This is a genomic window from Stenotrophomonas sp. TWI587 (genome assembly GCF_039674145.1).
Lineage (GTDB): Bacteria > Pseudomonadota > Gammaproteobacteria > Xanthomonadales > Xanthomonadaceae > Stenotrophomonas > Stenotrophomonas maltophilia_AY.
In genome coordinates this window covers 56,478-170,367 of sequence record NZ_JBDJMW010000007.1, presented here as the reverse complement: position 1 = coordinate 170,367, position 113,890 = coordinate 56,478, and the positions used below count along the sequence as shown (strand labels likewise).

Sequence of the window (113,890 nt, the reverse complement as noted above, 5' to 3'; positions counted from 1 at the left end):
CGCTTGCCGACACGCAAGCCAAGCCAGTGCGGCACGCCAGGCAACTGCCCGGATGCGATCGCACCTTGTTATCCCTGATAAAAAAAGCCCTGGCACCAGAGCGGGCCGCCCGGTCCTTCCCCCGCCTACATCGCCAGCGCAACCCTCGCCTGCCGGCGTGCCCGAAAAGGCACCCCGACTACAGGTAATAGCGGCTGGACGCGGCGGTTGCTTTAGCAACCGCTATGTTGCCGCAGTCCCACCTGCCGCTTTCCCGCGTCATTCCGTGAACACCAGCACGGAAATTTATTCACCAATATGAATCAGATGATGTCGAATCGTGATCCTGATGGATAGTCAGGATTTTCCGGACACGCCACTCCGGTGGAGCCGACCGTTGGTCGGCTGCTGCTGATCTACGGCGCACTATCGGCAGGGACACCGAAGGCCCCCCACTCCGACGCAAGCCGACCAGCGATCGGCTTCAACGGGATGCGACGCGTCACGTCGTCTGGCACGCAGCTGGCAGTAACGCAAAAAAAAGCCGCGGAATCCGCGGCTTTTTCGATCACGACGCCTTGGGTGGCGCCCATTGCTTCATGAAGGCGAAGAAGCGGCCACGGTCGTAGCCCTTCTTCTGCCCCTTGTCCGCCTCCAGCTCCCCGGTGAACTGCGAATGCAGCAGCGTGCCGTCGGCATCGAGCACGAACAGGTGCGGATAGCCCTTCACTGCCGGGAACTGCGACAGGAACGCCGCGTTCTCGTTGTCTTCGCTGTAGTTGACCTTCATCCAGACATAGTTCGCATCGCGGAAGCTGCGGATCTGCGCATCGCCCTCGATGAAACCGTCCATCAGATGGCACCACGGGCACCACTCGCCGCCCACGTCGAGGATGATCCGCTTGCCGCCGCGCTGGGCCTCGACCTTGGCCGTGGCCAGATCGGCGACCGGATCGCGGGCGGGATCGAACTGGGCGTTGAGCGCCGCGATCGCGGCGATGTCCGCCGCGGCCGGGGTGTTGACCGAGGCCACCGGTTCGCCGGGATCGGCGACCGGGGGCTTCTGCTCGGAGGTATCCAGCGGCTGCGCAGGCGCAGCGGTGGGCGCCGACGACGGCGAACAGGCGGCCAGCAGGCCGGTCACGATCATCGACATAACCGCTGCTTTCATGCGCATCGCAGACCTCACTTGACGCCGTGCATCAGCTTGTTGATCAGCGGCGCGACCAGGAACAGCAGCACGCCGGAGCCAACCAGGGCGATGAAGCCGAAGGTGTAACCGGACTGTGCCGACTGCACGGTCATGCCGCCTTCGCCACTGACCCGACCGGCAAAGATGCCCGCCAGGTTGTTGCCGATGGCGATCGACAGGAACCAGCAGCCCATCGCCATGCCGCCCAGGCGGGCCGGGGCCAGCTTGGTGGTCATCGACAGACCGATCGGCGACAGGCACAGCTCACCGACGGACTGGATCACGTACACCATGAACAAGGTCCAGAACGGAATCTTGCCGGCGCCATCGACCATGCTCGACAGGGCCACCATCAGCAGCAGGAAGGCCAGGCCGTTGAACACCAGGCCCAGGCCGAACTTGCGCGGAATCGACGGATTGGCCTTGCCCATCTTGACCCACAGCCAGGCCAGGATCGGGGCCAGGGTGATGATCGCGATCGAGTTCACCGACTGGAACCATTCCAGCGGGAAGGTCCAGTCACCGAACTCGCGGTTGACGATGCGGTCGGCCAGGAAGGTGAAGGAGCTGCCGGCCTGCTCGAAGAACATCCAGAACAGCACGTTGAACACGAAGATCACCAGCATCGCGATGACCTTGTCGCGGCTCACGCTGCCGCCACGGACACCTTCGATCAGCAGCATCACCGCCGGCACCACGAACAGCGCCATCAGCAGGGCCTGCAGGGCCTGTGCGTCGATGGTGAGCAGGAAGTAGAACAGCGGGATGCCGATGATGGCGCCCAGCACGGCCACCATGCCCACGCGGCCGACACTCTCCTGGCCCGGGGCCGGTTCGCCAATGCCCTTGAGCTGGCGACGGCCCAACCAGAACCAGACCAGGCTGACCAGCATGCCCACGCCGGCGGAGATGAACACCACCTGGTAATGCGGCATCGCATCGGTACCGAAGATCTCACGGGCAAGCCAGCCGGTGATCACCGGGGCGATCATCGCACCGAGGTTGATGCCCATGTAGAAGATCGTGAAGCCCGAATCGCGGCGCACGTCGCCCTGCAGGTACAGCTTGCCGACCAGGGTCGAAATGATCGGCTTGAACAGACCGTTGCCGACGATGATGGTCGCCAGGCCGAGCTTGAACAGCAGCTCGGTCGGCGAGGCCAGCATGAACAGGCCGACCGCCATGAACAGCGCGCCCAGCAGGATCGACCGCTGGAAGCCGATCAGTTTGTCAGCGACATAGCCGCCGAAGATGGCACCGGCATACACCAGCGCCAGGTAGGCGCCATACAACTCGCTTGCCGGCTTCTCACCGGAGGCCTCGCCGCCATGGAACTGGGCCACGATGTACAACACCATCGCCCACCGGATGCCGTAGAACGCAAAGCGTTCCCAGAATTCGGCCATGAACAGCATCCACAAGGGACGCGGATGGCCCAAGAGGGTCTTGAACTCCGGCAACGCCGGTTCGGGAACGGATTTCGCGGCGGCGTCTACGCTCATGCGGGATTCCTGGGTTCGGTGGAAGACATGCACGTCCGATGTGCGAAACAACTCGGGAGAATCCCAGAACAAACGCGTTCACGTCAAATACACGCCGATGCCCGCAGCTGGCGGCACGGTCGCTGAACTTGCATCTGAAACTGCCGGGGTGAAACCGCCAGCGCAGCAATGGCGGGGCTTGCCGCGCGATACGGGTAATGGAGGCGCCAAATATGAATAGGCTTATTGGCGCCCGTGATCGGTTACGCGTCCGGCGGCATCGGGTCGTCGTTGCGGATCGTGGTGCGCACCTGGAACAGTTCCGGGAAGAAGGTCAGCTCCAGCGCCTGGCGCAGGAACCCGACCCCGCTGGAGCCGCCGGTGCCGCGCTTGAACCCGATCACCCGCATCACGGTGCGCATGTGGCGGAAGCGCCACAGCTGGAAGGCGGTCTCCAGATCGACCAGGTCTTCGCACAGCGAATACTCGCGCCAGAAGCGGTCGGTGTTCTGGTAGATCCGCTCGAACACCGGGTGCAGCGCATCGTCGGCCACGTGCGGCTGCTGCCAGTCGCGGCCCTGATAGCCGGCCGGGACCGGATGGCCGAAGCGGGCCAGATAGCGCAGGAACTCCTCGTACAGGCTGGGGGCATCAAGCACCTCCTGCAGTTGGGCCTGGCCGGCCGGATCGTGCGAGAACACCTGCAGCATCTGCGCGTTCTTGTTGCCCAGCAGGAACTCGATGTAGCGGTACTGCAGCGATTGGAAGCCCGAGGACGGACCCAGCACATCGCGGAAGCCCATGTACTCCGAGGGGGTCAGCGTCTCCAGCACCGACCACTGCTCGGTCAGCTGGCGCAGCACCTGCTTGCTGCGCGCCAGTACCTTGCGGCACTGCCAGACCTCATCGCGCTGCAGAAAGCCGATCGCCGCGCGCAGCTCGTGCGCCAACAGCTTGAGCCACAGCTCCGAGGTCTGGTGCTGGATGATGAACAGCATTTCGTCATGGTGCGGCGGGTTGGACAGCGGCTGCTGGGCCGACAGCAGCTGATCCAGGCGCAGGTAACCGCCGTAGGTCAGCCGCCCCTCCAGATCGGTGTGGATACCAGCTTCGAGATCGCGTTGGTTCTTGTCGACGGACATGGCAGGGACCGCTTGAGGGGCAGAAAGGGTAGCGCAGTGGCCGGGGAGCCGCGCATCCGGCCGTCAGCGGCTCACCGTTCCACCAGCTCGACCGAACCGACGATGGTCACGCCCGGCGTCGGCGCCAGAGCTGCTTCGACCAGCGCGGCCGCGATGATCCCGGCCGGGTTGATCCGCCAGGCACGCGGCAGGACCGGGCCCAGTACGCCCAGCACCAGGCTGGCCAGATGCTCGCCGGTACGTCGCTCGGCACGCTCGCCCCCGATCAGCCCCGGGCGGACCAGGGTCAGCGAGGGGTAGCCCAGTGCCCGCAGGTCCTGCTCCAGCCGGCCTTTGACCTGGTTGTAGAAAATCCGCGAGCCCGCATCGGCGCCCATCGCAGAGTTCAACGCGAAGGCATGCGCGCCTTGCGCCCGCGCCAGCCGCGCTACCGCCAGCGGCGCGTCATGGTCGACCCGTGCGAAGGCCGCCTGGCTGCCGGCCTGCTTGATCGTGGTGCCCAGCGCGCAGATCACGGCATCCACGGCCCACCACTCGGCCTCGGCCGGCAGCTGCGCGAAGTCCACGACTGGATTGACCAGCGCGGGATCGGTGATGCCCACCGGGCGTCGGGTCGGCGCAACCACCGCATCGCAGCGCGGGTCCTCCAGCAACTGCCGCAACACGTGGCTGCCGACCAATCCGGTCGCGCCCACCAGCATCACCTTCATCGCACTCTCCTGCCTGGCTCGTGCTTACCATCCTGCCATGCAGGATCGGTTCAAGCGTGACCGGACTGCGCCGATACTGTTCCAACCTCTCCACCGCTCCGGCCCCCGGCCGTGCCCTGCAAGGACCTGCCGCATGACGGACCCGCACGACCCTCCCCCCGGCCCCGGCACTGCTGTCGGGCGGCTGCTGTCGCGGCGGCAGAGCGTGGGGACCGCGGTGGAGACGCGCAGTGAACCGGCCCCGGTCCTGAAGGGCGGCAGCAGCGCGATGCTGCAGCGCCTGTTTGCCGGGATCGACAGCCCCGAGCCCCTGCTGGCCGCGTTTGCCAATGGCATGTCCACCCTGCCCGGCGAGCTGGGCGACATGGGCCTGCGCCTGCAATCGGCGCAACGCAGCGGCGACTGGGTCAGCTACGGCCGCGCGATGCGCCAGCTGATCGACAAGTACATCCGCACCATCGAACAGGAAACGCCGGACGGCCAGCCCGACAGCCTGCGCCTGCGCGAGCTGCTGCGGCACACCCTCGGGGTGACCGTGGCCAGCCTGCTGCAGAACATGCCCGAGCTGCGCGAGGAGCCTGGGCAGCTTGCCGGCGAGGTGCATCGCTGGCATCCCGGCCAACCGCTGCAGCCGATCGAAGTGCGGCTGCGCGAGCTCTCCCATCAGATCGGCGTGCGCAGCGATGGCTGGCAGGAGCAGCAGGAGCTGCTGCTGAGCCTGTTCGATCTGCTGCTGGACAACATCGGCGAGCTGCTCGATGACAGCAGCTGGCTGCACGGCCAGGTGCACGCGGTGCGCTCGCTGATCGGCGGCCCGCTCGATCGCGACTCGGTGGAACAGGCGCGCGCCAACCTGCGCGAGGTGATCTACAAGCAGGGCCTGCTCAAGCAGGGGATCGTGGAATCCAAAGCGGCGATGAAGAACGTCATGGGCGGCTTCATCGAGCGCCTGGATGGCATGGCGGTCAGCACCGGCGAATACCACGATCGCATCAGCAGCTATGCGCTGGCCCTGAAGGAAGCCCGCAGCATCGCCGATCTCAATCAGCTGCTGCAGGACGTGCTGGTGGATACCGGCCGGGTGCAGGAACAGGCGTTGCAGGCACGCGACCACCTGGGCAATGCACGCCGCGAGGTGGAGCAGGCCGAGCAGCGCATCGCCGAGCTGGAGCAGGAGTTGCGTGATGTTTCCGGGTTGGTCCGCACCGATCCGTTGACCGGTGCGCTCAACCGGCGCGGGCTGGATGAACTGCTTGAGCGTGAGATGGCACGCGCGGCGCGCCACGGTCATCCGCTGGCACTGGCGCTGCTCGACCTGGACAATTTCCACCAGACCAACACCCAGTACGGCCACGCCGGCGGCGATGCGGTGCTGCGCCATCTGGTCGAGGTCTGCCAGCTGCACCTGCGCAGCAGCGATGCGATCGCACGGCTGGGCGGTGACGAGTTCATCCTGCTGCTGCCGGAAACGCCGGCGGCGGACAGCATGTCCACGCTGCTGCGGCTGCAGCGCTCGCTGGCACAGCGGCCGTTGCCGCTGGACGAACAACGCGTGCCGGTGCATTTCAGTGCCGGTCTGGCGCAATGGCTGCCCGGCGAAGCGGCGGACGCGCTGTTGCGCCGTGCCGATACCGCGCTGTATGCGGCCAAGCGCGTCGGCAAGAACCGCGTGCAGGCTGCCGAGCCGGCGCGCTGATCCGGTGGCTGTGATATCCGGCGCCCTGGCGCGAATCACCCGGGTATGGACATGACCCTGCCCCGCGCCGCCCACGATCCACGCGCGCGCTTCGCCGCGCTGCTGGAGCAGCACCGCGGCATTGTGTTGAAGGTGGCGCGTGGCTACTGCCACCACCCGGAGGATCGACTGGATCTGGTCCAGGAGATCAGCGTGCAGGCGTGGGCCGCGTTCGAGGCGTTCGATCCGTCGCGGGCACGCTTCTCGACCTGGCTGTACCGGGTGGCGCTCAATGTGGCGATCTCGCAATGGCGTCGCCAGCAGCACCGGCAGGGCCACCACGCACCATTGGACGACGATCTGCCCGCGGTGGACGACGCCGCCCCGCCCGAACAGCGCCACGCGCTGCGCCAGCTGGAGTTCGCCATCCACGCGCTGCCACCGCTGGACCGCGCCCTGATGCTGCTGCACCTGGACGACCACGACCATCGGCAGATGGCCGAGGTGCTGGGCATCAGCATCGCCAATGTTTCCACCCGCCTGCACCGGGTGCGCCAGCAGCTGCGTACCCGCTTGAACCCCACCGACTGAGGGAACCGCCATGCAACCGGATGAACTCAAGCAGCTGTGGAACCGCAGCAACGACGCCACCGATGCGCAGGAAGCGTTTGCGCTGGATGCATGGCGCAGCCATCGGCAGCGCGCCGTGCAGCATCAGTTGGGTGTCTTCAGCCTGTGGCAGTGGCTGCAGCTGGCGATGTGGCTGGCCGTGGCGGTGTACTGCGGCAGCCAGTGGTGGCAGCAACCGCCGCTGGCGGTGATGCTCAGTGCGCTGTCGCTGCACGCGTACTGCATCGCGGCCATCATCGTCAGCATCACCCGCCTGCAGCGCCGACGACAGCTGCACCCCACCCATACGGTGCTGGAGCAGTCGCATCACCTGGCCACGCTGCGCTGGCACACCGCGCTGACCGAGCTGCTGCTCGGCCTGCCGTGGTGCTGGCTGTGGCTGTCGGTACCGGTGCTGGTGGCCTGGCAGGCTTGGCGCGTGGATCTGGGCGCCGTCGCCGCGCCGTGGCTGCTGGTATCGCTGGGTGCGGGAACCTTGGCCATGATCGCCGCGATGGTGGCTGCACGGCGCTGGGTGCGGCGCGCGCCGAGCTCACCGCGGCTGCAGCGCGCGATCGATGTGCTCTCCGGGCACCGGCTGGCGCGTGCCCGCGCCGAACTGGAGGCCCTGCGCGGGTGGGAATCGGCCTGAGCTGGCCGAGCCTCAGTGCGCGGGCTTGGCTCCGCGCAGCTTCTGGAATGCGGTGACCACGCCCAGCACCACCGCGCCGATCACCACGCCGACGATCACGTTGCCCAGCGCGTTGATCAACCAGCCCCAGCTGCCATCGCCCCCCATCTCCAGAATGGCGTGATGCAGCGGCGCGATGCTGTGCACCAGGATGCCGCCGCCGACCAGGAACATGGCCGCGGTGCCAGCCACCGAGAGGAACTTCATCAACCACGGTGCGGCCACCAGCAGGCCCCGGCCGATCGCGGCCAGCGCAGCCCCCTTGTTGGACAGGTACAGACCCAGATCGTCGAGTTTGACGATGCCGGCGACCAGGCCGTAGACGAACACCGTCATCGCCAGCGCGATCACCACCAGGGCGGTGACCTGGTTGAGGAAGGGAGCGCTGGACACTACGCCCAGCGACAACACGATGATCTCGGCCGAGAGGATGAAGTCGGTGCGGATCGCGCCCTTCACCTTGTCCTTCTCCCACGCGACCATGTCCACCTTCTCGTCGGCCAGGGCCTTGACCCGTTCGGCCTTGCGCTGTTCATCCTCATCGCGCGAGTGCAGGAAGCGGTGCGCCAGCTTCTCCACACCCTCGTAGCAGAGGAACGCACCGCCGATCATCATCAGCGGGGTGATCGCCCAGGGCAGCCAGGCGCTGATCGCCAGCGCGGCCGGTACCAGGATCGCCTTGTTCACCAGCGAGCCCTTGGCGACCGCCCAGACCACCGGCAGCTCCCGGTTGGCGCTCACGCCGGTCACCTGTTGGGCGTTCAGCGCCAGGTCGTCGCCGAGTACGCCGGCGGTTTTCTTGGCCGCGACCTTGGTCAGCACCGCCACGTCATCCAGCAGGGACGCAATATCATCGAGCAACGCGAACAGACTGGCACCGGCCATGGTGGATCCAAAGGAGGAAGCGGGAGCGCCGATTCTGACCGATCCGCGCCCTTGCGCGGTAGCGGGTGCGGATTCACCATCCCACCACCGCCGCCCGGCCACACTGCCGGTGATCGTCGCCCCGGAGTCCTGCTTGAACACCACGCCCGTCGTCCCCGGTTCGCCGTCGCTGGTCAAGGGCATGAACCGCCGCAGCCAGATCCTGCGCCTGCTGTTGCGCTACCGTAATTCCGGCGTGTTTTCCGGCATGAACCTGGACGCGCGCGCGGTCCACGATGTGCCGCCGGACGGCAATCCGGAGCAGTTCGTCACGGATCTTGAGTCACTGGGGCCGACCTTCGTCAAACTGGGCCAGATGCTTTCCACCCGCCCGGACATGGTGCCGGTGGAGTTCGCCACGGCGCTGGAGCGCATGCAGGAGAAGGTCGCGCCGATCCCGGTCGAGCGCATCTCGGCCATCATCGAACAGGAGCTCGGTGCCTCGGTCTCCAAGCTGTTCGCCAGCTTCGACCCGGTTCCACTGGGCTGCGCCTCGATCGCCCAGGTGCACCGCGCGGAGCTGCACGATGGCCGCCAGGTGGCGGTCAAAGTACAGAAGCCTGAGGTCGCCGCACAGCTGCGCTCGGACCTGGAGGTGCTGCGCAGCTTCGCGCTGGCCGCTGACCACCTCACCCAGGTGGGCCGTCGCGTGCGCCTGCGCGACTGGCTCAACGAGTTTGCCAAAACGCTGATGCAGGAGCTGGACTACCAGGCCGAAGCGGAGAACCTGCAGCGCTTCGGGCAGCACCTCAAGCCGTTCAAGCCGCTGTGGGTGCCACAGCCGGTCTGGGACTACTGCAGCCACCGCGTGCTGACCATGGAGCTGGCCCAGGGCGTGCGCGTGGACATGATTCCCGACGTACGCCGCACCGAGCAGCCGATGGCCCCGCTCGCCGCTGCATTGATCCGCGGGTATGTCGACCAGATCTTCGTGCATGGTGAAATCCATGCCGATCCGCACCCGGGCAATCTGCGTGTGACACCGGCGGGTCGCCTGGCGATCTTCGACCTGGGCATGGTCGCGCACATGCCCCCGCGGCTGCGCGAGCGGCTGCTCAAACTGCTGTTCGCGGCAGTGGATGGTCGCGGCGAGGAAGTCGCCGATGAGATCATCGGCATCAGTACGCGGCTGGAGTTCTTCGATGAAGAGCGCTATCTGCGTGAGACCGGGCAGATCATCGCGCGCTATGCCGCCAACAGCAGCTTCTCCGAGGGCCGCGTGGTGCTGGATCTGGTGCGCATCGCCACCGCCAGCGGCCTGCGTACCCCGCCGGAGTTGAGCCTGCTCGGCAAGGCACTGCTGAATCTGGAAACCGTGTGCCGGCTGCTGTCGCCGGACCTGGACACCCGCCGCATCGTGGAGAAACAGCTGCAGCACGTGATGCGTGCACGCCTGAAGAAATCGCTGTCTGCGGCCAATCTCGCCAGCGAGGCCATGGAGATGCAGCAGCTGCTGCGCGATGGGCCGCGCAAGATGACCGACATCCTCGCGCTGCTCGCCGAAAATCGCCTGCAGATGAAGGTCACCGGGCTGGAAGAATCACGCCTGATGGAGAACCTGCAGAAAATCGCCAACCGCGTCTCTGCCGGCATCGTCACCGCCGCACTGATACTCGCTGCGGCGATGATGATGAAGGTCGATACCGGCTGGCATCTGTTCGGCTATCCGGCGATCGCATTCACCTTGATGTTGATCGGCGTGGTCCTCGGATTGGGCATCATCCTCAGTGCGCTGATCTTTGATCGTCGCGCACGCTCCAAGGAAGAACGCGGGCACCGGTAACACGTTCGCACGCACGTCACGCCTTCAGCCGACCCTGAGCACGCGCGATGCAGTGCAGCATCGCGCGCGCTTCTTCACGCGCGTTTTACGTCGCATATCGCAGTGCGAAGCGGGATGTTCGTTGTCGTTTTCAACAAACATTTCAGTCAGGTTCGTGCAGGCATGATCGAGTCATCGGCTTGTCATGCATGTGTGGTTGGGACAGCCGGTCGGATGGGACATACGTCGTCATGGCGTCCATCACCACCTGTCTCCACTGCCAAAAGTGCTTATGCTCTGGATCCTGCTGCTGTCACTGTTGCTGCTCGCCTGGCTGTTCCTCGCATCTGACAAGTGGGTGTGGTGGAAGGCAAGCCTCATGTCATTGCTGCTGCTGACCCTCAGTGCGTGGTGGTTGATCAACAAGTTGTCCGGTGACGGTCTCAATGCCGCCACGCTGTACCACCTCGGCGCGGACATGGAAGGCGCCGGTGTCGCCGACTTCAAGCACTACATCGCCGGCTTCATCGCGCTGGCCCTGGTCTCGCTCACCCCCTTGCTGCTGGCGCGCCTGCGTCCTCGGCGCCGCCCCGCGCATGGCAAGGCGGTGTTTGCCGGCTTCATGGCCATGTGGTTCGTCGCCATCGTGGTGAGCCCGCTGTACAGCGATGCCCAGCGTCTGTACCAGCAGATGCGCCCGGTGGACTACAGCATGGTCAAGGCCGAATACCGCGTGCCGACGCAGCCGCTGACCAAGCCGCGCAACATCGTGTGGATCTACGGCGAAAGCCTGGAGCGCACCTATCTCAATGAAGAAACCTTCCCGGACCTGATGCCCAACATCAACCGGCTGGCCGCGCAGTCGCTGGACGTGCGCGGGCTGGTGTCGGCCGAAGGCGGTGGCTGGACCATCGCCGGCCTGGTCTCCTCGATGTGCGGTGTGCCGCTGACGACCGCCAAGGAAGACGAAAACAGCATGGGCCGGATGGGCAGCTTCCTGCCCGAAGCGGTCTGCCTGGGCGACTACCTCAAGCAGCAGGGCTACACCAATCACTACCTGGGCGGGGCCAACGGCCAGTTCGCCGGCAAGGGCCAGTTCCTGGCCACGCATGGCTTCGATACCGTTGACGACCTGGCCTGGTTCAAGCAGCAGAAGATCACCCGCGCGCATTTCTCGCCGTGGGGCTTGCATGACGATGTGCTGCTGGACAAAGCCTACGACCGTTTCGTGCAGCTCTCGCGCAAGGGCGAGCCGTTCATGCTCACCACGCTGACCATGGACACCCATCATCCTGCGGGTCACCTGCCGGTAGCCTGCAAGGGCACCCGCTACAAGAGCGAGCATGGCAACATCGGCATGCTCAATGCGCTCAAGTGCACCGACGGGCTGATCGCCAAGCTGGTCGACCGCATCCAGGCCAGCCCGTATGGCGAAGACACCTTGATCGTGATCGCCTCCGATCACCTGGCCATGCCGAACGATCTCAGCCACATCCTGGCCAAGCAGGACCGCGAGAACCTGCTGCTGTTCCTGGGCAAGGACATCGCCCCGCGCCAGCTGACCGCGCCGGCCGGTTCGACGCTGGATTCGGGTGCCACCCTGTTGAGCCTGATCGATCCGGCCATCGATTCGATCGGCTTCGGCCGCTCGCTGCTGCATCCGGAGCGCTCGGACAGTGCCAGTGCCGCCGTGTTCCGTGACAACGGCAAGGACTATCCGCGGTACCTGGCGTTCTCGCGCTCGCTGTGGCTGGGCGACAAGACCCGACAGCTGCGCATCGATGACGACAACCAGGTGGTGATCGGCCTGCAGCATGTGCAGCCGCCGGTGCTGCTGGAGTACGACAAGCACTGGGACCTGAAATCGGTCTACCTGGAGAACACCTCCAAGCAGTTCGATCTGGCAGACCCGTCCAATACGCTGGCCTACGTGGATCGCTGCACCGCATTCGAAGACGGCTCGGCCGATGGCGACTGGTGCGCGATGCTGGTCAACCAGGACAAGGGCATCAAGCTGTTCCGCGATGACCAGCTGCGCGGTGGCGTGGCGGTGGACGGCCCGCTGGATCCGTTCAACGGCCCGCGCCCGAGCATCCGCCAGGCGCACATGATCACCCACAAAGGCCGCCGCACCCGCGCCGGTCAGTACATGGTGCAATTGGTGACCAAGCAGTCACCGGACCGCGGTTTCTGGATCGAAGCGGTGTCCTCGCAACGCAAGGTGGTGGTCGCCCAGCAGTGGGTACAGCCCGATGCCGACGGCCGCGTCAACCTGAGCTTTGGTCTGGACCACGAGGTCGATGATCTGGAAGTGCGCGCCTGGTTGAACCACGCCGAGAAGCTCGCCGTGGATACCTTCGCGCTGGTGCCGTCGCGCCGCGGCAACCGCGGCTGATCCGGCACCCCCGGCCGACATCGGGGGCTGTCGACGGTCGGTATCCGTCCATCGTCGGTTGCGCTTACGCGTGCGGGTCAGGCGCCGCCGGATCACGCACGAGATGGATATCGGTTGGCGAGGACAACGCGATCCCGGCCGCCGCAAACTTCTGCAGCACCGTGAAGTACAGCTCGCTGCGGGCGCCGTACACCGCCCGCGGGCCGGACACATAGGCGAAACTGTTGATCGCGATCTGCCCATTGGCGATCGAGTCGATGAACACCGACGGTGCCGGGTCGCTCAGCACGCCCGGGTGATCGGTGTAGGCATCCAGCAGGATCTGCCGCAATGCGGCCACGTCCGTGTTCAACGGCACCGAGAACTGGATCTGGATCCGGCCCTGCGCGTTGCCCATCGTCATGTTGCGGATGGTCTTGGTGATCAGCTCGGAATTGGGCACGATCAAGGTGGACTTGTCGCCGACCTGGATCTCGGTCGAGCGCACGCTGATCCGCTTGATGTCGCCTTCCTGGTCGCCCAGCTTGACCCAGTCGCCGATCTTCACCGGCCGCTCGGCCAGCAGGATCAGGCCCGAGACGAAATTCTGGGTGATCGCCTGCAGACCGAAACCGATACCCACCGACAGCGCGCTGACCACCAGTGCCAGCTTCTCCAGCCCAATCCCCAGCGCGGTGACGCCCCACAGCACCGCGGCGATGATGCCGAGATAGCGGGTGACGGTGCTGATCGAGTTGCGCGCACCGGCATCGAGCTCGGTCTTGGGCAGGTAGGTGTCGCTCAGCCAGCGCTGGAAGGTCTGCATCACCGCCCACACCACCAGGAACACCAGCACCGCATACAGCACGCCCCCCGGCCTGAGCGTGGTCTCACCGATCTTCAGGCCGCCGGACAACGAATCCAGCCCACCCAGGAAGGCGTTGAGGTTGCCGAATGGCGCGGCCAGCATCAGCACGCCCAGCAGGATCACCGCGACCCGCAGCACCGCCGAGAGCAGCACACCGGCCTGCTCCACCCGCGACTCACTGAGCCCGGTGGTCAACACGATGGTCTGCCCGGCACGGCTGCTGGGCGCGAGCGCCCAGGTGGCCAGGTCATCGGCAAACTTGAGCAGCAACGAGACGGCCATGAACACGACCGCGACCCAGACCAGCTGCTGGGCCACGAACAGCGCGAAGTTGAGGTACCCCAACAGGGTGGCGATCACCGCCGCGGCCACGGCGATGTGGCCGACCAGACGCGCCAGCACGATCCAGCCACTGCGGCGTGGCGCCCCCCGCACCTTGCCATCGCCACCGGCGCGGGGGTCGGCCCGTGCTTCGGCTTCGGCGGCTTCGGCCGCCTGGCGGTTATGCATGCGCGCCAGCGAGGTCAGGATCGCGATGATCAGCCCCAGGTAGGTCAGGGCCATCAACCCATCGGCGGCCACCGTGGTCACCTCGCTGGTGCGGGCGGCGCGGTCGAGGGCGACCAGCATGATGCTCAGCCAGGTCAGGCCGGCCGCGCCCCAGGCGTACTTGCGCAGCCGCAACGCCGCGCTGTCATCCAGCGGCAGCAGCCGCCACGATGGCCGCTTGGGGACCAGCAGGCAGGCACTGAGCGCGGCGATGAAGGCCGCCACGAAGGTGGCCACCTCGAAGGTCTCGGCGACCTGCTGCAGGCGCGGGGGGATCGCGCCGATCGCATCCAGCGATTCCACCAGGGCCACTGCCGCCAGCCCCGGCAACAACGTGCCGACCAGCAGCAGCCACACCGCCAGGCCAGAGCGGCGCAGGCGTCCATCGGGTGCGCGCTCGGAGGCGGCAAAGCGGCGTCCCAGCACGCGCAGCCACAGCCGCAACGGGAAGAACATCACCAGTGCGACCGCCAGCCCGATCAAGGGCGCGTTCCAGCCATGCTTGGCAATGGCGTTGCGGGCCGCGTCTTCGCCAAGACGGTAGAGGATGACCAGGCGATGCACATCGTCCGGCACGTCCTTGGCGAAGCTGCGCCACAGCGACGGTGACAGCGGTGAGGCAACCTTGCGGCTCAGCTGTTCGCTGAACTGGGTGACCCGCATCTTCTCGATGCGTTCGCCCAGTTGCCTGGCATCCACGGAAAGGAGCTTGGCGCGGGCGATCTGCGCGGTGATGTCGGCCTTCTGCTGGTTCAGCGCCTTGCGCTGCCGACTCACTTCCGGCGGCTCGACGGTGCCTTCGGCAACCTGGCCAAGCTGCTCAAGCCGCGCATCCACCTGCTGAAGCTGCGGGTCGAGGGCGCTCTGCAGGCCGTCGGCATCACGCTGGACGGCCAAGGCGCGGTCGGACAGCGCTTTCAGGGTTTCCGTGGTGCCCGCATCTTCCAGCGCGTCGCTGGTGGCGCGGAGCGCTTTTTCGGCCTGGACCAGCTGCTTGGCGGGATCCGGGGCCGGATCCGTGGCCTGCCCGAGGGCGAGCGGCGCGGCACCCAGCCAGGCGAACAACAGCAGCCACGACAAGGACCGCACCACAAACGAAGAATGACGAAGCGACACGCCAGCACCAACGGTTCGCGCGGACCACCGCGCCTGCCCGCGACTATAAACCGGCCCCTGTTCAGAACAGGTATGTTGGCGCTCAGTACTTCAGGCGGAGCTCTTCGACCTGCGGCTGCAGGCGGGCATACCAGTCCTGGAATTCTTCTTCGGTGATCTCTTCGGGCGCATACACCGCGATTTCGTCCCAGGCGTGATCGGTCGGCAGTGGCTGCCGCGGACCGGCGCGCAGGGTGTAGGTCACGCCCTCATGGTCGACCACATCGTCGGCCGTCTCGCGCTGCTGGCGGGCAACGCCGGTTTCGCTCTTGAGCAGAATCACCTGGTACATCCGCATCTCCATCGCTGTTGAAAGAAGCGCCAATGGCGCTGCGGCCCAGCATAGCGCTGTGACCGGAAGCGGGACATGACGCGACCACAACGGACTGTCTCGACGCCGCACTCGCCCCGGCTTCACCCGGCCGTGGCAGCAGCCCCGGCATCGTGGGATCGCACTCCCACCAACCGTTGCCCATGACCCCACATCCCGACCTGAAAACCGTTCCCGACCTCAAGCTGCCGCGTTACCTGGGCACCTGGTACGAGATCGCCCGTCTGCCGATGAAGCACGAGCCGGAAGGCTGCACGGATGTGTCCGCGCACTACAGCCTCAAGGACAACGGCCACGTCGCCGTGGTCAACCGCTGCCGCATGGGCGATGAGATCGAGGAAGCCGAAGGCGAAGCCTGCCCCGTGGACAACGACACCGCTCGGCTGGAGGTCAGCTTCCTGCCCAAGGGCCTGCGCTGGCTGCCTTTCACCAAGGGCGACTACTGGGTGATCCAGATCGCACCGGATTACAGCGTCTCGCTGGTCGGCAGCCCGGACCGCAAGTTCCTCTGGCTGCTTTCGCGTACGCCCACGCTGGACCGCACCACCCAGGAGCACTACCTGGCGCAGGCGCGGCTGCAGGGCTTTGACCTGACCGAACTGATCCAGACCCCGCACACCGGTCTTCCCACCGCCTGAGGCTTCCATGGATCTGAAGAGCGGGTACCCGTTCTGGGCCGTGCGCAACGGCCTGATGCATGCGTTTCCGCCGCTGGAGAAGGATCTCAACTGCGAGGTGCTGGTGGTTGGCGGCGGCATCAGTGGCGCGCTGATCGCGGACGAACTCTGCGCGCACGGCCATGACGTGGCGCTGATCGAACAGCGCGACATCGGCTGGGGCAGCACCGCGGCCAGTACTGCGCTGCTGCAATATGAGATCGACACCCATCTGATCGACCTGACCCAACGCTATGGCGAGGACGCGGCCGTGCAGGCTTACCAGGCCTGTGCCGAGGCGATCCCGGCCATCTGCGAGGTGGCCGCGCCGTTCCGCGATGTGGACTGCCACCGCATGGCCAGCCTGTACTACGCGAGCAAGCGCGGGCACCAGGCGGTACTGGCCGAAGAATGCGCGCTGCGTGCCAGGCACGGCTTCGATGTGCGCTGGCTGGAGAGCGAGGCGGTCGAGGACGGGTACGGCATCCGCGCTCCGGGCGCCATCCTCAGCGCGCTGGCGGCACGCATCGATCCGTACCGGCTCACCTATCGCCTGCTGATGCGGCTGCACAAACGCGGCTGCGGGGTCTACGACCGTACCGTGCTCGATACACTCACCCCGACCCCGCGCGGCGTGACCGCCACCACCCTGGGCGGCGCCCGCATCCGTGCCCGCCATGTGGTGCTGGCCACCGGCTACGCCGGGCAGCGCTGGTTGAAGCCCTCGGTGGCCCGCAACCGCAGCAGCTACGCCTTCATCACCGATCCGATTCATCCGGACCTGCTCGGGCCGCTGCGCGAGACCATGGCGTGGGAATCGGCGCGTCCGTATCTCTATCTCCGAAGCACCGGCGACAATCGGCTGTTGATCGGCGGCGAGGACGATGCCATCGATCTCCCGGCCCGGCGCGACCGGCGGGTGGAGAGCAAGACCGCCACGCTGCTCAAGAAGACCGCCAAACTGTTCCCGCACCTGCCGCTGCAACCGGCCTTCTCATGGGGCGGCACCTTCGCCGAGACCCACGATGGCCTGCCGTTCTTCGGCCCGCATCCACAGTGGGGACCACGGGTGCTGTTCGCGATGGCCTACGGCGGCAACGGGATCACCTACTCCATGATCGGGGCCGGGCTGCTGCGCGCGGGCATCGAGCGGCGCCGGCATCCGCTGGCGGAGCTGTTCGGATTCGGCCGGTTGCGCTGAGTTCCCCTTGCAACGCGCGCCATGACAGGCATCATTCAAACTACGGCTGCTAGCGTCAGCGCTGTCGGCCGTCCTGCCTGTCTGCTCCGGAGCCTCTCATGATCCGCCTGCTTCCCCTGCTGCTGTGCCTGTCCCTGCCCGGTGTGGCGCTGGCCCAGTCGGCCGCAGGCGCGACTGGCCCGCAGTCCTCGACCGGGCTGGATCTGAGCATTCCCGATGCGCCCATGCAGTACCTGAGCGATCAGTCACTGCGCGGCGACCCGCCGGGCACGTTCTACGGTGACCGTACCGGCCGGCGATCCACTGATCGGGCCGCCAACGGCATCGCCCACGTGACCGACGACAAGCTGCGGGTGAACGGCAGCCTGACCACCGGCATCGGCTACTCAGAGAATTTCGGCAACACCCACTACAACGCCGCCGAGCTCAACCTGAGCAAGAACTACACCAGTGACGAGGGCAACACCCGCAACGTCAACATCAACATCCGGGTGAGCGAAGGCAAGGGCCCTGGCTTCTTCGGCCCTTATGGTGGCTACGGTTATGACGGCTTCGATGGTTACCGTGGCTACGGCCGCGGCCCGGGCTATTGGGATTACCCCTCGCGCTGGTAAGCGCGGCACCCTTCAAGCGGACATGCGGACGGCCGGGGAAACCCGGCCGTTCGTGCACCCAGCGCGCGCTGGCGAGTGGGATCAATCCCACCAGCCGTCGCGCTTGCTGGCCAGCACACGGCCATCGTGACCGCTCATGCGCACTTCCACGCGCTGGTTGCGGGCGTTGCGCGCATCCAGGGTCCACGTCGCGCCATCGCGCTCAAGGGAGTCGATCTGCTTCAGACCGGCCTTGCCCGCCAGCGCCAGGATCTGACCGGCGTCCAGCACGGCGCGGCCATCGCGCGGATCGAAGATCTCGCCCTTGGTGTCATCGATGATCACTTCATCGACAGTGCCGTCCTTGCGGGTCACGTCCGCCTCCCACACACCATCGTCGTGCTCCAGCTCATGCACTTGGGTGTAGCCGGCGGCGCTCAGCTTGGCCTGCACCTGTGCAGCGGACAGGTTGGCGGCAAAGGCCGGAGTAGCGAACAGGGCGGCGGCCAGGGCGGTAGCGGCAATCATCGTCTTCATGGGAATCCTTGAGGGGGCACCGGTCCATTCCGGCACCGCCAGTCTGGCCACCGCGCCTAACCGGACCATGAGGGCGACTGTTAGATACTGTTTAGACAGCCCCGGTATACCGGTGCCCTGCCCTTCCCCCTGCGTGCCCGCATGTCTGCCCTTTCCCTGATGCTGCCCCTGCTGTTGACCCTTGCCCCGCAGGACCCGATGCGGGTCCTCGACGGTGGCAGCCGCCAGCAGGACAGCGTGCGCCAGGCGGTGCGGCAGGGACGCTTCGTACCGCTGGAACAGGTGGTTGCCGATGCATTGCGGCGTTATCCGGGCAAGCTGATCGAGGTGGAACTGGATGACGGAAAATACGAGGTCGAGATCCTTGGCCCGGACGGGGTGGTGATGGAGCTGGATTACGATGCCGCCACCGGCCGCCTGCTGAAAATGGAAAAAGACTGATGCGCGTGCTGCTCGCCGAAGATGACGCCCTGCTCGCCAGCCGGTTGCAGACGCTGCTGGAAGAGGCCGGCTATGTGGTCATCCACAGTGCGGAGGGGCGGGATGCCGAGTACCAGGGCCAGATCGAGGACATCGCCGCCGCCGTGGTCGATCTGGGCCTGCCGGGCGTGGACGGGCTGAGCGTGATCGAACGCTGGCGTCAGGCCGGGCGCGACTTCCCGGTGCTGGTGCTGACCGCCCGCGCTCGCTGGCACGACAAACTGGCCGGCTTCGATGCCGGCGCCGATGATTATCTGACCAAGCCGTTCCAGCCCGAAGAGCTGCTGTTGCGCCTGCGCGCGCTGATCCGCCGCAGCGCCGGCCACGCGCATCCGCGCCTGCAGTGCGGCCCACTGGTGCTGGACGTCAACGCCGGCCGCTTCGAGCTGGACGGCGCGCCGCTGGCGCTCAGCGCGCAGGAGCACCGCATCCTCAGCTACTTCATGCATCACCCCGATACCGTGTTGAGCCGCTCGCGGCTGGGCGAGAACGTCTACGAAGACGGCTTCGATCCAGACTCCAACACGCTCGATGTACTGATCGGCCGCATCCGCCGAAAGCTCGGCAGCGAGCTGATCCACACCCACCGCGGCCAGGGCTTCCGCCTGTCGGCGACGCCATGACCACCGGTTCGCTGCGCACCCGCCTGCTGGTCGCCGGTGGCCTGGGTCTGGTGCTGGTCTCGGCACTGGCGACCTGGTGGCTGGGCGCGATGTTCGAGCGCTCGGCGCGGACGGCGATGGATGAGCGCCTGGGCAACGATCTGATCGCGGTGCTGGCACTGGCCGAGAGCGATGCCACCGGCCGACTGCAGTGGCGCGACACGCTGGCCGATGAGCGCTACCGGCGGGTGTTCTCCGGCGACTACTGGCAGGTGCTGGATCTGCAAGGGCGCCCGCTTGGGCAGTCGCGCTCGCTGTGGGATGACGCGCTGGCCGCACCGACCTCGCTGTCGGCTGGGCCGGCACAGGCCTTCGATGCGCCCGGCCCGCTGCAGCAATCGCTGCGTGTGCTGGCCCAGCAGGTCAGCCTGCCCCGCGCCGCCGCGCCGGTGATCGTGATGGTCGCCACCGATCGCAGCCCGCTGGATGCCCAGGTCGCCAGTTTCCGGCAGCGCACCGCGCTCGCCCTGGCCGTGCTGATTGCGTTGTGGTTCGGCGTACTGGTGACCCAGGTGCATTACGGCCTGCGTCCCCTGGCCGAACTGGGGCGCATCGCCGGGCAGGTGCGCAACGGCGAGCACGTGCGCTTCCCGCAGCAGGGTCTGGTCAAGGAAGTCGCGCCTCTGGCCGGCCAGCTCAATGCGCTGCTCGATCATCACCAACGCATGGTGGTGCGCGCACGCCGCAGCGCCGAAGACCTCGCGCACGCGCTGAAGACACCGCTCACCGTGCTCACCACCGAAGCCGAGGGCGATGGCAGCGACTGGCGCCAGACCCTGCGCAGCGAGACCGCGCGCATGCAGGCCAGCATCGATCGTTACCTCGCTGCAGGCCTGGGGGCCGACAGCCAGCAGCGCACGCCGGTGGCACCGGTGGTGAGCGCACTGTGCGGGCTGATGCAGCGCGTGCATGCCGCGCGCGGGCTGCGTTTTGCGTGCGACAGCAACACGGCGGGTGTGTTCGCCGGCGCGCGCGAGGATCTGGAAGAGATGCTGGGCAACCTGCTCGACAACGCGGGCAAGTGGGCCGCTCACGCGGTGCGCGTGGAGGTCGCCGCGCTCGATGGCCAGCTGCGGATCACCGTGGCCGATGACGGCCCCGGGCTGCCCGCCGAACAGCTGCAGCGCGTGCTGGAACGCGGTGTGCGGCTGGATGAGCGCGCTTCAGGGAGTGGGTTGGGCTTGTCGATCGTGGCGGACATTGCCGAGAGTTACGGCGGCACGCTGGTGCTGGCCACTGGCGCACCAGGGTTGCAGGCGACGTTGACGTTGCCGGCAGGGTGAGCACGTCATCCACGCATGGCGTGGACCTACCGGCCAGCGTGCATCCACCAGCAGTCAATGGCATCCAGCACGATGTGGATCATCAGGCCGATCCCGAACAGGCGCGTTTTCTTAGGCACACACAAGCCTGCGTACACCGCGATCGCCGGTGCGGTGTGCAGCGGATGGAAACCGATGCTGCAGCGGTTCGGGGCGTAGATCGGGTCAGCCAGCAGGTGGTCCAGATCGATGATCCAGCCCAGCAGCATCAGTACCCAGGCGGACATGAACCGCTTGCGCCAGAACATCCACGCCAGCAACGCCGGCACGGCCGCATGCAGGAACAGATGAAAGATCGCGCGCGCGCTCATAAGGGGGGCGGGTGCCTTGGAGGGACCGCCGGGCAGTGCCCGGCGTTACAGGCGGCCGGGTGCGGCCCGAAGGCCGTCACCCGTCGTCACGTGGCTTACGCCAGCGGTTCGTCGGACAGGTAGGTGTAACCGGTCAGACCGGCTTCCAGTGCCTCGGACAGTTCCTGCGCGCGCTCGGGCGAAAGCTTCGCCGCCGCCACGCGCTCGGCGTAGCTGGCGCGCAGATCGGCCAGGCTGTAACCCACGTAGTCCAGCATCACATCGGTGGTATCACCGCGGCGTTGCTGTGTGATCGCGTAGCCATCGGCGTCGGCCAGCACTTCCACCGCGTCGGTATCGCCGAACAGGTTGTGGATGTCGCCCAGGATTTCCTGGTACGCACCGACCATGAAGAACGCGATGCGGTAGCTCTCACCGGACTTCAGCGCATGCAGTGGCAGCGACGTGTCCAGGCTCTCGTTCTCGACATAGGTCTTGACCATGCCGTCCGAATCGCAGGTCATGTCCGCGATGATGCCGCGGCGCTCGGGCTGCTCGTTCAGGCGCTCGATCGGCACGATCGGGAACACCTGGTCGATCGCCCAGGCATCCGGGATCGATTCGAACACGCTGAAGTTGACGAAGTACTTGTCGACCAGGCGCTCGTTCAACTCGTCCAGCGCCGGGCGATGGCTCTTCTCGTCGTAGCTCAGGCGCGCGCGCACGGCATGGGCGATGGCGTAGAACAGGTCGTCGATGCGGGCGCGCTGCGGCAGATCGATCTGGCCCAGCGCATAGCTGGACAGGCCTTCGGCATGGAAGTGCTGCGCTTCCTGGAACAGTTCCACCGCCGGGCGCTCGTCGAGCTCGGCGTGGATCTCGCGCAGGTGGCGGATCGCCGCCGGCTCGTCGTCGTGCTGGTCCGGCACGCGCCCTTCCTGCGCCTCTTCCACTTCCGAGACGTTGGCGATCAGCACCGCGTGGTGCGCGGTCATCGCACGGCCGCACTCGGTGACGATCCGCGGCGGGGTCAGGCCGTGTTCTTCGCAGGCATTGGCCAGCGGCTGCACGATGTTGCTGGCGTAGGAGTTCAGGCCGTAATTGATCGAGCAGAAGCTGCGCGAGCGGGTGCCTTCGTAATCCACGCCCAGGCCACCGCCGACGTCCACGTGGGTGATCTTCGCGCCCAGGCGCGAGAGCTCCACGAAGTAGCGGGTGGCTTCGCGCATGCCATTGGCGATGTCGCGCACGTTGGAGATCTGCGAGCCCATGTGGAAATGCAGCAGGCTCAGGCAGTCGGCGTATTCGGTATCGCGCAGCGACTTCCACAGGTCCAGCAGCTGGCGCGGCGAGAGACCGAACTTGGCCTTGTCGCCACCACTGTTCTGCCACTTGCCCGCGCCCAGCGAGGCCAGGCGCATGCGCACGCCCAGGCCCGGCTTCACGTCCAGCGCCTTGGATTCCTCCAGCACCAGCTTCAGCTCGGAGGGCTTCTCGATCACGATGAAGGTCTGCAGACCCAGCTTGCGGCCGATCAGGGCCAGGCGGATGTATTCGCGGTCCTTGTAGCCGTTGCAGACGATCAGGCCACCCGGGCGCGACAGCGCCAGCACAGCCATCAGCTCGGGCTTGCTGCCCGCTTCCAGGCCGAAGCCCTCGCCGTGGTGACTGGCGAGCGTGCCGGCCACGCCACGGTGCTGGTTGACCTTGATCGGGTACACGGCGGTGTAGCCGCCCGGGTAGTCCCAGTCGGCCTGCGCCTGCGCGAACGCGGCCTGCAGCTTGCCCAGGCGCTGGCCCAGGATGTCCGGGAAGCGCACCAGCAGCGGCAGCTTGGCGCCGGCCTCGCGGGCAGCGTCCACGATCTTGGGCAAGGACACCACCGGGCCGTCCTGGCCAGTCGGTCTCACCACCATGTGTCCTGCCTGATCCACGTCGAAGTAACCATCCGCCCAATGCGGAATCGAGTAGGTCTTGCGGGCTTGGTCGAGGGACCAATCGGTCATTTCAGTGGGCCTGGTTGGTAAAAAAGGGGGTGCATGATAACGCCTATGTGGCGACAGCTCCGTTATCATGCGCGCCCGCGCCCGTGCTCAGGCTTGAAACCTGAACGGGCCAACCCGTCCGGACGTGGCTTGCGCCACGCGGCACCGCCGCCAGCCCGGCTCCAACACCCTTCCGAACAGGACTGCTCCTCCATGACTGACAACAACAACTGGTACATCGAACACTTCGAGCGCACCGGCTCGGCCATCGGCTACCGCCTGACCGGCAAGCTGGATGAAGTGCAGTCGCCGTTCCAGAAGATCGAGATCTTCGCGACCACCGATTGGGGCAACCTGATGACCATCGATGGCGCCATCATGTTGACCAGCAAGGACAACTTCTTCTATCACGAGATGATCAGCCACCCGGTGCTGTTCACCCATGCCGCGCCCAAGCGCGTGGTGATCATCGGCGGCGGCGACTGCGGCACCCTGCGCGAAGTGCTCAAGCACGCCGGCGTGGAGAGCGTGACCCAGTGCGACATCGACGAGCAGGTCACCGTGATGGCCCGCAAGCACTTCCCGGAACTGTGCGATTCCAACGATGACCCGCGCGCCGAGCTGATGTTCGACGACGGCGTGGCCTACATGGCCAACTGCCCGGCCGGCAGCGTGGACGTGGTGATCGTGGATTCCACCGATCCGGTCGGCCCGGGCGAAGGCCTGTTCAACAAGGCGTTCTACGAGAGCTGCTTCAAGGCCCTGAAGGATGACGGCATCCTGGTGCAGCAGTCCGAATCGCCGCTGATGCAGCTGGACCTGATCAACGAAATGCGCGCCGAGATGGGCAAGGCCGGCTTCGGTTCGTTCAAGACCCTGCCGTTCCCGCAGCCGTGCTACCCGACCGGCTGGTGGAGCGTGACCCTGGCCCGCAAGGGCGAGAGCAGCTTCGATTTCCGCCAGGCCGATTCGGCTGGCAAGTCGTTCGATACGCTGTACTACACCGCCGCCCTGCACACCGGCGTGCTGGTGACCCCGCCGTTCGTGGCTTCAGCCCTGAAGGGCTGATCGAAGGCGTGCCGACCAACGGTCGGCACCTACCGGTTCGCCAACAAAAAACCCGCGCTGGCAGCAGCGCGGGTTTTTTGTTGCTCAGATCGCCCAGATCCCGGTGATCACCGCCACCACCAGGCCCCACTTGATCACCTGGTAGGCCACCACGCTGCGCTCGCGCAGCGCCTTGGCCTTCAGGCGCACCTTGTAGACGCTGCCGAAGGCCTTGTTGACGCCACCGGTGGGGTCACCCGGCAGGTTCGGCGAGGCGCCACCGGCCAGCAGCGTGGAGGCCACCGCGCGGTTGAACAGGCCCGGCAGGCCGAAGCGCAGCGGGCGGGCGATGTCGCAGAACAGGATCACGCGGTCGTCCGGCGTCTCGTTGTGCGCGTGGTGGATGTAGGTCTCATCGAACATCATCCACTCGCCATCACGCCAGCTCTTCTTGATGCCATCCACCACGATGTAGCAGCCATCGTCGTTGGGCGTGGTCAGGCCCAGGTGCAGGCGCAGCGAGCCGGCGAACGGGTCGCGGTGCGGGCGCAGCTCGCTGCCCGAGGGCAGCTGGGCGAACATCGCCGCACGCACGTCCGGCAGTGATTCCAGCAGCGCGGTGGTCTTCGGGCACAGCGCCTTGGCCGAGGGGTGCGACGGGCCGTACCACTTCAGGTAGAAGCGCTTCCAGCCGCGGCGGAAGAACGAGTTGAAGCCGGCATCGTTGAAGGTGCTGGAGGCGGCGATCTTGTCGGCGTCGCGCAGGGCCAGTGCCTCGTCGCGGATCATCTGCCAGTTCTGGCGCAGCGGCTCAAGCTGCGGGAAGTCCTTGCCCGGGTCCAGGAACGGCGTGGTCGGTACCTTCGAGAACGCATACATGATCACGTTGATCGGGGCCATGAAGCTGGAGTGGTCCAGCAGCTGGCGCGACCAGCGCGCGCGCACCTTGCCGCGGTAATGGATGTACAGCACGCAGGCGATGAACAGCCCTGCCAGCACGATCTTGATCATCAGTCTTCCTCCGGCAGGGCCGGACCCGAAATGGTGGGGGCGATGCACGGCAGCGACCGGCATCGAAAGGGCGGCAGAGGGCGGGGACGTGCCGGGGAGGGGCGGCCGCCGATGTCGCGAACAACAGCATATGGTCGGCAGCGCCCGGGTTGCGGTCAAGCACGAGGTGAGCGGCGTTCAGCGCAGCGTGGCGGACCGGGCCACCCCAGCAGAAGCCTGCGGCGCTCGCCTGTACTTGGAACAGACGAGCGCGCGGAGCCCCTGAGGGTTCACCGAATGGCCCCCTGCACGGGGCGCACGGCAGTCATGCCTGCCCTGCACTCTCCAGACGTGGCCACCAACCCGCTGATTAAAAACGAAATTGTTCCGAACGATACAAAATTGTCCGCTTCAGCGTGACGAACTGTTCCACGCCGGGCTACGACATTTCTCCGACATCATCTGGATTCGTGTACTGGCGAGTACTAAAATTAACGAAATCTTTAGTTCCCCACCGTAAGCAGCACCGGTACGCCTGACGCATTGCGCCGACCGCCGGGTCGCACAGACCCCTATGAACACAATTGTTGCCCCGTGTGTCGATGACACCGCCCCCGCCGAGCTGCTCAAGCGCGGCGAACGCCTCCTGGAACCCGACGTCTACCGCACCTGCCTCAATGGCCAGCCCGCGGTGGTGAAGGATTACACCCGGTATCGCGGCACCCCGCTGTCGCCGATTGCCCGCCTGCTGGTCCGCCGCGAAGCGCGCATCCTGCAGCGCCTGAGCGGCTGGAAGCATGCCCCGGCCCTGCTCGGCACCATCGGCGGCCTCGCGCTGGGCATGGAATTCATTCCCGGCCAGACCCTGAGCGCGGCCCAGTCGGTCGGCGTGGAGGTCTTCGAGCAGCTGCAGTACGCGCTCACCCGCCTGCATGCCGCCGGCATCACCCACAACGATCTGCATGGCACCAACGTAATGGTCAGCGGTGGCGTGCCGGTGCTGGTGGATTTCACCTCGGCCTGGCGCAGCCCGCGCTGGCTGCCGGTGCACCCGGTCTCGCGCCAGCTGCGCCGCAGCGACATGAAGAACCTGCTGAAGATGCGCCAGCGCCTGACCGGCGAGCGCCCCAGCGCCTCCGAGGCGGCCCAGGTGGCCGACCCCCGCTGGGTAGCCGGCGTGCGCGTGGCCTGGAAGCGCTTCTACCGCTGGTTCAAGGGCCACGCCTGAGGGCGGGCACCCTTGGAAGGCCGGCGCGGGTTACAGCGCGTCGGCATCCAGTTCACCGGTGCGGATGCGTACCACGCTGCCCAGGTCGTACACGAAGACCTTGCCGTCGCCGATCTTGCCGGTGCCGGCGGCTTTGACGATGGCTTCCACCACCTCCTCGACCTGATTGTCGACGACGGCCACTTCGATCTTCACCTTGGGCAGGAAATCGACCACGTACTCCGCCCCGCGGTAGAGCTCGGTGTGGCCTTTCTGCCGCCCGAAGCCCTTGACCTCGGTGACCGTGATCCCGGTGACGCCGCGCTCGGCCAGCGCTTCGCGCACGTCGTCGAGCTTGAACGGCTTGACCACCGCCATGACCATCTTCATCCGTCTGCACTCCTGTGTTCCAGGCTGCGAGGATAACGCCTGTCCCCCGGTGAACGCGATGCGCGCGGTCAGTGTCGCCGGCAGCGTGGCGGCTTATCCTTGGCACATACCCCGCGGAGCCGCAGCATGATCGACCTCAACCACCTCGATGACCTCGCCCGACGCCTGAGCGACATGGTCCCACCGGGCCTGCGCCAGTCGCGCGAAGAACTGCAGGCCACCTTCAAGACCGCGCTGCAGGCTGGGCTGGGCAAGCTGGACCTGGTGACCCGCGAGGAATTCGACGTGCAGCGTGCCGTGCTGCTGCGCACGCGCGAGAAGCTGGAGGCGCTGGAGAAGGTGGTGGCCGAGCTGGAAGCGCGTGGGCCGGCTGCACCCCGCGAGTAAACCGGTCGGGCTGACCGTCGCTTAGACGTCCTGCAGCACAAACCGCTCGATCGCCAACGCCACGCCATCTTCGGCGTTGGTCGTGGTCACGAAGCGCGCCGTCTGCTTGACCGCCGGAATCGCGTTGCCCATGGCGACGCTGGTGCCGGCGAACTGCAGCATGGTCAGGTCGTTCTCCTGATCGCCCACCGCCATCACGTTGGCGCGGTCCACGCCGAGGTGCGCGGCGAGCTTCTCCAGGCTCGGTCCCTTCCCGGCACGGTGGTCGAACACCTCCAGGAAGAACGGCGCACTCTTGAGCACCGCGAAGCGATCGGTCAGTTCCGACGGCAGGCGCTGGATGGCCGCATCCAGGACTTCCGGCTCATCGATCATCATAAGTTTGATGAACTGCATCGCCGGGTCCATGTCCGCCACCCGACGATACGACAGTGGCACATTCGACAGGTGCGAATCGGCCACGGTGTAGTGGCTGATGTCCTGGTTGGGCGTGTACATGCGTCGGCCATCGAGCGCCTGGAAGTGGATGCCCAGTTCCCGCGAGATCCGCTCGCAGAAAACGAAATCGTCGAAGCTCAGCGGAAACTCGATGACGCGCTGGCCGCTGCCGATGTTCTGCACCACCGCGCCGTTGCAGGCGATGCAGTAGTCCTGCTCGCTCTGGATACCCAGCTGTTGCAGGAACGGCGCCATCCCCGACACCGGACGGCCACTGGCCAGCACCACCTGGACGCCCTGCGCGCGGGCGCGGGCGATGGCCTGCGTCACCCGGGGCGTGAGCGTGTGGGACGGATCCAGCAGGGTCCCGTCCATATCGATGGCGACCAGTTCGATGGGGCCGGAGCGGTGGTGCATATCCATGGTGTTCGACGGCGTGGTGCGTGGGGGCATCCAGTCTAGCGGGAGTGCCGTATACGAGGAGGTGCTTGCCTACCCGATGGCGCGGCAAGTGCTGATGGGTTGGGTTCTTCGTGTCCTGCCATTGTGGTCGGCATGCCGCAGACCCCGGAAACAACCGCATGAGCCTCGCGCTGGTGCACAGCCGTGCCCGCGCCGGCGTCAAAGCGCCGGCCGTGCGGATCGAGGTATTCCTGTCCGGCGGGTTGCCGCATACCCAGATCGTCGGTCTGCCGGCCGCGGCCGTGCGGGAATCACGCGACCGCGTGCGCGCCGCGCTGATCTGCGCTCGCTTCGAGTTTCCGCAGCGGCGGATCACCATCAACCTGGCCCCTGCCGATCTGCCCAAGGAGGGCGGGCGATTCGATCTGGCCATCGCACTTGGCATCCTCGCCGCCAGCGGCCAGATCGATGCGCAGTCCCTGGACAAGTACGAGTTTCTCGGCGAACTGGCCCTGACCGGCGAGCTGCGCGGTGTCGACGGCGTCCTGCCTGCGGCGATCGCTGCCGCCCGGGATGGTCGCAGCCTCATCGTGGCCGCCGCCAACAGCGAAGAGGCCGCCCTGGCCCAGCACGCGGACGTGCGCGTTGCCCGCACCCTGCTGGAGGTCTGCAGCGCCCTTGAAAGCGGCAGGCTGCCTCCGGCCGTGGCGGCTGACCCACTGCCGGTGAGCATTCCCGACCTGCGCGACGTGCGCGGCCAACTGCAGGCGCGGCGGGCGCTGGAGGTAGCGGCGGCCGGCGGGCATCACCTGTTGTTGCTTGGCACCCCCGGCTGCGGCAAGACCCTGCTGGCCTCTCGACTGCCCGGCATCCTGCCTGCGGCCAGCGAGCTTGAGGCACTGGAGGCGGCCACTATTGCGTCGTGTAGTGGCCAGGGAATTGATGCGGGGCGCTGGCGGCACCGGCCGTACAGGGCGCCGCACCATACGGCCAGCGCGGTGGCGCTGATCGGGGGCGGTTCGCATCCACGCCCAGGCGAAATCTCCCTGGCGCATAACGGCGTCTTGTTTCTGGATGAACTGCCCGAATGGAGTCGGCACGCGCTGGAGGTCATGCGCGAGCCGATTGAATCCGGTGTTGCGGTCGTCAGCCGTGCTGCGCGGACCGAGCGCTTTCCTGCGCGGTTCCAGCTCGTCGCGGCGATGAACCCCTGCCCCTGTGGCTGGGCCGGGGATCGCAGTGGGCGCTGCCTCTGCACCGAGGAGGTCATCCGTCGTTACCGCGGGCGGGTCTCCGGACCGTTGATGGACCGCATCGACCTGCATGTGGAAGTGCCGCGGCTGGACCCGCGCGAGCTGCGTGATGATGCGCCGCTCGGCGAGGACAGCGCGAGTGTTCGCGCCCGTGTGGTGGCAGCACGGGAAGTGCAGCTGTTACGCAGTGGGAAGGCGAATGCACAGCTGTTGCCGTTCGAGTTGAGCGAGCATTGCCGGTTGTCGCCGGAGGATCAGCAACTACTGGAGGATGCGGTGGAGCGGTTGCAGCTGTCGGCGCGCTCGATGCATCGCATCCTGCGGGTGGCGCGGACATTGGCGGATCTGGGGCATGCGGAGGAGATCAAGACCGCGCATGTGGCGGAGGCGATCGGGTATCGGCAGTTGGATCGGGGTGGTGGCGTGTAATGCAAATGCCTCCGTGACCGCAGAATCTCCAGCCAACCAGCAGAACCGTCGTCAGTGCCGAGTATCGCCTCAACGGCTGGCACGGTTGGAAAGTGTTATCGCCTGACTTACTATCCGCGCTCGCGCCTCCCCGCTGACGCATTCAACACCAGCCGACAGGCGACTCGGCGTCACACCGTGGGCGATGCGCACAGCGAGAGGCGCGCCGGGTCAGATGTTTCATAGGCATGACGACCCGGCCCGGTCACCCGGTTTATCAATCATGGACAGTTGGAGTTTCAAGGACGTATATGGGGCGATCACGAGCAATTGATGACCTGCGTGGCTGGATAACGCATGCCGAGCAGGAACTCAACCGCCAGGCCACGTGGCTGAGCGACATGGGCCATGGCAGTGCGCTCCGTCATTGGCACGCGGTACTGTCGAGCTCCAAAGCGGTCGATCTTCTTTCAAGCGCCGGCTTTCTTGCAGAGGCCGTGCTGGCAGCTCGACTTGCAGGTGAGCATCTGTTCGCCATGGCCGCCACGCTCAAGGATCGAACAGCATGCGCGAAGATGGCGGGCAGCTCATTGAAGGACGTCGACAGGGCGATCCGGATGGCGCGCGACGATCGCCACCCGATCAACCCGCACAGCGTTGCGCTGGCGGGAGAAATCGACGCCGCACCGCGCTTGGACACCGATCCTGAGCATGTCTTCAACGGCCAGCGTGAGATCGCAGAGAGAGCCGGCCTTCTGGCGATCTACGGTACCCGATACAGCGTGATAGCGGCCATGGCCGACAACGCCAGCTTCATCGCCGTAAACCTCCAGGACATGATGCAGGACGTACTGGATGTGACAATCGATGCCGTCACCGAGTTTCTTCAGCAGAGCTGTGCCGAGGCTTCGGCAGTTATTGCCAAAGGTATCGTAAGCGAGACCTGCCGCTGACCCACCGTTGAGATGATTTCCACGCACATGCAAGGAGCATGTATGCAGCACGCTGGCTCACGCATCGATATCGACGTGTCGTACCAACTCTCGGAGTACCGGCAGTTGCTGCATGACGTCATCGCGATGGACATGGCGACCGGTAACGCGCAGACCAATCCTGCCAGCCCCTGGAACTGGCCGATCGTGCAGAAGGTCGTCCTGGCCATTGTGGTCCCGCCGATCTTTGCCTGGAAGATGCTCCGCGTCGGTCGCTGTGCGTTCGTCTTCAGTGCGGCTGGCCTCTCGCGCACGAGCAAAGGCAGGACTGCCTTTCGAACGTGGGACCAGGTAAAGCATGTGCAGCGGTTGCAGGCGGCCTATCTCATCGAACTGGTCGAGGGCGGCGCGATGCCCATTCCCTTCCGGGAAATGGACACGGAGAAACGCCAGCAGTTTGAGCGTCTGCTGGCATCTGTGCCGGTGGTGATCCTCGAACCAGCTCACTGACGGATTGGCAGCTACGTCAGTAAGCCCGCTGCGGCCCCACCGGCACGATCCCCGACGGATTGAGATGCCGATGACTCCCGTAATAGTGGTGCTTGATGTGCTCAAAGTTCACCGTATCCGCCACCTCCGGAATCGCCATCATCCGCGCCACGAACGCATGCAGGCCAGCGAAGTCCGCAATACGCCGCACGTTGCACTTGAAGTGCACGTAGTAGACCGAATCGAAGCGGATCAAGGTGGTGAACAGACGGATATCGGCTTCGGTCATGGCATCGCCCACCAGCCACTCGCGTTGCTGAAGGCGTGCGTCCAACCAGCTGAGTGAGTCGAACAACGGACCAACAGCCTCTTCATAGGCCTTCTGCGTTGAGGCAAAGCCTGCCTGGTACACACCGTTGTTGACGGTGGCATAGACGCGTTCGTTGATCGCGTCGATCTCAGCACGCAGCGCTGCCGGATAGAAATCACCGGCTTTCGCACCCAACCCGTCATAGGCAGTGTTGAACATCCGGATGATGTCCGCCGATTCATTGCTGACGATCCTCCCGCGCTCGCGATCCCAGAGCACCGGAACGGTCACCTTGCCAGTCATTCCCGGCTTGGCGGCGGCATACAGTTCATGCAGATAGCGTGCACCGCGTTCGGGCTCCGGCGTCACCTGCGGGCCGGGCTCAAAGTTCCAACCCTGCTCGCCCATGTGCCAGTTGACCACCGACACCGGCACCAGATCCTCCAAGCCCTTCAGCCCGCGCACGATCAACGTGCGGTGTGCCCACGGGCAGGCGAGACTTACATACAGGCGGAACCGCCCAGGCGCCGCGTTGACACCAGGCTCGCCATTTGGGCCAGCACTGCCGTCGGCGCTTAACCAATCCCGGAAGATGGATTCCTCGCGCTTGAAATGACCGTCCTTGTCAGCGGCACCCGCGGTGCCTTCCTGCCATGTTCCCTCGACCAGCATGCCCATCGCGGGAGGACTCCTCTGATAGTGGTGTGTGGTGCGCCGGTGGTGCGTCCCGGCATCGATACATCGTTGTAGCAAATGCGGCTGCAATGCCCGGTGATGGGTGGCCGCGATCGGCTTGTGGTGCATCGGGTTCATTACTGAGACACACGCATCTGCGGCAGAATGTCGACGTATCCATGTGGAGACTTACACCACCATGCGCATCCACCAGATCGACCTTCCCGTGTCCGATGTCGCCGCCACTGTGGCCTACTTCCGCGATGAGCTTCAGCTGCCGGTAGACGACGCCGCCGTGCGCATCGGCTGGAGCACCCTGCAGCTGCAACCCGCAGGATCGAACCCGGTCGGCGGTGTGCACCTGGCGTTCAACGTACCGGCCAATCGATTCGAGGCGGCTACAGAATGGCTCAAAGCGCGCGCCACCCTGCAGCGCGATCTGAAGGGCCATGACCACTTTACGTTCGATGGTCGCTGGGATTCGGAGTCGATCTATTTCACCGGCCCGGACGGTCTGATCCTGGAGTTGATCGCGCGGCGGCGCCTGCCTGCCGGCGAGCGTCAGGGCGAGTTCCATGGCAGCGAGATGACCTGCATCAGCGAAATAGGCCTGCCCGCGGAACACGTCGGCGAGGTGCAGGCCAAAGCGCAGGCGGCCTTCGGGCTAGAGCCGCTGTCACAGCCCACGCCGCACTTCGCACCGCTCGGCGATGACGAAGGCCTGCTGATCGTGGTCGATGCGACGCGCCGCTGGTTCCCGGAGCAGAAAGTGCTGCCGAATGCGCGCGGCCTCCGCGTCGTGTTGCATGACGTCATGCCTGGCGCGGTGGTCGCAGACGACGCACTGGGCTGGCACCTGCGCTCTGCCTGAGTAGGCCCGAACGAACGAAGCCCCGCCGGAGCGGGGCTTCAGTTCACACAACAGCCGGCTGGGCTCACTCTTCCTCGTCCTGCTGGCCGCCCTGCTGCTGGTTCTGGTTGCGCTGCTGCTGTTCCTGCTGCTGTTGCTGCTGCTGGTCGCGACCGCGTTCCTGCTGTTCACCGCGCTGATTCGGGTTCTGCTGGTTCTGCTGAGCCATCTCGATTCTCCGGTTGCCGCAAACGGAATGTCGCGGTCGGGGCCATCCTCTGCAGCGGCAGGTTAACGACGTGTGCGGGTTTGCATACGAACACGTCAACGCATCCGCGCCGGCGTCTTCCGCACTGTCAGGGCCCATGCAGCAGTAAGGGTTTCCCTGCATATGAACGGTTCGAATTCCCTTATTCCACTGCCTTGCAAACCCCTCGACGCGCCACTGAACAGGGCATGGTTGAGCCTGAGAGAGCAGATGACGCGCAGATGACGATCACGGCATCACCGGCGGCACGTAGGTCAGCGTCATGCCGAGCAGCCACAGCAGGCCAAGCACCAGCGGGATGTGCACCAGCAGCTGGATGAAGGTGAAGCCGACGATGTCACGCGCCTTCAACCCAAGCACACCCAGCAGCGGCAGCATCCAGAACGGGTTGATCAGGTTCGGCAGCGCCTCGGCGGCGTTGTAGACCTGCACCGCCCAGCCCAGGTGGGCCTTGAGTTCGTTGGCCGCCTGCATCACGTACGGCGCCTCAATGATCCACTTGCCGCCGCCGGAGGGCACGAAGAAGCCGAGGACGGCCGAGTACACGCCCATCACCAGCGCGAAGGTGTCGGTGGTAGCGATGTGCACGAACAGCGTGGACAGGCGATGGGCGAGGGTCTCATCGCCACTGCCGGTGGCGTGGGTGAGGATCATCGCGATGCCGCCGTACAGCGGGAACTGGATCAGCACGCCGGTGGTGCTGGGGACGGCCTTGGCCACCGCGTTGAGGAAGCTGCGCGGGCGCCAGTGCAGCAGCAGGCCGAGCGAGATGAACAGGAAGTTGTAGGTGTTGAGGTTGGCGATGGCGGTGACCACCGGCTTGCTGGCGAACTCGCCGAATAACCAGCCGAACGCCAGCAGCGAGAGCAACACCGTCAGCAGCGGGCTGTACTCCAGCCACTCGCCGGGGCGGGTGCGCGGCTGCAGCGGCTCGGCCTCGGCGCGGGCAGCGCCTTCGAAGTCCTTGGCGGTGCGCGCAGTGGCGGCGCCGGGCGCGGTCAGCCAGGCAATCAGCAGCGACACCAGGATCAGTGCGGATGTCAGCGCGATCGACTGCCACAGGAAGATGGTTTCGGTGAAGGGCAGCACGCCGGTGATTTCCACCAGGCCGGGCGGCATGCTCGCCGGGTTGGCCTGCAGCTGGGCGGCCGAGGAGCTCAGGCCCATCGCCCAGACCGCGCCGAGGCCAAGGTAGGCCGAGGCACCGGCGGCGCGGTAGTCCATGTTGAGTGCTTCGCGACGCGCCAGTGCGCGCACCAGCAGGCCGCCGAACACCAGCGAGAAGCCCCAGCTCAGCAGCGAGGCGAGCATGCTGATCAGGCCGACATAGACCACCGCGCCACGGCCGGTCTTGGGCACACGGGCCAACAGCTCGATGAAGCGCGCGACGATCGGCGCGGTAGCGACTGCATAGCCACCGATGACCACGAAGGCCATCTGCATGGTGAAGGGGATCAGGCTCCAGAAGCCCTCGCCGAAGGCGGTGGCGGTGGCCTGCGGGGTCGCGCCGAAGCCCATCGCGGCGGCGGCGACGATGACCACGCCGAGCACCGCGAACACGTAGGCGTCGGGGAACCATTTTTCCGCCCAGGCCGCCGAGCGCAGTGCCGCGCGCGCCATCCAGCCGTCCTGTACCACCGTCGACGTGTTCATCGTCCCGCCCTCCCCGATCATTCAATGGGAGGGATTCTGGGCGTTGGGCGCGGCGCTGTCAGTCGCCTAATGGTCGTAGTGCCGGGCGCTGCCCGGCTCTGCGAGGGGGTCGGGCGCCGGCCAGCGGCCGGCACTACCCATGTGCGCGTTACCGGACATCACCGTGCGCTCGACGGTAGCACCCGACCGTTGGTCGGGTGGCCCCCTCAGCGCAGCGCCAGCGACACCGCGATGCCGGCGAACAGCGCGGCGCCGACCCAGTTGTTGTGCAGGAAGGCCTTGAAGCACGGATCGCGCTCGCGCTTGCGGGCGATCCAGAACTCGTAGGCGATCAGGCCGGCGGCCACGCCGACGCCGAGGCCGTAATAGACGCCCAGCCCGGCGCGCAGGCCGACCAGCGCCATCGTGCCCAGGAACAGCGCGTAGAGAATCCCCTGGATCACCAGGTCCAGATCCCCGAACAGGATCGCGGTGGAGTGCGAGCCCATCTTCAGGTCGTCATCGCGGTCAACCATGGCGTACCAGGTGTCATACGCGGTCGACCACAGGATGTTGGCGCCGTAGAGCAGCCAGCCGATCACCGGCACCTCGCCCTGCACTGCGGCGAAGGCCATCGGGATGCCCCAGCCGAAGGCCATGCCGAGGTAGACCTGCGGCAGGTGGGTGTAGCGCTTGAGGTAGGGGTAGCTGGCGGCCAGGAACACGCCGATGAAGCTCATGCCGATGGTGAGCCAGTTCAGGGTCAGCACCAGGGCGAAGGCGACGATCATCAGCCCGGCGAACAGGGCCAGCGCCTCGCGGCCGGAGACAGCGCCGCTGGCCAGTGGGCGGTCCTTGGTGCGCTTGACGTGCGGGTCCAGCCAGCGGTCGGCGTAATCGTTGATCACGCAGCCGGCCGAGCGGGTCAGCCAGACGCCGGCGGTGAACACGAACAGCGTCCACAGCGGCGGCAGCCCGCCCGAGGCCAGCCACAGCGCCCACCAGGTGGGCCAGAGCAGCAGCAGGGTGCCGATCGGACGGTCGGCGCGCATCAACTTCCAGTAGTGCCGCCAGCGCGACGGGGGCGCCGCCTCGGGCGCCTCAAAACGTTCGTAAGCCATCGGTAAAGGATACCGCCTGGGCTGGCCGGGCGCGCCGTCGCCCGGCGCATCGGTGCGGGGGGCAGACCTGCGCGGCGTTTACGGATAGAATGCTCCTCCCGCGCCGCTTTGGCGGTCCGTGGCCCCATCAGGCGGCCCGGCGGGACGCAGGACACAACGCGCTCGTAGCTCAGCCGGATAGAGTAGTGGCTTCCGAAGCCATTGGTCGGGGGTTCGAATCCCTCCGGGCGCACCATCCAAATCGATGAATTCAGTCGCAGCGTTTGTTCAAGTCTGATCTTAGGATCGACTTGTGCGGCGACGCCTTGGTTCCTGTAGAGACGTCGCGACTTAGCACCGGGGTTCTGGCAGGTTGCGATGGCGCTCAAGCCTAAACTGGTACCGGTTCAACAGGAACTTCCCAGCGATGGCAATATACGCGGGCGCTGATGCCCAGATGCCTATACGACACGGCAGGTCCAATCGGACCAGCATAATCGATTGCCTATCAACGCGTTGAATGGGCTGTCGCTGAACAACCATGCAGTTGAACAAAGCTTGCCTTGCCGCCAACGCCTAAGCGCAAGTCGCGCTCATACGGTCCAGAAGACTAGACAGCTTCGACAAGTTCCGCAACCAAGTAGTCCAAGATAAAAGGCAGGAAAGTTTGACAGCTTGGAACTGGCAACGTTAGCTTAAGTGAATACTACGTTATGGGTAATTCAATGGCCCTGAAGACGGCTAGGCAGCTTCTGCTAGAACAGATCGCGAGCGAAGGCTACAACGTCGGCTACAGCGCGAGCCTGCACTTTGCAACCTTCGATATCGCATCTAAAGTTCCCACACTTGTGACCGTTACGTCCTTTGCCGTCGGCATTTTGGGGTTGGTTTATCCGGATTTTTCCGAAAAACTTCCGTCTGCGATTCTCCTGATAATCGGCATTTGCATGCTTTATGCGCGGGACTACGAGTCACGCCTCGGTGAATATGAGGCGGCTGGCGTAAAGCTCAACAATCTGTACAAGCGCCTGCATGATCTTATCATTGATGCGCAAAGCTCAACGGACGAAGATCAATTAGGTCTGGAGGAAGTACGCTTGCGCCTAATCCAAATTCGATTAGAGGCATCCGGCGTGAATGTCTCTCCACAAATCTTTGGAGCAAGCTGGAAGGCTCATCATCGATTCTTCTGGGTGATTGACTCTTCGTGGGTCCGAGACCATCGAAACCCCAGTTTCACGTGGCGTGACATGGTTCCGCTTTCTGCATTTGCTGTCATGGGCGTAATTGCCTCGGCACTGGTAGTAGGCACCATCCACTTTGCCTTCAATAATCTCTGTCGATAGCGGTGCACATCCATGAGTGCAGCAGCGTTCAATAAGTACCTCTCAAATCTTACAGTCGCCAATCTACAGAGCATTCTGAACAGCTATGAGGGTATAACTGCCCGCCTCAATCTTGATTTCTGGACCCAAAACTCGAACACGGAGCACAACCTGCAAATTGGCTCATTCGGTCGTCAAACCGCCATCCAAGGAATTAGCGATCTCGACATGATTTTTGAACTGCCGCCAGATGATCTCGCTAGATATCAGGCCCGCTCAGGAAATGGCGCCTCTCAGATGCTCGCAGACGTTAGAGCATCTCTGCAGAAAAGATATACGAGAACAAAAATTCGTGGGGATGGGCCTGTCGTCGTCGTTGAATTTGAGAGATATGTCGTAGAGGTTCTTCCTGCGTTTCTCCAAGCTGATGGATCATATATATATGGCTCAACTAGAAATGGCGGTTCTTGGGAAAGAACTAATCCGCGCACCGAAATAGAGGCGTTCGATGCCTATGATTCGGCTTGGAATGGGAACGCCCGCATATTGGCGAAGATGTTGCGCGCCTGGAAGAACAACATGGGGGCACCGATGGGCGGCTACCTCATAGACACCCTAGTGGTTCAGTTCTTTCTGGCACACCCATCTCACCAGAACGCTGCTACAGCTGACTATCAAGAGCTGTTGGTCACGCTCTTCGCGTGGCTTAGCGGACTCGACAATGGCGGAGATTGGCCAGCCCCCGGAAGTGGCGATCTCGTAAAGGCAAAGGGCAAGTTCACGGGCAGAGCTCGGAAGGCGCTACGCAGGTGCCAAGAGGCGAATGATTCTGTAGATCTTGTGGAGAAGACTAAGAAGTGGCGATCTGTCTTTGGTCGGTCCTTCCCTGTCATGACCAAGATGATTCTCCAAGAAACCGTACTCGCCGATTTTACGGCGCCTGGTGAAGAATTCATCGAGGACAGATACCCAATAGATGTTCGCTATAGGGTGAGACTCGACTACGAAGTGATGAAGGACAAAGCTGTGCAATGGGACTTCATGCAAGTTGCACGCCGCAATAGACGGCTATCCTCCGGACATCGACTGCGATTTTTCTTGCGCGAATGCAACGTACCAGAGCCATACATAGTTCACTGGAAGGTGAAGAATCGAGGCGATGCAGCACGCGGCAGAGAAAGAGGAAGTATAGAGGTGGACGGCGGCAATCGACAAAAACACGAAAGTGCAAGTTTCGAAGGCGGCCACTATGTTGAGGTCTACGTAATCAAGAACAGTGTCTGTGTAGCTAGAGATCGAGCGGATGTGCCAATTATTTGCTAATTAGCAATCAGCCTTCTTGACAGTCTAGGCTTTGCGTCTGATGTTCTGCTCGAGCTGCTAAGTTCTCTATCGGCGAACCGAGCCACGGAGCCAAACTCGCTCAGCCCAGCTTTCCCGGGACATGGGTGTGGGGCCGGACCGCCCGTCACAGGACTGTTTCGGACTCGATTTGCTTTCGTAGTTGGCTGCGAGCCTCTTGTTGTCAATACGCCAGTTCCGCTAGAAATCGACAGACGCCGCGCGGCACATCTACGGACTTCTGCCATTACGAAAAGATGGAATTTTAAAACATGGAGGCCCATCTCGATGACGAAGCGATTTCGGCCGCGGCGACAGCGACGGCACACGCCACCACAATCGCACAATATAAAAATTCATACGCTTCGCTATCACTAGCCATCTTTCTTGTATAGCGCCCGCACCTACTGCATTTTTAACTTATGGCCAATGACACTCCTTTTTCATCCACCTAAGGAAATACTGAATGCTAGTCAGGAAAATTTCACTGGAGAATGTTAGGAGCTTCCTTGATCGTCAGGAGATGACCTTTGACGGGCCCATCTCGATAATTGTGGGACCTAATGGCGGGGGGAAGACGAATCTGCTCGATACCCTGGTCACAATGCTCAGGCGTCATCTATTTGCCTCACCGTATGTCCAAGAGGTCAACTACGGGGACGGTCAGATCTACCTGCAAGCCACGCATAACGATCTACTGAATAGCTTGGCATTCGATAAGCACTCATCAGCACTAAACTCCTCACAATCTGTTGAAATTACAGTAGAAGTTTCACTGACAGATGTTACGAGCATGGCGAAGATCAAGGAAGACGCCGAGGAAGTTGAGACGGCACAGAGATGGAAGTTTCATTCCAGTCCTTGGAGTGTCACCGAGACTTGGGAGGTCGGAGAAATACGTCCCGGTGATCGCTTTACTTACACATGGCAGGACGGATCTCTGACCCAGCCTGCGACAAAGCCTGCCCTGAATTTCCTTCAGTACTTACAAATATTTGAGCTAGATAACTCCATGCGCAGCGAAGCGAAGATGGAGAGGCTCCAACTACCGATGATCTACCTCCCCGTTAGTAGGACGAGTTCAGCATTCCAGTCAAGCGTTGCTCTATCAGGATTCAATGACCGCGACCAGAAGAGACAGTTCGATTCCACAACATCGCGATCAGGTGGCTCAAACATCGTTCAACTTGCAATTGGACGGCTAGGCCGGCGCTACCGGAGGCTCGAGCTTGACGACAACACGTCTGTAAAGATCGCTTTCTATGAAGATTCTCAGCTGGCATTTCTCACGAAGTCCCTCTCTGATCTTGGCTATACGTGGTCGTTAGAGACTGTGAATGCCGATACAAACGAATACGATGTAATTCTTACAAAGCAAGGAACAAGATTCGCTTCCAGCGCAGCATCCTCAGGTGAGAGAGAGCTACTCACTTATCTATTCGCGATATTCGCTCTTAATGTAAGGGATGCTGTGATCTTGGTAGACGAACCAGAGCTTCACCTTCACCCGCGGTGGCAAAAGACACTGCTCGGACTTTTCGAGAAAATTTCTCAAGAGACAGGCAACCAGTTCGTTCTCGCGACCCATTCACCGACATTCATCTCGCCAACCTCAATTCAGTATGTATCCAGAGTTCACACTGAAGAGCAGAAGAGCAAAATATCTCGACTAGATTCGTCCAGCCTTCCAAACTCCAAGCACCTCTTCAACATTGTGAATAGTCAGAACAATGAGCGACTTTTCTTCTGTGATCACGTGGTGCTGGTCGAGGGTATCTCTGACCGAATGTTCTTTGAGAAAATTCTAGAGCGGTTCAAAACTGCTCCACACGGTGATGTTATTGAGATCATCAGCGTAGGCGGAAAAGGCTTGTTCGACAGCTACTCAAAGTTGCTAACTGCATGCCGCGTGCCGCATACAATCATTGCTGACCTTGACTACGTTGATCAGGTGGGATCGCCAGAGGTAAAACGGCTTTTCCGTCGTAACGACTCTAAGATCAAGACAGACGTGATTGATAACATCGGTAGCCTAGACGGGAAATCACTAGTTGAACGAATTGAGGAGGCGATGGCGTCCAAAGATTGGTCGGACGCTAGTGCACTCTGGGAATACATCAAGTCAAAGCGCGTCGCACTGAAGACAAGCCTAACGAAAGATGAACAGGATGAATTAAAATCATGCCTTGATTTGCTTCGGTCTCAAGGAATATACATTCTTTCAAAGGGAGCGCTTGAGAGCTACCTTCCACCCGGCTATAGAGGCAAAGATGTGGAGAAGCTCATTACGTTCCTTCAAGGGGATGACTTTTGGAGCAGGCTTCCTACTCCAGAGAGAGATGAAATTGAGGAAATTGCAAGGCAAGTATTCTCCAGCAGGTTGTTGGAATTGCAAGGTTCGAATCACGTTGAGATCGATGGGTCAACAAATGACTAGGTGCAGGAGTTGATCGACGCTGGACCTACAGTTGCGTCTGAGCGTTCTTTGACCACTCCAGCTATAACCGACTGATCGTTAACCGTGCTGCATGCACGACCGATGGCTTTGGGTGGGGCCACCCTTGGTGGCTCCCTATGTACGAATCACGGTTGCACTCGCCATCGCATGTGGGCTCTAGAGCTCCTCGCCGCATTGCTGAGAGGTATCGGATGGCGTAGCACTGAGCGGTGTTGGAGAGCGGCGCACCCGTCACCTCCTCCTCAGTACGTCCCATCAAACGCAAAGATCGGCTTGCGCTGCTTCCACAGCCCGGCGGTGAAATCCGGGAACTCCAGCGTCTGGAAGCTGTTGGCGATGGACTGCTCGGACAACGGCGTAATCGCGCTCCAGGTGATCGCGTCGTAGATGTCGATCGGCATCGGCGCCTTGGCCTTGAGCGCCTCCACGAAGGCATGGATGACGAACCAGTCCATGCCGCCGTGGCCAGCGCTGGCGGCGGTCGCGGCGTGCTGCTTCCACAGCGGATGCTCGTACTGGTCCTGGTAGGCCTGGAACGGTTCCCACTTGTGCGGCGGACTGCGGCCTTCGATATGGATGGACTGGTTCACATCCATCCACAGGCCCTTGGTGCCCTGCACGCGGAAGCCCATCGAGTACGGGCGCGGCAGCGAGGTGTCGTGCTGCAGCAGGATGGTCTCGCCGTTCTCGCAGGCCAAGGTGGTGGTGACGATGTCGCCGAGCTTGAAGTTGACCTTGGTGCTCGGGTGCGTCGTGCCACCGCTCTTGGCCACGGTGTACTCGTGCAGACCGCGCGCCTTGCTGGCGAATGCGTTGATGTGGGTGAAGCGGTTGCCGCGATTGATGCCGGTGTACATCGCGCACGGGCCGATGCCGTGGCTGGGGTACAGCTCACCGTTGCGCTGGACAGAGTGCTCGGTGCGCCAGCGTGCTTCGGACCAGCCCTTGGCGCCGAACTCCACGCCACTGTCGTAGGGCTGGCTGGGGTCGCCGGAGTTGAACTTCACCCCGCGCAGGTCGTGCTGGTAGCCGCCCTGCAGGTGCACCAGTTCGCCGAACAGGCCCTGGCGCACCATCTGCAGCGCCGCCATCACGTCGCGGCGATAGCAGACGTTCTCCAGCAGCATGTACGGCGTGCCGGTGGCGAGCTGGGTCTTGAGCACGTCCCAGTGGTCCTGCAGGGTGATGCCGGCGACCACTTCGCAGCCCACCGCGACCTTGGCCTGCATGGCCGCAATCGCCATCGGTGCGTGGTATTCCCAGGGCGTGGCGATGATCACGCCGTCCAGGCCGCGCTGCTCGATCAGCCGCTTCCAGGCGTTGACGTCGCCGTCCTGGCCATACGCCTTGGGCGCCGGCTTGCCGGCCTTGGCCACCATGTCCATGCCGCGCTTGAGCATGATCGGCTCGATGTCGCACAGCGCGACCACCTCCACGTCATCGCGGCGGACCAGCTCTTTCAGCAATACCTGGCCGCGCATGCCGGTGCCGATCAGGCCCAGCCGTACCTTGCGTCCACGTGCCCAGGCAGGCGTGTTGGGCAGCAGGCTGGTGGCGGCGACGGCCGCACTGGCGACGATGAATTCTCTGCGTTTCATGGACAGTACCTCGTGTGAAGATCGCGCCGGCCGGGGCCGGCGCGAGGGATGCATCAGAACTTGTAGCCGACGGTCAGACTGTAGCCGCGACCGAAGATGGTGGCGTAATCGCTGGAATCGCCGAGGAAGCTGTTCGGGTCATAGAACGGCAGGCGGTCGAACAGGTTCTTGATGGTGAAGCCGACGTTCCAATGATCGTCCGGACGCCAGGCCACGCTCAGGTTGGCGGTCCACCACGACGGGGCGCCATCGCACTTGCTCTGCTCCACCGGCAGGTAGCCGGCGGTGCAGGTCTGCGGGTTGTTGTCTTCCTCGTCGATCCGCTGCAGCGCCCACTTGGTGCCGCCCACGTAATTGACGAAGACGCTGGTGGTGACCTGTTTGTAGCTCCAGTCCGCGTTCAACGTCGCGCGCAGACGCGGGTTGTTGTAATAGCCGACCAGGTCGCCGTAGTACCAGCCACTTTCGTCGTCCAGGTAGGAGCGGTTGCGGTTGGCGATGGTGGCGGCCACCCCGATGTTCAGGTTGCCCCACTCGCCCAGCGAGAAGCGGCTGCGCGCGTCGATGTCGAAGCCGTCGATCAGGGTCTTGCCGCGGTTCTTGTACTGACCCACCACGCTGGCCACGTTGCCCACGCTGTAGCCGGGCAGCGTACCGGGACAGGCGACGCCGCTGGCCGGGTCGGCGCACATCGCCGCCAGGGCGGCCAGGTTGGCGCGGTCGCTTTCGGTGATCGGCGAACGAGTGGAGGCGATGATGTCTTCGTCACGGGTGAAATCCGGGGCGACGATTTCATTGCTGCGGTAGATGAACCAGTAATCGGCCGACACCGACAGCCACTGGGTCGGCTCGTAGACGAAGCCCAGCGTGGTGATCTTCGCCTTCTCCGGCTTCAGGTCCGGGTTGGGCTGGGTCATGCGCGCCACGGTGCGGCTGCAGTCGGTGTTGAGCAGGGACTTGCCCAGGTCCACGTCACCGCCACGCTGCGATCGCAACAGCAGGTTGGCGATGGCGTTGGTCTCGTTGCAGCGCACCTCGTCGCGGTAGCCGCCCAGCTGGGCGAACACGCCACCATTGCCCGACTCGGCCAAGCTGGGTGCACGGAAGCCTGTGGAATAGGTGCCGCGCAGCATCAGCTGATCGAACATCTGGTACTTCAGGCCGATCTTCGGGGCCAGGTTGGCGCTGAAGTCCGGGTATTTGTCCACGCGCAGTGCGGCGTCCAGTTCCAGCTTCTCGGTCAGTGGCGCCACCGTCTCGGCGAACAGCGCATAGGTGTTGCGCTTGCCATCGAACCACGAGCCGCCCTGCTGGGTGATCAGGCCGTTGGCCGCGTCCGGGTTGCCCGGGGTGTAGAAGGTCTCGCGGCTGGCGTTGAAGCCGAAGGCTGCACGCACTTCACCGGCCGGCATCTGGAACAGCGGACCTTCGATCTTGCCGTCCAGGGTATGCAGGCGCGTCCAGGACTGGATATCGAAGGTCGGGAACGCTTCGCGGATCAGCGCGGCGTTGGCCTCGCTGATCTCACCGAATTTGTACGCCGGGTGATCGGAAATGATGACGCGGCCGGTGCCCGGATCGACGGCGTACGGGCCGAAGGCCTTCTCGAAACCGGCCAGGTTCACGTTGGTGGTCTGGTAGGTGACCGAGTGGCTGCCGGCGGTGGCGAAGGCGGTTTCCCAGTTCCAGTCGCCGACATCACCGCGCATTCCGGCCACCACCCGATAGCTCTGATCGGTGTTGCGCTGGCCGAAGTGGTTGGCGCCGACGTCCTGCAGCAGGTACTGCAGGCCGACCACGCCGCCCATCAGTGCCTTCAGTTCGGGCGAGGCATTGTTGTATTCGTTGTTCGGGCCCAGGTACGGATACAGGAACTGGTTGACCGTGGTGCCGGTATTGCGCGAGAACCAGCTGGTCGGGTTGCCGGTGGTGGTGCCGTAGGCACGCGGCGTACCGCCGTTGGCGGTCAGGTCGATGTCGGTGTACGTGGCTTCGGCGAAGGCTTCGGTGCTGTCGCCGATCAGGAAGTGGGCGTTGACGTAGGCGGTGTTGCGCTCGGACTTGGCGCCGGCGTCGATCTCGTTGTTCATCCACGTCTCCCAGATACAGCGCGGGCCGGCCGCTTCGCTGGTGAGTACGTTGTTGCAGCCCGGGGCGGCTTCCTGCACGCGGCGGCCGGTGACCGGATCGAAGGCGAAGTAGCTGCCCGGGTTGAACTCGCCCGGCTTGCTGCCGGTCCCCAGGCGCAGGTTGGGCAGGTAGTTCGGGTTGTTGACGTAGTACTGGTCGGGCCGCTTGTCGTAGAAGTCGCTCAGCGGAATCGCATCGCGCCGGTACAGGTTCACCGAGGCGTAGACGTTGTAGCGGTCTTCATCCAGGTCGCCGAAGCCGGCGGTGATGCTGCCCTGGTGTTCGCCGTAGGAGCTGATCCGCGAGGATTTGTCGGTGGTGAGATTGATCTCCGCGCCCTGGTAGGAGCGCTTGGTGATCACGTTGATCACACCGGCCACCGCATCGGTGCCGTACACGGCCGAGGCCCCGTCGGTCAGCACTTCCATGCGTTCAATCGCTGCAGCGGGGATCGCATCGATGTTGACGAACTGGGTCTGGAAGCCGGCCGGCGCGCCGTAGTAGGACAGGCGGCGGCCATTGAGCAGCACCAGCGTACCCTGTGCGCCGAGGCCGCGCAGGTTGGCCTGCGAGGCGCCATCCGAACCGGTGAACAGCGAGCGCGCATCCTGCTGACCCGGACGTGCGGCCGGTAGATTGTCGAGCACCTGCAGCAGGGTGCGCGCACCCATGTTCTCGATGTCCTGCTTGCTGATCACCTGCACCGGCGAGGCGGTTTCCACATCACTGCGGCGGATGTTGGAGCCGGTCACCTCGATGCGCGACAGCTCGGTGGCCTTGGTATCGGGCGTTGCGTCCTGGGCGCTGGCACTGCCGACCACCGCGACGGCCAGGCCGAGTGCGATGGACAAGGGGGTGGCGGTGATGCGGCGATGGCGATGGCGTTCGGTCAACATCTTTGGCTCCTTGTTCGATCCGCAGCGTGGGGCTGGCGGTGGATGGGTGTTTTCGGGCAAACGTCCCCCGTGCCGCGGCCAGACGGCCGCAGACGGGAAACGGGAGAGAGCTGTTTTTCTGAAAGCGTGTTTCTTCGGTTACGGCGACACGATGCTGGCGGTATCGCCCTCCTGTCCGATCAGGGCGGCATTGGCCCAGTTGCCACAGACCTGCGCGGGTCGATCGCCCTGCGCCCCGAGCGTGCGCAGGCTCAGCCGCTGCAGGCCGCGTACGTCCAGCTCCGGTTTGACCACGCCGGGTGCGTTGACCAGGCCGCTGTCGTACAGCAGCCGACCGTCACCCCACACCTGGAACTGCATGCCGCCCGCGGTGCGGCACTGATCATCGATGCCCAGGTCGGCGCGCAGCAGGCGCCAGCTGCCCGTGAGTTCCAGATCGATCCGGCTGCTGGCATTGACGCCCAGGCCGCGGCGGAAATGCAGACCGTTCATGCGCATCTCGGCCTGCCCACCCAACGCGTGGTCGGCAGCGACGCTGGCCTTCAACGGGGTCGGCATGGGCAGCGCGGAGAGATACAGCTGCTGCACCGGGCCTTCCGGCTGCGGATGCTCCAGCACGTGGAACGTGGACAGCACGATCGGGCCGACATCGCGCGGCTGCAGCGCATCCACCGCACGCGCCACGCTGCCCTGCGCCGCGGTCACCATCGGGTCGGCAGCGCTGGCACCGTCGCCTTCCGGGTTCTGCGTGCTCAGCACGCGGAAGCGCAGCAGGCGGCCGGCATGGGCGGGGAAGTCGATCTGCTGCATGCCCTGCTGCAGGGTCAGGTGACCGCGCTTGATCGGTTCGCCCCACTCGCCGTTGCTGTCGGCCATGTAGATCTCGTAATCGCGGATCTGGCCGTTCTTCCAGTGCGGCTCGTTGCGCGGCGCCAGTTCGATGCCGTCGATCAGCTTGCGTTCGCCGAAGCCGAGCACCCACTCATGCGCACCGGTCTTGACCGCCTGGTTGCGCACGGTGCGGAACCACGTGGCCGGATCATCGTCGAAGGCTTTCTCCATCTCATAGCCCTGCTCCTCGGCCGGCCGGTTGACCACCAGCAGGCTGTCGGAGGGCAGCGCGCGGCCCAGTTCCGGTGCGGCCGGGAAGGCATCGTCGGCCGGTGCGGCGGCGATCGGCAGATCCAGCTGCAGCGTGAGTGCCTGGCGGATGTCGGTCGGCGCGGTGCGCACGTGCAGGGTGCCGCGGCGCTCTGCCGCATCGAAGTACCAGCCCTCGCCCGCACCTTGCCACGCTGCCTGGTCGGCCAGCATCGGCAGCGCGCGTCCGCCCAGCGTCACCGTGGCCGGGCGCTGGCGGCTGAGCACGCGCAGCGCATAGCGGCGCTGCGGCAGCTGGCCGGCATACCGGCCCTGCACCGGATCGATGCGCACCTGCACCGGGCCAGTGCCCTGCGCCGGGGCCTGCACCGTGATCGCCTGCGTGCTCGATTCGCCTTTCTCATAGCGGCGGGTGGCGCCATCATCTTCGTACAGCGTGTACTGCGAGGTGCCTTGCGGGTACAGATCGAAGGTCACTTCATCCAGCGGCTTCTCACCGTCGTAGAGCATCGCCGGGTACATCGGGATGATGGCGCCGGCGCGCACGAACACCGGGATCGTGGCCAGATCGACCGGACGATCCAGCGAGCGCCCCTCGGCGCCGGCCTGCAGCTGGCGGCCATCCCAGTAGTCGATCCAGCGGCCCTGCGGCAGGTGGATGTCGCGGCGCCAGCCACGGCTCGCGGCCTGGCTGCGGTACACCGGTGCGATCAACAGCTCGCGGCCGAGCAGGAACTGGTACTTGTGCGCTTCGGTGTAGGCCTGCGGGTCCTGGGGGTAGTCCCACATCAGCGCGCGCAGCAGCGGTGCACCGCTGGTCGCTGCATCGTGTGCCAGCCCGTACATGTACGGGGTCATGCGCATCTTCAGCTTGAGGTAGTCGCGGTTGACGCTGCGGTAGGGCTCATCGAACCACCACGGGTGCTTGCGCGCATTGCCCGACCAGCCGGACATGCCCATCAGCACAGGGGTGAAGCTCTTCCACTGCAGGTCGCGGGTGAAGGTCTCGGCGCTGCCGCCAAAGATCGCGTCCACGTCGCCACTGGCGTAGGCCATGCCGGACAGGCCCGAGCCGATCAGGGTCGGAATGTGCCAGCGGATGTAATCCCAGCTGCTGCTCTGGTCGCCGGTCCAGGCCACCGCATAGCGCTGGATGCCGCCCCAGCCCATCACCGTCCACAGGAACGGGCGCGAATCTGAGTTGTCCATGATGCCGTTGAACGCGGACTGGTTGGCATCCATCGCGAACTGGTAGCCCTTGCCGGTCCAGGCCACGTCCAGCTTCTGCACGCGGCTGCCGGCGGTGCCCACTTCCCAGGCGATCTTGTCGACGCCGTTCTCGGTCCACAGGCCGGTCTTGAAGCCGTACTTCGCCAGCCCCTGCACGGTCTCGGGCAGCTTTTTGTAGCCGCAGCCGTAACCATCGTTGGGAAGGATCCAGCCCCCCGGCATGTCGTGCTCGCGGTACTGCCTGGCCACGCTGTCGACCACGTCGGGCGTGGTGCCGGTCGGGCCGTCGCTCCAGCCGTCGGGCACGCTGCCCGGCTTCTTGATGTTGTTGCCATCGTTGTAGCAGTCGGCGTCGCCATAGGAGAACGCCCAGCGCGGCAGCAGGCCGGCGCGGCCGGTCAGCGTGGTGTAACGGTCCAGCAGCGTATGCAGGCTCGGCCCGACGAAGTAGTACGCATCGAAGCGGTCCTCGCGGTGCAGCAGCGTGGCCTGGTCGGCCTGGCGCAGATCGTAGGTGCCGTCGCTCCACGTGTTGCGCAGCATGCCCCAGCCCCGCGAGCTCAGCAGCATCGGCGCCGGGTTGGGACGATCGCCTTCTTCCCAGCCACCGGAGTACGAGACCTCCAGTTCGCGGCCCTTGAACTCGAAGCGCCCGTTCTGCTGGCCACCACCGTAGAAGTGCTCATCGCTTTCGCTGGAGAGCACCTGCACGCTCTGGTCCTTGTCCAGGTCCAGCGGCTGCAGTTCGCGCCACAGCGCGACGTCGCGGTCGCCCTCGCGGCGGACCAGCGACAGGCGCAATGGTTGGCGCTGGATGTGCAGGACCAGCGCATCGGTGCGGATGCGCACCTCGTTGGCATCCTCTTCCAGTTGGACGGCGACCTTCGCGGGCGGCTGCGGCAGCACGATCGGGGCGGCCTTGTCGCCGGCACCGGTCAGCGTGCCGTTGCGGCCGGCGCGCACGCGCAGGACGTCATCGCGCAGCAGGTCCACGCGCAGCGTGGCGCCGGTATCCGTGCTGAGTGTCCAGCCGGCGGTGCCGTCTTTGGCGGGGGCGGCGGTGATCGCACGGAGGTTGCCCACCGGCTCAGCGTGGGCGGTGGCAGCCAGAGCCACTGCGGTGAGCAGTGTGATCGTCAGACCAGTGCGTCGAAACCGGAAGTCCACCTTGCCCCCAAGCCCGCGGTCAGCGGGAAACTGAAACCAGTGCGGCCGACTCTAGGGCACGGTCTCGAAAGATGTCAACAAATTGCAAAGAAAAAGAAAGGATATTTTGGTATAAACGAAAGATTCGGCAACGCCGCGCTTTCCAAACCCCACCTGAATACGCATTTTTGGAGTGCTGAAACTGTGGTGCAACGCGGCATTCGCGCGCATCTCCCGCCGGTCAACCCCGAATGAAAGACGAAAACTGTGACACACAGACCTTTTCTTTATCTTTCGATATTTGACATTTCGAAAGAAAACGCAGAAGGTGCGGTCGCCCAACAGGAATTGCGAATGGACGCTTCTCTGCTCCCTGATTTGCCCACGTGGCAGCGCCTCGGTGGCGCCTATACCGCCGAAGAAATCGCCCAGCAGCCCCGCTTGTGGGCCGCGCTGGCGAGCCTGCTGGACGCTGCGCAGGTACGCATCAATGGCTTCCTCGGGGAGGCCCTGCGCGATCCCGACCAGTTGGTGATCTTCACCGGCGCCGGCAGCTCGGGCTTCATTGCCGAGATGGTGGCCGACCAGATCAATGCGCAGTGGCCGGCGGAGGTGCGCGCTGTGCATACCACCAGCCTGCTGACCCATCCGGCGCTGTACCTGCGCCGCGAGCGCCCGACCCTGCTGGTGTCGTTCGGGCGCAGCGGCTCCAGCCCGGAGAGCGTGGCCGCGGTGGATCTGGTCCGCGACCAGGTCGAGCACGCGCGCTTCGTCGATATCACCTGCAATGCCGAAGGCGAACTCGCCACACGTGGCCAGGGCCGCAGCGATACGTTGTCGCTGCTGATGCCGCCGGCCAGCTGCGACCGCGCCTTCGCCATGACCAGCAGCCTGAGCTGCATGCTGCTGGCCGCATTGAGCGCGTTCGACAGCGCACCGTGGGCGCAGCGCCTGGAGCATCTGCGCACCCTCGCCACCCACGGCGAACGTGCGCTGGATGCCTGGGATGCGGCGGTGGCCGCCCTCGCGCAGGCGCCGTATTCGCGCGTGATCTATCTCGGCAGCGGTCCACTGGAAGCCGTCGCCCGCGAAGCCGCGCTGAAGGTGCTCGAACTCACCGCCGGCCGCGTGCTGGCGCTGGCCAATACTCCGCTCGGGTTCCGTCATGGGCCCAAGTCCACCCTCAACGGTGAAACGCTGGTGGTGATGCTGCGCAGCGCACAGCCGCTGGCCCGCCGCTATGAGCAGGACCTGTTGAACGAACTGCGCCGCGACGGCATCGCCGGGCGGGTGCTGTCGATCGGGCCGGACGACGCGGACCGCGCCGACGGCGACTTCGTCCTCGCCGCCCCCGCACTGCCCGATCCGTGGCTGGCCCCGCTGTGGCTGCTGGTACCGCAGTGCTATGCGCTGCAGCGTTCGGCCGCGCTCGGCATGACGCCCGACAATCCCTTCCCCGACGGCACAGTCAACCGTGTGGTGCAGGGCGTGACCATCCACCCCCACGGCTGAGCACGCATGCAGACCTGGTACGGCATCGACATCGGCGGCACCAAGATCGAGCTGGTCGCGTGCGACGCCACGCTGGGGGTGCATCACCGCCAGCGCGTGGCGACGCCGACCCGGGATTACGCCGCGTTCCTGCAGGCGATCGTCGATCTGATCGACGCCGCGGATGCCGCCCTCGGCCAGCGCGGCGTGGCAGTCGGCATCGGCCTGCCCGGTGTGCGTGATCGCGTCAGCGGCCGCCAGCTCAGCGCCAACGTGCCCAGCCTTACCGGCCAGACGGTCGGTGCGGACCTGCAGGCACGCCTGCAGCGCCCACTGGAACTGGGCAACGATCTGCAGTGCTTCGCCTTGTCCGAAGCGCATGACGGCGCCGCCGCCGGGTATCCCAGCATGTTCGGGGCGATCCTCGGCACCGGTGCGGGTGGTGGCTTCTGCGTCGGCGGCCGGCTGATCGCCGGGCACAACGGCATCGCCGGCGAGTGGGGCCACTGGAGCCTGCCCGCCACGCTGCAGCAGCGCCATGATCTGCCGGTGCTGGCGTGCGGCTGCGGCCTGCAGGGTTGCCTGGAGCGCTACGTCTCCGGCAGCGGCCTGGCAATGATCCATGAACGCCGCGGTGGCGACGCGCTGGATGCCGCCGAGGTGGTCGCCCGCGCGAACGCCGGCGATGCGATCGCACAGCAGGCCCTGGCGATCCACCGCGATCTGCTCGGCTACAGCTTCGCCAGCCTGATCCTCGCCATCGATCCGCACGTGATCGTGCTCGGCGGCGGCCTGTCCAAGCTGGAACAGCTCTACCGCGACCTCCCCGATGCGATCGCGCCCTACCTGTTCGCCGGTGTGCGGGTCCCCCCGATCCTGCCGCCCACCTTCGGCGATGCCGGCGGTGCGCGCGGCGCGGCACTGCTCGCGCGCCAGCACCATCTATCCCCCTGAACACCGTTGTCATTGGAGTTGCCATGTCCGCCGTCCAATCGTTGATCGCCGCCCACCGCCAGGGCCACCCCGTTGGGCTGTACAGCGTCTGCTGCAGCAACGCGCAGGTGCTGCTGGCGGCGATGCAGGTCGCGCAGCGCTACGACACCCTGCTGCTGATCGAGGCGACCTCCAACCAGGTCGATCAGTTCGGCGGCTACACCGGCATGACCCCGCCGCAGTACCGCGACTACGTGCTGCAGCTGGCACGCGATACCGGATTCCCGGCCGAGCGGCTGGTGCTCGGTGGCGATCACCTCGGTCCGAACGCCTGGCAGAAAGGCCCCGCAGCGGCGGCAATGGCCAACGCACGCGAGCTGATCGCCGCCTATGTCGCCGCCGGTTTCCACAAGATCCATCTGGACTGCAGCATGTCCTGCGCCGATGACCCGACCCCGTTGCCGGACGCCATCGTCGCGGCGCGCTCGGCCGAACTGGCGCGGATTGCCGAGCGCACCGCCGCCGAGCACGGGCTGCCGCCGCCGGTCTATGTGATCGGGACGGAAGTACCGATTCCCGGCGGGGAGGCCTCGCTGGCCGGCGGCCTGCAGGTGACTACCCCGGCCGCGGCAGCCACCACGCTCGCGATCCACCGCGAGGCGTTCTCCGCGCCGGACCTGTTGCCGGCGTGGGCGCGCGTGATTGCGATGGTGGTGCAGCCCGGCGTGGATTTCGACCACAGCAGCGTGCACTACTACAATCCGGCCGCCGCCGCGGAGCTTTCGGCCTTCGTCGAGCAACAGCCGCGCATTGTGTTTGAAGCACACTCCACCGATTACCAGACCGAAGCCGGCCTGCACGCGCTGGTCCGCGATCACTTCGCGATCCTGAAAGTCGGCCCGGCGGCGACCTACGCCTTCCGCGAGGCGGTGTTCGCGCTGGCGATGATCGAATCCGAACTGCTGCCTGCCACGCAGCGCTCGAACCTGATCGAGGTGCTGGACCGCTGCATGGTCGACAAACCGGGCAGCTGGCGCAGCTACTACCAGGGCGACGAGCACGAACTGCGGCTGTTGCGCGCGTATTCGCTCAGCGATCGCAGCCGCTATTACTGGGGCGAGCCGGCGGTGCAGGCAGCGCTGGACACGCTGGTCGCCAATCTCACCGCGCACGCGCCGCCGCAGATGCTGCTCAGCCAGTTCATGCCCGAGCAGCTCAAGGCCATCGAGGCCGGTGAGCTGCAGCCGGCGCCGCTGGCGTTGATCCAGCACAAGGTGGCGCTGCGTCTGGCCGAGTACGCCCGGGCCTGCAATCGCAACCTCTCAGGCACACATAACGAAACCCGGCAGACCAAGGAGCTTTCGGAACGGTAAGCTTCGGCTTTCCCTTTCGAACGGAATCGCCCCCATGCGCAACACCCGACAGCGCCGCCAACAGATCCTGCAGACCCTGGTCGAGCACGGCAACGTGCAGGTCAGCGAGCTGGTGCAGCGCTTTGCGGTGTCGGCGGTGACCATCCGCGCCGACCTGACCCACATCGAATCGCAGGGATTGGCCACGCGCACCCACGGGGGCGCGACACTGGTGCGCACGCCGCCGCAGGAACAGGACATCCATGAAAAGGATGCGCTGAACCTGCCCATGAAGGACCGCATCGGTATCGAGGCGGCCAAGCTGGTCAAAGCCGGCGACAACATCATCATCGACTCCGGCTCGACCACGATGACCCTGGCGCGCCACCTGCGCGGGCATCGCGATGTCACGGTGATGACCAACGGGCTCAACATCGCCTGGGAGCTGGCCAATGCGCCCGGCGTGGAGCTGCTGCTCACCGGCGGGTTGCTGCGCAAGCAATCGCTCTCACTGCATGGCAGCCAGGCCGAGGCCAGCCTCAACACCTACAGCTTCGACACGTTGTTCCTCGGCGTGGATGGCCTGGACCTGCAGTTCGGCCTGACCACCCACCACGAGGCCGAAGCCAGCCTCAACCACCGCATGGTCGAGCGCGCGCGCCGCATCGTGGTGCTGACCGACGCCTCCAAGTTCGGCCGGGTCAGCCTGCATCGCATCGCGAGGCTGGATCAGGTCCATACCATCATCACCGACGCCAGCATCGAGCCCGAGCACCTGGAAGGGCTGCAGCGGCTGGGGATCGAAGTGATCATCGCCGAGTCCCCACCTTGACCGAGTCCCGCTCCCTGCACGGCCGCCTGCTCACCGACACCGGGTGGGTCCGCGGCGATATCCATTTCGATCAGCGCATCACCGCCATCGACACCGCGCACACTGATCCGCGCGGCGACGATGAGGTCCCGTTGATCCTGCCCGGCTTCATCGACCTGCATGTGCATGGCGGTGCCGGCGTGGACATCATGCAGGGCGGGACAACCGCGCAGACGGTGGCACGCGCGCATGCCCGGCACGGCACCACCGCGCTCCTGGGCACCACCATGACAGCGGAGGAAGACGACATCACGCGCGCGCTCCAGGGCCTGTCCACTGCGATCGCCACGCGCGAACCCGGCATGGCCCGCGTGCTGGGCGTGCACCTGGAAGGCCCCTTCATCAGTGCGCAGCGTCTGGGCGCGCAGCCACCGCTGGTGCTCGAGGCCACGCTGGCCGACGTGCAGCGCCTGCAGGCGATCGCACCGATCAAGGTGCTTACCCTTGCGCCGGAGATCGGCCAGCACCTGGCGCTGATTCCCGCGCTGAGCGCGCTCGGCATCCGCGTACAGCTCGGCCACAGTGCCGGCAGCTACGAAGACGGCGTGGCCGCATTGAACGCCGGTGCGGCCGGCTTCACCCATCTGTTCAACGGCATGACCGGCGTGGATCACTATCACCCGGGCATCGCCACCGTTGCGCTGGCGCATGCGCAGTACGCCGAACTCATTCCCGACCTGCAGCACGTGCATCCCGGCGCGATCCGCACCGCGCTGCGCGCGATTCCGCGCCTGTACTGCGTCACTGATGCGACCGCCGCTACCGGCATGCCCGATGGCGAGTACGCGCTCGGCGTACAGCGCGTGCACAAGTGCCTGGGCTGCGTGCGCTTGTCCAGCGGCTCGCTGGCCGGCAGTGCGCTGACCATGGATCAGGCGCTGCGCAATCTGGTCTCGCTGGGCCTGGACATCGCCGACGCGTCCAACCGCCTGTCGCGCTACCCGGCCGACTACCTGGGCATCAAGGACCGCGGCCGTCTCGCGACCGGCGCCTGGGCAGACCTGGTGGTGCTCGACCATGACCTGCGCGTGCGCGGCGTGGTGGTGGAAGGCGATGACATCGCGCTCGACTGAGCGTTGACTCCCGCGCCGCCATGGCGCACACAGTTGCAGACAGGACCGGCACGATGAACGACGTTTCCGCAGCCCTTCCCGTGCACGCCGGCGCCTCCGCGCCGCGCTGGCCGGTGCGCTATCTGTTGTTCATCGGCGGCATGGGGGGCCTGCTCTACGGCATCGACATCGGCATCATCGCCGGCGCCCTGCCCTATCTGGAGGCCACCGCCACCGCGAGCTGGCACCTGACCAGCCAGCAACTGGGCTTCGTGGTCGCCGCGGTACTGCTTGGCAGCGTGTTGTCCTCGCTGTTCGCCGGGATGGTCGCCGACCTGATCGGGCGCCGCGGCGCGATGCTGCTGGCCGGCGTGCTGTTCACCGCCAGCATCCCGGTGATGGCCTTGTCCGATGGCTATGGCGCGCTGTTGATGGGCCGCCTGCTGCAGGGCATCAGTGGCGGATTGATCGGGGTGGTGGTGCCGCTCTATCTGGCCGAAGTGCTCAGCCCGGAACGACGCGGGCGCGGCGCGGCGATGTTCCAGCTGTTGCTGACCATCGGCCTGGTGCTGGCCGCGGTGATCGGGCTGTACCACGCGCATGCGGTGGATGCCGCGACCGCCGCGGTGCGCCACCTGCCCGGCGCGGAGCAGCAGCGGCTGCTGTTCGACGTCAAGGACCATGCCTGGCGCACCATCTTCTGGAGCTGCCTGCTGCCCGGCCTGGTGTTCACCGGGGGCGTGCTGCTGATCAGTGAATCGCCGCGCTGGCTGGTGCGCCGTGGCCGCATCGACGCGGCCCGCCGTGCCCTGCAGCGTACCGTCGCCGCGGACGAGGTCGAGCCGACGCTGCAGCGCATGCAGGTTCCCGAGCAGATCCAGGTCGGCCGCAACGGCAAGCGCGACCCGCTGCTCAGCCGCCGCTATGTGTGGCCCTTCGTGCTGGCCTGCCTGGTGCTGGCCTTCACCCAGGCCACCGGCATCAACTCGGTGCTGGCCTACGCGGTCAACATCCTCAACCAGGCCGGCCTGCCCGGCTCGGTGGCCAATGGCGCCGACGTGGCGATCAAGCTGCTCAACGCGGTGATGACCGTGGTCGCGCTGGTGCTGGTGGACCGCAAGGGGCGCAAGTTCCTGCTCATGCTGGGCAGTGGTGGCATCACGCTGTCGCTGCTGGCTGCTGCACTGTTGTTCGTGCAGAGCGAACGCGGGCGCCTGGATGTGCAGGCCGCGCTGCAGCAGCAGGTGAGCGGCACCACGTTGTCGCTGCCGTTGGACGCCGCGCAATGGCAGCAGCTGGATGGCACTGCCGGCACCGCGCCGCAGCAGCTGACCGTGTCCTACGCCTACGGTGGCTTCAGCAACGTGCGCTCACTGCGCAGCGACAACCCGATCGACGCCACGCTGCAGATCCGTCGCGAGGACGCGGTCTCGGCCGACAGCGTGATCGGCCGCTTCTTCCGCACGCTGCACCTCAACCCGTTCCCGGACCCGGCGCAGGCCGCCAACGCGCCGCTGGTGATCGAACGTGCGGTGATCGGCCCGGTGCCCTCGCCCACCCACGGCTGGCTGGTCGCCGGCTGCATCCTGCTGTTCGTCGCGTTCTTCGCGGTGGGCCCGGGCGTGTGCGTGTGGCTGGCGCTGTCCGAGCTGATGCCGACCCGCATCCGCTCCAACGGCATGAGCATCGCCCTGTTGATCAACCAGTTCATCTCCACCGTGATCGCGGCGATCTTCCTGCCCACGGTCGGCCATCACGGCTATGCCAGCATGTTCTTCTTCTGGGCCGGCTGTACCTTGCTGTACTTCCTCATCGCCGCGTTCTGGCTGCCGGAGACCAAGGGCAAATCCCTGGAACAGATCGAGGCGAACTTCCGCTGAGGTTTCCGCACCCCGGTACAGGGCTCAGGGCGCCTTGCCCGTGATCTCCGTATACAGCCGGTGCGCTTCTTCCGTGCTGTCCAGCCCGCTCACCTGCATGGTCTGGGCGAAGGGGCCGGCAATGACGGCGACATTGAGGACCTGATCGCCGACAGTAAACGCCACACGCTTGGCGACGCGCGCTTCCGTCGCCGCCAGGATGCGTGGTGCCGCGGCATCCGTGAAGCGCACGATCAGGGTCCCGTGTCCGGTGTGACCATCGGTTCCCACGGCCACCGTGGCGATGTCGGCCGTCGTGATGAAAGCGGGCTCGATCAGGGACAGCGCGTTGCCGTCGCGGTCCTTGAGCGTCGTGACGCCGGGCTGTTTGGCGTCCCCGGCCACCTCACGCATCTGGATGCGTGCCTGCGCGAGCGGTGCGACGCCGGCCGGTGTCTCGATCGCCGCCGGTGCAGGAGGTGCCGGGGTGCAGGCGCTGAGGCCCCCCAGTGCCATCGTCACGATCATCAGCTTGCTGCGCATGCATGCCTCTCCATGAATAGATGACGTCAGTATCGCTGCTGCGCACTCAACGCGGCGGCAACTACGCCAATCGGCCGCGCTTACGGCACCCGCGCACAGACCCAGATCTGCATCGGCCCGGCGCCGGCGTACTGCAGCGCGCGTAGTGCGGCATCGGTGGTGGCCCCGGTGGTCATCACATCGTCGACGACGGTCAGCCCGGCGGGCGGATGGCCGCGCACCGTGAACGCATCGCGCAGATTGCAGCGTCGGGCGTCCGCGTCCAGGTTGGACTGCGCGGCGGTCTCGCGGGTACGCTGCAGCCCGTTCCAGAGCGGGCAGCACAGCCCGCGCGCCAGCGGCTTGCTCAATTCCAGCGCCTGGTTGTAGCCACGCTGGCGCAACCGGCGGCGGTGCAGCGGCATCGGCTGCAGCGGCCCAGCCAGGAACGGCGGCACGCGCTGCAGCATCAGCTGTGACAGCAGCCGGCCGGCGGCCAGGTCCTGGTGGAATTTGAACCGGATCAGCAGCCGGTCAATCGGCGGCGCATAGAGGAACGCGGCACTGGCCGCCGCTTGGCGGGGATACTCGTCCACGCAGCGCTCGCAGTGGTCGCCACCCGCATCGCCCGGGTCAGTCGCCGCCAACGGCAGCGCACAACGTCGGCAGGCGCGGTCGTTCCATGGCAGCGCCTGATGGCAAGCCCGGCACAGATCCATTCCGTCCTCGCCCGGGCAATCGCAGACCAGGCAGCGCAACGGCAGGATCTGCCACCCCAGCCAACCCAGCGCTCCGTAAACTTTTGAAAATATCATATGGTTGACAGAAGAGGGCGGTCTCACCAGACTGCCGCCCTTTCGTTCCACTATCTGTCAGGACATCCCCATGGCTTCTGTCATCCGCCACGACTGGCGTCCCGAGGAACTGCTGGCCCTGTTCGCACTGCCCTTCCCCGTGCTCCTGCACCGCGCCGCCAGCGTGCACCGCGAGCAGTTCGACCCGGCGGAAGTACAGGTCTCCACCCTGCTCTCGGTCAAGACCGGCGGCTGCCCGGAAGACTGCGCGTACTGCCCGCAGGCGCAGCGCTACAGCACCGGGGTGGACGCACAGAAGCTGATGGCCACCGATGAGGTGGCCGCCAAGGCCCGCCAGGCCAAGGCCGCGGGTGCCTCGCGGTTCTGCATGGGTGCGGCCTGGCGCTCGCCGAAAGACCGCGATATCCCCAAGGTGGCCGCGATGATCCGTGAGGTGAAGGCGCTGGGCCTGGAGACCTGCGCCACGCTGGGCATGCTCAGCGGCGAACAGGCCGCCGCCCTGCGCGAGGCCGGGCTGGACTACTACAACCACAACCTGGACACCGCGCCGGACTACTACGACTCGATCATACATACGCGCCAGTACCAGGACCGCCTGGACACCCTGGAGCACGTGCGCGACGCCGGGCTGAAGACCTGCTGCGGTGGCATCGTCGGCATGGGTGAGACCCGCGAACACCGCGCCGGCCTGCTGCTGGCGCTGGCCACTCTGCCGGCCCATCCGGATTCGGTGCCGATCAACCGCCTGGTGCAGGTCGCCGGCACACCGTTGCACGGCACCGCCGCGCTGGATCCCTTCGAGTTCGTGCGGATGATCGCCGTCGCCCGCATCGTCATGCCGCGTTCGATGGTGCGGCTCTCGGCCGGGCGCGAGGCGATGAGCGACGAGCTGCAGGCGCTGTGCTTCCTGGCCGGGGCAAATTCCATCTTCTACGGCGAAAAGCTGCTGACCACCGGCAATCCGGACACCGAGCGGGACCTGGCCCTGTTCGAACGGCTGGGCCTGCGCCCGATGGCCATCACCGTGGATGCCGACGACCACGATCACCCGGGCACGGTCCATGCCGACATCACCGCCGGCCACGGCTGCGGGTGGGCCGCCTGAGCCCCGAGCAGCGGGCCCGGCAACCGGGTACGCTAACGGCCCACCCGGACCCCTGACGACCATGGCCCGTCCTGACCTGCACGACCGCATCCAGGCCCAGCGCAAGCTCCGCGACGCGCAGGGGCGCCTGCGTGTGCGCCGCATGGTGAGCCGGCGCGATGGCGTGCGTCTGGAAGTGGACGGCCACTGGCTGACGAACTTCTGCAGCAATGACTATCTGGGCCTGTCGCAGCAGTTCGGCGTGGTCAGCGCATTGCAGGATGCCGCCGCGCGCGAGGGCGCCGGCGCGACCGCCTCGCACCTGATCTGCGGCCACCACGCGCTGCACGACGCGCTCGAACAGGAAATGGCCGACTGGCTCGGCTATCCGCGGGCGCTGCTGTTCGGCAGTGGCTTTGCCGCCAACCTTGCCGTGCAGCAGGCGCTGCTCAGCGAAGAAGACGATGTCTGCGTGCAGGATCGCCTCAACCACGCCAGCCTGCTCGATGCCACGCGCCTGGCCGGTTGCCGCCTGCGTCGTTATCCGCACCTGGATACCGAAGGCGCACTGCGCCAGCTCAAGCACGCGCCCAACGGCGCGGCGATGCTGGCCACCGACGGTGTTTTCAGCATGGACGGCGACATCGCCCCGCTGCGGTCGTTGTCGCTGGTGGCACGCATGCAGGAAGCGCTGCTGTACGTCGATGACGCGCACGGTATCGGCGTGGTCGGTGAACACGGCCGTGGCTGCGTGGCCGATGCCGGCCTGGGCGTCAACGATGTGCCGCTGCAGCTGGCCACTCTCGGCAAGGCACTCGGCGGCAGCGGTGCGGTCGTCCTCGGCGACGAGGCGATGATCCAGCACCTGGCTGAAACCGCGCGCCCTTACATCTACACCACCGCCGTGCCGCCGGCCCAGGCCGCCGCGGCACTGGCTGCCGTGAAGCTCGCCCGCCGCGACGACTGGCGGCGCGAAAAGCTCACTGAGTTGATCGGCATCTTCCGCACCGGTGCCCGCCAGCACGGGCTGGAACTGATGCCGTCCGATACCCCGATCCAACCGCTGCTGTGCGGCGCCGAATCGACGGTGATGGCGTTGTCGGCCGCACTGGAGGCGGCAGGTTTCCTGGTCAGCGCGATCCGCCCGCCAACCGTCCCCGAGGGCAAGGCTCGCCTGCGCGTGACGCTGTCCGCACTGCACGCGCCTGCCGAAGTGCGCGCGCTGGTCGATGCGATCGCGCACGCCCGCGATACCGTGGTGCAGCAGCAGGCACCGAGCGCGCTGACCGCGTGATGCCGCAGCGTTGAGCATGCATATCAATGTCATCGGCCAGGGCCCGGCGCTGGTCCTCATCCACGGCTGGGCGCTGCATGGCGGTGTGTTCGCACCGCTGGTGGAGCGCCTGTCGCCGCATGTCGAGCTGCACCTGGTGGATCTGCCCGGCCATGGCGGCAGCCGCGATGACACCACCCCGTTGCGCCTGCCGCATGTGGTCAACGCCATCGCCGCGGCCACACCGCCAGCGGTGTGGTGCGGGTGGTCGCTCGGCGGTCTGTTCGCGCTGCATGCTGCGGCGACCCTGCCGCAGGTACGCGGTCTGGCGATGATCGCCGCGACGCCGCGTTTCGTGCGCGGCGAGGACTGGCCGCACGCGGTCGAGCCGGCGGTCTTCGAACAGTTCGGTCAGGATCTGGCACAGGACTACCGCGGTACGCTGGAGCGCTTTCTGGCGCTGGATGCGATGGGGTCCGAACATGCCCGCCAGGAACTGCGCACGCTGCGCGAGATGCTGGTCGGGCGGGGCGAGCCCGCCCCTCGTGCGTTGCAGGAGGGTCTGCGCCTGCTGGAGAACACCGACCTGCGCGGCGCCCTGACCACCTTGGGCAAACCCAGCCTGTGGCTGGCCGGCCAGCGCGACCGGCTGGTTTCGGCGCGTGCCATGCAGGCCGCCGCCGCGCTGGCACCCGGCGCGCAGGCCCACGTGGTCGCGCAGGGCGGGCACGCCCCCTTCCTCGGCCAAACCGACGAGGTGGCCGCGCAGCTGCAACACTTTGTTGCCGCGCTGCCTTGACCTGTTCCGGCCCCGCATCGCCGATCATGTACGCCTGCCCTTCGCCACAGGACTGACCCATGGATCTTGGAATCGCCGGCCGCTGGGCCCTGGTCTGCGCCGCCAGCAAAGGTCTCGGCCTGGGGTGCGCGCGCGCGCTGGCGCGCGAAGGCGTCAACGTGGTGATCGCCGCGCGCGGTGAAGCCGCACTGGACCGTGCCGTGCTTGAGCTTCAGGCCCTGCCGGGCGCGCGCAGGGTGATCGGGGTAGTCGCCGACATCGCCACCGCGGACGGACGCGCCGCCGCGCTGGCCGCGTGTCCGCAGGTGGACATCCTGGTCAACAACGCGGGTGGGCCGCCGGCGGGCGATTTCCGCCAGTTCACCCGCGAGGACTGGATCGCCGCGCTGGATGCCAACATGCTGGCCCCGATCGAGCTGATCCGCGCCACCGTGGATGGCATGATCGAGCGCGGGTTCGGCCGCGTGGTCAACATCACCTCCTCCTCGGTGAAGGCCCCGATCGACATCCTCGGGCTGTCCAATGGCGCACGCTCCGGGCTGACCGGGTTCGTGGCCGGGCTGGCACGCAAGACCGTCGCCCACAATGTCACCCTCAACAATCTGCTGCCGGGCCAGTTCGATACCGACCGCCTGCGCGGCAACTTCGCCTACCTGGCGCAGCAGCAGGGCATCGATGCCGGGCAGCTGGCCGAACGCAAGCGCACCCACATTCCCGCCGGCCGCTTCGGGACCGCCGACGAGTTCGGTGCCGCCTGCGCCTTCCTGTGCAGCGCCCAGGCCGGCTACATCACCGGGCAGAACCTGTTGATCGATGGCGGCGCCTACCCGGGCACCTTCTGATTCCACCCGCACCACCGTTTGAGCCGTGAGTACTCCATGACGTCCAGCTTCGATCCCCATCACGTCCGCCGCGCCTTCTCGCGCGCCGCCAGCAGTTACGATGCCGCCGCCGCGTTGCAGCGCGAGGTGGAGAAGCGCCTGCTCGAATCGCTGGACTACCTGGAAAACCGCCAGCCGCAGGTGGTGCTCGATGTCGGCAGCGGCACCGGCCACGCCAGTGCGCTGATGAAGAAGCGCTGGCCCAAGGCACAGGTGATCGCACTGGATCTGGCCCAGCCGATGCTGCGCGAGGCGAAGAAGCAGGCCGGCTGGTGGAAGCCGTTCTCGCGCGTGTGCGGCGATGCGCAGGCATTGCCGGTGCTGGACCAGAGCGTGGACGTGATCTTCAGCAATCTGTGCCTGCAGTGGGTGGAGGATCTGCCGGCGGTGTTCGCCGGGTTCCGCCGTGCGCTCAAGCCCGGCGGGCTGCTGCTGGTCTCCACGTTCGGGCCGGAGACGCTGATCGAGCTGCGCGATGCGTTCGCTGCAGCCGACGCGGTGCCGCATGTCAGCCGTTTCGCGCCGATCGCGCAGTTCGGCGATGCGCTGATGATGTCCGGCTTCCGCGACCCGGTGCTGGACCGCGACCTGTTCACCCTGACCTACGACGACCTGACCGCGCTGATGCGCGAGCTGCAGGCGATCGGCGCCACCAACGCGCGCCAGGACCGCCGCCACACATTGACCGGACGCGGGCGCTTCGATGCCGCCCGTGCGGCCTACGAGCCGCTGCGGCGCGAAGACGGCAAGCTGCCCAGCAGCTGGGAAGTGATCTACGCACATGCCTGGGCGCCGGAAGGCGGCGCGCCGATCCGCGAGCGTGGGCACGATGTCGCCACGGTGCCGGTGTCGGCGATTCCGATCCGCCGCAAAACGCCCTGAGCCGACCACGCTGATCGCGTAGAGCCGACCAACGGTCGTCTCTACGACGGGAACAGATCGCGGTGGAAGAAATAGATTTCCTGCGCCAGGAACCGCCAGCTGGTGTGAAAGCTGCGGAAGCGCGTGCTCGGCGTGGACGAGGCCAGCGCATCGATGCCCAGCTCGCGGCACAGACGCAGCGCGCGCGCCATGTGCAGCGGATCGCTGACGATGATCACGCGGTGCAGCTTGCGCTGCTCCATCAAGCGCCGCGCCTCGATCAGGTTCTGCCGGGTGGTCCGTGAGGCGGTCTCGATGAGGATCGCGTCATCGGGCACGCCCTGCTTGAGCGCGTAGCGTCGTGCCACCTGCGATTCGGAGAAACGCGCGCCGGTCCCCCCGTAGCCACCGGTGAAGATCAGCAGCGGTGCATAGCCCTGCTGATACAGATCCAGCCCGTGCCGGATGCGCTCTTCGAACACCGGTGACGGCTTGGCGTCGTAGGCCGCCGCGCCCAGCACGATGATCGCATCGGCCTTCTGGGCCTGGTCGCGCTCGCCGATCCACACGATCCATGCCGTGACCCCGAGCAGCCAGACCGCCAGCAGCACACACAGCCGCCACAGCCAGCCGAAGAACCCCACCCCTGCGCGTCGGCTCATGCCATCCCCCACGGCAGGGCATCCAGATCGACATTGCCGCCGGACAGCACCACGCCGACACGTTTGCCGGCAAAGCGGCCTGGTTCGGCGAGGATCGCTGCCAACGCGATCGCCGACGAGGGTTCGACCACCTGCTTGAGCACCTGCCAGATCACCCGCATCGCCGCGACGGTGTCGGCATCGGCCACGGTGATCACCTGTGCTGCGCCGTGCAGGAGCGCGAAGTTGGGCGCGCCCAGTGTTCCGCGCAGGCCGTCGCAGACGGTGTCGGGGGTGAAATCGATGCGTCGCTCGCCCGCCGCCAGCGAGCGGGCGGTATCGGCCGCCCCCTGCGGCTCGGCGAGAACCAGTTCGACCGTCGGGGCGGCAGCCTGCAGCGCCAGCCGCGTGCCTGCGGCCAGGCCGCCGCCGCCGACCGGCACCACCAGCAGGTCCAGCCCATCACTGGCCTGCAGCAACTCCAGCGCGGCCGTACCCTGCCCGGCAATGACCTGGGTGTCGGTATAGGGATGCACCAGGGTCGCCCCGGTCTCGGCCTGGACCTGGGCGCACATGGCCTCACGCGCGGTGATCGAGGCGTCGCAGCGCCACAGGGTGGCCCCGTGGCGGCCGATGTTGGCCAGCTTCGCCGCGACCGCACCCTCGGGCACGATCACGTGGCAGGCGATGCCGCGGGTACGCGCGGCCAGCGCCAACGCGGCGCCATGGTTGCCCGAGGAGTGGGTGACCACCCCGCGCCGGGCCTGTTCCTCGTCCAGCGCCCAGACCGCATTGCAGGCGCCGCGGAACTTGAAGGCACCGCTGCGCTGCAGGTGTTCGGCCTTGAAGGAGACGGTCGCGCCGGTCATGGCATCGATCGTGCGCGAGCGCAGGACCGGGGTCACGCAGGCGTGCGCGGCAATGCGTGCCGCCGCCGCCAGCACGTCGTCAACACAGGGCAAGGGTGAATCGCTCATGACGCAAGATTAACGTATGGCCCGCATCCACACCCGTCTTGCTGAACATGTCAGCATGGCAACCATTCATTCGGATCGGGCCGAGTTAAGGGCTGATTCAATGCCGTGGGCTGAAGCTGGCCCTACAGCCCTTTGGGGGGACCCATCATGAAAATGCGCCTTGTTCTTGCCGGTGGCCTGTTGTTGGCCTTGTCCGGCTGCGCGACGTACGACTATGTCGGCGGTGGCGGTGGCGGTAGTGGTTACTACCACGGCGCTCCCTCGGTCGAGTACCGCTACCCGGCCGGCTATCCCTACGGTTACGGCAGCGGCTATTACGGCGGCGGTGGCTATTACGGCTACGGCGGGTATGGCGGTGGCTACGGCTACCCGGTCTACCGCCCGTACCCGAACTATCGCCCACCGCACAATCACCGTCCGCCGCCGCGCCCCGGCAACGGCAATGGCCAGCCGACCCGTCCGCCGGATCGCCCGCGTCCGAACAACGGCGGCTCGCCGTGGCGGAACATGGATTCGATGAGTGGTCCGCGTCGCCAGCCGCCACAGCAACAGCAGCGTCCGTCGCCGCCGCCGCAGGCACGCCCGGCCCAGGCACCGCGCCCGGCGTCGCCGAGGATGAACGGTTCCCCGTGGCGGAATCTCAACAATGCGAACCAACGCACAGTTGAGCCCTGAGATGGCTTGATTTTCACGCGCCCGGCGGTTCAATCTAGCCGGGCGGTGACGACCACGGTCACAAAGTGCCAAAAGCGACAAGTGGCGTCACATTCGGTTCTATGTCGATATCCGCCAGGAACATCTGGATCCCCCCTGTTCCGGCCCTGTCGGATGTCGGCACCTTAAAAGCAGAAGGCCCCGCCAATGGCGGGGCCTTTTGTATCTGCACCCCTTGAAGGCGTGCAGTCCCGCAAAAAAACAGGGCCGGCAGTCCCCCGACTGCCGGCCCCTCTGCTTCCCCACGATGCGCTTGGACCGGCCCCTGTTCCAATTCCGGTCCGTTACGCACAAGGCGCATGCCATCCTGGGTGCTATTGGGTTATCTGCAGAAAACGTGCCAACTTGAGGGTGGATTTCATGGCCCCCGACGAATGGCGCTAAAATCGCCACCCGCGCCCTGCCTCCAGGGCTGATCCGGGCCGTCCGGCCCCGTCCCGAGCTCCTCCGCCATGACTGACACCTTCTACCGCTACGACGTGATCGTCATCGGCGGCGGCCACGCCGGCACCGAGGCCGCGCTGGCAGCCGCGCGCAGCGGTGCACGCACCCTGCTGCTGACCCACAACGTGGAAACGATCGGCGCGATGAGCTGCAACCCGGCCATCGGCGGGATCGGCAAGGGCCACCTGGTCAAGGAAATCGACGCCCTGGGCGGCGCGATGGCGCATGCCGCCGACCGCGCGGGCATCCAGTGGCGCACGCTCAACGCCTCCAAGGGCCCGGCGGTGCGTGCCACGCGCTGCCAGGCCGACCGCAATCTCTACCGCATGGCGATCCGCCAGATCGTCGAAGCCCAGCCCAACCTCACCGTGTTCCAGGCGGCGGTCGATGACTTGATCATCGAAGGCGATGCCGTGCGCGGTGCGATCACCCAGACCGGCCTGCGCTTCAGCGCGGCCGCGGTGGTGCTGACCGCCGGCACCTTCCTGGCCGGCAAGATCCACGTGGGTGAAACCCAGTACGCCGCCGGCCGCATGGGCGATCCCCCGGCGACGACGCTGGCCGCACGCCTGCGCGAGCGCCCGTTCGTGATCGACCGCCTCAAGACCGGCACGCCGCCGCGCATCGATGGCCGCTCGCTGGACTACAGCCTCATGGAAGAACAGCCCGGCGACGATCCGCGCCCGGTGATGTCCTTCCTCGGCAGCGTGGCCGAGCACCCGGCGCAGGTGAGCTGCTGGATCACCCACACCAGCGAGCGCACCCACGAGATCATCCGCAACGCGCTGCACCGCTCGCCGCTGTACAGCGGCCAGATCGAAGGCATCGGCCCGCGCTACTGCCCCTCCATCGAGGACAAGGTGGTGCGCTTCGCCGAGAAGGCCAGCCACCAGATCTTCGTCGAGCCTGAAGGGCTGGACGTGGTCGAGATCTATCCCAACGGCATCTCCACCTCGCTGCCGTTTGACGTGCAGCTGGAGCTGGTGCGCAGCATGCGCGGCTTCGAGAACGCGCATATCACCCGCCCGGGCTATGCGATCGAGTACGACTTCTTCGATCCGCGCGGGCTGAAGAACACGCTGGAGACCAAGACCGTCAGCGGCCTGTTCTTCGCCGGCCAGATCAACGGCACCACCGGCTATGAAGAAGCCGCCGCGCAGGGCCTGCTGGCCGGCCTCAACGCCGCACGCTTCACCCGCGACGACACCGGCTGGTGCCCGCGCCGCGACGAGGCGTACCTGGGCGTGCTGGTCGATGACCTGATCACCCACGGCACCAACGAGCCCTACCGCATGTTCACCAGCCGCGCCGAGTACCGGCTGCAGCTGCGCGAAGACAACGCCGACGTGCGCCTGACCGGCCTCGGCCGCGAGCTCGGGCTGGTCGATGACCGCCGCTGGAGCGCGTTCCAGACCAAGCAGGCCGCCGTGGCGCAGGAAACCGCACGCCTGCGTGCGTTGTGGGCCACGCCGGGCAACGCACTCGGCCGCGAAGTTGAAGCCACGCTGGGCGTGGCGGTCAGCCGCGAAACCAACGTACTGGATCTGATCAAGCGCCCTGAACTGGACTACGCCAAGCTCATGCAGGTGCCTTCGCTCGGCCCGGCCGTGGCCGATGCCAAGGTGGCCGAGCAGGTCGAGATCGGCGTCAAATACGCTGGTTACCTGGACCGCCAGCGCGACGAGATCGAGCGCCAGCAGCGTCACGAGAACACCGCCATCGCCGCGGATTTCGATTACGCCGGCGTGCGTGGCCTGTCGGCCGAAGTGCAGCAGAAACTGGAACGCGTGCGGCCGCAGACTATCGGCCAGGCCCAGCGCATCCCCGGTATGACCCCGGCGGCGATCTCGCTGCTGCTGGTGCATCTGGAACGCGCGCGCCGCATCCGAGTCGCGTAACACAGCAACCACCGGCGGGCGGCGGGCGCACCCGCGTTATCATCGAGGGCCGGGACAACGCTGCGGGCGGCGTCCCAGCCCCTGCGTTGCCGGAGTTTGCGCATGTCCCCGATCCGCCCCTTCCTCGACAAACACCCCGTGCTCGGCGAGCGCGTCTACATCGACCCGGCCTGCACGATCATCGGCGATGTGGTGCTGGGCGATGACGTGTCGGTGTGGCCGGGCACAGTGATCCGCGGCGATGTGAACCACGTGCGGATCGGCGCGCGCAGCAACATCCAGGATGGCACCATCATCCATGTCAGCCACCACAGTCCGTTCAACAAGGGCGGCTACCCCACCCTCATCGGTGAAGGCGTCACGGTCGGCCACGGCACCATCATCCATGCCTGCACGATCGGCGATTACTGCCTGATCGGCATGGGGGCGTGCATTCTCGATGGCGCGACGGTGAGCACGCACGGCTTCCTCGGCGCCGGCGCGGTGCTTGGCCCGGGCAAGGTGGTCGGCGAAGGCGAGCTGTGGCTGGGCAACCCCGCACGGCTGGCGCGCACGCTGAGCGACAAGGAGATCGAGTCGCTGCACTACTCGGCCGATCACTACGTGCGCCTGAAGGATCAGTACCGGGGTTGATTGCGGTAAAGTCCTCAGCCGACCAGGAAGCAGTCGAGAACCGCATGCCCCCGCTGGCAGACCGGAGAGGAATCCGGCGTCCCCTGTGGCCTTCCGTACGATCCGCCGTGACGTGTCGCCGATGAGCGCGCCCATGCTGGATACCTACCGGGAAGTCATCACCCCCGAAGGCGTGCCTCTGCACCTGCCCGTAGCCGGGCCGTTGCCGCGTGCGCTGGCCTGGGGGATCGACTTCGTGATCCGGGTGGGCGCGCTGATGCTGCTGAGCATTCCGCTGGCCTTTCTGGGTGGATTCGGCCAAGGGCTCTACCTGGGCCTGATGTTCCTGTTGATGTGGGCCTACACCATCGTCCAGGAAGCGTGCTGGGGCCGCACCCTGGGCAAGCGCGCGATGGGTCTGCGTGTGGTGGCGCGCGATGGTGGACCGATCGGCTGGATGAGCGCGATCACCCGCAACCTGCTGCGCACCGTGGACATGCTGCCGTTCGGCTACGCGCTGGGGCTGATGTCGAGCCTGTTCGATGCCCATGGCCGCCGGCTGGGGGATCTGGTCGCGGGAACCGTGGTGATCCACCAGAGCGCACCCCCGGTGGGCGGCACGGTGCCGGTCGGCAGCGTGCTGGCCCCGCCGCAGCCGTTGCAGCCGGCCGAACAGGCAGCCGTGGTCGCCTTTGCCGAACGTGCGCCACGCCTGTCTGCGCCGCGCCAGCAGGAGCTGGCCCACATCGCCTCGCCGCTCACCGACAGCCACGGCCAGGTCGGCGTGCTGCGCCTGTATGCCATGGCCAACTGGCTGCTGGGACGGCGATGAGACAGGAACAGTTCGTCGCCCGCTACCAGGCCGAGTGGCAGGCGCTGGAACAGTGGCTGGCCCAGCGGGGTGAGCGCCCTCGGCAGGCGCGACGGCAGCCGGCCCATGAAGGTCTGGACGATGCCGACTTCCCGCAGCGCTACCGTCGCCTGTGCCAGCAGCTCGCGCTGGCGCGACGGCGCGGTTACAGCCCGCAGCTGGTGGCGCGCCTGCAACAGTTGATGCAGCAGGGACACACCCTGCTTTACCGTACGCCGCGCCCGCAGTGGCAGCGCGCGCTGGCCTTCCTGTTTGCCGATTTCCCCCAGTTGGTGCGCAGCCAGGCGCGCAGCATGTGGGTGGCCGCGGCGTTGTTCGTGGTGCCGCTGGTCGGCAGTTTCGCGCTGATCCTGTGGCGCCCGGAGCTGATCCACCTGCTGATGGACAACGCGCGCATCGCCGAGTTCGAGCGCATGTACGATCCGGCCTCGCCGAACCTGGGCCGCGACAGCGGCACCAACTGGACGATGTTCGGCTACTACATCATGAACAACATCAGCATCGGCCTGCGCACATTCGCGTTCGGGTTGATCGCCGGCGTCGGTACGGTGCTGGTGATGCTGTTCAACGGCGTCGGCATCGGGTCCGTCGCCGGTCATCTGCAGCACATCGGCCATGGCGATCCGTTCTGGCGCTTCGTGGCCGGCCACGGCGCGTTCGAGCTGACCGCGATCGTGATCGCCGGCGGGGCGGGCCTGCAGCTGGGCATGAAACTGCTCGCGCCCGGACGCCGGCGGCGCATCGATGCGCTGGTCGAGGGCGGCGTGATCGGGGCCAAGCTGTGCGTGGGGGTGGCCGCGATGTTGCTGATCGCCGCCTTCATCGAAGCGTTCTGGTCCTCGATCGCCGCGATCCCGGCCTGGGGCAAATACAGCGTGGCGGCCGTGCTGTGGACCACGGTGCTGGTGTGGTTGTGGCGTGGCGGACGTGGGGCGGCCGATGCAGATTGATCGGCTCAACGTCGTGCTGCGCGCGCGCTCGGGCTGGGAAGCCATGGAACTGGGCATGGCGCTGGTACGCCGGCATGCCACGGCGATCTGGGCGCCCTGGATCATCGTGTCGCTGCCGGTGTTCATGCTGCTCAACGCGCTGGCCTGGTGGACCGACAGCTTCGGCTGGGCCTGGTTGGCGATGTGGTGGCTCAAGCCGCTGTTCGAGCGCATCGCGCTGTACGTGATCTCGCGCGGGGTATTCGGCGATGCGTCGACCACCGCGCAGACATTGCGCGCGCAGCGCACGTGGGGCTGGCAGGGCTTCTGGGGCTATCTGGGCTGGCGACGGCTGAGCCCGCTGCGTTCGGTGCTGCTACCGGTCAACCTGCTGGAAGGCGCCGATCCGGCGCATCGTCGCCAACGTCGTCGCGCCATCGCCGGTGGCGCGCTGGGCTACGGTGTGCTGCTGACGATGGTATGCATGGTCTTCGAGGTGGTGCTGGTGGTGGGCGGCATCGCAGCCGTGTTCCTGTTCATTCCGGTGGACCTGTTGTCCGAGTCCTGGCGTGCGGCGTGGGAGCTGGCCAAGCAGGACATGCCGGCCTGGATGCAGCTGGGCGTGAACCTGCTGTTCTGGGGAGCGGCCACGCTGATCGGTCCGTTCTATGTCGGCGCCGGCTTCGGCCTGTATCTGGACCGGCGCACCCAGATGGAAGCCTGGGACCTGGAAATCGCCTTCCGGCGCCTGCACGCACGGTTGCAGCAGGCCGCGCCGCTGCTGGTACTGGCCGTGGTGCTGGTCTGGCCCGGCGCAGCGCTGCATGCCCAGCAGCTGCCGGCGCAGTCGAACACCAAGAGCGCGCTGCCGGCCCCGGCTGATGATGCCGCCTCGCCTGCGCAAGACGCCGAAGCGGCTTCGGACGCGGACGCGGACGGCGGCGACGACGATGAAGCCGATGAGGCGCCGCGGACCTACGACAACGATCCGGACAACACGCCCACGGTCATCTTTGGCGATGACGCGGTGGATACCGCTGGCTTCCGCCAGGCCGTGCAGCGCGCGTATGAAGACCCGCTGCAGAGCCCGACCCGTGAGGTCACCGAGTGGAAACGCATCGAACGCGATGCGGCCGAGGCGGAGAAGGCAAAACGTGAGGCCGCGGCCAAAGCCAATGGCAAACGCGGCAGCAAGGGCCCGGTGCTGCCGGCCCGGATCGCCGAGTGGACGCTGTGGGCGGTAGTCGGGGTCCTGGTGTTGCTGCTGCTGGCCACCGCACCGCGCTGGCTGCCGTGGCTGCGTGGCTCCGGCCAGCGCCGTCGTGCGAAGGCCGCCGCGGTCGTGGAAGAGCCGATCCGGATACCCGACGTGGCCCCGCCCGATCCTGCCGCGCGTGCACGTGCGCTGTGGCAACAGGCGCGCCCCCGCCAGGCGCTGGCGCTGCTGTACCGGGCCAGTGTGGAATCGATGAGCGAACGCGCCGCGATCACCCTGCCGCCGGGTGCCACCGAAGCGCAGTGCCTGCGTGCCTCGCGGCGGATGCCGGTCGAGGCCGACCGCAGCCTGTTCGCGCGCATCGTGCGGGTGTGGCAGTACGCGGCGTATGCCGGTCGGCTGCCGAGCGATGACGAGTTCGATGCGTTGGCTGCGACCCTGCAGCACCAGTTCGGGTGGCGCGCATGAGCGTCCGTCTGCGCTGGTTGTTGGTCGTGCTGGGCCTGTTGGTGATCTGCGTGCCGCTGGCGATCCTGTTCCTGCGCACACACGAGCGGGTCACCCACACCGAGCATCTGCCACCGCAGGGTGAGGCCAGCTACAACGCGCTGTACGTGCTCGGCCAGGCACTGCGGGCCGATGGGATCACGGTGCAGTCGCGCCCGCGCCTGGACCTTGCCCGCATGCCGCTGGCACCAGGCGATACCGTGGTGCTGCTACAGGACAGTGCGGAGATTCCAGCCCCCACCGTCGCCACGCTGATGGCGTGGGTGAAACAGGGCGGGCATCTGGTCGTGCGGACGCCGCCGACTGGAAAGGACACCGCGCCTAATGGTCCGCTGCTGGAAGCACTCGGCGTGGACAGCGAAGGCTACGAAAGTTACTGCCAGCGGTTCCACGTGCGCGACGACCCCCAGCATGTCGAGTTCTGCAATGGACGCCGCTTCTCCGCCGAGCCGCCTTCCGGCATCACCCTTGAGCGTGGATGGGGTGACGACTATGACCTGGTCTTCGCCCGCCTGCGCCACGGCCAGGGCCGCATCGATGTGCTGGCCGACATGGCCTTCATGCATGGCAAGGGCCGGCCCAACCCGACCGTTCCGCCAACCGCTGCCAACGCCCTCGTTGATGGCCTGCACGACAAGGCCCACCGCGATCTCACCCGCTACGTGCTGGCGCCCAACTATGGCAAGGGGACGGTGTGGCTGGTGTACGCCTCGCGCCCGCCCTCCCTGTGGAACCGCGTGTTCTACCTCGGCTGGCCAGTGTGGGCGCCGTTGCTGCTGGCGCTGCTCGGCTGGCTGTGGCAGCGCGCGCAGCGCCTGGGCAGTGAACTGCCCTCGCCGGCCGCCGAACGTCGCTCGCTGCTGGAACACATCCGCGCCAGCGGCGAGCACCTGCTGCGCTTCGGCAGCGCACCGCTGCTGTACGACGCCGTGCGCCGGGCCTTCCTGGCCCGTCTGCGGCGGCGTTCACCCACGGCAGCCGCCCTCACCGGTGAGGGCCAGGTGCACGCCATCGCCACGGTGCTGCAGTGGTCGCACGAGCGCGTGCGGACTGCCTTGACCCCACCCGCCTCCAACGACGTCGCCGGCCTGCGCGACCGCATCCGCCTGCTGATCCAGATGAGAAACCTGCTATGACCGAGCCGACGCTTCCGCCGCCGCTGTCCCCGCCTGCCGTGACGCCATCACCGTTGCCGTCGCCGTTGCCATCGCCGTTGTCCGAACGCGTCGATGCCGTCCGTGAGGCCGTGGGCCAGGCCTTCATCGGCCAGCCCGAGGTGCTGGACCAGATCCTGATCGCGCTGCTGGCCGGTGGCCACGTGCTGATCGAAGGGGTGCCCGGGCTCGGCAAGACCCTGCTGGTGCGTGCCCTCGCCCAGGCGCTGGAGCTGGATTACGGCCGCGTGCAGTTCACCCCGGACCTGATGCCCAGCGATGTCAGCGGCCATGCGGTGTACGACCCGAAGACGGAGAGCTTCAAGATCCGTCGCGGCCCGGTGTTCACCAATCTGCTGCTCGCCGATGAAATCAACCGCGCCCCGGCCAAGACCCAGTCGGCCCTGCTGGAAGTGATGCAGGAAGGCCAGGTCACCATCGAAGGCAAGGCATTCGCGCTGACCCCGCCGTTCCTGACCCTGGCCACGCAGAACCCGGTCGAGCAGGAAGGCACCTACCCGCTGCCCGAAGCGCAGCTGGACCGTTTCCTGCTCAAGGTGCTGATCGACTACCCGACGCTGGACGACGAGAAGCGCATGGTCGATGCGATCACCACCGGCCGCAGCGCCGCCGATTTCGATCTGTCGCAGGTGCCACGCGTGCTGAATGCGGCCGAGGTCGTCGCGTTGCAGCAGGCCACCGCCGCGATCACGGTCGACCCGGAAGTGATCGACTATGCGGTGCGGATCGTCGCCGCCACGCGGCAATGGCCGGGTATCGCGCTCGGTGCCGGCCCGCGCGGCAGCATCGCGCTGGTGCGTGCGGCCCGTGCGCAGGCCGTGCTGTCCGGTCGTGATTTCGTCACCCCCGATGACGTGCGCGATATCGCCAGGCCCGCCCTGCGCCACCGCATCGCCCTCGCACCGGAACTGCAGATCGAAGGGCAGAGTGCCGACGATGCGCTGACCGCCCTGCTGGCCAAGGTGGACGCACCGCGCAAATGAACCGGCGCGCCCTCCATCCCGAGCGGACGGCATGAGGCCGCGCGCACTGTTGCTGGCACTGCTGGCCGGCTGGGGCCTGCTCGGCGTGCCCGTGGTCATCGGCATCTGGCCACACTGGATCTGGTGGGCGATCGGTGCCGGGGTGGCGCTGATCGCGCTGGTGGACCTGCTGCGCCTGCGCGGCCAGCCCTCGCCAAGTGTGCACCGCGAGCTGCCGGAGTCGCTGGCACTGAATGTCGAACGTGAGGCGACGCTGCGGTTGGAATCGAGCCGCCACCAGCGCGTGGACGTGTTCGATCTGGTGCCCGGTGGCTGGAGCCTGCAGGGCCTGCCGCGATCACTGGCGCTCAAGCCGATGGTCACCAGCAGCGTGGCGTACCGACTGACCCCGACCGCGCGTGGCCGTTTCGTCTTCGAGGGCGTGCACCTACGCATGCACAGTGCGTGGCGGCTGTGGCATCAACGGCGCCAGCTGCCGCCGTCGCTGGCGGTGCGCGTGTACCCGAACTTCGCCCCGCTGACGCGCTTCGCCTTGTTCAGTGCCGAACAGGCCTCGCGCCTGGTTGGCGCGCACCTCAAGCGCCGCCGCGGCGAAGGCACGGATTTCCACCAGATGCGCGAGTACCGCGTCGGCGACAGCCTGCGCCAGATCGACTGGAAGGCAACCGCGCGTGCGCGCAAGCTGGTTTCCCGCGAATACCAGGACGAGAAGAACCAGCAGCTGGTGCTGATGATCGACACCGGCCGACGCATGATGGCCAGCGAAGGTGGGCTGTCGCATTTCGATCATGTGCTCAATGCGGCGCTGGTGGTGTCCTACCTCGCGCTGCGCCAGGGCGACGGTGTGGGCCTGTTCGCGGCCGGGGGCGACAGCCGCTGGGTCGCACCCAAGCGCGGCATGGGCACCATCGATACCCTGCTGCGCGCCAGCTACGATCTGCAGGCGCAGCCGGTTGCCACCGATTACCTTGCCGCCGCCACCGAACTGTCGCTGCGCCAGCGCCGCCGTTCACTGGTGATGCTGGTCACCAACGTGCGCGATGAGGACATTGAAGATCTGCTCGCCGCGGTGCGCCTGCTGCAGCGCCAGCACCTGGTGTGCGTGGCCAGCCTGCGCGAACGCGAGCTGGATGATGCGCTGTCCCAGCCGGTGGAGACCCTGCAGGACGCCACCCAGGCCGGTGCGATCGCGCGTTACCTGCAGCAGCGCAGCGACGCACATGACGCGCTGCGCAGCCACCGGGTGATGGTACTGGATGTCACCGCCGAAGCGCTGCCCGGCGCGTTGGTGGAGCGCTATCTGGCAGTCAAGCGGGATGGGCTGTTGTAACCGTCAGAGGTAGATGCGCGTCGGCGCTTCGTCGATGATCGCGTGCGGTACGAAGCGGGCGCTGTCGCGGGTGATCCGGCTGTTGTCCTCACGGATGCCCATGCCACAGGCCTGATCGCCCACCACCCAACTGCCGATCAGCGGATAACCGCCATCGAACGCGGTGAGCGGATGCGCGGCCTGGCGGATTGCCGGGCCGGTGTACGGGCCTTCGCTTTCCTGCCAGCTGCCATCGGCCAGGTGCATGGCCACATTGGCGCCCTCGCGTGAGAACAACGGCTTGCGCACCCAGCCACGCGGCAGCTCGCTGCCATCGTCGAATTCGGCGGCGAGCAGGTTCGGGTGGCCACGGTGACGCTGCCACAGCAGCGGCAGCACGCCCTTGTTGCTGAGGATCGCCTTCCATGCCGGTTCCAGCAGCTGCACGCCCGAAGCGGGCAGCGCTTGGCCGAACGACTCGGTCATCAGGTCTTCCAGCGGATACAGCTTGAACAGGCTGCCGATCACGGTGTCGTCGAGCGCGGTGAAGCGCCCGTCCTCGGACAGGCCGATATCCTCGATCGCGATCGCGTCGCCGCGCAGGCCGGCCTGGGCCGCACAGTCGCGCAGGTAGGCGACCGTGCCCTGGTCTTCTTCCGACGCACCGACCGCACTGAAATACAGCGGCGGCGGCAGCTGCGCGGCCAGTTCACCGAAGCGCTCGACCAGCGCCTCATGGATGGCGTTGAACTGGTCGGCATGCGGCGGGAGCCGGTTCTGGTTGCGCTGGTCTTCCAGCCACTGCCACTGGAAGAACGACGCTTCAAACAGCGAGGTGGGCGTGTCGTAATTCAGCTCGTAGAGCTTGGCCGGGCCGCTGCCGTCGTAGGCGAAATCCAGCCGCCCGTACAGGTGCGGCTCGCGGCGGCGCCAACTGTCGGCGATCCAGTCGCGGAACTGCGGCGGGATCGCCAGCTGGTCCATCAACTGCTGGCTGCCCACCACCTCGTCCACCAGATCCATCGCCATGGCATGCAGCTCGGCGCTGGGATCTTCGATGTCCTGTTCGATCTGGCGCAGAGTGAACGCGTAGTACGCGGTTTCATCCCAGTACGGCAGGCCATCGATGGTGTGGAAACGGAACCCGGATTCTTCGGCCCGAGCGCGCCATTGGCTGCGCTCGGCGATACGCACGCGCTGCATCGATCAGCCGCCGACGCTGCTGCGGTTGCTGCTGGTGTTGCCGAAGCCGCCGCGGCTGGCGGTGACCGCCCGGTTCGGGGTGGCGTTGACCGGCGCCAGGCCGGCCTTGCCGGCGCCGATGCCGCTGGCCGTGTTCATGCCACCGGTGGACGGACCCGGGCGTGCCCAGCCCTTGGCCTTGTCCTGGTAGGCCGGGCTTGCCGCCGGCTGCTGGGCCAGGCCTGCGCCGCCACGGTTGCTGAGCATCTGCGACATGAAGAAGCCCATCATCATCGGCCCGATGAACGAGTGGCCGGTGGAGGTCTTCTGTTCCACGCACTGCTCGGCGTTGTACTCGGCCTCACAGGCTTCACGCGTGGCGTACTTGGGGGCGGCATCGGCCGACTGCTTCTGCGCTTCGGCGAAAGCGGTGCGGCAGCTGGACGGATCGCCGGTAGCTTCGGTACAGGCCTGCACCGAGGTGTAGAGCCCTTCCTGCACCTGCACGGCCTCGTTCTTCTGGCAGGCGGTGAACAGCAGCGGCGCGGCGCTCATCAGCAGCAGCGCAGTGGTCCTGGAACGTTTCATGGCGTCATGCCCCCTAGTGCGGTTATCTCCCCAATCATGCCTGATCGGGGCGAACAACCAAAACCGGCAAAGTCGCCCAGCTGAACGCGGTTTCAGGTTTTGCCCGGGAAACACCGTTGGCAACGGTTGCAAACGCAACCGGAATTTTTCGGCAGAATCGAGCTGAAACGCGCCCCCACGGCCCGCCAGATCCTGCCAGCCACCATGCCTGAATACCGCTCCCGCACCTCCACCGCCGGCCGCAACATGGCCGGCGCACGCGCCCTGTGGCGCGCCACCGGCATGACCGATGGCGACTTCCACAAGCCGATCATCGCCGTCGCCAACTCGTTCACCCAGTTCGTGCCCGGGCACGTGCACCTCAAGGACCTGGGCCAGTTGGTGGCGCGCGAGATCGAGCAGGTCGGTGGCGTCGCCAAGGAGTTCAACACCATCGCGGTGGATGACGGGATCGCCATGGGCCACGACGGCATGCTGTATTCACTGCCCAGCCGCGAGATCATCGCCGACTCGGTGGAATACATGGTCAACGCGCACTGTGCCGATGCGCTGGTGTGCATTTCCAACTGCGACAAGATCACCCCCGGCATGCTGATGGCCGCCCTGCGCCTGAACATCCCGGTGGTGTTCGTCTCCGGCGGGCCGATGGAAGCGGGCAAGACGCGGCTGTCCGAGCACAAGCTGGACCTGGTGGATGCGATGGTGATCGCCGCCGATGAAAGCGCCAGCGATGAGAAGGTCGCCGAGTACGAGCGCAGCGCCTGCCCCACCTGCGGGTCGTGTTCGGGCATGTTCACCGCCAATTCGATGAACTGCCTGACCGAAGCGCTGGGCCTGTCGCTGCCCGGCAACGGCTCGACCCTGGCCACGCATGCCGACCGTGAGCAGCTGTTCCGCCGCGCCGGACGCCTGATCGTGGAACTGTGCCACCGCTGGTATGGCGGCGAAGAGGCGGGTGCACTGCCACGCGGCATCGCCACCCGCGAAGCCTTCGAAAACGCGATGACCCTGGATATCGCGATGGGCGGCTCGACCAACACCATCCTGCATCTGCTGGCCGCGGCGCAGGAGGCGGAGGTGGACTTCGACCTGCATGCCATCGACGCGCTCTCGCGGCGTGTGCCGCAGCTGTGCAAGGTCGCCCCGAACACGCCGAAGTACCACATGGAGGACGTGCATCGCGCTGGCGGGGTGTTCGGCATCCTCGGCGAACTCGCGCGCGGTGGCCTGCTGCATACCCACGTGCCGACCGTGCACAGCCGCACCTTGGCCGAGGCGATCTCGCGCTGGGATGTCGCGGTGAGCATCGATGAAAAGGTCCACGATTTCTTCCGCGCAGGGCCCGCCGGCGTCCCCACCCAGGTCGCTTTCAGCCAGGCCACGCGCTGGCCGACGCTGGATGTCGACCGTGCCGAAGGCTGTATCCGCGCCGTCGCGCACGCCTATTCGGCCGAAGGCGGGCTGGCGGTGCTGCGTGGCAATCTCGCCGTCGATGGCTGCGTGGTGAAGACCGCTGGCGTGGACGAATCCATCCACGTGTTCGAAGGCAACGCGCGCGTGTTCGAAAGCCAGGACGCCGCCGTGCAGGGCATCCTCGCCGATGACGTGGTGGCCGGCGATGTGGTGGTGATCCGCTACGAAGGCCCGCGCGGTGGCCCGGGCATGCAGGAGATGCTGTACCCGACCAGTTATCTGAAATCCAAGGGGCTGGGCAAGCACTGCGCCCTGCTCACCGACGGCCGTTTTTCCGGCGGCACGTCGGGCCTGTCGATCGGGCATGCCTCGCCGGAAGCGGCCTCGGGCGGATCCATCGGCCTGGTGCGCAACGGCGACCGCATCCGCATCGACATTCCCGCACGGCGCATCGATGTGCTGCTCGATGACGCCACACTGGCCGCACGCCGCGCCGAACAGGACGCGCTCGGCTGGAAGCCGCGCGAGGCGCGTCCGCGCAAGGTCACCGGTGCACTGAAGGCCTATGCGTTGCTGGCCACCAGTGCTGACAAGGGCGCGGTGCGCGACCTGGCCAAGCTGGACGACTGAGGCGCGCCGCGCGGGCGGATCGGCTACGCTGCGGCGCATGATCGCGCCATCGCCTCGCCAGCCCCTGATCGACGCCCTGCGCGGCGTCGCGCTGCTCGGCGTGTTCCTGGTCAACCTGCGCTTCTTCTCGCTGGATGGGTTGCTGGATGCATCCACCCAGCAGGCCCTGCCCAGCGCCGCGCTCGACCACGTGATCCGCACCGGCATGGGCTGGGTGGTGGACCTCAAAGCGATCACGGTGTTCTCCCTGCTGTTCGGGATGGGGGTTGCCATGCAGATGGACGCCCGTGGCACAGCGGGCGTGGCACCGCACCTGCGCCGCATGGCCGCACTGGCGCTGATCGGCCTGCTGCATGCCACGGTGCTGTGGTGGGGCGACATCCTGCTGACCTACGCGCTGGTCGGGCTGCTCCTGCCGCTGTTCCGTCACCTCGGCGATCGCGCGCTGGTGGTGACCGGCGTGGTGATCGCCTTGTTCCTGCCACCGCTGCTGTCGCCATGGATGCGCGAGTGGGTGATGACGATGGCGCCGCGCGCGCAGGTCTACGGCGCCGCCGTGACGGCACTGTCCTCCGGCACGCTGGTCGAGGCCTGGTGGCAGAACCTGCTGCTCGGCAGCTGGGTACGGCTGACCAACTGGGCCCTGCTGTTCTTCGTGCTGGGCCGCTTCCTGCTCGGCTACTGGGCGGGCCGCCGTGGACTGCTGCAGTCTCCGCTGCAGCATCGGCGCAGCCTGCGGATGCTGTGCCTCGGCGGCGCGGTGATCGCCGCCGTCTTCCTCACCTTGGAAACGTGCGCGCCTGCGCTGAAAGAGCTTTGGCCTGCGCTACGCAGCGGTGTGCCGGGCTACCTGCTGCGGGTGAGCTATCGCGTCGCCCCGTTGGCGCTGGGTATCGCGCTGGCCTGCGGCTTCGCGCTGCTCTATCTGCATGCCTGGGCGGAGCGCTGGCTGCGCGTGTTCGTGCCTGCCGGACGGATGGCGTTGAGCAACTACCTGCTGCAGAGCGCGATCTGCGTGCCGCTTTTCGCCGGCTTCGGGCTGGGATTGGGGACAGGGCATGGGCTGTGGCCGATCCTCGCAGCAGCGCTGATCGTGTTCCCACTGCAGTTGTGGCTGAGCGCCTGGTGGTTGCAACGGTACCGTTTCGGCCCGGTGGAGTGGCTGTGGCGCAGCCTCAGCGAGGGGCAGCGCCTGCGGTTGCGGCGGGGGTGAGCGCTTGACCCCTTATGCATCTCTGGAAAACACTCGGTGCAGACCTCTGAACAAGGATGTGACGATGCACGGCACGCGTTCTCTGCTGTTACTGGCCTTGTCGGCCGCCGCATGTCCGGCCTTTGCCGAGGACTGCGCCGTGGATCGCGCCGCGATGCTGGCGCTGAGCCCGGAGCAGTTTGATCAGGATCTGGAAGGCGGCTGGCGGCCGATGGCGGAGAAGGCCCAGTGCCAGCTCGCTGCTGCCGATCTCATCGCGGCCTATCGTGCGCAGCCCAAGGCCGCCGGCAACACCACGATGATCTGGCATGAAGCGCAGATGCGCGCGCAGGCCGGGCAGGACGCGCAGGCGGTCACATTGATGAGGCAGACCTACAAACCTGCGCCGGATGCAGGCGGCTGGAATCCTTACGTGGATGCCAGCGTCGCGCTCATCGAAAAGGACCGCGCGGCCCTGGCCGCCGCCCGCGCGACGCTCGCAGCCCTGCCTGCGCCGCCTGGGACCAACGTCGAGAACGGCTTCTTCGACTTCACGATGCCGAGCGGGGAGGTGATGCAGGTCGCCTGGCCGCCCAATCTCGATATCGTCGATGCGTTTGTCCGGTGCTTCGGCCAGAGCTACCAGCAGGCCATCTCCCACCAGGCCTGCCGTCATCCAGACACCTCGGCCGCGCCTCACGGAAGCACCCTCTGACCGAGCTGCCAGGAAGTACTCAGCGCTACCCGATCACCCGCTTGAACGGCGGCAGTGAATCGATGATGCGCTTGCCGTAACGGCGGGTCAGCAGCCGCGAGTCGAGGATGATCACGCGGCCGGTATCGGTGGAGGTGCGGATCAACCGGCCGGAGAACTGGGTCAGCGTGCGCAGGGCGTGCGGGATCGCGATCAGGTTGAAGGCGTTCAGGCCGCGGCTCTCGAACCACTCGCTCAACGTGGAGGTCTGCGGATCGGTCGGCACGGCGAACGGCACCTGGGTGATCACCACCGTGGTGCAGGCTTCGCCCGGCAGATCGAGGCCTTCGCCGAAGGAATTCAGCCCGAACAACACCGAGCCCTCCCCGGCCGAGGTGCGCCGCAGATGCTCGTCGATCATCTTCTGCTTGGCGGTTTCGCCCTGCACCAGCACCTGCTTGCGCTGCGCGGCCGGCATCAGCTCGGCCACCTTTTCCATCTTCCAGCGCGAGGTGAACAGCACGATGCTGCCCTTGCCCCAGTCCAGTTCCTTGACTAGGTACTTGGCCACTTCCCTGGGGTGACCTTCCTTGTCATCCGGGGTCACCGGAAACGCCGGCACGATCAACTGCGCCTGGTTGGGCAGATCGAACGGCGAGGCCAGCGAGACCATCTCGGCCTCGGCCGGAATGCCGTTGTCGATCGCCAGTGCCTGGAAATCGCCACCGCCGGTGAGCGTGGCCGAGGTCATCACCACCGAGTCCACTTCATCCCAGAGCAGCTTGCGCAACACGTTCGCGGCCGAGATCGGTGAGCCATGCAGAATCAGATCGCCATCGCGCGAGAGCGTGATCCAGCGCGCGGTCGGCGGCTGGCCCTCCTTGTCTTCGCGGCGCCAGCCGGTCCACAGGTTGTGCTGCTGCTCGATCATCTCCAGCGCCATGCCGAGGTTGCGCTGCAGGCGCTCGCGCGCGGCGTCCTCGGGCTTGCCCTTTGCGACCTGCGTCAACGCGGCATGCGCCCAGTTGAACAGCGCGCGGGTGTCGTCGGCGATGGCCTCGATGTCCGGCATCCAGATGTCCGGCAGGCGGCCATTCGGAGCGCGCCACATCGGTTCCTGCGCGGACGGGTCCGGTCGCCAGCTGCGGTCGATCACATCGCGGAAGGCCTTGAGCTGCTTGCTGACCTTGGCGGCGGCCTCGATCGCCTCGTTGGGCAGCAGGTTGCCGAGCTTGTCCTTGTCCACCGCGCGGTAGGACGCGGCGATCAGCACCTGCAGGCGGCCGGTGCGCTTGGCCATTTCGTCCAGCGCGAGGCTGGCCGCGCCCTGGTCGATGGCGACGTTGCCGATGTGATGCCCTTCATCGAGCACCAGCAGCATGTCCGACGGCGGAGCGATCAGCGGCTGGCCGTTGTCGCTCTCGCCGATCGACAGCGCCGACAACAGCAGCGCGTGATTGGTCACCACGATCTGCGCCTCGCGCACGGTATTGCGCGAGCGCAGCACCGCGCACTGCGCCGAGTACGCGCACTTGCGCCCGGCACAACCGGAGGCCGGCGTGGTGATGCGCGAGCGCAGCGTGTTGCTGATCGTCTCCGGGGCATTATCCAGGTCGCCGTTCCAGCGGCCTTCGAGGAAGGCCTTGCTCAGCGACTGCGCCAGATCCATCTCGATCGGCGCCAGCGGGCGATCAAACAACGGCTGCTCGTCGTCGAACATGCCTTCCTGCGCGCCATCGCCATGCGCTTCAGCGGCGTTGCGGGTGCACAGGTAGCGGGTGCGGCCCTTGGCCAGCGCCACGGTGGCTTCGATGCCGGTGGCCTTGAGGAAATTGGGGATGTCGCGCTCGACCAGCTGCGACTGCAGCGCCACGGTGCCGGTGCTGATCACCAGCTTCTTCTTGGTCGCCAGTGCGATCGGCACGCCCGCGGTCAGGTAGCCCAGCGACTTGCCAACGCCGGTGGGCGCTTCGACCACGCCGACGCCGCCACTGTGCGAGAGCGCACGCGACACCACGCCGATCATCTGGCTCTGCGAGCGCCGGGTACTGAAGCCGGGCGTATTGGCCTGCAGCTTGGCGTAGGCGTCGCGGATGCCGGCCTTGAGTTCGTCGTTCAGGGCGCGGGGGGCTTCAACTTTTTCGGTCACGCCGGGGGACTGCCTGACTGGATCACGGTCCCCATTTTCTCACGACCGGGGGGCCGTGACCGGCGCCAGTTTCCGCGCCGGTTCATATCCGTGACGCGGTCCACGCCGTACGTGTGGACCGCGACAGGCAGCTGCGCCTGCTCAGCGCGGCGGCAGCGGAGGAGCCGGTTGAACGGCACGGCCACGCAGCGCGCGGGTCATCGCCCAGACCAGCAGGACCAGCGCAAGCGCCTCGAACAGGTTGAGCGTGAAGTGGCCGACGCCGAGCATCGTGGACATCATCTGCAGATTTCCGTAGTTGCCCTGCTGCACCAACCACATCGGCACCAGGTTCAGCACCAGGCCGGCCAGGGTGGTCAGCGCCAGCAGGCCCAACGCGCTCAAAGCCACGCTGCGGATCGCACCCCGCGGGGTATCCACCACCCAGACCACCGCGACCGCCAGCGCGATCAGCACCGGCAGGCGCCCGCCGACCATGGTCAGCATCGAAATCAGAAGATCCATGTCCACCGGCTCAGTCCTCGCCAGCCAGCGGGGCCAGCTGGGTACGCAGCTCGGTGTAGACCGCATCGGTCTGTGGGCGCACCGCGTGCCACTGCAGGAAGCTCTCGGCGGCCTGTTCGACCAGCATGCCCAGCCCATCGACGATGTTGCGGCAGCCGGCCGAGCGCGCCCACGCGGTGAAGGCGATCGCGGCCTCGCCGTAGTTGAGGTCCACCGCGGTGGTCATGCTGTTGACCAGCGACAGCGGCAGCTTGAACTCCGCGGCGCGGTCGCGGCCGGCCGAGGTGGCGTTGATGATCAGCTCGAAATCGCCCAGCTCGCGGATGTCTTCCCAGTAGCGGGTGATCGCGCGGCCCGGCTCGCCCATCGCATCGATCAGCGCATCGGCACGTTCCGGGGTGCGGTTGACCACGACCAGTTCCAGGATGCCTGCATCCAGCAGGGCCGGGGCCACGCTGCGGGCCGAGCCACCGGCGCCGATCAGCAGGGTGCGGCGGCCGCGCAGGTCCAGCCCGTGGCGGTCGGTGAGGTCACGGACCAGGCCGATGCCATCGGTGGTGTCGCCGTGCCAGCGGTCGCCCTTGCGCAGAAGCGTGTTGACCGCACCGGCGCGGCGCGCGCGCGAGGTCAGCGTGGTGCACAGCGCGAAGGCGGCTTCCTTGTGCGGCGCGGTGATGTTGGCGCCCACGCCGCCTTCGGCGGCAAAGGCCTCCAGGGCCGCCAGGAACTCGCCCGGCGATGCCTCGATCGCGCGGTAGTCCAGCGCCAGGCCTTCCTGCCGGCCGAACGTGGCATGGATGTGCGGCGACTGCGAATGCGCGATGGGCTGGCCGAATACGGCGTAACGGTCGGTCATGGGTTGTCCTGCTCCGGGCCTAGAATGGAACGCAAACCCCAACGGACGCGATGATGCGCATTCCATTGTCTCTGCTCGCGCTGAGCGCCAGTTTACTCTGCACACCCGCCGCGATGGCGCTTTCCGAATTCGGCATCGAAGGCATGGGCGTGGTCTCCACCAAGGCCAACGAGGCGCAGGCCACGATCGCAGCGGATGGCCAGCGCATCGTCTGGGCGAGCGACCGACCCGGCGGCCGGGGCGGCTGGGACCTGTGGCAGGCGGTGCTGCGTGATGGCCGCTGGCAGGACCCTGCCCTGCTCGCGCTCAACAGCGCCAACGACGAGCGCGACCCGTACTTCAGCCACGATGGCCGCTGGCTGTACTTCGCCTCCAACCGCAGCGGCGGCCAGGGTGGGTTCGATCTGTACCGCGCCCCGGTGGCCACCGATGGCACGATCGGCGCCGTGCAGCCCCTGCCGGCGCTCAACACGCGCGACGACGAACGGGCGCCCGCGCTGCGGCCGGATGGCCACACGCTGCTGTTCTCCCGCAATGGGAAACAGACCCAGGGCGGCTTCGATCTGTATCTGGCGCCCGTGCAGGGTGAGGGACTCGGTACGGCGCAGGCCCTGCCCGCGCCGCTCAACACGGCCGCCGACGAACTCGGGGCGGCGTGGCTGGACAATGACGGCGCCTTGGCGTTCACCCGCGCGAGCGACGGGCATTCGCAGGTCTTGCTGGCGAGCTGCGATCACCGCCAGGCGGCGGTGCCGCTGACGCTGTCATTCAATACCGCCGGCGGCCAGACCGGCGCGCCGGTGGTGGACGCGTCCAAGCCTTCGGAGATGGTCCTGGCTGGCATGGCACGCGCACCGCGTGCCGGCGGGCTGGATCTGTACCGGATCAAGGCGCCGACAGCGCCGCGGGGCATGGGCTGCGGTTGACGCTGCGGTCGCCGAAAGGCTGCCACGCATGGCGTGGCGCTACCCGTGATCGTGCTGGCCGAGCACTAGTGCGCCTGCAGCAGCGCCGCGCGTTGCTGCTCGTACTGCGCTTCGCTGATCTCGCCGCGATCCTTGCGCTGGTTCAACGCGGCCAGCTGTGCCTGCAAGGCGGGCGACAGCTGCGCCTCACGGGCGATGCGGGCGGCGGCGGAGGGTTGCTCCGGTGCCTGCCGCGCGGCGCGGCGCACGCCACGGATCACCAGCCCGATCACCACGGCGAAGGCCAGCACACCGGCCGTCCAGGTCACCCACTGTAGCCATCCCATCGTCTGCATCATCGTCGTCCTGTATCGGGGTGGGCGCGTATTGTCAGCGCTCGCGCAGCCAACGCGCCACCTGCGGGGCGAAATAGGTCAACACGCCATCGGCGCCGGCGCGCTTGAAGCCGATCAACGACTCCATCACGCAGGCCCGCTCGTCCAGCCAGCCATTGGCGAAGGCCGCCTTCATCATCGCGTACTCGCCACTGACCTGATAGGCGAAGGTCGGCACGCCGAACTGCTGCTTCACCCGGCGCACCAGGTCCAGGTAGGGCATGCCCGGCTTGACCATCACCATGTCCGCGCCCTCTTCCAGGTCCAGCGCGATCTCACGCATGGCCTCGTCGCCGTTGGCCGGGTCCATCTGGTAGGTCTTCTTGTCCGCCTTGCCGAGGCCGGTGGAGCTGCCGACCGCGTCGCGGAACGGGCCGTAGAACGCCGAGGCGTACTTGGCCGAGTAGGCCATGATCCGCACATTGACGTGGCCGGCGGCATCGAGCGCACGGCGGATCGCACCGATGCGGCCGTCCATCATGTCCGAGGGCGAAATGATGTCCACGCCCGCTTCGGCATGCGAAAGCGACTGCTTGACCAGCGCCTCCACGGTAATGTCGTTGAGCACGTAGCCCTTGTCATCGATGATGCCGTCCTGGCCGTGCGTGGTGTACGGATCCAGCGCGACATCGGTCATCACGCCCAGCTCGGGGAAGCGCGACTTCAACGCGCGGATGGCGCGCTGTGCCAGGCCGTTTTCATCCCATGCCGCCGCGGCATCGAGCGACTTGCCGGCCGGATCGATCACCGGGAACAGGTCGATCACCGGGATACCCAGTTCCAGCGCCTCTTCCGCCACCTTGAGCAGCTCGTCGATGGACAGCCGCTCCACGCCCGGCATCGAGGCCACCGGCGCGCGGCCGGCCAGCTCGTGCACGAACACCGGGTAGATCAGGTCGTCGGTGGTCAGCGTGTTCTCGCGCATCAGACGGCGCGAGAACTCGTCGTGACGCATGCGGCGGGGGCGGTAGTCGGGGTGTGCCATGAGGAACTCCGGAACGGAATGCAGGAAGGAGTGCAGGAACTACTGCAGCAGGTATTGCCGCGGTTGCAGCGGCTCGGGCAGCGGCTGGACGCCCAGGCTGTCGAGCAGATCGATTTCGACGGTACGCACCATCGCATCCAGCGGCAGGTCGTTGGATTCCAGCCCGAACGGCTCCTCCATCTCCTCGCCGAGCTGATCCAGGCCGAAGAACGCATAGGCGAGCACGGCCGAGACCACGGGAGTGGCCCAGCCCAGCGAGCTGGCCAGGCCGAAGGGCAGCAGCACGCAGAACAGCCAGGCGCAGCGGTGCAGCAGCAGCGTGTAGGCGAACGGCAGCGGCGTGGTCAGGATGCGCTCGCAACCGGCCTGGATGCTGGACAGCGCATGCAGGCGCGTTTCGAACTGGGTGTACAGGAACGGATCAAGCTGGCCGGCGCGCAGCGCCTGGGCGAGATCGGCGGCGATCATCGCCAGCAGCTGGTCGGGCGCGTTGAGGCGCTGGCCGAACCGCGCGCGATCGGCCTCGGGCACCCACGGCAGCGCCGCCAGCGCCATGTCGCGGCCACGCAGGCGGGCGGCCAACGCATGCGCGAAGCCGATGCACAGCCGGCACACGCGGTCGCGCAGCGCAGGATCGTCGACCAGCAGCGCCTGGCACAGGCGGGCCAGGCTGCGTGATTCATAGATGAGCTGGCCCCACAGCTTGCGGCCTTCCCACCAGCGCTCGAAGCAGGCGTTGTTGCGGAAGCTCAGGAAAATCGACAGCACCAGGCCCAGCAGCGTGAACGGTGCCACCGACACGCGCTCGATGCCCGGCGGATGCCACAGCTCGGCCAGGGCAGCCACCGCGATCGACAGCAGCAGGATCGCCAGCACCTTCGGGGCCACCGCCGGAACGATGGAGCCGCGCAGGATGTAGAGCAGTTGCCAGCCGTGGGGACGAGGACGAATGATCATCGGTGCAGGGAGAGCGCCCGGACGGGCGTGGACCGCCGGCAGAGCCGGATGCGGCAGCCGGCCATTCTACGCCGATGGTACCGGGCGGCCGTGAGCTGCGACGGTCGGTCGCACCCGGGCCGCGCACGGGCCGCTCAGATGATGCCGCCACCCAGCCCCAGCCGGACGATGCCCACCACCACCACGATGCCGTTGAGCACCAGCCCGGTCCAGGCCCGGCCGCGCTTGCTGGCGTGGGTGAACAGGATGCCGATCGCGGCGATGACCGCGCCCACTGCTGCGAACGGGATCAGGAACCAGTTGCCCCAGCCCAGCAGCGGGATCAGGGCCACAATCATCCAGAGCAGCGCGACGATGCCCCACAACAGACTGATCAATCCCATGCCCTGCTCCTTGAGGTGAATGCGTGGCCCACCATAGCGGTTCCCGGCGCAGGCGCAAGCGCCGGCGAGACGCCGTTGGCGGGGGCCTCACCGGGCCGGTGTTAGGGTGCGCTGGCAGGGGTTGGGACCGATTCAGTCGCCAGCGCCGATCATCCCAGCCATCACACACAGGGGTAACGCCATGAACATCCGATGCGCTGCATTGCTGGGCCTGGCGCTGCTCAGCGCCGGCTGCGCCAGTACCTCCAAGGTCATGCTCGGCCAGGCGCGCGCGCCGGTCGATCCGGCCACGGTGCAGATCTACTCCACCCCGCCGGCGGGGTCACAGGAAATTGCCCAGCTCGAATCGGCCAGCGCAGTCGGTTTCGGCACGCAGGGCCAGACCGATGCCGCCGTCATGCGCCTCAAGCGTGAAGCGGCCGCCCTCGGGGCCAACGGCGTGATCCTGATGGGCGTGGGCTCCAGCGGCTCGCCCGTGGGCATGTCTGTCGGTGCGGGCAGCTACGGCTCGCATGTCGGCGGTGGCGTGGGCATCGGCATTCCGACCACGCAGAAGCGCGCGGCCGGTGTGGCCATCTGGGTCCCGAATCCGCCGCCGGCGCCGCGCCTGCCGACGCAGACGATCACGCCGCAGCGGTAACGAAGGCCACGGCAGGCCACGGCCGCTGGTCGTGGCTGCTGGGATAGCGCACCGACCAACGGTCGGTGCCTACCGCAAACGCGTCAGCGCTTGACCGCGTTTTTGTACTTGGGCACGAACACATCATTGACCGCCTTGGCCAGCTGGTCCGGCGGCAACAGGCCCTGGTCGAGCAGGAAGTTGTTGAACGCCAGCCGGTCGAAGCGATCACCCAGCGCCAGCTCGGTCTGCATGCGCAGCTCAAGAATGCGGGTGTAGCCGTAGAAGTAGCTGCCTGCCTGGCCGGGCATGCGCACCATGTAACGGTCCAGCTCCTGGGTGGCCATCGCCTTGGACAGGCCGACCTCATCGATCAGCACGCGCTCGGCGTTGGCCCGGTCGATCAGGCCGAGGTTGAGCATCGGATCGAGCATCGCGCGCGCGGCACGCAGCAGGCGGAACTGCAGCGCGATGAGCTGCCCGTCCAGCGGCTCGTACGGCACCATCTCCGCTTCGGCATACAGCGCCCAGCCTTCCACGTTGACCGAGTTGAACGCGAACATCGTGCGCGCCAGCGAGATGCCGCGCTCGACCATCGCGGTGAACTGCAGTTCGTGACCCGGGCGCCCTTCATGCGCGCTCAGCGTCCACGCGGCCGAGCCGAAGTTGAAATCGTCGTACTGCGCGGCCTTGTCGCCCGCGGCCGGGTTGCCCAGCGGCAGCACGAAAGTGCCCTGCTGCCCGGTGTTGCCGACCAGCGGCGCCGGCAGGAAATGCGGTGCCGGCGAGGCAGCGCTTTCGGCGGCCGAACCCAGGCGCATCTGCATCGGACGCTGCGGCACGTCGACGATCTTTTCCTTGCGGATGATCGGGTCGATCGCATCGATCACGCCGCGGTAGTGGTGCTCGAGCTGATCGTCGGGAATCTTGTCGCCCTTGAGCGCACGCACCACCGCCACCGGATCGGTGGTGTCGGTGACCTTCAGGCCCTTGGCCTGCACCACCAGCGGCGCCAGCTGGCGCATCGCCGAGCGGGTCTCCATGAACTCCAGCTGGGCACGCTGCATCAGCAACGCCGGGGCGATGTCGATGCCCACGCGCTTGAGCTGGTAGGCGTACAGCGGCTCGGGCAGGCGCGCATCGGTGCGGGCCTTGGGCAGCACCGAGGTACGGGTCCAGTCGCGGTACTCACGCAGCTGGGTGGCGATGGTCTGCAGCGCCTGCTCGGCACCGGCCACCTTGTACTTGCCGAACAGCTGCTCGATGCCGGTGATGTAGGTATCCACATTGGCCAGCGACTGCTCGACTTCGATCTTCGTCGGCTGCAGCAGGCTCTTGTCGCCCAAGCGCTCTTCGTAGCGCTGGCGCGACAGCGTGGTCACCGGCTGCGTGCCCGGGGCAAGCCCGGCGTAGGCCTTCAGGCGATCCAGCGCCTTGGCGCGGCGCTCGGCGGGCACCTGATCGGAGAGCAGCAGGTTGAGGCCGCTGAACACCGTCTGCGGGGTATCGCTCCACGGCAGCAGGTATTTCTCGTTGAGTTCGCTGCCTTCGATGTTCTGGTTGGCGGCGGCGATCATGATCGCCAGGTCCTGACGGACGTTGGGATCGCGCTCGGTGGCGAGCTTGGCCTGCAGCTCACCGCGGGCCTTGGTCATCGCCGCGCGGTAGCGGGCACCGTTGTCGGGGCCGAAGTCGGCCACCTTGTCGTCATAGCCCGGCACGCCGAAGAAGCCGGTCTCTTCAGGCTGGAACGGGCCCTGCGCATCGAGCAGGATCTGCGCCAGCTGGTTGCTGCGGGTGACCCAGGCGGGCGAAGCGGCGGGCTTGGCGGCAGCCGGGGCGGCCAACGCCGGCGGGGCCGACAGCGCGGCGGGAACGGACAGGGCCAACGCAACAGCAAGGACAAGCGGCTTCATGCAGGAACTCCAGGGCAGGATGCCTGCGACCCTACGCACTTGGCGGGTCGGGGGCAATTGGCCGGAGGTCATGGCTTGATTGTTAACCTCCCGGCCCGGGTCAGTCTGCTCACGGGTCTGGATAGAATGCAGCTATTGTGGCTCGTGTCTCATTCAACACGCGGACGTTGTCATGCAGACGCGCCGTTCCAGCCGGCAATCCGTTGTGGCTCACCCGCGGAGATGACCAGCGGTTGACCCGTCCGCATGCACGATCACTGCAATCGTAAGCCATCACTGTCCTCCACCGGTCAAGTGTATTCAATGGTGATTGATAGCCATGCCCGTATTGGAATTTTGGAGGGCTGATGGACGCGTGTGCAGGATCATGGTCGGCGCCCAAGAGGTGGCCGATTTCATGGGCGAGGCTGTTGATCTCATTAGGAAGGCAGCGACGTTCAACCACCGCAAATGCCGTTTCCTTCGTTGCCAGAAGCCGTTGTGCTTGACCGCAGACGGATTCCGGATCTTTCGTGTCGATGATCATCAGCATCAAATCCGCCTTTTCCAGATGCCTCATCCTATGCACCAGCCAGAGCGGGCCGTTAGAGCCCAGAACAAGGTCATCCAGCGTCTGTACCACGCTGGATTCAGCGTAGCCGGGCAGCGCATTTCCAGCCCGCTGTAGTTCAACCCGAATACCGCTAGCGAGGAAGCCAGCAGTTGCGTGTTCGACCGCTCCCTCCATCATTCTGAAAACCTGCTCCCTACCGTTGGCAAGCGCACCATTTCCGTACCCAAAAGCCACGCGTATCGTCGATACCGCGGTTGATGGGGAAGCAGCCTTATCCAGGATGAGCGGGTCCGCCGGATAGGGATCACGCACCGTGGGTGCTTCATTGGGAACCCGGCGCAGATCGATGCGCACCAGTAGATCCCCAAACAGCTGATACAGCAAATGGCCACGTGAAAAACTGGACATGAGGTCGCCGTTGCCCAGCTCGGTGATTTCAACAGTGCTCGACATTCCCCCAGGCCCCCGCACGCCGATGATCGTCCCTGCCCACAGTTGCCGCGACGTGGGCGAGCGCTGGACATCATGCGTGCTGACATCCGCCACATATAGAGGAACATCTTCCGGCTCTCTGGCGATCAGGGGCGTGCGCTCGATAATGAACACGTCGTCGAACAGATCGACCTGGATCCGATCGGACGCCAGTGCCGTGCGATCTACCTTGACCCGGCGCACCCAGTCATACATTCCGCCGGCATAGTGCTTGCGCGCCTCCAGCCCGGGATCCCACCCACCAGTGGGAACCTCGATGAACGGTAGCGCCGCAAAGGTTGTCGGCGCTAGAAACAAACCACACAACACAGCCATCAAGCCACTCAAGATTCGTTCCACCGCTCCACCTCGCCCGCAGCATTGCCCAAACGGGCAGGTGCATCGAGACTAGAGACCGCGGGTACGCAGAACCCAGCGTGGCATCACGGTATCAACGAAAACAGCAGTCATTGCGAATCCAGAAGGCAGCAACGTCAGCTTCGCCTCTCAAAGACTGAGCGACGGCGGACACTCGCCCTTGGCGCGGCACTCAGCCAACGCACAGCGCTCGGCCGCCTCGGCATCATCCAGCGCGGTCAGATCGATGGCCTCGTTGGCATCGGTGACCACATACAGCATCGGGTAGTCCCAGTGCTCGCCACTACGCTTGGCGTTGAGGAACAGGCGGCCCTTCCCTTGTGGACCGCTCACGCCGATCACGAACTGGCTTTGCCCATTGGAATGCATCGATCCCGCCGGCAGGTAGCCATCACGCAACGGCTCACCGAGGGCCTCGACCAGCTCGATGTTGCAGCGCGCGCGGCGCATGGCCTCCTGGTAGGGCGTGCTGGATTTGCTCCAGTACGCCCACTGCGACAGCGCGAACCACACCGCCCCCGCTGCCGCCGCAATGCCGACCACCACCGCCACTGGCATGGCCCAGCGCCAGTGGCGTCGCCACCAGCCGGTGGGCACGGTGGTACCAGGAAGTGCGGGCGGCAATGTCATCGGCAAACTCCTTGTCAGGCCGGTGGCAGGAACGGGGGATCAGGGCGCCAGGCAGCGCCCCAGGAAGTCCTCGGCCAGGCGGTAGCGGTGCAGCGCGTTGCTGCCCGACAGGCCGTGCTTGGCACCGGGATAGGTCATCAGTTCAAACGGCTGGCCGCGCTTCTGCAACGCGCTCATCAACACGGTGGAGTTGGTGAACAGCACGTTGTCATCGGCCATGCCGTGGATCAGCAGCAGCCGCGAGCGCAGGCCGTCGATATGCGCCAGCACGCGCGCTTCTTCATAGCCCTTCGGGTTGTTGCCCGGCAGGTTCATGTAGCGCTCGGTGTAGTGGGTGTCGTACAGGCCCCAATCGGTCACCGGTGCACCGGCCACGCCGCAGGCGTAGCTGTCCGAGGCCTTGGCCAGCAGCATCAGGGTCATGTAGCCGCCGTTGGACCAGCCCTGCACGCCGATGCGCGCCGGGTCGACCCACTTCTGCTGCTTCAGCCAGGCCACGCCGCGCAGCTGGTCGGCCACTTCCACGGTGCCCTGCACGCCGTACAACGCGCCGCCGAAATCACGGCCGCGACGTGGGGTGCCGCGGTTGTCCAGCGAAAACACTACGTAGCCCTGCTGGGCCAGGTACTGGTTGAACAGGTGATCGCCACGGCCGGGCCAGCTGTTGGTGACCGTCTGCGAGGCCGGGCCGCCGTAAACGTAGACCACGACCGGATAGCGCTTGGCCGGATCGAAACCGGTCGGCTTGATCAGGCTGTAGTGCAGTTCGGTCTTGCCGTCGGCGGCGGTCAGGGTGCCGAACTCGACCGGGCGCTGCGCATCGAGATAGCGCGCATACGGATGCGCCGGGTCTTCAAGATTGTTCTCGACCAGGGTGGCGATCTTCTCGCCGTTGGCCCGGTGCAGTGCGATCTGCGGCGGCGTGTTGGTATTGGACCAGCTGTCCACGTAGACGCTGGCGTTGCGCGCGAAACTGGCAGTGTGCATGCCCGGGGCCTGCGACAGACGCTGCGGCGCGCCGCCTTGCAATGACACGGCGTACAGCTGGCTTTCGCGCGGGCTGTCCATGCCGGCGCGGAAGTAGACCTTGCCGGCGTCTTCTTCCACGGCCAGCAGCTCGTCCACCGGCCAATTGCCGGCGGTCAGCGCGGTGACGGTCTTGCCGTCGTCGGAGATGCGGTACAGGTGCTCGAAACCACTGCGCTCGGACGACCACACGAAGCCACCCTGCTTGAGGAAGCGCAGGCTGTTGTGCAGCGGCACCCAGGTCGGCGAGGTTTCGGTCACCAGCGTGCGCTGCTGGCCGCTGGCCAGGTCGGTCTGGATCAGTTCGAGCGTCTTCTGGTCGCGCGACTGGCGCTGGAAGGTCAGCTGCTTGGGGTCGCGCCAATCGACGCGGGCCAGGTAGATATCGGGGTTGCGGCCGAGGTCGATCCAGCGCGGCTTGGCGTTCTGGCGGGGGGCGATCACCGCCAGCTTCACGGTGACGTTGTGATCGCCGGCGGCCGGGTAACGCTGCTCGATCATCTCGGTGCGGTCGGCATACATCTCGTAGCGCTTCTGCACCGGCACCGGCGATTCATCGATGCGGGCGAAGGCGATCGCCGAGTCATCCGGCGCCCACCAGTAACCGGTGTGGCGGTCCATTTCCTCATCGGCGACGAACTCGGCCACGCCATTGCCGATGGTGTCGCTGCCATCGGCGGTGAGCTGGATCTGCTGGCCGCTGGCCAGGTCGATCACCCACAGGTTGCGGGCGCGCACGAAGCTGACGAAGCCGCCCTTCGGGGAGAGCTTGGCATCGGTGGCGAAGCCTTCACCGTGGGTGAGCTGGCGCACCGCGGCCTTGCCCTGCTTGCTCAGGTCGTACAGGTACAGCTCGCCGCCGAGCGGGAACAGCAGGGTGCGCGCATCCGGCGACCACTGGTAATCCACGATGCCGGTCATCGCGGCGATGCGCTGGCGCTCGCGGCGGGCCTTCTCGGCGTCGCTCAGGGTTTCCGTGCCGGGCAGCACCACCTTGGAATCGACCAGCAGATGGGTCTGGCCGCTGGCGATGTCGTACGCCCACAGGTCCAGCTGGTTGCGGTCCGCATCCTTGCCGCGCAGGAAGCTGACCTGCGAGCCATCCGGGGCCACCTTGGGCTTCATCAGGGTCGGGCCGGACAACGGCAACGGGCCGGTGATGGCATCCAGGGTCAGTTTTTCAGCGTGGGCGATCGAGGTCGAGGCGAGCATCAGGGCGAGCGAAGCAAACAGGTGGCGCATGGAGGGTTCCGGCAGCGTCTGGGCAGTCCCCGGCCAGGGAAATGGCACGGGGAACGCTTCATCCTAACCAAAACCGCTCCGATCGTGCCGGGGATGGCGGGCATCCTGCCGCGCCAAGCGTGCTGGCAAGCCGGCCAGCGGCCGGCACGACCGGGCAGGCGACCAACGCGTCAGCGCTGGCCGAACAGGTGCTTGCGCTCTTCTTCGCTGAGCGGCTTGCCGGCCTGCGGGTTCACCTTCTCGCGCAGGGCATACGCGCGCCGGGTGGCCGGACGGGCGGCGATCGCGTCATGCCAGCGCTTGAGGTTCGGGAAGGCGTCAAAGTCCACCGGGAGCGTGTCGTAGGCCCCGATCCACGGGTAGCTGGCCATGTCGGCGATGCTGTAGTCATCGCCGCCGAGGTAGGCACTCTGCGCCAGGCGCGTGTCCATCACCCCGTGCAGGCGACGCACTTCGTTGTTGTAGCGCTCGATCGCATAGGGAATCTTGTCGGGCGCGTAGACGTTGAAATGGCCCATCTGGCCGCTCATCGGGCCGAGTCCGGCCATCTGCCAGAACAGCCATTCCAGCACGGCCACCCGGCCGCGGCTGTCGGCCGGCAGGAAGCGACCGGTCTTCTCGGCCAGGTACAGCAGGATCGCGCCGGACTCGAACACGCTTTGCGGGGCCCCGCCGTCGGTGGGCTGGTGGTCGACCAACGCCGGCATCTTGTTGTTGGGTGAGATCGCCAGGAACTCGGGCTTGAACTGATCCCCGGCGCCGATGTTCACCGGCTGGATCCGGTACGGCAACCCGGTTTCCTCCAGCATCAGCGTGACTTTGTGGCCATTGGGGGTAGGCCAGTAGTACAGATCGATCATGGCGAGGGCTCGCGGACAGGGAATACCGAGTCTAGTCCGTCACTCGGCTTGGCAGGGTCAAGCCGGACCGTTACGCTGCGCCGTCCCCGCAACGCAGCATTCCAGCATGAGCTCGACCTCGAAATCCCCCAACGCCCTGTCCACCCTCATCTTCGCCTCGCGCTGGCTGCAGGTGCCCCTGTACCTCGGCCTGATCCTGGCCCAGGGCGTCTACGTGTTCCTGTTCGGCAAGGAGCTGTGGCACCTGCTGCACCAGGCCAACCAGATGGGCGAGCAGGAAATCATGCTGCTGGTGCTGGGCTTGATCGACGTGGTGATGATCTCCAACCTGCTGGTGATGGTGATCGTCGGTGGTTATGAAACCTTCGTCTCGCGCCTGCGCCTGGAAGGTCACCCGGACCAGCCGGAGTGGCTGAGCCACGTCAACGCGAGCGTGCTGAAGGTGAAGCTGGCGCTGTCGATCATCGGCATCTCCTCGATCCACCTGCTCAAGACCTTCATCGGTGCCGGCAACCTGGGCGCCCTGCCCGCCTGCAACAGCGAGGCTTACCTGAAGGCCGTCGCCGCCGTGGGCGATGTCATCAAGTGCTCCACGATGACCTCCGACGGTGTGATGTGGCAGACCATCATCCACGGTGCCTTCATCCTCTCGGCAATCGGCATCGCCTACACCGACAAGCTGATGAGCGGCACGCCGAGCAAGGCGCTGTCCCACTGAGGATGCCCCCCCTGCCCTGACCGCCTGGCTCCCGGGCCGGGCAGGGTGATGCTAGATTGCACACCTGCGGGTCCGCCGTGGACGTCGGGAAACGTCCATGGCCTTCGGTCGGCCTGACCGCATCAGGCCCTACGTATCGTCGTCTTCAAAGGGGAGTTGGATGTCGCACGTCAAGACTCATGGCCCGGCGCGGCTGTTCGCGCCGATGATCCTGCTGGTGGCCCTGTCCGCCTGCTCGGGCAAGGACGAGACCGCACCGGCCACGCCGGCGGCCCCGGCATCCCCCACTGCGGCCCCGGCCGCACCGGCGGTGTCGGCCAAGGTCCAGTCGATGGGCACCGAGGAACTGCGTGAGCTGGCCAGCAAGGCGCTGCGCGAGAACCGCATGTATGCCCCGGCCGGCGACAACGCCATCGAGTATTACCTGGCGCTGCGCGACAAGACCCCGGATGACGCCTCGGTCAAGAGCGCGCTGACCGATCTGCTGCCCTACACCCTGATTGCCGCCGAACAGAACCTGGGCCGCGAGGACTTCGCCGAAACCCAGCGCCTGGTCGCTCTGATCGAAAAAGTGGACCCGACCGCCCCGGCGTTGCCGCGCCTGAAGCAGGGCATCAGCGGAAGCATGCAGACCGCCCTCAAGCGCACCCAGGAAGAGACCGACAAGGTCAAGAAGGACGCCGAGACCCGCGCCAAGCAGCTGGTTGAACAACAGCGCCTGGCCCAGCAGCAGACCACCGAGGCCGAGGCCGCGCGCCAGATTGCTGCCCAGCAGGAAGCCGCGCGCCGCGATACGCAGGATGCGGAGCGCCAGGCCGCCGCCCGTCGCGAGGCCGAACAGCGCCAGCAGCAGGCGGCTGCCCAGCAGGCGGCGGCGACCCGCCAGGCCGCCGCCGCACCGAGCCTTCGCCCGGTCAGCACGCCCGCCCCGCGCTACCCGGCCGACGCCCTGCGCTCGGGCACGTCGGGCGAAGTGCTGGTCGAGCTTACGGTGGGCACCGATGGCTCGGTGACGGCCGCCCGCGTGCTGCGCGCCACCCCGGCCCGCGTGTTCGACCGCGAAGCACTCAATGCCGTCAAACGCTGGAAGTTCGAACCGGTCGGTGCACCGGTCACGACGCGCCGTACGCTTGCCTTCGCGCCGGAAGGCGGCTGATCGCGGCGCAATGGCGTATAACGAAAGGCCCGGAGCGATCCGGGCCTTTCCTGATTTCAACGGTGGCGCATGGAGTTACTGCCGCTACAGGACAGTCGCAGGTTCTTCCACCGCCATGGCCGCGGGCAACCCATCGCTGACGAGGTCACGCCCGGATATCACCACGCCTAGCAGGGCAATCAACATCAGCAGCGCGCCTGAGACGCGCAGCATCGTCCGGTGCACGTTTGGCTTCACCAACCGCCGGACCAACAGGCAGACCGTCATCAGCGTGGCGAAGTCCAGCACGATCCACAGCACGGTCAGCAGCGCCAGGCTCGCCGTGGGCCGGGGCGTGATCTCCAGGAACTGCGGAAAGAATGATGCGAAGAAGATGATGTCTTTGGGGTTCGAGATCGACATCACGAAGCCCTTGGTGAAACTCCCCTGCGTCGCCACCGGCATGGCCGCCGTCTCCATCCTCCCGGCATCGCGCAGCATCTGCCAGCCGAGATAGCCGATGTAGGCGGCGCCGCCGCCTTTGAGCAAGGCAAACACCGTCTCATTGATGGACAGCAACCCTTGGACGACCAGCATCGACAGCGCGATCAGTACCAGGGAGGCAACGTTGGTGCCGGCAATCGCCCGAAGTGCCTGCTTCGGTCCACCGGCAATGCCGGTGCCCGCCACGAACACAGCGACAGGGCCTGGCATGGCGATCATCACGACCACGCTGACGACGTACAAGGCGAGAAGATTGGCATCGATCTGCATGGGCGGGCACCGGTTCGATCAGAGGGATGGCCCTCGGAACGGCGACGTGAGCGGGCTCTCTCTCCGTCTCCGAAAGCACATAACCTATCAATCTAGCCGGACCGCATCGCGGTAAGGGCAGACCTTTTGGTAGTGCAGCATCTGCGAGGGATGCCATCTGTCGTATCCAGCATGGACCGCGCTTCACCCGGTCAAGCGGTAGGGGTCGCTGTTGTCATGCGAGTCCCTAGTAAAGAAGGGCCCCTTGCGGAGCCCTTCATGCATCAACCCGAAATCGCCAACCGCTCCTGGTGGTAGCGACGCACCGCGGCGTACCAGAACAGGGCCGCAAGCCCGAAGCCCGCGCCGAGGTAGACCGCCCACATCTGCGGGCTGATCGCTTCGTGGCGGATGATTTTGAGCAGCATCTGGTTCTGCGCCAGGAACGGAACCGCGAACTGCCACAGCTCACTCTTGATCGGGTACACCATCAGCGCATACCCCGGCAGCATCGGCAGCAGCATCAGCCAGGTCATGTGACTCTGGGCTTCCTTCATGCTCTTGGCCGCCGCCGACAGGAAGGTCAGCAGCGAGGTACCGATGAACAGCATCGGCAGCATGATCAGCAGCATCTGCAGCATCGGCAGGAAGCCCATGTTGAGCTGCCGGCCTACCCCGCCCGAGGAAAGCTGCGCGCTGATCTTGAAGGCGGCCAGGGTCAGCAGCAGCGATGCGACACCGACGGCGCAGGCCGCGGCAATCTTGCCGCTGACGATCGCACTGCGCGGTGCCGGGGTGGCGAGCAGCGGCTCCAGCGATTGCCGCTCACGTTCGCCGGCCGTGGTATCCATCACCAGGTAGGCGCCGCCCAGGAACGAGGTGATGGTCAGCAGGATCGGCAGCAGCACCGACAGCATCATCCCGCGCTTGGCTTCGGCGGTCGCCAGGTCCTGCGCGGCGACGTCCAGTGGTCGCGCGACCTGTGCATCGATGCCTCGGGCCAGCAGGCGCAGGGCGCCGACCTGCTGGCTGTAGCCGCCCAGTGCCGCCTCCAGGCGACTGCTGGGAATATCGGCGGCTCGGCGGGTGCTGTCCTTGATGATCTCCACCAGCGCCGGGCGGCCGTCGGCCCAGTCCTTGCCGAATTCCGGGCTGATGCGCAGCGCCACATCGATACGCTGGCTGCGGATCGCCTCGGTGAGGTCTTTTGGTGCCTCGGTTGCATTCAGACCCTGCGATGCCAGGAAACGCACCAGATTGGGGGCATGCTCGCCGCCGATCATCGGAATTTCCAGCGGCTGCTCGATCTGCGTCTTCACCCGGCTTTCGGCCAGCTTGCTCATGCCCAGGATCAGTACCGGGTACAGCAGTGGCCCCAGCAGCAGCGTCAGCGCGAGCGTGCGGCGGTCACGGGAAAGGTCGCGCAGTTCCTTGCGCATCACGGTCAACAGCGTGGCGAACGAACTCATGCGTGCAATCCCTCTTCGGTACCGATTGCCTTGACAAAGGCATCTTCCAGGTTGGTTTCCCCGGTCTGTGCGCGCAGCTCATCGGCGCTGCCGGCCGCCATCACCGTGCCCTGCGCGATGATCACCACGTGGTCACACAGCGCGGCCACCTCCTGCATGATGTGGCTGGAGAAGATCACGCATCGCCCCTCGTCGCGCAGCCCCCGCAGGAAGCCACGCAGCGCGCGCGTGGTCATCACGTCCAACCCGTTGGTGGGCTCATCCAGGATCACGTTGCGCGGGTCGTGCACCAGCGCGCGTGCGATCGCGGTCTTGGTGCGCTGCCCCTGCGAGAAGCCTTCGGTCTGGCGATCGAGGATGTCGTCCATCTCCAGCGCCGTGGACAGCACCTTGGTGCGCTCACGGATCCGCGCCGCACTCAGGCCGTGCAGCTGCCCGAAGTAGGCGATGTTCTCGCGCGCGGTCAGGCGCTTGTAGACACCACGCGCGTCCGGCAGCACCGCCAGCTGGCGGCGCACTGCGACCGGGTCCACCGCCGCGTCGATGCCATCGACCAGCACGCGGCCCTGGTCGGGCGCCATCAGCGTGTACAGCATGCGCATGGTGGTGGTCTTGCCGGCGCCATTCGGGCCAAGCAGGCCGGTGATGCGACCGTCTTCGGCCTGGAAGCCCACGTCCTGGACCGCCTGGATCAGGCCGGTCTTGGTCTTGAACGCTTTGTGCAGATTCTCGGCGACGATCATGCGCGCACCTCCCCGGTGCGGTGCGAAGTACGGTTCATGGGGCCCATCCGTTGAACGAGGTGAAGGCGGGCACCGGGCTGAGGGTGTCCAGGCAGGTGGCGTCGAGCGATTTCGCATCGGCGGTGTCGATGAACTGGCCGAGGATGCGCGGCATGCAGCCGGCGTTGATCGTCCCGTGGCCCTGCCCCTTGGCGAGCAGATGACGTCCGTTGGGCAGCTGCTTGACCACCTGCTCGGCGTACCGCGGCGGCGTGACCGGATCGAACTGGCCCGACAGCAGCAGCACCGGCAACGTCGAGGCAAACGGCGCGGTGAAGTCCTTCGGCCGCGTCCCGGCGTTCCAGGCCGGGCACGCCGCGAAGAACATACGTGCCACTTCCGGGCCGAGCACGCGGTCACCCTGCGCGCCTTCCTGGTAGCGATCAGCATCTTCAGCACACAGCACCGACCACTGCATACCACGGCTCATCTGCACGCCGAGGGTGCGGCTGGCCATTTTGCTCAGCGACATCAGCGGCGCGTAGCGGCCCTGTGCGGCTTCATCCAGCATGACCGGCAGCAGTGAGGACAGCTCGGGCATGTACGAGAACATGAAGGCCAGGGCGGTGACCGAATCGGCGGTCAGCACGCCATGCTCTGCCTGACCGGTGCCCGGGTTGCGGTAGTCGACCTCGACCGGCGCCTTGGCCAGGGTCGCCATGACGTTGCGCAGCTGGGTGCGGGTATCCACCGGGAAGCGTTTGGCGCAGACCGGATCCTGGCGGCACTGCGCCGACTGCAGGGTGATCGCGTCTTCAAACGTGTTGGCGAAATCACCGCCGACCACCAGGTCGTTGGGCACGACGCCATCGATCACCACCGTGCGGGTGTGCTGCGGATAGCGCGCGGCATACTGCTGCGCCACGCGGGTGCCGTAGGAACCACCGACCAGGTTGACCTTGTCCACGCCCAGTGCCTTGCGCACCGTATCCAGATCAGCGATGGCTTCGGTGGTGGTGTAGAAGCGGGTGTCGGCCCGGCCGGTCAGCGACTGCGCGCACTGGCGGGCATAGTCTTCGATCAGTGTGGTGCTCGGCGCCGCGTTCTCGTCCAGCGGCAGTTCCTTGCCCTGTGCATCCAGGCAGGTGAGCGGATTGGACTTGCCGGTACCGCGCTGGTCGATCAGGAAGATATCGCGCTGCTTGCGCACGTCACGAAGTGCCATGTTGACCGGTGCGGCAACCTCCGTGGCGGCCTGGCCGGGGCCACCGGCGAGGAAGAAGACGGGATCGCCCTTGTCCGCGCCATCGTTGCCGGCGCCGAGCCAGGCGATGTTCAAACCGATCTTGCGACCGTCCGGTGCCGCCGGGTTCTCCGGCACCTGCAGCGTGGCGCACTGGGCTTCGACATTCGCGCTGGCCTGTGCGCTGGTGAGGGTGCATGGCTGGAAGGCCAGCGTCCCGTAGAGGCGCTCTGCCGCTTTGGGCGTCGCCTCCGGGGCAGCCTGGCAGGCAGCCAGCAGCAGCACTGCTGCGCTGGCCAGGGGACGGCAGGGAAGTCGCATGGTCGATCTCGTCCTGGAGTGAAGGGTCTCAGCATGCCATGACGACCGGGCGCCGCGGATGTGACTACACGCGTGCAGGCCTCCCTTTGCGTACCCGCCGAGCGGCGTCAGCCCACCACCATTGTCCCTGCGCTGATGGTGCGATCGCGACCCTCGGCCTTGGCGCGGTACAGTGCGGTATCGGCATCGCCAAGCAAGCGCGCCATATCCTCGCGCCCGGTATCGATGGCCAAGCCGATGCTGGCGGTGACCACCACCTGCATGCCGTCCACACGGGCCGGTGATCCACGCAGCGCACCCCGGATGTGGTCTGCGCACTGCAGCGCCTGCGCGGCCTCCGTCCCCGGCAACAACAGGATGAACTCCTCGCCGCCATAGCGGCCCAGCAGGTGCTCACGGTCGGCCACGCAGCCGGCCAACACCTCAGCGACATGCCGCAGCACCGCATCGCCCGCAAGGTGTCCCCAGCGATCATTGATCTGCTTGAAGTGGTCCACGTCCAACAGCAGGAGGGCAAGCGGCCGCGGCGTGCGGCGCACCCCCTGCAAGAGGTTCGCCCCATCGGCGAGCACGGCACCGCGATTGAGCAGGCCGGTCAAAACGTCGGTACGCGCGAGTCGTTGCAGATCGACCTGCATCCGCTCGACCAGCAGCAAGACCAGCGCGAAACAACGGGCCAGCTCCAGGATGAGGCCGGCCAGATACGTGGCGAATACCGGCGAACCGGCGCGCATGATGTCCTCGCCCGCATCCGGCGCCACCGGCAGGAACAGCCGGACCAGATACAGCAGCGTCTGCGCGCCGAACACGGCCGCCGCCAACCGGCAACTGGTGCGCTGGGCAGGCGGCGCATGGCGCAGGAGCATCCACGTCATCCAGCCGTTGAGCAGCACCGCGAACACGCTGAAGACATCCAGCCGGATGACCAGGCTGGGGTGGACCAGCAGAAAAAATGCGATCGCGCCCAGATAGATGATCGACAGCGCCACCGGCTTCCAGGCCGGCAGGCGATGGCCCAGATGGCGGGCGACGCCATACAGCATCAACACGCCGGACAACGCCACCGCGGCATTGCTGGCCAGGATGCTGGAGATCTGCGGCAGGTGGGGCCGCAGCGCGATCAGGGTGAGGCTGACCGACAACAGCCACAGGCTGGCCGTCCACAGGCGCAGTGCTGGCTGCCGCCGCAGCACCAGCAACAGCAGTGAAAAGCCCATGGCGATGCCCAGGCACAGCAGGAAGCCGAGCACGGCGATGGTGGGGAAATCCAGGGGCATCGGTCTATCGACTGGAGTGGCGCGGCGCATCTTACCGCCCGTCGCGCCGTGGCGCTGCCCGGCCCGACACTGGCGGGTGCACACATGCGACGGTCTGCCGGACGCAGCGCGCAGACGCCCGCCAATTTTCAGATTCGTTGCATTCCGGTCTGCCCCTCGCGTCCGGAGACTGACCCGGCTGCTTCCGCCCCCTGCCTGGAAACCGTGGTCACGCGTCCGCACTGCCGCGGGCCGGAGTACGCCTGCCCTTTTTCATGGAATCCACATGTCCACCCTCGTCATCCCCACATGCTGCTGGCGCTGTCACTCGCCCTCGGCGGCCTGACCGTCTCCGGCGCCGCACAGGCACACGGCACCATGGTCACCCCGCAGAGCCGCATCTATACCTGCTTCCAGGGCAATCCCGAGAACCCGACCAACCCGGCCTGCGCCGCCGCCAAGGCGGTTGCCGGCCCGCAGGCGTTCTACGACTGGATGGGCATCAACCAGGCCGCCGCCAACGGCAACCACCAGGCCGTGGTGCCCGATGGCAAGCTGTGCAGCGGCAACAACCCGACCTTCCGCGGCCTGGACCTGGCCCGCGACGACTGGCAGGCCACTCCGATCCATGGCGATGCCAACGGTCGCTACACCTTCGAGTTCAAGGCACCGGCCCCGCATGCCACCCGTGAATGGAAGTTCTACGTCACCCGCGAGGGCTGGCAGCCGGGTACCGCACTGCGCTGGGGCGACCTGGAGGCGTTCTGCACCCTGGGCAATACGCCCCTGTCGGCCGATGGCACCTACAAGCTGGACTGCCCGCTGCCCAAGCGCACCGGACCGCACATCATCTACAACACCTGGCAGCGGTCAGATTCGCACGAAGCCTTCTACACCTGCATGGACGTGAAGTTCGAGGGCGGCGGCGGCATCCCGCCGGTCTGGCTGGATGCCGGCGCGCTGACCGCGCGTGGTGACCTGCCGGTCGGCAGTGAGCTGGAGCTGCGTGTGTTCAAGGCCAATGGCAGCGATGCCGAGCGCGTCAAGACCACCCTGGCCGCCGGCCAGACTGCGACGGCGCAGTGGCCGCTGCAACTGGCCCGCCGGGTCAACGCCAGTGCCAGCCAGGCCCGGATCGGCGTGATGCGCAACGGGGTGATCACCCCGGTCGCCTCGGCCACGGCCAACCGCGTGTACCTGCAGCGCGGGCTGAGCCACCAGCTCGATGTGCGGCTGCCGGACGTGGACCCGCCGCCGGTCGGTGATTACGACCACGTCTACCCGGCCGGCATCGGCAGCTACATCCCGGGCCAGACCGTGGTGAAGGGCACCGACGGCAAGCGCTACGCCTGCCGCCCGTTCCCGGAAGGCGCCTGGTGCAACATCAATGCGGACGCGTACCGCCCGGGCACCGGCTCGGCCTGGCGCGATGCCTGGATTCCGTACTGAGCCAGGACGGCAACCGGGGTGAGGGCACTGCCCTCACCCTGGGCTGCGTTGAGCGGCCGCGCCATGCGGTGCGGCGGCCAGCGCGGTCATTTGCTGCTGACGTACTTCTCGCGGCGCACCTGCGGCGTGGGGAGCCCGGCGTCTTTCAGCGCCTCGAAGGTGGCATCGACCATGTCCGGGTTGCCACACAGGTAGGCGATGTCGGTGGCCGCGCTCGGGGCGAACTCGGCCAGGTGCTGCTGCACGTAGCCGTGACGCACATCCGGATGCGGGTTCTCCGGCAGCTCGCGGGACAGGCACGGCACGTAGCGGAAACCCGGGTGGGCGGCGGCGAAGGCGTAGAAGTCCTCGCTGTAGAGCAGTTCCGCCGGCGTGCGGGCGCCCTGCAGCAGGACCACCTCCACCCCGCGTTCGGCCATCGCGGTCGCCAGCAGCGGCAGCATTGACCGGTATGGGGTGACGCCGGTGCCGGTGGCGATCAGCAGATAGCGGGCATTGTGGTCGCCCGGCTGCAGGCAGAATCGTCCGAACGGGCCGCTGGCACTGACGTGGCCGCCGATGTCCAGGCCCTCGAACAGGGCCGTGGCGGCACCGCCGGGGACGAAACTGACCGCGATATCGACCGCATCGCCTGCGCCGAGGGCGTGATCATGAATGGTCGCCAGTGAATAGCTGCGCTTGGTAGCGGTGCCGTCGGCGTACTCGAAATGGACCTGGATGAACTGGCCGGGCTGGAAATCCAGCGGCTGGCCGTCATCACGCAGGAACTGGTAATGGCCGATGGTGGGCGCCAGCATGCGCCGGTCGACCAATTTGAGGGGGAATTGAGCAGGCACGACTTTTCGGGACAGTGTGTAGCCGGGGCAAGCCCTCGGGGTCTTCTATAATAGCCGCTCCCCGCCCCTATCCAGCGCCAGCCCATAGGCGCGAAGGCAAGAGCTTGGCTTCCCAGAACACTCCCGCGCCCACCGCCGTGCCCGCCCTGCGGGTGCGTGACCTCCGCAAGACCTATGACAACGGCACCCAGGCGCTGAAAGGCGTCTCCCTGGACGTGGCCCCGGGCGACTTCTTCGCCCTGCTGGGCCCCAACGGCGCCGGCAAGTCGACCCTGATCGGCATCATCAGCTCGCTGGTGAACCTCAGCGAAGGCCAAGTCGAGGTATTCGGCAGCGACCTGGTGCGCAACCGCAGCGCCACGATGCGCCTGATCGGCCTGGTCCCCCAGGAGATCAACTTCAACCTGTTTGAAAAGCCCTTCGACATCCTGGTCAATTACGCCGGCTTCTATGGCGTGGCGCGTGCCGAGGCCGAGAAGATGGCCGAAGAAGAGCTCAAGCGCGCCCACCTGTGGGAAAAGGCGCAGGTGATGAGCCGCACCCTGTCCGGCGGCATGAAGCGCCGGCTGATGATCGCCCGCGCGATGATGACCCGCCCGCGCCTGCTGATCCTGGACGAGCCGACCGCCGGCGTGGATATCGAAATCCGCCGCGACATGTGGCGCGTGCTCAAGGAGATCAACGCCGCCGGCACCACGATCATCCTCACCACGCACTATCTGGAAGAAGCCGAGCACCTGTGCCGGAACCTGGCCATCATCAACCACGGCCAGATCGTCACCCAGGGCCCGATGCGCGAACTGCTGGCCAAGCTGGACGTGGAGGGCTTCCTGTTCGACATCGACGGCAGCCTGCCGGCCCAGCTGCCGGAGATCGACGGCGCGATCCTGATCGCCACCGACAGCCACACGCTGGATGTGGACATGCCGCGTGCGATGGACCTCAACCGCGTGTTTGACGCCTTGAACGCCGCCGGTATCCGCGTGCGCTCGATGCGCACCAAGAGCAACCGCCTGGAGGAGCTGTTCGTGCGCCTCACCGGCAACCAGGAGAACGTGGCATGAGCAGTACCCCGACCCCGGTCCTGACCGACGGCCAGCGCAACCGCATCGCACTGATGACCATCGTGCGCCGCGAAGTGGCGCGCATCCTGCGCATCTGGGGCCAGACCCTGGTGCCGCCGGCGATCACCATGACCCTGTACTTCCTGATCTTCGGCGGCCTGATCGGCTCGCGCGTGGGCGAGATGGGCGGCTACAGCTACATGCAGTTCATCGTGCCGGGCCTGGTGATGATGAGCGTGATCCAGAACAGCTACGGCAACATCAGCTCCTCGTTCTTCGGCGCCAAGTTCGGCCGCCACGTGGAAGAACTGCTGGTCAGCCCGATGCCGAACTGGGTGATCCTGTGGGGCTACGTCTCCGGGGCGGTGCTGCGCGGCCTGATGGTCGGCGTGATCGTGCTGATCATCGCCATGTTCTTCACTCCGGTGCGCATCCCGCATCCGCTGGTGACGCTGACCACAGTACTGCTGGGCGCGACGATCTTCTCGCTGGCCGGCTTCATCAACGCGGTGTACGCCAAGAAGTTCGATGACGTGGCGATCGTGCCGACCTTCATCCTGACCCCGCTGACCTACCTGGGCGGTGTGTTCTATTCGGTGAAGCTGCTGCCGACCTGGGCCGAAGCGGCCACCCACGCCAACCCGATCTTCTACATGGTCAACGCCTTCCGCTACGGTCTGCTGGGCACCAGCGACGTGCCGCTGTGGGTCGCCTATGCGCTGATGATCGGCTTCGTGGTCGCACTGACCGCGCTGGCGCTGTGGCTGCTGAAGCGTGGTGTGGGGATGCGGAGCTGATGCGCATCCTGATCCTCGGCGCCGGCGGGACCGGCGGGTACTTCGGTGGTCGCCTGGCCCAGGCCGGCGTGGACGTGACTTTCCTGGTGCGCCCGGCGCGCGCGGCGCAGCTGGACACAGCGGGTCTGGTGATCCGCAGCCCGCTGGGCGATGCAACGTTCCCGGTGCAGCACGTCACCGCCGAGGCACTGCCCGCCCTGGCGAGCGCCGAACCGTTCGATCTGGTGATCCTGAGCTGCAAGGCCTACGACCTGGCCAGTTCGATCGAGGCGATCGCCCCGGCGGTCGGGCCGCGCACCACGGTGCTGCCGATCCTCAACGGGCTGCGGCACTATGCCGATCTCGACGCGCGCTTCGGCCGCGATGCGGTGCTGGGCGGGCTGTGCTTCATCAGCGCGACCAAGGCCGCCGACGGTGCGGTGGTACACCTGGCGCCGGCCGCCAAACTGACCTTCGGCGAGCGCGATGGCACCGGCAACAGCGCGCGCGTGCTGGCGTTGGCGGCGGCCTGCGTGCAGGCCGGCGTGGATCACGTCGCCACTGATGCCATCGGGCAGGAGCAGTGGATCAAGTACACCTTCCTGACCTCGTTGGCGGCGGCAACCTGCCTGATGCGCGCCGATGTCGGCACGATCGTGGCCACCGATGACGGTGCGGCGATCGTGCGCGGCCTGTACGAGGAGTGCGTGGCGGTTGCCGACGCGGCTGGCGAGCCGATCCCGGCCAAGGCGCGCGAGATCGCGCTGACTGCGACTACCCAAGCTGGCTCGGCCTTGAAGGCGTCGATGCTGCGCGATCTGGAAGCCGGCCAGCAGGTGGAGGCCGAGCATATCGTCGGTGACATGCTGGTGCGGGCGCGGGCGGCCGGGCAAGCGGCCCCGCTGCTGGCGGTGGCGTATGCGCACCTGCAGGCCTACCAGCAGCTGCGCAGCGCCTGAGCGGCATGCCGACCAAGCTGCCGGCCCGCGTGCTGGTGCTGGGCCTGGGCTACAGCGCCCGGTATCTGGCCGCCCTGCTGCACGCGCACGGCGTGGCCTGCAGCGGCACCGTGCGTGATGCGGCGAGTGCGCCGGCGGATGGACTGCTCCGCCATCGTCTGGTGGCTGGCGAACCGATCCGCGAGGACCTGCGCGAGGCGATCCGCACGGCCGAGGCCATCGTCTGCTCCGTGCCACCGGATACCGAGGGCGACCCGGCCTTGCGCCTGCTCACCGATGCGCTGAGTGACAGCCCTGCCCTGCGCTGGGTCGGCTATCTCTCCTCGACCGCGGTGTATGCCGACCGCGATGGCGGCTGGGTCAGCGAGGCGTCCACCGCCGATGCGACCGATGAGACCGCCCTGAAACGCCTGCACGCGGAACAGCAGTGGCAGGCCCTCGCGCAGGCTCGCGGCATCGCCTCGGCGGTGTTCCGGCTGCCTGGCCTGTACGGGCGCGGGCGCAATGCGCTGGTCCAGCTGGCGCAGGGCAAGGCAAGGCATGTGGTGCGGCCGGGGCAGGTGTTCAACCGGCTGCATGTGGAGGATCTGGCCAGTGGCGTGCTGGCGGCAATGCAGCGGGCCGAAGGCCATGCGCTGTACCTGCTCAGCGATGACGAGCCGGCGCCGCCACAGGACGTGCTGGGCTACGCCGCAACGCTGAGTGGGCTGCCGCTGCCTGCCGCACAGGCATGGGACGCACCGGAGTTGGCCGCTTCACTGCGCCGCTTCTACAACAGCAACAAGCGCATCGATGGTCGCGCCACGCGCGTGGCTTTGCAGTGGCAGCCACGCTTCGCGACCTACCGCGAAGGGCTGGACGACGCGTGGGCCCACGGCGACGGACGCCCTGCGCTGCGGTAGCCCACGACCGGCACCTACCCTTCTCAGGCCGCGTCAGGCAGCCGGAAGAACGCGCGCGTAGCCGCCGTCGCGTTGGCGGCCGTGGTCGCCACGTCTTCGCCGCGATCGCGCGCCAGCTCTTCGACGATGTGCGACAGGAACATCGGCTCGTTGCGGCGGTCCTTCGGCAACGGCTTGAGGGTGCGCGGCAGCAGATAGGGCGCGTCGGTCTCGATCATCAGGCGGTTGGCCGGGATGTGCTTGACCAGCTCGCGCAGATGCGCGCCACGGCGCTCATCGCACAACCAGCCGGTGATGCCGATGTACCAGTCCTGGTCCAGGTAGTCGAAGAGTTCCTGGCGCTCGCCGGTGAAGCAGTGCACCACCGCCGGGCCGAGCTTGCCATCGAAATTCTTCATCTGCGCCATGAAATCGGCATGCGCGTCGCGCTGGTGCAGGAACAGCGGCTTGCCGTTCTCGGCGGCGAGCTGCAGCTGGCGCTCGAAGGCACGATGCTGCGCCGGGCGCGGCGAGAAATCACGGAAGTAGTCCAGCCCGCACTCGCCCACCGCCACCACCTCGGCATGGGCGTGCAACGCGCGCATCTCCGCGTCGCATTCGTCGGTGTATTCCACCGCATGGTGCGGGTGCACACCGGCCGTCGCGTACAGGAACCCGGGATGCTGGCGGGCCAGCTCCAGCGCCATCGGCGAATGCTCGCGGCTGGCGCCGGTGATCACCATCTGCACTACCCCGGCCTCGCGCGCACGCGCCAGTACGGCGTCGCGGTCGCGATCGAAGGAGTCGTGGGTGAGGTTGGCGCCGATATCGATCAGGTGCATGGGGCTGCTGCAGGACGGGAAACCGGGCCATTGTACCTGCGCCCCGACAGCCTCAATCGGACGCCGCGCGCGCGGGGCGATCATGGCGCTCCCAGAGCGTGGGCAGGCCGAACGCTGCGCACTCGTGGCACGTCATCGCGCCGTCGGCGGCGGCGTCGAAATGCAGACGGCGCGCGGCATCGTCGTCGCAATCCGGGGTGTCATCGAGCAGCAGCTGGAAGCCGTCCGTCCGCCGGCACAGGTAGAGAATGTCCTTGCGGCGGTCCAGCGTGCTGCGTGCCAACGCCTTCAGCGTGATGTAAGCCACATCGTCGGCCAACTGCAGGCTCGGATACACCGCTTCGCGCAACGTGCCATCGGCCACGGCACGCTGGATCGCAGCGTCATCGCTCAAGCCCGCCGGCAAATAGCGCGCCTGGATCTGCGCCCGCACAAGCACGGCCCAGTGGTTGCCGTCGTAGGGCGCGTGCAGCGGCGAATCCGCATCAGCGGCAGCGGGCTCGGCAGCCATGACAGCGAACGGCGCCATCGCGCCTGCGACCAGCAACAACAGCATGCGTACAGCGCAGCGCATCAGGGCATCCAGGGGGGCGGGGCGGCACAGGGGAACACGTTGGCCGCGCGCTGACAATGCGCGGCGCAGCGGACGCCGTATCCTTGTGCAATGAGCCCTCCGATTTTCCCCATCTCCGCACTGCTGCCGCAGATCCTGACCACGCTGGAACGCGGCACCCGGCTGGTGCTCGAAGCGCCGCCCGGCGCCGGCAAGACCACCCAGGTGCCGCTGGCGTTGCTGGACGCGCCGTGGCTGGAAGGCCGGAAGATCATCATGCTGGAGCCGCGCCGCGTGGCCGCCCGCAGCGCCGCGCAGTTCATGGCGCGTCAGCTGGGTGAGAACGTCGGTGAGACCGTCGGTTACCGCATCCGCTTCGAGAACAAGATCTCCGCGCGTACCCGCATCGAGGTGGTGACCGAAGGCATCCTCACCCGGATGCTGCAGGACGACCCACTGCTGGAGGGCGTGGGCGCGCTGCTGTTCGATGAATTCCACGAACGGCATCTGGCCGCTGATCTGGGCCTGGCCCTGGCGCTGGACGTGCAGTCCCAGCTGCGCGAGGACCTGCGCATCGTGGTCATGTCGGCCACGCTGGATGGCGAGCGGCTGGCGCAGTTTCTCGATGCGCCGCGCCTGAGCAGCGAAGGCCGCAGCTTCCCGGTGACGATCGCGCATTTTCCCGCGCGCCGCGACGAGGCGCTGGAACCGCAGGCACGGCGTGCCGTGGAGCAGGCCCTGGCCGAGCACCCGGGTGATGTGCTGGTGTTCCTGCCCGGGCAGCGTGAAATCGCACGCGTGCAGACCGCGCTGCATTCCGTGCTGGATCCGGCCGTGCAGGTGCTGCCGCTGCATGGCGAGCTGCCGGTGGACCAGCAATCGCAGGTGCTGCAGCCCGATCCCGGCGGTCGCCGCCGCGTGGTGCTGGCCACCAACGTGGCCGAGTCATCGGTCACCCTGCCCGGCGTGCGCGTGGTGATCGATGCGGGACTGGCGCGCGAGCCGCGCTATGACCCCAACAGCGGCTTTGCGCGCCTGGACGTGGTGAGCATCGCGCAGGCCTCGGCCGATCAGCGTGCCGGCCGCGCAGGCCGTGTCGCCGAGGGCTGGGCGTGGCGGTTGTGGCCGCAGTCGCAGCGGTTGGAGGCACAGCGCCGGCCCGAGATCGCGCAGGTGGAACTGGCCTCGCTGGCGCTGGAGCTGGCCGCATGGAGCAGTGACGATCTTCGTTTCGTGGATACACCGCCGGCAGGCGCACTGGCCGCGGCGCGTGAACTGCTGCAGCGCCTGGGTGCGCTCAGCGACAGCGGCACGCTGACCCCGCTGGGCCGGCGCATGTTGACCCTCGGCACACACCCGCGGTTGGCGGCGATGCTGATGGCGGCAGGTGGCGGTGTGGAACAGGCCTTGGCCTGCGATCTGGCCGCGCTGGTGGAAGCGCGCGATCCGCTGCGCCAGGGCGGTGATGCACTCGCTGCGCGGTGGCGTGCGTTGGCAGCGTTCCGTCACGGGCGCGTCCCCCACGATGCCAACCGCGGTGGCCTGGCGACAATCGATGCCGCCAGCAAGCAGTGGCGGCGACGCCTGCGCTGTGATGCTACGCCTCCTTCTTCAGTCGAAGCGCATCAGCTCGGCGACCTGCTCGCGCATGCGTTTCCCGACCGGATCGCCGCCCGCCATCCCACTGATCCGCTGCGCTACCTGCTGGCCAATGGCCGCAGCGCGCGGCTGTTCGATCCCAGCGATCTGCGCGGTGAGCCGTGGCTGGTCGCCGTGGAGCTGCGCTATGAGGCGCGCGACGCATTGCTGTTGCGCGCCGCGCCGGTGGATGAGAACCGGCTGCGGCGTGATTTTCCGGAACGCTTCACACAGGAAGACGTGGTGCGCTGGGACAGTGAGAAGCGCGCACTGGTGGCACGCCGGGAAACCCGTTTCGACCGCATCGTGCTGGACAGCCGCTCGGCCGGTCGCGTGGATCCCGCGCATGCCGCCAAAGCCCTGACCGAGGCCGTGGCCGAACTCGGGCTGGAGGCATTGCCGTGGACGGACGGCCTGCGCCAGTGGCAGGCGCGTGCGCTGGCCGTGCGTGCGTGGATGCCGGAGCTTGAACTGCCCGACGTCTCCGACGCAGCGTTGATGGCATCGCTGCCCACCTGGCTGACGCCCGCGTTCAACGGCAAGACCCGCCTGGACGCGCTCGACGAATCCACCTTGGGTGAAGCGTTGAAATCCCCCCTGCCCTGGGCGCAACGCCAGTTGATCGATCGCCACGCGCCGACGCGCATCACCGTGCCTTCCGGCATGGAGCGCCCGATCCATTACGCAATGGATGCCGACGGCATCACCCCGCAGGCGCCGGTGCTGGCGGTCAAGCTGCAGGAACTGTTCGGCCTGAGCGACACCCCGCGCATCGCCGACGGACGCGTCCCGCTGACGTTGCACCTGCTTTCCCCCGGCGGTCGCCCGCTGCAGGTCACCCAGGACCTGCGCAACTTCTGGGCGAACACCTATGCGGAAGTGAAAAAGGAAATGAAGGGGCGCTACCCCAAGCACCCTTGGCCGGACGATCCATGGACGGCCACCGCAACGCACCGGGCCAAGCCACGGGGGACGTGATCGCCACGCATCCTGCCTGACGCATTCCCCCATTCATGGCTGCCACCTGACCAGCACCACCGGCCCCACTGACCGCATCGTGTCGAGCCGCTACAGTCATGACTTGGCCGTCGCTGGCGGATAACACGCCGTACACGGCCATCGCGCGACACTGGATCAGAACCGAGGCAAAGGACCCCCCATGAGCAGATTGACCGTGATTACCGACCGCGCCCTCGAGCGCGCCCTGGACATCGCCAGCACCGCTGGTGACGGCCTCAAGCATGCCGGCAGCAACCTGCGCCACTTCGGCCCGCAGGCCACCGACTGGATCAAGACGGGTGCTGCACTCGGCGCAGTCAAGACCGGCAGCAAGGTCGCCGCCAAGGTGGTGCGCCGCAATCCGGCGGTGACCATCGCCGCTGCCGCTGTCGGCGTGGGCCTGCTGGGCTACGCGTTGTACCGCAAGCAGCAGAAGAAGAAGCTCGCCAACGGTGGCGTGGTGAACGGCCAGGCGCAGCGCATCAGCGCCCGCAACCGCCGCAACGAG

Annotated in this window: 100 protein-coding genes, 1 tRNA gene and 1 pseudogene (1 of these 102 running past the window's edge); 56 read left to right on the top strand and 46 right to left on the bottom strand. The window is 66.5% G+C overall.

Annotated features, from left to right (window positions below; all coding sequences use genetic code 11):
• Positions 1-547: 547 nt before the first annotated feature.
• The 4 genes from ABE464_RS13310 to ABE464_RS13295 form a co-directional block, all read right to left on the bottom strand.
• Positions 548-1,156, bottom strand: coding sequence for a thioredoxin family protein (locus tag ABE464_RS13310; protein WP_346472354.1), 609 nt, complete (start codon positions 1,154-1,156; stop codon positions 548-550).
• 8 nt (positions 1,157-1,164) lie between these two features.
• Positions 1,165-2,673: an oligopeptide:H+ symporter gene (locus ABE464_RS13305; protein WP_346472353.1), complete on the bottom strand. Its 1,509-nt coding sequence runs from the start codon at positions 2,671-2,673 to the stop codon at positions 1,165-1,167.
• A gap of 242 nt (positions 2,674-2,915) precedes the next feature.
• Positions 2,916-3,794, bottom strand: a complete 879-nt coding sequence (locus ABE464_RS13300; protein ID WP_019185279.1) for a tryptophan 2,3-dioxygenase family protein — start codon at positions 3,792-3,794, stop codon at positions 2,916-2,918.
• Between the two features lie 71 nt (positions 3,795-3,865).
• The gene (locus ABE464_RS13295) at positions 3,866-4,504 is read right to left on the bottom strand and encodes an NAD-dependent epimerase/dehydratase family protein (protein WP_346472352.1); all 639 of its coding nucleotides are present in this window, start codon (positions 4,502-4,504) and stop codon (positions 3,866-3,868) included.
• 133 nt (positions 4,505-4,637) lie between these two features.
• Between ABE464_RS13295 and ABE464_RS13290 the strand changes: the two genes are divergently transcribed.
• From ABE464_RS13290 to ABE464_RS13280, 3 genes are read left to right on the top strand one after another with little or no spacing between them, the layout of a single operon-like run.
• The gene (locus ABE464_RS13290; RefSeq protein WP_346472351.1) at positions 4,638-6,200 is read left to right on the top strand and encodes a GGDEF domain-containing protein; all 1,563 of its coding nucleotides are present in this window, start codon (positions 4,638-4,640) and stop codon (positions 6,198-6,200) included.
• Between the two features lie 45 nt (positions 6,201-6,245).
• Entirely contained in the window at positions 6,246-6,770 is a 525-nt protein-coding gene (locus ABE464_RS13285; protein ID WP_346472350.1) for a sigma-70 family RNA polymerase sigma factor, read from the top strand.
• Between the two features lie 10 nt (positions 6,771-6,780).
• Positions 6,781-7,440 carry a hypothetical protein gene (locus ABE464_RS13280; protein WP_346472349.1) on the top strand — a complete coding sequence of 220 codons (660 nt, stop codon included), beginning with the start codon at positions 6,781-6,783 and terminating at the stop codon, positions 7,438-7,440.
• 12 nt (positions 7,441-7,452) lie between these two features.
• Here ABE464_RS13280 and ABE464_RS13275 read toward each other — a convergent pair whose 3' ends face one another.
• Positions 7,453-8,364 (bottom strand): DUF808 domain-containing protein, encoded by a 912-nt coding sequence (locus tag ABE464_RS13275; RefSeq protein WP_346472348.1) that lies wholly within the window; start codon positions 8,362-8,364, stop codon positions 7,453-7,455.
• 166 nt (positions 8,365-8,530) lie between these two features.
• Here ABE464_RS13275 and ABE464_RS13270 point away from each other — a divergent pair.
• Together ABE464_RS13270 and ABE464_RS13265 are read left to right on the top strand one after the other, a co-directional pair.
• Positions 8,531-10,186: pseudogene (locus ABE464_RS13270) on the top strand (AarF/UbiB family protein); the annotation flags it as partial.
• Positions 10,187-10,457: 271 nt separating this feature from the next.
• Complete coding sequence (locus ABE464_RS13265; protein WP_346472347.1) at positions 10,458-12,560, top strand: phosphoglycerol transferase I; 2,103 nt, start codon at positions 10,458-10,460, stop codon at positions 12,558-12,560.
• Between the two features lie 64 nt (positions 12,561-12,624).
• On the opposite strand, the gene ABE464_RS13260 is transcribed toward ABE464_RS13265, so the two are convergent.
• Together ABE464_RS13260 and ABE464_RS13255 are read right to left on the bottom strand one after the other, a co-directional pair.
• Positions 12,625-15,036 (bottom strand): DUF3772 domain-containing protein, encoded by a 2,412-nt coding sequence (locus ABE464_RS13260; RefSeq protein ID WP_346472346.1) that lies wholly within the window; start codon positions 15,034-15,036, stop codon positions 12,625-12,627.
• A 118-nt stretch (positions 15,037-15,154) separates the two neighbouring features.
• The gene (locus ABE464_RS13255; protein WP_346472345.1) at positions 15,155-15,403 is read right to left on the bottom strand and encodes a hypothetical protein; all 249 of its coding nucleotides are present in this window, start codon (positions 15,401-15,403) and stop codon (positions 15,155-15,157) included.
• Positions 15,404-15,585: 182 nt separating this feature from the next.
• On the opposite strand from ABE464_RS13255, the gene ABE464_RS13250 reads away from it, so the two are divergent.
• The 3 genes from ABE464_RS13250 (at position 15,586) to ABE464_RS13240 (ending at position 17,913) form a co-directional block, all read left to right on the top strand.
• On the top strand, positions 15,586-16,080 hold the full coding sequence (locus tag ABE464_RS13250; RefSeq protein ID WP_346472344.1) for a lipocalin family protein: 495 nt from the start codon (positions 15,586-15,588) through the stop codon (positions 16,078-16,080).
• Between the two features lie 7 nt (positions 16,081-16,087).
• Positions 16,088-17,299 carry an FAD-dependent oxidoreductase gene (locus tag ABE464_RS13245; protein ID WP_346472343.1) on the top strand — a complete coding sequence of 404 codons (1,212 nt, stop codon included), beginning with the start codon at positions 16,088-16,090 and terminating at the stop codon, positions 17,297-17,299.
• Positions 17,300-17,397: 98 nt separating this feature from the next.
• On the top strand, positions 17,398-17,913 hold the full coding sequence (locus ABE464_RS13240) for a hypothetical protein (protein WP_346472342.1): 516 nt from the start codon (positions 17,398-17,400) through the stop codon (positions 17,911-17,913).
• Positions 17,914-17,994: 81 nt separating this feature from the next.
• Here the strand turns inward: ABE464_RS13240 and ABE464_RS13235 are convergent, their stop codons facing one another.
• A complete protein-coding gene (locus ABE464_RS13235) occupies positions 17,995-18,429 on the bottom strand; it encodes a PepSY domain-containing protein (protein WP_346472341.1) in 435 nt (144 codons plus the stop codon).
• 198 nt (positions 18,430-18,627) lie between these two features.
• Here ABE464_RS13235 and ABE464_RS13230 point away from each other — a divergent pair, with 198 nt between their 5' ends.
• The 3 genes from ABE464_RS13230 to ABE464_RS13220 are packed head-to-tail and all read left to right on the top strand — an operon-like array spanning position 18,628 to position 20,854.
• Entirely contained in the window at positions 18,628-18,870 is a 243-nt protein-coding gene (locus ABE464_RS13230; RefSeq protein ID WP_310793643.1) for a PepSY domain-containing protein, read from the top strand.
• Positions 18,870-19,532: a response regulator transcription factor gene (locus ABE464_RS13225; protein ID WP_346472340.1), complete on the top strand. Its 663-nt coding sequence runs from the start codon at positions 18,870-18,872 to the stop codon at positions 19,530-19,532. Before ABE464_RS13230 ends, ABE464_RS13225 begins: the two co-directional genes overlap by 1 nt.
• Positions 19,529-20,854 carry a sensor histidine kinase gene (locus ABE464_RS13220; RefSeq protein ID WP_346472339.1) on the top strand — a complete coding sequence of 442 codons (1,326 nt, stop codon included), beginning with the start codon at positions 19,529-19,531 and terminating at the stop codon, positions 20,852-20,854. Before ABE464_RS13225 ends, ABE464_RS13220 begins: the two co-directional genes overlap by 4 nt.
• 26 nt (positions 20,855-20,880) lie before the next feature.
• On the opposite strand, the gene ABE464_RS13215 is transcribed toward ABE464_RS13220, so the two are convergent.
• Both ABE464_RS13215 and speA read right to left on the bottom strand, forming a co-directional pair.
• Positions 20,881-21,204 carry a DUF6122 family protein gene (locus tag ABE464_RS13215; protein WP_346472338.1) on the bottom strand — a complete coding sequence of 108 codons (324 nt, stop codon included), beginning with the start codon at positions 21,202-21,204 and terminating at the stop codon, positions 20,881-20,883.
• A gap of 95 nt (positions 21,205-21,299) precedes the next feature.
• The gene (gene speA / locus ABE464_RS13210) at positions 21,300-23,189 is read right to left on the bottom strand and encodes an arginine decarboxylase (protein ID WP_259262072.1); all 1,890 of its coding nucleotides are present in this window, start codon (positions 23,187-23,189) and stop codon (positions 21,300-21,302) included.
• Between the two features lie 192 nt (positions 23,190-23,381).
• Here speA and speE point away from each other — a divergent pair, with 192 nt between their 5' ends.
• Positions 23,382-24,236 (top strand): polyamine aminopropyltransferase, encoded by an 855-nt coding sequence (gene speE, locus ABE464_RS13205; protein ID WP_123729927.1) that lies wholly within the window; start codon positions 23,382-23,384, stop codon positions 24,234-24,236.
• A gap of 84 nt (positions 24,237-24,320) precedes the next feature.
• Here speE and ABE464_RS13200 read toward each other — a convergent pair whose 3' ends face one another.
• Positions 24,321-25,226: an aspartyl/asparaginyl beta-hydroxylase domain-containing protein gene (locus ABE464_RS13200; protein WP_346472337.1), complete on the bottom strand. Its 906-nt coding sequence runs from the start codon at positions 25,224-25,226 to the stop codon at positions 24,321-24,323.
• A gap of 553 nt (positions 25,227-25,779) precedes the next feature.
• On the opposite strand from ABE464_RS13200, the gene ABE464_RS13195 reads away from it, so the two are divergent.
• Positions 25,780-26,433 (top strand): RIO1 family regulatory kinase/ATPase, encoded by a 654-nt coding sequence (locus tag ABE464_RS13195; RefSeq protein WP_346472336.1) that lies wholly within the window; start codon positions 25,780-25,782, stop codon positions 26,431-26,433.
• A gap of 30 nt (positions 26,434-26,463) precedes the next feature.
• Here the strand turns inward: ABE464_RS13195 and ABE464_RS13190 are convergent, their stop codons facing one another.
• Positions 26,464-26,802, bottom strand: a complete 339-nt coding sequence (locus ABE464_RS13190) for a P-II family nitrogen regulator (protein WP_070472404.1) — start codon at positions 26,800-26,802, stop codon at positions 26,464-26,466.
• Positions 26,803-26,928: 126 nt separating this feature from the next.
• Here ABE464_RS13190 and ABE464_RS13185 point away from each other — a divergent pair, with 126 nt between their 5' ends.
• Positions 26,929-27,189: an accessory factor UbiK family protein gene (locus tag ABE464_RS13185; RefSeq protein WP_346472335.1), complete on the top strand. Its 261-nt coding sequence runs from the start codon at positions 26,929-26,931 to the stop codon at positions 27,187-27,189.
• A 21-nt stretch (positions 27,190-27,210) separates the two neighbouring features.
• On the opposite strand, the gene yidA is transcribed toward ABE464_RS13185, so the two are convergent.
• Positions 27,211-28,050 carry a sugar-phosphatase gene (gene yidA, locus ABE464_RS13180; protein WP_346472424.1) on the bottom strand — a complete coding sequence of 280 codons (840 nt, stop codon included), beginning with the start codon at positions 28,048-28,050 and terminating at the stop codon, positions 27,211-27,213.
• A gap of 158 nt (positions 28,051-28,208) precedes the next feature.
• Between yidA and ABE464_RS13175 the strand changes: the two genes are divergently transcribed.
• The 3 genes from ABE464_RS13175 (at position 28,209) to ABE464_RS13165 (ending at position 31,132) form a co-directional block, all read left to right on the top strand.
• Positions 28,209-29,711, top strand: coding sequence for a YifB family Mg chelatase-like AAA ATPase (locus ABE464_RS13175; protein ID WP_346472334.1), 1,503 nt, complete (start codon positions 28,209-28,211; stop codon positions 29,709-29,711).
• 290 nt (positions 29,712-30,001) lie between these two features.
• Positions 30,002-30,643: a hypothetical protein gene (locus ABE464_RS13170; RefSeq protein ID WP_346472333.1), complete on the top strand. Its 642-nt coding sequence runs from the start codon at positions 30,002-30,004 to the stop codon at positions 30,641-30,643.
• A gap of 42 nt (positions 30,644-30,685) precedes the next feature.
• Positions 30,686-31,132, top strand: a complete 447-nt coding sequence (locus ABE464_RS13165; protein ID WP_346472332.1) for a YcxB family protein — start codon at positions 30,686-30,688, stop codon at positions 31,130-31,132.
• 16 nt (positions 31,133-31,148) lie between these two features.
• Here the strand turns inward: ABE464_RS13165 and ABE464_RS13160 are convergent, their stop codons facing one another.
• Positions 31,149-32,099, bottom strand: a complete 951-nt coding sequence (locus ABE464_RS13160) for a glutathione S-transferase family protein (protein ID WP_346472423.1) — start codon at positions 32,097-32,099, stop codon at positions 31,149-31,151.
• 196 nt (positions 32,100-32,295) lie between these two features.
• Between ABE464_RS13160 and ABE464_RS13155 the strand changes: the two genes are divergently transcribed.
• A complete protein-coding gene (locus ABE464_RS13155; protein WP_346472331.1) occupies positions 32,296-32,967 on the top strand; it encodes a VOC family protein in 672 nt (223 codons plus the stop codon).
• Positions 32,968-33,031: 64 nt separating this feature from the next.
• Here the strand turns inward: ABE464_RS13155 and ABE464_RS13150 are convergent, their stop codons facing one another.
• The 3 genes from ABE464_RS13150 to ubiA all read right to left on the bottom strand — a co-directional run bounded on the left by ABE464_RS13150 (position 33,032) and on the right by ubiA (position 35,967).
• Positions 33,032-33,175: a hypothetical protein gene (locus ABE464_RS13150; protein ID WP_179459806.1), complete on the bottom strand. Its 144-nt coding sequence runs from the start codon at positions 33,173-33,175 to the stop codon at positions 33,032-33,034.
• A gap of 267 nt (positions 33,176-33,442) precedes the next feature.
• Complete coding sequence (locus ABE464_RS13145) at positions 33,443-34,867, bottom strand: TIGR00366 family protein (protein WP_313219387.1); 1,425 nt, start codon at positions 34,865-34,867, stop codon at positions 33,443-33,445.
• Positions 34,868-35,073: 206 nt separating this feature from the next.
• A complete protein-coding gene (ubiA, locus tag ABE464_RS13140) occupies positions 35,074-35,967 on the bottom strand; it encodes a 4-hydroxybenzoate octaprenyltransferase (protein ID WP_319624331.1) in 894 nt (297 codons plus the stop codon).
• A 158-nt stretch (positions 35,968-36,125) separates the two neighbouring features.
• On the opposite strand from ubiA, the gene ABE464_RS13135 reads away from it, so the two are divergent.
• The 4 genes from ABE464_RS13135 (at position 36,126) to ABE464_RS13120 (ending at position 41,049) form a co-directional block, all read left to right on the top strand.
• Positions 36,126-36,202: transfer RNA gene (locus ABE464_RS13135), tRNA-Arg, on the top strand.
• Between the two features lie 469 nt (positions 36,203-36,671).
• Positions 36,672-37,292, top strand: coding sequence for an SLATT domain-containing protein (locus tag ABE464_RS13130; protein WP_346472330.1), 621 nt, complete (start codon positions 36,672-36,674; stop codon positions 37,290-37,292).
• 12 nt (positions 37,293-37,304) lie between these two features.
• Positions 37,305-38,594 carry a hypothetical protein gene (locus ABE464_RS13125; RefSeq protein WP_346472329.1) on the top strand — a complete coding sequence of 430 codons (1,290 nt, stop codon included), beginning with the start codon at positions 37,305-37,307 and terminating at the stop codon, positions 38,592-38,594.
• A 484-nt stretch (positions 38,595-39,078) separates the two neighbouring features.
• Complete coding sequence (locus tag ABE464_RS13120; RefSeq protein WP_346472328.1) at positions 39,079-41,049, top strand: AAA family ATPase; 1,971 nt, start codon at positions 39,079-39,081, stop codon at positions 41,047-41,049.
• A gap of 263 nt (positions 41,050-41,312) precedes the next feature.
• Here ABE464_RS13120 and ABE464_RS13115 read toward each other — a convergent pair whose 3' ends face one another.
• The 3 genes from ABE464_RS13115 to ABE464_RS13105 all read right to left on the bottom strand — a co-directional run bounded on the left by ABE464_RS13115 (position 41,313) and on the right by ABE464_RS13105 (position 49,192).
• On the bottom strand, positions 41,313-42,668 hold the full coding sequence (locus tag ABE464_RS13115; RefSeq protein ID WP_346472327.1) for a Gfo/Idh/MocA family oxidoreductase: 1,356 nt from the start codon (positions 42,666-42,668) through the stop codon (positions 41,313-41,315).
• 53 nt (positions 42,669-42,721) lie between these two features.
• Entirely contained in the window at positions 42,722-45,694 is a 2,973-nt protein-coding gene (locus tag ABE464_RS13110; protein ID WP_346472326.1) for a TonB-dependent receptor, read from the bottom strand.
• 138 nt (positions 45,695-45,832) lie between these two features.
• On the bottom strand, positions 45,833-49,192 hold the full coding sequence (locus ABE464_RS13105) for a TIM-barrel domain-containing protein (RefSeq protein WP_346472325.1): 3,360 nt from the start codon (positions 49,190-49,192) through the stop codon (positions 45,833-45,835).
• A gap of 333 nt (positions 49,193-49,525) precedes the next feature.
• Here ABE464_RS13105 and ABE464_RS13100 point away from each other — a divergent pair, with 333 nt between their 5' ends.
• Genes ABE464_RS13100 through ABE464_RS13075 form a run of 6 tightly spaced genes read left to right on the top strand, consistent with a single transcriptional unit; the run spans position 49,526 to position 56,750 of the window.
• Positions 49,526-50,683 carry an SIS domain-containing protein gene (locus ABE464_RS13100; RefSeq protein ID WP_346472324.1) on the top strand — a complete coding sequence of 386 codons (1,158 nt, stop codon included), beginning with the start codon at positions 49,526-49,528 and terminating at the stop codon, positions 50,681-50,683.
• Positions 50,684-50,689: 6 nt separating this feature from the next.
• Entirely contained in the window at positions 50,690-51,616 is a 927-nt protein-coding gene (locus ABE464_RS13095; RefSeq protein WP_346472323.1) for an ROK family protein, read from the top strand.
• Between the two features lie 23 nt (positions 51,617-51,639).
• The gene (locus tag ABE464_RS13090) at positions 51,640-52,968 is read left to right on the top strand and encodes a D-tagatose-bisphosphate aldolase, class II, non-catalytic subunit (RefSeq protein ID WP_346472322.1); all 1,329 of its coding nucleotides are present in this window, start codon (positions 51,640-51,642) and stop codon (positions 52,966-52,968) included.
• A 34-nt stretch (positions 52,969-53,002) separates the two neighbouring features.
• Positions 53,003-53,779 carry a DeoR family transcriptional regulator gene (locus ABE464_RS13085; protein ID WP_346472321.1) on the top strand — a complete coding sequence of 259 codons (777 nt, stop codon included), beginning with the start codon at positions 53,003-53,005 and terminating at the stop codon, positions 53,777-53,779.
• Positions 53,776-54,891, top strand: coding sequence for an N-acetylglucosamine-6-phosphate deacetylase (nagA, locus tag ABE464_RS13080; protein WP_346472320.1), 1,116 nt, complete (start codon positions 53,776-53,778; stop codon positions 54,889-54,891). The genes ABE464_RS13085 and nagA overlap by 4 nt, the downstream gene beginning before the upstream one ends.
• 53 nt (positions 54,892-54,944) lie before the next feature.
• Positions 54,945-56,750, top strand: coding sequence for an MFS transporter (locus ABE464_RS13075; protein WP_346472319.1), 1,806 nt, complete (start codon positions 54,945-54,947; stop codon positions 56,748-56,750).
• A 24-nt stretch (positions 56,751-56,774) separates the two neighbouring features.
• Here the strand turns inward: ABE464_RS13075 and ABE464_RS13070 are convergent, their stop codons facing one another.
• Together ABE464_RS13070 and ABE464_RS13065 are read right to left on the bottom strand one after the other, a co-directional pair.
• Positions 56,775-57,272: a hypothetical protein gene (locus tag ABE464_RS13070; protein WP_346472318.1), complete on the bottom strand. Its 498-nt coding sequence runs from the start codon at positions 57,270-57,272 to the stop codon at positions 56,775-56,777.
• An 80-nt stretch (positions 57,273-57,352) separates the two neighbouring features.
• On the bottom strand, positions 57,353-58,066 hold the full coding sequence (locus ABE464_RS13065; protein WP_346472317.1) for a ComF family protein: 714 nt from the start codon (positions 58,064-58,066) through the stop codon (positions 57,353-57,355).
• Between the two features lie 70 nt (positions 58,067-58,136).
• On the opposite strand from ABE464_RS13065, the gene bioB reads away from it, so the two are divergent.
• From bioB to bioC, 5 genes are read left to right on the top strand one after another with little or no spacing between them, the layout of a single operon-like run.
• Positions 58,137-59,171: a biotin synthase BioB gene (gene bioB, locus ABE464_RS13060; RefSeq protein ID WP_346472316.1), complete on the top strand. Its 1,035-nt coding sequence runs from the start codon at positions 58,137-58,139 to the stop codon at positions 59,169-59,171.
• A complete protein-coding gene (gene bioF, locus ABE464_RS13055; RefSeq protein ID WP_346472315.1) occupies positions 59,095-60,444 on the top strand; it encodes an 8-amino-7-oxononanoate synthase in 1,350 nt (449 codons plus the stop codon). Before bioB ends, bioF begins: the two co-directional genes overlap by 77 nt.
• Positions 60,445-60,460: 16 nt before the next feature.
• Positions 60,461-61,222, top strand: coding sequence for a pimeloyl-ACP methyl ester esterase BioH (gene bioH, locus ABE464_RS13050; protein ID WP_346472314.1), 762 nt, complete (start codon positions 60,461-60,463; stop codon positions 61,220-61,222).
• A gap of 59 nt (positions 61,223-61,281) precedes the next feature.
• Positions 61,282-62,064, top strand: a complete 783-nt coding sequence (locus ABE464_RS13045; RefSeq protein ID WP_346472313.1) for an SDR family oxidoreductase — start codon at positions 61,282-61,284, stop codon at positions 62,062-62,064.
• 36 nt (positions 62,065-62,100) lie between these two features.
• Positions 62,101-62,985, top strand: coding sequence for a malonyl-ACP O-methyltransferase BioC (gene bioC, locus ABE464_RS13040; RefSeq protein WP_346472312.1), 885 nt, complete (start codon positions 62,101-62,103; stop codon positions 62,983-62,985).
• A gap of 41 nt (positions 62,986-63,026) precedes the next feature.
• Here the strand turns inward: bioC and ABE464_RS13035 are convergent, their stop codons facing one another.
• Complete coding sequence (locus ABE464_RS13035) at positions 63,027-63,638, bottom strand: YdcF family protein (protein WP_346472311.1); 612 nt, start codon at positions 63,636-63,638, stop codon at positions 63,027-63,029.
• Entirely contained in the window at positions 63,623-64,582 is a 960-nt protein-coding gene (locus tag ABE464_RS13030; RefSeq protein ID WP_346472310.1) for a pyridoxal-phosphate dependent enzyme, read from the bottom strand. The genes ABE464_RS13035 and ABE464_RS13030 overlap by 16 nt, the downstream gene beginning before the upstream one ends.
• Before the next feature lie 147 nt (positions 64,583-64,729).
• On the opposite strand from ABE464_RS13030, the gene ABE464_RS13025 reads away from it, so the two are divergent.
• From ABE464_RS13025 to ABE464_RS12985, 9 genes are all read left to right on the top strand, one after another.
• Positions 64,730-65,257, top strand: a complete 528-nt coding sequence (locus tag ABE464_RS13025) for a hypothetical protein (protein ID WP_346472309.1) — start codon at positions 64,730-64,732, stop codon at positions 65,255-65,257.
• Positions 65,258-65,748: 491 nt separating this feature from the next.
• On the top strand, positions 65,749-67,638 hold the full coding sequence (mnmG, locus tag ABE464_RS13020) for a tRNA uridine-5-carboxymethylaminomethyl(34) synthesis enzyme MnmG (RefSeq protein WP_346472308.1): 1,890 nt from the start codon (positions 65,749-65,751) through the stop codon (positions 67,636-67,638).
• Between the two features lie 102 nt (positions 67,639-67,740).
• Positions 67,741-68,271: a gamma carbonic anhydrase family protein gene (locus ABE464_RS13015; protein ID WP_346472307.1), complete on the top strand. Its 531-nt coding sequence runs from the start codon at positions 67,741-67,743 to the stop codon at positions 68,269-68,271.
• 121 nt (positions 68,272-68,392) lie between these two features.
• On the top strand, positions 68,393-69,082 hold the full coding sequence (locus ABE464_RS13010) for an RDD family protein (protein WP_346472306.1): 690 nt from the start codon (positions 68,393-68,395) through the stop codon (positions 69,080-69,082).
• Complete coding sequence (locus ABE464_RS13005; RefSeq protein ID WP_346472305.1) at positions 69,079-70,071, top strand: stage II sporulation protein M; 993 nt, start codon at positions 69,079-69,081, stop codon at positions 70,069-70,071. Before ABE464_RS13010 ends, ABE464_RS13005 begins: the two co-directional genes overlap by 4 nt.
• A complete protein-coding gene (locus tag ABE464_RS13000) occupies positions 70,061-71,734 on the top strand; it encodes a DUF4129 domain-containing protein (RefSeq protein ID WP_346472304.1) in 1,674 nt (557 codons plus the stop codon). Before ABE464_RS13005 ends, ABE464_RS13000 begins: the two co-directional genes overlap by 11 nt.
• Positions 71,731-72,909 carry a DUF4350 domain-containing protein gene (locus tag ABE464_RS12995; protein WP_346472303.1) on the top strand — a complete coding sequence of 393 codons (1,179 nt, stop codon included), beginning with the start codon at positions 71,731-71,733 and terminating at the stop codon, positions 72,907-72,909. The genes ABE464_RS13000 and ABE464_RS12995 overlap by 4 nt, the downstream gene beginning before the upstream one ends.
• Complete coding sequence (locus tag ABE464_RS12990; RefSeq protein ID WP_346472302.1) at positions 72,906-73,931, top strand: MoxR family ATPase; 1,026 nt, start codon at positions 72,906-72,908, stop codon at positions 73,929-73,931. The genes ABE464_RS12995 and ABE464_RS12990 overlap by 4 nt, the downstream gene beginning before the upstream one ends.
• A 31-nt stretch (positions 73,932-73,962) precedes the next feature.
• Positions 73,963-75,261, top strand: coding sequence for a DUF58 domain-containing protein (locus ABE464_RS12985; RefSeq protein ID WP_346472301.1), 1,299 nt, complete (start codon positions 73,963-73,965; stop codon positions 75,259-75,261).
• A 3-nt stretch (positions 75,262-75,264) separates the two neighbouring features.
• Here the strand turns inward: ABE464_RS12985 and ABE464_RS12980 are convergent, their stop codons facing one another.
• Positions 75,265-76,443 carry a glutathionylspermidine synthase family protein gene (locus ABE464_RS12980; RefSeq protein ID WP_346472300.1) on the bottom strand — a complete coding sequence of 393 codons (1,179 nt, stop codon included), beginning with the start codon at positions 76,441-76,443 and terminating at the stop codon, positions 75,265-75,267.
• Between the two features lie 3 nt (positions 76,444-76,446).
• The gene (locus ABE464_RS12975; protein WP_259262015.1) at positions 76,447-77,010 is read right to left on the bottom strand and encodes a DUF1190 domain-containing protein; all 564 of its coding nucleotides are present in this window, start codon (positions 77,008-77,010) and stop codon (positions 76,447-76,449) included.
• 204 nt (positions 77,011-77,214) lie between these two features.
• Here ABE464_RS12975 and ilvD point away from each other — a divergent pair, with 204 nt between their 5' ends.
• The 3 genes from ilvD (at position 77,215) to ABE464_RS12960 (ending at position 80,960) form a co-directional block, all read left to right on the top strand.
• A complete protein-coding gene (ilvD, locus tag ABE464_RS12970) occupies positions 77,215-79,053 on the top strand; it encodes a dihydroxy-acid dehydratase (protein ID WP_346472299.1) in 1,839 nt (612 codons plus the stop codon).
• A gap of 37 nt (positions 79,054-79,090) precedes the next feature.
• Positions 79,091-80,266: a DUF418 domain-containing protein gene (locus ABE464_RS12965; RefSeq protein ID WP_346472298.1), complete on the top strand. Its 1,176-nt coding sequence runs from the start codon at positions 79,091-79,093 to the stop codon at positions 80,264-80,266.
• Positions 80,267-80,330: 64 nt separating this feature from the next.
• A complete protein-coding gene (locus tag ABE464_RS12960; RefSeq protein ID WP_346472297.1) occupies positions 80,331-80,960 on the top strand; it encodes a hypothetical protein in 630 nt (209 codons plus the stop codon).
• 25 nt (positions 80,961-80,985) lie between these two features.
• Here the strand turns inward: ABE464_RS12960 and dinG are convergent, their stop codons facing one another.
• From dinG to aroE, 3 genes are all read right to left on the bottom strand, one after another.
• The gene (gene dinG, locus ABE464_RS12955) at positions 80,986-83,088 is read right to left on the bottom strand and encodes an ATP-dependent DNA helicase DinG (protein ID WP_346472296.1); all 2,103 of its coding nucleotides are present in this window, start codon (positions 83,086-83,088) and stop codon (positions 80,986-80,988) included.
• Positions 83,089-83,229: 141 nt separating this feature from the next.
• The gene (locus ABE464_RS12950; RefSeq protein WP_346472295.1) at positions 83,230-83,592 is read right to left on the bottom strand and encodes a hypothetical protein; all 363 of its coding nucleotides are present in this window, start codon (positions 83,590-83,592) and stop codon (positions 83,230-83,232) included.
• A 10-nt stretch (positions 83,593-83,602) separates the two neighbouring features.
• Positions 83,603-84,448, bottom strand: coding sequence for a shikimate dehydrogenase (aroE, locus tag ABE464_RS12945; protein ID WP_346472294.1), 846 nt, complete (start codon positions 84,446-84,448; stop codon positions 83,603-83,605).
• A gap of 53 nt (positions 84,449-84,501) precedes the next feature.
• On the opposite strand from aroE, the gene ABE464_RS12940 reads away from it, so the two are divergent.
• Positions 84,502-85,374 (top strand): TolB-like protein, encoded by an 873-nt coding sequence (locus ABE464_RS12940; protein WP_346472293.1) that lies wholly within the window; start codon positions 84,502-84,504, stop codon positions 85,372-85,374.
• Between the two features lie 65 nt (positions 85,375-85,439).
• Here ABE464_RS12940 and ABE464_RS12935 read toward each other — a convergent pair whose 3' ends face one another.
• The 4 genes from ABE464_RS12935 to ABE464_RS12920 all read right to left on the bottom strand — a co-directional run bounded on the left by ABE464_RS12935 (position 85,440) and on the right by ABE464_RS12920 (position 88,073).
• On the bottom strand, positions 85,440-85,709 hold the full coding sequence (locus ABE464_RS12935) for an SHOCT domain-containing protein (RefSeq protein ID WP_346472292.1): 270 nt from the start codon (positions 85,707-85,709) through the stop codon (positions 85,440-85,442).
• A gap of 34 nt (positions 85,710-85,743) precedes the next feature.
• Positions 85,744-86,733 (bottom strand): porphobilinogen synthase, encoded by a 990-nt coding sequence (gene hemB, locus ABE464_RS12930; RefSeq protein WP_313209399.1) that lies wholly within the window; start codon positions 86,731-86,733, stop codon positions 85,744-85,746.
• A 39-nt stretch (positions 86,734-86,772) separates the two neighbouring features.
• Complete coding sequence (locus ABE464_RS12925; RefSeq protein WP_346472291.1) at positions 86,773-87,690, bottom strand: bestrophin family ion channel; 918 nt, start codon at positions 87,688-87,690, stop codon at positions 86,773-86,775.
• A 134-nt stretch (positions 87,691-87,824) separates the two neighbouring features.
• Complete coding sequence (locus tag ABE464_RS12920; RefSeq protein WP_019185442.1) at positions 87,825-88,073, bottom strand: hypothetical protein; 249 nt, start codon at positions 88,071-88,073, stop codon at positions 87,825-87,827.
• A 181-nt stretch (positions 88,074-88,254) separates the two neighbouring features.
• On the opposite strand from ABE464_RS12920, the gene ABE464_RS12915 reads away from it, so the two are divergent.
• Positions 88,255-88,713, top strand: a complete 459-nt coding sequence (locus tag ABE464_RS12915; protein ID WP_019185443.1) for a hypothetical protein — start codon at positions 88,255-88,257, stop codon at positions 88,711-88,713.
• Between the two features lie 83 nt (positions 88,714-88,796).
• Here the strand turns inward: ABE464_RS12915 and ABE464_RS12910 are convergent, their stop codons facing one another.
• From ABE464_RS12910 to ABE464_RS12890, 5 genes are all read right to left on the bottom strand, one after another.
• Complete coding sequence (locus tag ABE464_RS12910) at positions 88,797-90,608, bottom strand: DUF885 domain-containing protein (protein ID WP_346472290.1); 1,812 nt, start codon at positions 90,606-90,608, stop codon at positions 88,797-88,799.
• 109 nt (positions 90,609-90,717) lie between these two features.
• Complete coding sequence (locus ABE464_RS12905) at positions 90,718-91,968, bottom strand: M12 family metallo-peptidase (protein ID WP_346472289.1); 1,251 nt, start codon at positions 91,966-91,968, stop codon at positions 90,718-90,720.
• Positions 91,969-92,139: 171 nt separating this feature from the next.
• On the bottom strand, positions 92,140-92,640 hold the full coding sequence (locus ABE464_RS12900; protein ID WP_346472288.1) for a cytochrome c oxidase assembly factor Coa1 family protein: 501 nt from the start codon (positions 92,638-92,640) through the stop codon (positions 92,140-92,142).
• A 39-nt stretch (positions 92,641-92,679) separates the two neighbouring features.
• Complete coding sequence (locus ABE464_RS12895) at positions 92,680-94,908, bottom strand: S9 family peptidase (protein WP_346472287.1); 2,229 nt, start codon at positions 94,906-94,908, stop codon at positions 92,680-92,682.
• Positions 94,909-95,078: 170 nt separating this feature from the next.
• Positions 95,079-95,768 (bottom strand): glutathione S-transferase N-terminal domain-containing protein, encoded by a 690-nt coding sequence (locus ABE464_RS12890; protein WP_346472286.1) that lies wholly within the window; start codon positions 95,766-95,768, stop codon positions 95,079-95,081.
• A gap of 106 nt (positions 95,769-95,874) precedes the next feature.
• On the opposite strand from ABE464_RS12890, the gene ABE464_RS12885 reads away from it, so the two are divergent.
• Together ABE464_RS12885 and ABE464_RS12880 are read left to right on the top strand one after the other, a co-directional pair.
• A complete protein-coding gene (locus ABE464_RS12885) occupies positions 95,875-96,486 on the top strand; it encodes a TIGR00645 family protein (protein WP_121040802.1) in 612 nt (203 codons plus the stop codon).
• A gap of 160 nt (positions 96,487-96,646) precedes the next feature.
• Positions 96,647-97,642, top strand: coding sequence for an energy transducer TonB (locus tag ABE464_RS12880; RefSeq protein WP_346472285.1), 996 nt, complete (start codon positions 96,647-96,649; stop codon positions 97,640-97,642).
• An 84-nt stretch (positions 97,643-97,726) separates the two neighbouring features.
• Here the strand turns inward: ABE464_RS12880 and ABE464_RS12875 are convergent, their stop codons facing one another.
• From ABE464_RS12875 to ABE464_RS12855, 5 genes are all read right to left on the bottom strand, one after another.
• The gene (locus ABE464_RS12875) at positions 97,727-98,395 is read right to left on the bottom strand and encodes a LysE family translocator (protein WP_346472284.1); all 669 of its coding nucleotides are present in this window, start codon (positions 98,393-98,395) and stop codon (positions 97,727-97,729) included.
• Between the two features lie 263 nt (positions 98,396-98,658).
• On the bottom strand, positions 98,659-99,843 hold the full coding sequence (locus tag ABE464_RS12870; protein ID WP_070469953.1) for an ABC transporter permease: 1,185 nt from the start codon (positions 99,841-99,843) through the stop codon (positions 98,659-98,661).
• Positions 99,840-100,586 (bottom strand): ATP-binding cassette domain-containing protein, encoded by a 747-nt coding sequence (locus tag ABE464_RS12865; RefSeq protein ID WP_346472283.1) that lies wholly within the window; start codon positions 100,584-100,586, stop codon positions 99,840-99,842. The genes ABE464_RS12870 and ABE464_RS12865 overlap by 4 nt, the downstream gene beginning before the upstream one ends.
• Positions 100,587-100,620: 34 nt before the next feature.
• Complete coding sequence (locus ABE464_RS12860) at positions 100,621-102,129, bottom strand: alpha/beta hydrolase (RefSeq protein WP_346472282.1); 1,509 nt, start codon at positions 102,127-102,129, stop codon at positions 100,621-100,623.
• Between the two features lie 107 nt (positions 102,130-102,236).
• Positions 102,237-103,406: a GGDEF domain-containing protein gene (locus ABE464_RS12855; protein ID WP_346472281.1), complete on the bottom strand. Its 1,170-nt coding sequence runs from the start codon at positions 103,404-103,406 to the stop codon at positions 102,237-102,239.
• A gap of 288 nt (positions 103,407-103,694) precedes the next feature.
• Between ABE464_RS12855 and ABE464_RS12850 the strand changes: the two genes are divergently transcribed.
• Positions 103,695-104,834 carry a lytic polysaccharide monooxygenase gene (locus ABE464_RS12850; RefSeq protein WP_346472280.1) on the top strand — a complete coding sequence of 380 codons (1,140 nt, stop codon included), beginning with the start codon at positions 103,695-103,697 and terminating at the stop codon, positions 104,832-104,834.
• 86 nt (positions 104,835-104,920) lie between these two features.
• Here the strand turns inward: ABE464_RS12850 and ABE464_RS12845 are convergent, their stop codons facing one another.
• The gene (locus ABE464_RS12845) at positions 104,921-105,670 is read right to left on the bottom strand and encodes a ferredoxin--NADP reductase (RefSeq protein WP_319624359.1); all 750 of its coding nucleotides are present in this window, start codon (positions 105,668-105,670) and stop codon (positions 104,921-104,923) included.
• A 104-nt stretch (positions 105,671-105,774) separates the two neighbouring features.
• On the opposite strand from ABE464_RS12845, the gene ABE464_RS12840 reads away from it, so the two are divergent.
• Genes ABE464_RS12840 through ABE464_RS12825 form a run of 4 tightly spaced genes read left to right on the top strand, consistent with a single transcriptional unit; the run spans position 105,775 to position 109,371 of the window.
• Positions 105,775-106,734 carry an ABC transporter ATP-binding protein gene (locus ABE464_RS12840; protein ID WP_346472279.1) on the top strand — a complete coding sequence of 320 codons (960 nt, stop codon included), beginning with the start codon at positions 105,775-105,777 and terminating at the stop codon, positions 106,732-106,734.
• A complete protein-coding gene (locus ABE464_RS12835) occupies positions 106,731-107,531 on the top strand; it encodes an ABC transporter permease (protein ID WP_019185458.1) in 801 nt (266 codons plus the stop codon). Before ABE464_RS12840 ends, ABE464_RS12835 begins: the two co-directional genes overlap by 4 nt.
• Positions 107,531-108,469, top strand: a complete 939-nt coding sequence (gene panE, locus ABE464_RS12830) for a 2-dehydropantoate 2-reductase (protein WP_346472278.1) — start codon at positions 107,531-107,533, stop codon at positions 108,467-108,469. The genes ABE464_RS12835 and panE overlap by 1 nt, the downstream gene beginning before the upstream one ends.
• A gap of 5 nt (positions 108,470-108,474) precedes the next feature.
• A complete protein-coding gene (locus ABE464_RS12825; RefSeq protein ID WP_346472277.1) occupies positions 108,475-109,371 on the top strand; it encodes an NAD-dependent epimerase/dehydratase family protein in 897 nt (298 codons plus the stop codon).
• 23 nt (positions 109,372-109,394) lie between these two features.
• Here ABE464_RS12825 and ABE464_RS12820 read toward each other — a convergent pair whose 3' ends face one another.
• Both ABE464_RS12820 and ABE464_RS12815 read right to left on the bottom strand, forming a co-directional pair.
• Positions 109,395-110,192: a TatD family hydrolase gene (locus ABE464_RS12820; protein ID WP_346472276.1), complete on the bottom strand. Its 798-nt coding sequence runs from the start codon at positions 110,190-110,192 to the stop codon at positions 109,395-109,397.
• 52 nt (positions 110,193-110,244) lie between these two features.
• Entirely contained in the window at positions 110,245-110,766 is a 522-nt protein-coding gene (locus ABE464_RS12815; RefSeq protein ID WP_346472275.1) for a hypothetical protein, read from the bottom strand.
• Between the two features lie 90 nt (positions 110,767-110,856).
• Here ABE464_RS12815 and hrpB point away from each other — a divergent pair, with 90 nt between their 5' ends.
• Both hrpB and ABE464_RS12805 read left to right on the top strand, forming a co-directional pair.
• Complete coding sequence (gene hrpB / locus ABE464_RS12810; RefSeq protein WP_346472274.1) at positions 110,857-113,361, top strand: ATP-dependent helicase HrpB; 2,505 nt, start codon at positions 110,857-110,859, stop codon at positions 113,359-113,361.
• 181 nt (positions 113,362-113,542) lie between these two features.
• Positions 113,543-113,890, top strand: partial view of a hypothetical protein gene (locus ABE464_RS12805; RefSeq protein ID WP_121040832.1) — the 5' portion only. Its footprint extends 42 nt past the window's final position; 348 of the gene's 390 nt are visible here — the first part of the coding sequence; the start codon lies at positions 113,543-113,545; its stop codon lies beyond the right edge, outside the window.

Bases quoted from the DNA above. Each gene is read 5' to 3' on its own strand.
- ABE464_RS13150 (WP_179459806.1), bottom strand. From the start codon at position 33,175: ATGGCTCAGCAGAACCAGCAGAACCCGAATCAGCGCGGTGAACAGCAG.
- ABE464_RS13230 (WP_310793643.1), top strand. From the start codon at position 18,628: ATGCGGGTCCTCGACGGTGGCAGCCGCCAGCAGGACAGCGTGCGCCAG.
- ABE464_RS12995 (WP_346472303.1), top strand. From the start codon at position 71,731: ATGAGCGTCCGTCTGCGCTGGTTGTTGGTCGTGCTGGGCCTGTTGGTG.
- ubiA (WP_319624331.1), bottom strand. From the start codon at position 35,967: ATGGCTTACGAACGTTTTGAGGCGCCCGAGGCGGCGCCCCCGTCGCGC.
- hemB (WP_313209399.1), bottom strand. From the start codon at position 86,733: ATGGCACACCCCGACTACCGCCCCCGCCGCATGCGTCACGACGAGTTC.
- ABE464_RS13170 (WP_346472333.1), top strand. From the start codon at position 30,002: ATGGGGCGATCACGAGCAATTGATGACCTGCGTGGCTGGATAACGCAT.
- ABE464_RS12850 (WP_346472280.1), top strand. From the start codon at position 103,695: ATGCTGCTGGCGCTGTCACTCGCCCTCGGCGGCCTGACCGTCTCCGGC.
- ABE464_RS12925 (WP_346472291.1), bottom strand. From the start codon at position 87,690: ATGATCATTCGTCCTCGTCCCCACGGCTGGCAACTGCTCTACATCCTG.
- ABE464_RS12935 (WP_346472292.1), bottom strand. From the start codon at position 85,709: ATGCAGACGATGGGATGGCTACAGTGGGTGACCTGGACGGCCGGTGTG.
- ABE464_RS13025 (WP_346472309.1), top strand. From the start codon at position 64,730: ATGAAAATGCGCCTTGTTCTTGCCGGTGGCCTGTTGTTGGCCTTGTCC.
- ABE464_RS13130 (WP_346472330.1), top strand. From the start codon at position 36,672: ATGGCCCTGAAGACGGCTAGGCAGCTTCTGCTAGAACAGATCGCGAGC.
- ABE464_RS12835 (WP_019185458.1), top strand. From the start codon at position 106,731: ATGAGCAGTACCCCGACCCCGGTCCTGACCGACGGCCAGCGCAACCGC.
- ABE464_RS13085 (WP_346472321.1), top strand. From the start codon at position 53,003: ATGCGCAACACCCGACAGCGCCGCCAACAGATCCTGCAGACCCTGGTC.
- bioF (WP_346472315.1), top strand. From the start codon at position 59,095: ATGCCGACGACCACGATCACCCGGGCACGGTCCATGCCGACATCACCG.
- ABE464_RS13145 (WP_313219387.1), bottom strand. From the start codon at position 34,867: ATGAACACGTCGACGGTGGTACAGGACGGCTGGATGGCGCGCGCGGCA.
- ABE464_RS12960 (WP_346472297.1), top strand. From the start codon at position 80,331: ATGCACGGCACGCGTTCTCTGCTGTTACTGGCCTTGTCGGCCGCCGCA.
- ABE464_RS13120 (WP_346472328.1), top strand. From the start codon at position 39,079: ATGCTAGTCAGGAAAATTTCACTGGAGAATGTTAGGAGCTTCCTTGAT.
- ABE464_RS12820 (WP_346472276.1), bottom strand. From the start codon at position 110,192: ATGCACCTGATCGATATCGGCGCCAACCTCACCCACGACTCCTTCGAT.
- bioC (WP_346472312.1), top strand. From the start codon at position 62,101: ATGACGTCCAGCTTCGATCCCCATCACGTCCGCCGCGCCTTCTCGCGC.
- ABE464_RS13075 (WP_346472319.1), top strand. From the start codon at position 54,945: ATGAACGACGTTTCCGCAGCCCTTCCCGTGCACGCCGGCGCCTCCGCG.
- bioH (WP_346472314.1), top strand. From the start codon at position 60,461: ATGCATATCAATGTCATCGGCCAGGGCCCGGCGCTGGTCCTCATCCAC.
- yidA (WP_346472424.1), bottom strand. From the start codon at position 28,050: ATGGATATGCACCACCGCTCCGGCCCCATCGAACTGGTCGCCATCGAT.
- ABE464_RS13000 (WP_346472304.1), top strand. From the start codon at position 70,061: ATGCAGATTGATCGGCTCAACGTCGTGCTGCGCGCGCGCTCGGGCTGG.
- ABE464_RS13155 (WP_346472331.1), top strand. From the start codon at position 32,296: ATGCGCATCCACCAGATCGACCTTCCCGTGTCCGATGTCGCCGCCACT.
- ABE464_RS12920 (WP_019185442.1), bottom strand. From the start codon at position 88,073: ATGGGATTGATCAGTCTGTTGTGGGGCATCGTCGCGCTGCTCTGGATG.
- ABE464_RS13275 (WP_346472348.1), bottom strand. From the start codon at position 8,364: ATGGCCGGTGCCAGTCTGTTCGCGTTGCTCGATGATATTGCGTCCCTG.
- ABE464_RS12980 (WP_346472300.1), bottom strand. From the start codon at position 76,443: ATGCAGCGCGTGCGTATCGCCGAGCGCAGCCAATGGCGCGCTCGGGCC.
- ABE464_RS13280 (WP_346472349.1), top strand. From the start codon at position 6,781: ATGCAACCGGATGAACTCAAGCAGCTGTGGAACCGCAGCAACGACGCC.
- ABE464_RS13115 (WP_346472327.1), bottom strand. From the start codon at position 42,668: ATGAAACGCAGAGAATTCATCGTCGCCAGTGCGGCCGTCGCCGCCACC.
- ABE464_RS12905 (WP_346472289.1), bottom strand. From the start codon at position 91,968: ATGGCTGTGTTGTGTGGTTTGTTTCTAGCGCCGACAACCTTTGCGGCG.
- ABE464_RS12910 (WP_346472290.1), bottom strand. From the start codon at position 90,608: ATGAAGCCGCTTGTCCTTGCTGTTGCGTTGGCCCTGTCCGTTCCCGCC.
- ABE464_RS13215 (WP_346472338.1), bottom strand. From the start codon at position 21,204: ATGAGCGCGCGCGCGATCTTTCATCTGTTCCTGCATGCGGCCGTGCCG.
- ABE464_RS12950 (WP_346472295.1), bottom strand. From the start codon at position 83,592: ATGGATCTTCTGATTTCGATGCTGACCATGGTCGGCGGGCGCCTGCCG.
- ABE464_RS13160 (WP_346472423.1), bottom strand. From the start codon at position 32,099: ATGGGCATGCTGGTCGAGGGAACATGGCAGGAAGGCACCGCGGGTGCC.
- ABE464_RS12915 (WP_019185443.1), top strand. From the start codon at position 88,255: ATGAACATCCGATGCGCTGCATTGCTGGGCCTGGCGCTGCTCAGCGCC.
- ABE464_RS13175 (WP_346472334.1), top strand. From the start codon at position 28,209: ATGAGCCTCGCGCTGGTGCACAGCCGTGCCCGCGCCGGCGTCAAAGCG.
- ABE464_RS13045 (WP_346472313.1), top strand. From the start codon at position 61,282: ATGGATCTTGGAATCGCCGGCCGCTGGGCCCTGGTCTGCGCCGCCAGC.
- ABE464_RS13090 (WP_346472322.1), top strand. From the start codon at position 51,640: ATGTCCGCCGTCCAATCGTTGATCGCCGCCCACCGCCAGGGCCACCCC.
- ABE464_RS13125 (WP_346472329.1), top strand. From the start codon at position 37,305: ATGAGTGCAGCAGCGTTCAATAAGTACCTCTCAAATCTTACAGTCGCC.
- ABE464_RS13185 (WP_346472335.1), top strand. From the start codon at position 26,929: ATGATCGACCTCAACCACCTCGATGACCTCGCCCGACGCCTGAGCGAC.
- ABE464_RS12815 (WP_346472275.1), bottom strand. From the start codon at position 110,766: ATGCGCTGCGCTGTACGCATGCTGTTGTTGCTGGTCGCAGGCGCGATG.
- ilvD (WP_346472299.1), top strand. From the start codon at position 77,215: ATGCCTGAATACCGCTCCCGCACCTCCACCGCCGGCCGCAACATGGCC.
- ABE464_RS13100 (WP_346472324.1), top strand. From the start codon at position 49,526: ATGGACGCTTCTCTGCTCCCTGATTTGCCCACGTGGCAGCGCCTCGGT.
- ABE464_RS12890 (WP_346472286.1), bottom strand. From the start codon at position 95,768: ATGATCGATCTGTACTACTGGCCTACCCCCAATGGCCACAAAGTCACG.
- aroE (WP_346472294.1), bottom strand. From the start codon at position 84,448: ATGACCGACCGTTACGCCGTATTCGGCCAGCCCATCGCGCATTCGCAG.
- ABE464_RS13190 (WP_070472404.1), bottom strand. From the start codon at position 26,802: ATGAAGATGGTCATGGCGGTGGTCAAGCCGTTCAAGCTCGACGACGTG.
- ABE464_RS13165 (WP_346472332.1), top strand. From the start codon at position 30,686: ATGCAGCACGCTGGCTCACGCATCGATATCGACGTGTCGTACCAACTC.
- panE (WP_346472278.1), top strand. From the start codon at position 107,531: ATGCGCATCCTGATCCTCGGCGCCGGCGGGACCGGCGGGTACTTCGGT.
- ABE464_RS12990 (WP_346472302.1), top strand. From the start codon at position 72,906: ATGACCGAGCCGACGCTTCCGCCGCCGCTGTCCCCGCCTGCCGTGACG.
- ABE464_RS13225 (WP_346472340.1), top strand. From the start codon at position 18,870: ATGCGCGTGCTGCTCGCCGAAGATGACGCCCTGCTCGCCAGCCGGTTG.
- ABE464_RS12885 (WP_121040802.1), top strand. From the start codon at position 95,875: ATGAGCTCGACCTCGAAATCCCCCAACGCCCTGTCCACCCTCATCTTC.
- ABE464_RS13310 (WP_346472354.1), bottom strand. From the start codon at position 1,156: ATGCGCATGAAAGCAGCGGTTATGTCGATGATCGTGACCGGCCTGCTG.
- ABE464_RS13065 (WP_346472317.1), bottom strand. From the start codon at position 58,066: ATGATATTTTCAAAAGTTTACGGAGCGCTGGGTTGGCTGGGGTGGCAG.
- ABE464_RS13195 (WP_346472336.1), top strand. From the start codon at position 25,780: ATGAACACAATTGTTGCCCCGTGTGTCGATGACACCGCCCCCGCCGAG.
- ABE464_RS13220 (WP_346472339.1), top strand. From the start codon at position 19,529: ATGACCACCGGTTCGCTGCGCACCCGCCTGCTGGTCGCCGGTGGCCTG.
- ABE464_RS13305 (WP_346472353.1), bottom strand. From the start codon at position 2,673: ATGAGCGTAGACGCCGCCGCGAAATCCGTTCCCGAACCGGCGTTGCCG.
- ABE464_RS12985 (WP_346472301.1), top strand. From the start codon at position 73,963: ATGAGGCCGCGCGCACTGTTGCTGGCACTGCTGGCCGGCTGGGGCCTG.
- ABE464_RS13110 (WP_346472326.1), bottom strand. From the start codon at position 45,694: ATGTTGACCGAACGCCATCGCCATCGCCGCATCACCGCCACCCCCTTG.
- ABE464_RS12855 (WP_346472281.1), bottom strand. From the start codon at position 103,406: ATGCCCCTGGATTTCCCCACCATCGCCGTGCTCGGCTTCCTGCTGTGC.
- ABE464_RS12880 (WP_346472285.1), top strand. From the start codon at position 96,647: ATGTCGCACGTCAAGACTCATGGCCCGGCGCGGCTGTTCGCGCCGATG.
- ABE464_RS13285 (WP_346472350.1), top strand. From the start codon at position 6,246: ATGGACATGACCCTGCCCCGCGCCGCCCACGATCCACGCGCGCGCTTC.
- ABE464_RS13240 (WP_346472342.1), top strand. From the start codon at position 17,398: ATGATCCGCCTGCTTCCCCTGCTGCTGTGCCTGTCCCTGCCCGGTGTG.
- ABE464_RS12825 (WP_346472277.1), top strand. From the start codon at position 108,475: ATGCCGACCAAGCTGCCGGCCCGCGTGCTGGTGCTGGGCCTGGGCTAC.
- ABE464_RS12870 (WP_070469953.1), bottom strand. From the start codon at position 99,843: ATGAGTTCGTTCGCCACGCTGTTGACCGTGATGCGCAAGGAACTGCGC.
- ABE464_RS13200 (WP_346472337.1), bottom strand. From the start codon at position 25,226: ATGATCAAGATCGTGCTGGCAGGGCTGTTCATCGCCTGCGTGCTGTAC.
- ABE464_RS13015 (WP_346472307.1), top strand. From the start codon at position 67,741: ATGTCCCCGATCCGCCCCTTCCTCGACAAACACCCCGTGCTCGGCGAG.
- hrpB (WP_346472274.1), top strand. From the start codon at position 110,857: ATGAGCCCTCCGATTTTCCCCATCTCCGCACTGCTGCCGCAGATCCTG.
- ABE464_RS13095 (WP_346472323.1), top strand. From the start codon at position 50,690: ATGCAGACCTGGTACGGCATCGACATCGGCGGCACCAAGATCGAGCTG.
- ABE464_RS12965 (WP_346472298.1), top strand. From the start codon at position 79,091: ATGATCGCGCCATCGCCTCGCCAGCCCCTGATCGACGCCCTGCGCGGC.
- ABE464_RS13005 (WP_346472305.1), top strand. From the start codon at position 69,079: ATGAGACAGGAACAGTTCGTCGCCCGCTACCAGGCCGAGTGGCAGGCG.
- ABE464_RS13030 (WP_346472310.1), bottom strand. From the start codon at position 64,582: ATGAGCGATTCACCCTTGCCCTGTGTTGACGACGTGCTGGCGGCGGCG.
- mnmG (WP_346472308.1), top strand. From the start codon at position 65,749: ATGACTGACACCTTCTACCGCTACGACGTGATCGTCATCGGCGGCGGC.
- ABE464_RS13255 (WP_346472345.1), bottom strand. From the start codon at position 15,403: ATGTACCAGGTGATTCTGCTCAAGAGCGAAACCGGCGTTGCCCGCCAG.
- ABE464_RS12895 (WP_346472287.1), bottom strand. From the start codon at position 94,908: ATGCGCCACCTGTTTGCTTCGCTCGCCCTGATGCTCGCCTCGACCTCG.
- ABE464_RS13235 (WP_346472341.1), bottom strand. From the start codon at position 18,429: ATGAAGACGATGATTGCCGCTACCGCCCTGGCCGCCGCCCTGTTCGCT.
- ABE464_RS13265 (WP_346472347.1), top strand. From the start codon at position 10,458: ATGCTCTGGATCCTGCTGCTGTCACTGTTGCTGCTCGCCTGGCTGTTC.
- ABE464_RS13295 (WP_346472352.1), bottom strand. From the start codon at position 4,504: ATGAAGGTGATGCTGGTGGGCGCGACCGGATTGGTCGGCAGCCACGTG.
- ABE464_RS13070 (WP_346472318.1), bottom strand. From the start codon at position 57,272: ATGCGCAGCAAGCTGATGATCGTGACGATGGCACTGGGGGGCCTCAGC.
- ABE464_RS12875 (WP_346472284.1), bottom strand. From the start codon at position 98,395: ATGCAGATCGATGCCAATCTTCTCGCCTTGTACGTCGTCAGCGTGGTC.
- ABE464_RS13010 (WP_346472306.1), top strand. From the start codon at position 68,393: ATGAGCGCGCCCATGCTGGATACCTACCGGGAAGTCATCACCCCCGAA.
- speE (WP_123729927.1), top strand. From the start codon at position 23,382: ATGACTGACAACAACAACTGGTACATCGAACACTTCGAGCGCACCGGC.
- ABE464_RS12975 (WP_259262015.1), bottom strand. From the start codon at position 77,010: ATGAAACGTTCCAGGACCACTGCGCTGCTGCTGATGAGCGCCGCGCCG.
- ABE464_RS12865 (WP_346472283.1), bottom strand. From the start codon at position 100,586: ATGATCGTCGCCGAGAATCTGCACAAAGCGTTCAAGACCAAGACCGGC.
- ABE464_RS12900 (WP_346472288.1), bottom strand. From the start codon at position 92,640: ATGACATTGCCGCCCGCACTTCCTGGTACCACCGTGCCCACCGGCTGG.
- ABE464_RS13300 (WP_019185279.1), bottom strand. From the start codon at position 3,794: ATGTCCGTCGACAAGAACCAACGCGATCTCGAAGCTGGTATCCACACC.
- ABE464_RS13250 (WP_346472344.1), top strand. From the start codon at position 15,586: ATGACCCCACATCCCGACCTGAAAACCGTTCCCGACCTCAAGCTGCCG.
- bioB (WP_346472316.1), top strand. From the start codon at position 58,137: ATGGCTTCTGTCATCCGCCACGACTGGCGTCCCGAGGAACTGCTGGCC.
- ABE464_RS13290 (WP_346472351.1), top strand. From the start codon at position 4,638: ATGACGGACCCGCACGACCCTCCCCCCGGCCCCGGCACTGCTGTCGGG.
- ABE464_RS13245 (WP_346472343.1), top strand. From the start codon at position 16,088: ATGGATCTGAAGAGCGGGTACCCGTTCTGGGCCGTGCGCAACGGCCTG.
- ABE464_RS12940 (WP_346472293.1), top strand. From the start codon at position 84,502: ATGCGCATTCCATTGTCTCTGCTCGCGCTGAGCGCCAGTTTACTCTGC.
- speA (WP_259262072.1), bottom strand. From the start codon at position 23,189: ATGACCGATTGGTCCCTCGACCAAGCCCGCAAGACCTACTCGATTCCG.
- ABE464_RS12860 (WP_346472282.1), bottom strand. From the start codon at position 102,129: ATGCGACTTCCCTGCCGTCCCCTGGCCAGCGCAGCAGTGCTGCTGCTG.